General features: G+C 43.7%; 112 protein-coding genes (1 of these 112 cut by a window edge). 43 read left to right on the top strand and 69 right to left on the bottom strand.

Going from position 1 to position 115,343, the window contains the following annotated elements; all coding sequences use genetic code 11:
• From B2248_RS02870 to flgB, 21 genes are all read right to left on the bottom strand, one after another.
• Positions 1-559: the 5' portion of a hypothetical protein gene (locus B2248_RS02870; protein WP_273178879.1), read on the bottom strand. Its footprint begins 254 nt before the window's first position; only the first 559 of its 813 coding nucleotides appear in the window; its start codon is at positions 557-559; the stop codon falls past the left edge of the window.
• 96 nt (positions 560-655) lie between these two features.
• Positions 656-1,738 carry a radical SAM/SPASM domain-containing protein gene (locus B2248_RS02865; protein WP_273178881.1) on the bottom strand — a complete coding sequence of 361 codons (1,083 nt, stop codon included), beginning with the start codon at positions 1,736-1,738 and terminating at the stop codon, positions 656-658.
• Positions 1,739-1,822: 84 nt separating this feature from the next.
• The gene (locus B2248_RS02860; protein ID WP_273178882.1) at positions 1,823-2,707 is read right to left on the bottom strand and encodes an NAD-dependent epimerase/dehydratase family protein; all 885 of its coding nucleotides are present in this window, start codon (positions 2,705-2,707) and stop codon (positions 1,823-1,825) included.
• A 23-nt stretch (positions 2,708-2,730) separates the two neighbouring features.
• Positions 2,731-3,384 carry an HAD family hydrolase gene (locus B2248_RS02855; RefSeq protein WP_273178884.1) on the bottom strand — a complete coding sequence of 218 codons (654 nt, stop codon included), beginning with the start codon at positions 3,382-3,384 and terminating at the stop codon, positions 2,731-2,733.
• A 4-nt stretch (positions 3,385-3,388) separates the two neighbouring features.
• Positions 3,389-4,525, bottom strand: a complete 1,137-nt coding sequence (locus tag B2248_RS02850) for a class I SAM-dependent methyltransferase (RefSeq protein WP_273178885.1) — start codon at positions 4,523-4,525, stop codon at positions 3,389-3,391.
• Between the two features lie 34 nt (positions 4,526-4,559).
• Complete coding sequence (locus B2248_RS02845; protein ID WP_273178886.1) at positions 4,560-6,377, bottom strand: thiamine pyrophosphate-binding protein; 1,818 nt, start codon at positions 6,375-6,377, stop codon at positions 4,560-4,562.
• A complete protein-coding gene (locus B2248_RS02840) occupies positions 6,374-7,894 on the bottom strand; it encodes an N-acetylneuraminate synthase family protein (RefSeq protein WP_273178888.1) in 1,521 nt (506 codons plus the stop codon). Before B2248_RS02840 ends, B2248_RS02845 begins: the two co-directional genes overlap by 4 nt.
• Before the next feature lie 3 nt (positions 7,895-7,897).
• A complete protein-coding gene (gene rfbH / locus B2248_RS02835) occupies positions 7,898-9,544 on the bottom strand; it encodes a lipopolysaccharide biosynthesis protein RfbH (protein WP_273178891.1) in 1,647 nt (548 codons plus the stop codon).
• The gene (rfbG, locus tag B2248_RS02830; RefSeq protein ID WP_273178893.1) at positions 9,541-10,629 is read right to left on the bottom strand and encodes a CDP-glucose 4,6-dehydratase; all 1,089 of its coding nucleotides are present in this window, start codon (positions 10,627-10,629) and stop codon (positions 9,541-9,543) included. The genes rfbH and rfbG overlap by 4 nt, the downstream gene beginning before the upstream one ends.
• Positions 10,614-11,384, bottom strand: coding sequence for a glucose-1-phosphate cytidylyltransferase (gene rfbF, locus B2248_RS02825; RefSeq protein WP_273178894.1), 771 nt, complete (start codon positions 11,382-11,384; stop codon positions 10,614-10,616). Before rfbF ends, rfbG begins: the two co-directional genes overlap by 16 nt.
• A 38-nt stretch (positions 11,385-11,422) precedes the next feature.
• A complete protein-coding gene (flgL, locus tag B2248_RS02820; protein ID WP_273178896.1) occupies positions 11,423-12,328 on the bottom strand; it encodes a flagellar hook-associated protein FlgL in 906 nt (301 codons plus the stop codon).
• Between the two features lie 9 nt (positions 12,329-12,337).
• Entirely contained in the window at positions 12,338-13,774 is a 1,437-nt protein-coding gene (gene flgK / locus B2248_RS02815) for a flagellar hook-associated protein FlgK (protein WP_007144595.1), read from the bottom strand.
• Positions 13,775-13,801: 27 nt separating this feature from the next.
• On the bottom strand, positions 13,802-14,776 hold the full coding sequence (gene flgJ / locus B2248_RS02810) for a flagellar assembly peptidoglycan hydrolase FlgJ (RefSeq protein ID WP_273178898.1): 975 nt from the start codon (positions 14,774-14,776) through the stop codon (positions 13,802-13,804).
• A 2-nt stretch (positions 14,777-14,778) separates the two neighbouring features.
• Positions 14,779-15,870 (bottom strand): flagellar basal body P-ring protein FlgI, encoded by a 1,092-nt coding sequence (locus B2248_RS02805; protein ID WP_007144593.1) that lies wholly within the window; start codon positions 15,868-15,870, stop codon positions 14,779-14,781.
• 12 nt (positions 15,871-15,882) lie between these two features.
• Entirely contained in the window at positions 15,883-16,590 is a 708-nt protein-coding gene (locus tag B2248_RS02800) for a flagellar basal body L-ring protein FlgH (RefSeq protein WP_007144592.1), read from the bottom strand.
• A gap of 133 nt (positions 16,591-16,723) precedes the next feature.
• The gene (gene flgG, locus B2248_RS02795) at positions 16,724-17,509 is read right to left on the bottom strand and encodes a flagellar basal-body rod protein FlgG (RefSeq protein ID WP_007144591.1); all 786 of its coding nucleotides are present in this window, start codon (positions 17,507-17,509) and stop codon (positions 16,724-16,726) included.
• A gap of 47 nt (positions 17,510-17,556) precedes the next feature.
• A complete protein-coding gene (gene flgF, locus B2248_RS02790; RefSeq protein ID WP_273178901.1) occupies positions 17,557-18,300 on the bottom strand; it encodes a flagellar basal-body rod protein FlgF in 744 nt (247 codons plus the stop codon).
• Between the two features lie 52 nt (positions 18,301-18,352).
• Positions 18,353-19,708, bottom strand: coding sequence for a flagellar hook protein FlgE (flgE, locus tag B2248_RS02785; protein WP_007144589.1), 1,356 nt, complete (start codon positions 19,706-19,708; stop codon positions 18,353-18,355).
• Positions 19,709-19,719: 11 nt separating this feature from the next.
• Positions 19,720-20,397 carry a flagellar hook assembly protein FlgD gene (locus B2248_RS02780; protein WP_273178902.1) on the bottom strand — a complete coding sequence of 226 codons (678 nt, stop codon included), beginning with the start codon at positions 20,395-20,397 and terminating at the stop codon, positions 19,720-19,722.
• A gap of 13 nt (positions 20,398-20,410) precedes the next feature.
• On the bottom strand, positions 20,411-20,824 hold the full coding sequence (gene flgC / locus B2248_RS02775; RefSeq protein ID WP_007144587.1) for a flagellar basal body rod protein FlgC: 414 nt from the start codon (positions 20,822-20,824) through the stop codon (positions 20,411-20,413).
• Between the two features lie 5 nt (positions 20,825-20,829).
• Positions 20,830-21,234, bottom strand: a complete 405-nt coding sequence (gene flgB, locus B2248_RS02770; RefSeq protein ID WP_007144586.1) for a flagellar basal body rod protein FlgB — start codon at positions 21,232-21,234, stop codon at positions 20,830-20,832.
• Between the two features lie 289 nt (positions 21,235-21,523).
• On the opposite strand from flgB, the gene B2248_RS02765 reads away from it, so the two are divergent.
• Genes B2248_RS02765 through B2248_RS02735 form a run of 7 tightly spaced genes read left to right on the top strand, consistent with a single transcriptional unit; the run spans position 21,524 to position 28,468 of the window.
• A complete protein-coding gene (locus B2248_RS02765; protein ID WP_273178906.1) occupies positions 21,524-22,057 on the top strand; it encodes a GspH/FimT family pseudopilin in 534 nt (177 codons plus the stop codon).
• Positions 22,054-22,515, top strand: a complete 462-nt coding sequence (gene pilV / locus B2248_RS02760) for a type IV pilus modification protein PilV (protein ID WP_007144583.1) — start codon at positions 22,054-22,056, stop codon at positions 22,513-22,515. Before B2248_RS02765 ends, pilV begins: the two co-directional genes overlap by 4 nt.
• A complete protein-coding gene (locus tag B2248_RS02755; protein WP_273178908.1) occupies positions 22,512-23,603 on the top strand; it encodes a PilW family protein in 1,092 nt (363 codons plus the stop codon). The genes pilV and B2248_RS02755 overlap by 4 nt, the downstream gene beginning before the upstream one ends.
• Positions 23,600-24,124 (top strand): pilus assembly PilX family protein, encoded by a 525-nt coding sequence (locus tag B2248_RS02750; protein ID WP_007144581.1) that lies wholly within the window; start codon positions 23,600-23,602, stop codon positions 24,122-24,124. The genes B2248_RS02755 and B2248_RS02750 overlap by 4 nt, the downstream gene beginning before the upstream one ends.
• Positions 24,125-24,128: 4 nt before the next feature.
• Positions 24,129-27,770 (top strand): pilus assembly protein, encoded by a 3,642-nt coding sequence (locus B2248_RS02745; RefSeq protein ID WP_273178911.1) that lies wholly within the window; start codon positions 24,129-24,131, stop codon positions 27,768-27,770.
• A 10-nt stretch (positions 27,771-27,780) separates the two neighbouring features.
• Positions 27,781-28,074, top strand: coding sequence for a hypothetical protein (locus B2248_RS02740; RefSeq protein ID WP_007144579.1), 294 nt, complete (start codon positions 27,781-27,783; stop codon positions 28,072-28,074).
• Positions 28,067-28,468, top strand: coding sequence for a type IV pilin protein (locus B2248_RS02735; protein ID WP_273178913.1), 402 nt, complete (start codon positions 28,067-28,069; stop codon positions 28,466-28,468). Before B2248_RS02740 ends, B2248_RS02735 begins: the two co-directional genes overlap by 8 nt.
• Before the next feature lie 66 nt (positions 28,469-28,534).
• On the opposite strand, the gene B2248_RS02730 is transcribed toward B2248_RS02735, so the two are convergent.
• From B2248_RS02730 to B2248_RS02690, 9 genes are all read right to left on the bottom strand, one after another.
• Positions 28,535-31,855, bottom strand: a complete 3,321-nt coding sequence (locus B2248_RS02730; RefSeq protein WP_273178915.1) for a retention module-containing protein — start codon at positions 31,853-31,855, stop codon at positions 28,535-28,537.
• A 213-nt stretch (positions 31,856-32,068) separates the two neighbouring features.
• Positions 32,069-32,509, bottom strand: a complete 441-nt coding sequence (locus B2248_RS02725) for a hypothetical protein (protein ID WP_273178917.1) — start codon at positions 32,507-32,509, stop codon at positions 32,069-32,071.
• Entirely contained in the window at positions 32,506-33,123 is a 618-nt protein-coding gene (slmA, locus tag B2248_RS02720) for a nucleoid occlusion factor SlmA (protein WP_007144575.1), read from the bottom strand. The genes B2248_RS02725 and slmA overlap by 4 nt, the downstream gene beginning before the upstream one ends.
• On the bottom strand, positions 33,120-34,019 hold the full coding sequence (argB, locus tag B2248_RS02715; protein ID WP_007144574.1) for an acetylglutamate kinase: 900 nt from the start codon (positions 34,017-34,019) through the stop codon (positions 33,120-33,122). Before argB ends, slmA begins: the two co-directional genes overlap by 4 nt.
• A 15-nt stretch (positions 34,020-34,034) precedes the next feature.
• Positions 34,035-36,857 carry a phosphomannomutase/phosphoglucomutase gene (locus B2248_RS02710; protein ID WP_273178919.1) on the bottom strand — a complete coding sequence of 941 codons (2,823 nt, stop codon included), beginning with the start codon at positions 36,855-36,857 and terminating at the stop codon, positions 34,035-34,037.
• Between the two features lie 18 nt (positions 36,858-36,875).
• Positions 36,876-37,331, bottom strand: a complete 456-nt coding sequence (dut, locus tag B2248_RS02705; RefSeq protein WP_007144572.1) for a dUTP diphosphatase — start codon at positions 37,329-37,331, stop codon at positions 36,876-36,878.
• Entirely contained in the window at positions 37,303-38,532 is a 1,230-nt protein-coding gene (gene coaBC / locus B2248_RS02700) for a bifunctional phosphopantothenoylcysteine decarboxylase/phosphopantothenate--cysteine ligase CoaBC (protein ID WP_273178922.1), read from the bottom strand. Before coaBC ends, dut begins: the two co-directional genes overlap by 29 nt.
• On the bottom strand, positions 38,529-39,887 hold the full coding sequence (locus B2248_RS02695) for a YihY/virulence factor BrkB family protein (protein WP_273178924.1): 1,359 nt from the start codon (positions 39,885-39,887) through the stop codon (positions 38,529-38,531). The genes coaBC and B2248_RS02695 overlap by 4 nt, the downstream gene beginning before the upstream one ends.
• A gap of 6 nt (positions 39,888-39,893) precedes the next feature.
• Complete coding sequence (locus tag B2248_RS02690) at positions 39,894-40,652, bottom strand: Nif3-like dinuclear metal center hexameric protein (RefSeq protein ID WP_007144569.1); 759 nt, start codon at positions 40,650-40,652, stop codon at positions 39,894-39,896.
• Between the two features lie 58 nt (positions 40,653-40,710).
• Here B2248_RS02690 and B2248_RS02685 point away from each other — a divergent pair, with 58 nt between their 5' ends.
• Entirely contained in the window at positions 40,711-41,388 is a 678-nt protein-coding gene (locus B2248_RS02685) for a DUF4126 domain-containing protein (protein ID WP_273178926.1), read from the top strand.
• Here the strand turns inward: B2248_RS02685 and B2248_RS02680 are convergent.
• Positions 41,385-42,218, bottom strand: coding sequence for a CheR family methyltransferase (locus tag B2248_RS02680; protein ID WP_273178928.1), 834 nt, complete (start codon positions 42,216-42,218; stop codon positions 41,385-41,387). The genes B2248_RS02685 and B2248_RS02680 overlap by 4 nt on opposite strands.
• Before the next feature lie 114 nt (positions 42,219-42,332).
• Between B2248_RS02680 and B2248_RS02675 the strand changes: the two genes are divergently transcribed.
• The 4 genes from B2248_RS02675 (at position 42,333) to cynS (ending at position 46,833) form a co-directional block, all read left to right on the top strand.
• Complete coding sequence (locus B2248_RS02675) at positions 42,333-43,163, top strand: SDR family NAD(P)-dependent oxidoreductase (RefSeq protein WP_273178930.1); 831 nt, start codon at positions 42,333-42,335, stop codon at positions 43,161-43,163.
• A 35-nt stretch (positions 43,164-43,198) separates the two neighbouring features.
• Positions 43,199-45,304 carry a putative bifunctional diguanylate cyclase/phosphodiesterase gene (locus B2248_RS02670; protein WP_273178932.1) on the top strand — a complete coding sequence of 702 codons (2,106 nt, stop codon included), beginning with the start codon at positions 43,199-43,201 and terminating at the stop codon, positions 45,302-45,304.
• 191 nt (positions 45,305-45,495) lie between these two features.
• On the top strand, positions 45,496-46,338 hold the full coding sequence (locus tag B2248_RS02665) for a formate/nitrite transporter family protein (RefSeq protein ID WP_273178934.1): 843 nt from the start codon (positions 45,496-45,498) through the stop codon (positions 46,336-46,338).
• 54 nt (positions 46,339-46,392) lie between these two features.
• Entirely contained in the window at positions 46,393-46,833 is a 441-nt protein-coding gene (gene cynS, locus B2248_RS02660; protein WP_007144563.1) for a cyanase, read from the top strand.
• A gap of 59 nt (positions 46,834-46,892) precedes the next feature.
• Here the strand turns inward: cynS and clpB are convergent, their stop codons facing one another.
• The 4 genes from clpB to B2248_RS02640 all read right to left on the bottom strand — a co-directional run bounded on the left by clpB (position 46,893) and on the right by B2248_RS02640 (position 51,701).
• Positions 46,893-49,478: an ATP-dependent chaperone ClpB gene (clpB, locus tag B2248_RS02655; protein WP_273178937.1), complete on the bottom strand. Its 2,586-nt coding sequence runs from the start codon at positions 49,476-49,478 to the stop codon at positions 46,893-46,895.
• 69 nt (positions 49,479-49,547) lie between these two features.
• Positions 49,548-50,210: a lysophospholipid acyltransferase family protein gene (locus tag B2248_RS02650; protein ID WP_273178939.1), complete on the bottom strand. Its 663-nt coding sequence runs from the start codon at positions 50,208-50,210 to the stop codon at positions 49,548-49,550.
• Between the two features lie 4 nt (positions 50,211-50,214).
• Positions 50,215-50,838, bottom strand: a complete 624-nt coding sequence (locus B2248_RS02645; RefSeq protein ID WP_273178941.1) for an L-threonylcarbamoyladenylate synthase — start codon at positions 50,836-50,838, stop codon at positions 50,215-50,217.
• 29 nt (positions 50,839-50,867) lie between these two features.
• Positions 50,868-51,701, bottom strand: coding sequence for a PHP domain-containing protein (locus tag B2248_RS02640; protein WP_273178943.1), 834 nt, complete (start codon positions 51,699-51,701; stop codon positions 50,868-50,870).
• A gap of 53 nt (positions 51,702-51,754) precedes the next feature.
• Here B2248_RS02640 and B2248_RS02635 point away from each other — a divergent pair, with 53 nt between their 5' ends.
• From B2248_RS02635 to B2248_RS02620, 4 genes are read left to right on the top strand one after another with little or no spacing between them, the layout of a single operon-like run.
• Positions 51,755-52,333, top strand: a complete 579-nt coding sequence (locus B2248_RS02635) for a septation protein A (RefSeq protein WP_273178945.1) — start codon at positions 51,755-51,757, stop codon at positions 52,331-52,333.
• 13 nt (positions 52,334-52,346) lie between these two features.
• A complete protein-coding gene (locus B2248_RS02630) occupies positions 52,347-52,646 on the top strand; it encodes a YciI family protein (RefSeq protein WP_273178947.1) in 300 nt (99 codons plus the stop codon).
• A complete protein-coding gene (locus tag B2248_RS02625) occupies positions 52,643-52,912 on the top strand; it encodes a BolA family protein (protein WP_273178949.1) in 270 nt (89 codons plus the stop codon). Before B2248_RS02630 ends, B2248_RS02625 begins: the two co-directional genes overlap by 4 nt.
• Before the next feature lie 7 nt (positions 52,913-52,919).
• The gene (locus B2248_RS02620) at positions 52,920-55,139 is read left to right on the top strand and encodes a PilZ domain-containing protein (protein WP_273178951.1); all 2,220 of its coding nucleotides are present in this window, start codon (positions 52,920-52,922) and stop codon (positions 55,137-55,139) included.
• Here B2248_RS02620 and B2248_RS02615 read toward each other — a convergent pair.
• The 9 genes from B2248_RS02615 to B2248_RS02575 all read right to left on the bottom strand — a co-directional run bounded on the left by B2248_RS02615 (position 55,113) and on the right by B2248_RS02575 (position 64,677).
• Entirely contained in the window at positions 55,113-56,261 is a 1,149-nt protein-coding gene (locus B2248_RS02615; protein ID WP_273178953.1) for an alpha-hydroxy acid oxidase, read from the bottom strand. The genes B2248_RS02620 and B2248_RS02615 overlap by 27 nt on opposite strands.
• A gap of 21 nt (positions 56,262-56,282) precedes the next feature.
• Positions 56,283-56,963, bottom strand: coding sequence for a Fe2+-dependent dioxygenase (locus tag B2248_RS02610; RefSeq protein WP_273178955.1), 681 nt, complete (start codon positions 56,961-56,963; stop codon positions 56,283-56,285).
• 81 nt (positions 56,964-57,044) lie between these two features.
• The gene (locus tag B2248_RS02605; protein ID WP_273178957.1) at positions 57,045-59,324 is read right to left on the bottom strand and encodes a TonB-dependent receptor; all 2,280 of its coding nucleotides are present in this window, start codon (positions 59,322-59,324) and stop codon (positions 57,045-57,047) included.
• Positions 59,325-59,613: 289 nt separating this feature from the next.
• The gene (pmbA, locus tag B2248_RS02600; protein ID WP_273178958.1) at positions 59,614-60,948 is read right to left on the bottom strand and encodes a metalloprotease PmbA; all 1,335 of its coding nucleotides are present in this window, start codon (positions 60,946-60,948) and stop codon (positions 59,614-59,616) included.
• A 58-nt stretch (positions 60,949-61,006) separates the two neighbouring features.
• On the bottom strand, positions 61,007-61,765 hold the full coding sequence (locus B2248_RS02595; RefSeq protein WP_007144550.1) for a HesA/MoeB/ThiF family protein: 759 nt from the start codon (positions 61,763-61,765) through the stop codon (positions 61,007-61,009).
• A gap of 31 nt (positions 61,766-61,796) precedes the next feature.
• Positions 61,797-62,633, bottom strand: coding sequence for a peptide chain release factor N(5)-glutamine methyltransferase (prmC, locus tag B2248_RS02590; protein WP_273178960.1), 837 nt, complete (start codon positions 62,631-62,633; stop codon positions 61,797-61,799).
• Positions 62,633-63,628: a response regulator gene (locus tag B2248_RS02585; RefSeq protein ID WP_273178962.1), complete on the bottom strand. Its 996-nt coding sequence runs from the start codon at positions 63,626-63,628 to the stop codon at positions 62,633-62,635. Before B2248_RS02585 ends, prmC begins: the two co-directional genes overlap by 1 nt.
• 18 nt (positions 63,629-63,646) lie before the next feature.
• Positions 63,647-63,958 carry a DUF3301 domain-containing protein gene (locus tag B2248_RS02580; protein ID WP_273178964.1) on the bottom strand — a complete coding sequence of 104 codons (312 nt, stop codon included), beginning with the start codon at positions 63,956-63,958 and terminating at the stop codon, positions 63,647-63,649.
• Positions 63,955-64,677: a 16S rRNA (uracil(1498)-N(3))-methyltransferase gene (locus B2248_RS02575; protein ID WP_273178966.1), complete on the bottom strand. Its 723-nt coding sequence runs from the start codon at positions 64,675-64,677 to the stop codon at positions 63,955-63,957. Before B2248_RS02575 ends, B2248_RS02580 begins: the two co-directional genes overlap by 4 nt.
• A gap of 103 nt (positions 64,678-64,780) precedes the next feature.
• On the opposite strand from B2248_RS02575, the gene B2248_RS02570 reads away from it, so the two are divergent.
• The 9 genes from B2248_RS02570 (at position 64,781) to B2248_RS02530 (ending at position 74,477) form a co-directional block, all read left to right on the top strand.
• Complete coding sequence (locus B2248_RS02570; RefSeq protein WP_273178968.1) at positions 64,781-65,578, top strand: inositol monophosphatase family protein; 798 nt, start codon at positions 64,781-64,783, stop codon at positions 65,576-65,578.
• Positions 65,571-66,320: a peptidoglycan editing factor PgeF gene (gene pgeF / locus B2248_RS02565; protein ID WP_273178970.1), complete on the top strand. Its 750-nt coding sequence runs from the start codon at positions 65,571-65,573 to the stop codon at positions 66,318-66,320. The genes B2248_RS02570 and pgeF overlap by 8 nt, the downstream gene beginning before the upstream one ends.
• Before the next feature lie 39 nt (positions 66,321-66,359).
• Positions 66,360-67,172, top strand: coding sequence for a ZIP family metal transporter (locus B2248_RS02560; protein ID WP_007144543.1), 813 nt, complete (start codon positions 66,360-66,362; stop codon positions 67,170-67,172).
• 2 nt (positions 67,173-67,174) lie between these two features.
• On the top strand, positions 67,175-68,206 hold the full coding sequence (gene waaF / locus B2248_RS02555) for a lipopolysaccharide heptosyltransferase II (RefSeq protein WP_273178973.1): 1,032 nt from the start codon (positions 67,175-67,177) through the stop codon (positions 68,204-68,206).
• On the top strand, positions 68,203-69,711 hold the full coding sequence (locus tag B2248_RS02550; RefSeq protein WP_273178975.1) for a hypothetical protein: 1,509 nt from the start codon (positions 68,203-68,205) through the stop codon (positions 69,709-69,711). The genes waaF and B2248_RS02550 overlap by 4 nt, the downstream gene beginning before the upstream one ends.
• 6 nt (positions 69,712-69,717) lie before the next feature.
• Positions 69,718-70,830 (top strand): glycosyltransferase, encoded by a 1,113-nt coding sequence (locus tag B2248_RS02545; RefSeq protein WP_273178977.1) that lies wholly within the window; start codon positions 69,718-69,720, stop codon positions 70,828-70,830.
• Positions 70,831-70,893: 63 nt separating this feature from the next.
• Positions 70,894-71,628: a lipopolysaccharide kinase InaA family protein gene (locus B2248_RS02540; RefSeq protein ID WP_273178979.1), complete on the top strand. Its 735-nt coding sequence runs from the start codon at positions 70,894-70,896 to the stop codon at positions 71,626-71,628.
• A 64-nt stretch (positions 71,629-71,692) separates the two neighbouring features.
• On the top strand, positions 71,693-73,414 hold the full coding sequence (locus tag B2248_RS02535) for a carbamoyltransferase family protein (RefSeq protein ID WP_273178981.1): 1,722 nt from the start codon (positions 71,693-71,695) through the stop codon (positions 73,412-73,414).
• 19 nt (positions 73,415-73,433) lie between these two features.
• Positions 73,434-74,477: a DUF6625 family protein gene (locus B2248_RS02530; protein WP_273178982.1), complete on the top strand. Its 1,044-nt coding sequence runs from the start codon at positions 73,434-73,436 to the stop codon at positions 74,475-74,477.
• On the opposite strand, the gene B2248_RS02525 is transcribed toward B2248_RS02530, so the two are convergent.
• From B2248_RS02525 to rfaP, 5 genes are read right to left on the bottom strand one after another with little or no spacing between them, the layout of a single operon-like run.
• Positions 74,421-75,017: a YrbL family protein gene (locus tag B2248_RS02525; protein ID WP_273178984.1), complete on the bottom strand. Its 597-nt coding sequence runs from the start codon at positions 75,015-75,017 to the stop codon at positions 74,421-74,423. The two genes, B2248_RS02530 and B2248_RS02525, sit on opposite strands and share 57 nt — an antisense overlap.
• Positions 75,010-76,044: a UDP-glucose 4-epimerase GalE gene (galE, locus tag B2248_RS02520; protein ID WP_273178986.1), complete on the bottom strand. Its 1,035-nt coding sequence runs from the start codon at positions 76,042-76,044 to the stop codon at positions 75,010-75,012. The genes B2248_RS02525 and galE overlap by 8 nt, the downstream gene beginning before the upstream one ends.
• Positions 76,041-77,120, bottom strand: a complete 1,080-nt coding sequence (locus B2248_RS02515) for a glycosyltransferase family 4 protein (protein ID WP_273178989.1) — start codon at positions 77,118-77,120, stop codon at positions 76,041-76,043. The genes galE and B2248_RS02515 overlap by 4 nt, the downstream gene beginning before the upstream one ends.
• Before the next feature lie 56 nt (positions 77,121-77,176).
• Positions 77,177-78,595: a lipopolysaccharide kinase InaA family protein gene (locus B2248_RS02510; RefSeq protein WP_273178991.1), complete on the bottom strand. Its 1,419-nt coding sequence runs from the start codon at positions 78,593-78,595 to the stop codon at positions 77,177-77,179.
• Positions 78,585-79,385, bottom strand: coding sequence for a lipopolysaccharide core heptose(I) kinase RfaP (gene rfaP / locus B2248_RS02505; RefSeq protein ID WP_273178993.1), 801 nt, complete (start codon positions 79,383-79,385; stop codon positions 78,585-78,587). Before rfaP ends, B2248_RS02510 begins: the two co-directional genes overlap by 11 nt.
• Positions 79,386-79,513: 128 nt before the next feature.
• Between rfaP and B2248_RS02500 the strand changes: the two genes are divergently transcribed.
• From B2248_RS02500 to B2248_RS02490, 3 genes are read left to right on the top strand one after another with little or no spacing between them, the layout of a single operon-like run.
• Positions 79,514-80,068, top strand: coding sequence for a D-sedoheptulose-7-phosphate isomerase (locus B2248_RS02500; RefSeq protein ID WP_273178995.1), 555 nt, complete (start codon positions 79,514-79,516; stop codon positions 80,066-80,068).
• Between the two features lie 8 nt (positions 80,069-80,076).
• On the top strand, positions 80,077-81,267 hold the full coding sequence (locus B2248_RS02495) for an FAD-dependent oxidoreductase (protein WP_273178997.1): 1,191 nt from the start codon (positions 80,077-80,079) through the stop codon (positions 81,265-81,267).
• Positions 81,267-82,073: an aldo/keto reductase gene (locus tag B2248_RS02490; RefSeq protein WP_273178999.1), complete on the top strand. Its 807-nt coding sequence runs from the start codon at positions 81,267-81,269 to the stop codon at positions 82,071-82,073. Before B2248_RS02495 ends, B2248_RS02490 begins: the two co-directional genes overlap by 1 nt.
• Positions 82,074-82,086: 13 nt before the next feature.
• Here B2248_RS02490 and hldE read toward each other — a convergent pair whose 3' ends face one another.
• The 4 genes from hldE to B2248_RS02470 are packed head-to-tail and all read right to left on the bottom strand — an operon-like array spanning position 82,087 to position 85,922.
• A complete protein-coding gene (gene hldE, locus B2248_RS02485; RefSeq protein WP_273179001.1) occupies positions 82,087-83,532 on the bottom strand; it encodes a bifunctional D-glycero-beta-D-manno-heptose-7-phosphate kinase/D-glycero-beta-D-manno-heptose 1-phosphate adenylyltransferase HldE in 1,446 nt (481 codons plus the stop codon).
• A 38-nt stretch (positions 83,533-83,570) separates the two neighbouring features.
• Entirely contained in the window at positions 83,571-84,608 is a 1,038-nt protein-coding gene (waaC, locus tag B2248_RS02480; RefSeq protein WP_273179003.1) for a lipopolysaccharide heptosyltransferase I, read from the bottom strand.
• A 7-nt stretch (positions 84,609-84,615) separates the two neighbouring features.
• Positions 84,616-85,563, bottom strand: a complete 948-nt coding sequence (locus B2248_RS02475) for a homoserine kinase (protein ID WP_273179005.1) — start codon at positions 85,561-85,563, stop codon at positions 84,616-84,618.
• A gap of 26 nt (positions 85,564-85,589) precedes the next feature.
• The gene (locus tag B2248_RS02470) at positions 85,590-85,922 is read right to left on the bottom strand and encodes a DUF2782 domain-containing protein (RefSeq protein ID WP_007144524.1); all 333 of its coding nucleotides are present in this window, start codon (positions 85,920-85,922) and stop codon (positions 85,590-85,592) included.
• A gap of 95 nt (positions 85,923-86,017) precedes the next feature.
• On the opposite strand from B2248_RS02470, the gene polA reads away from it, so the two are divergent.
• Complete coding sequence (gene polA, locus B2248_RS02465; RefSeq protein ID WP_273179007.1) at positions 86,018-88,768, top strand: DNA polymerase I; 2,751 nt, start codon at positions 86,018-86,020, stop codon at positions 88,766-88,768.
• A gap of 538 nt (positions 88,769-89,306) precedes the next feature.
• Here polA and xerC read toward each other — a convergent pair.
• The 5 genes from xerC to lptM are packed head-to-tail and all read right to left on the bottom strand — an operon-like array spanning position 89,307 to position 93,132.
• Positions 89,307-90,218: a tyrosine recombinase XerC gene (gene xerC, locus B2248_RS02460; protein ID WP_273181325.1), complete on the bottom strand. Its 912-nt coding sequence runs from the start codon at positions 90,216-90,218 to the stop codon at positions 89,307-89,309.
• Positions 90,208-90,918 carry a DUF484 family protein gene (locus B2248_RS02455; protein WP_273181323.1) on the bottom strand — a complete coding sequence of 237 codons (711 nt, stop codon included), beginning with the start codon at positions 90,916-90,918 and terminating at the stop codon, positions 90,208-90,210. Before B2248_RS02455 ends, xerC begins: the two co-directional genes overlap by 11 nt.
• Positions 90,894-91,742, bottom strand: a complete 849-nt coding sequence (gene dapF / locus B2248_RS02450; protein ID WP_337955140.1) for a diaminopimelate epimerase — start codon at positions 91,740-91,742, stop codon at positions 90,894-90,896. The genes B2248_RS02455 and dapF overlap by 25 nt, the downstream gene beginning before the upstream one ends.
• 3 nt (positions 91,743-91,745) lie before the next feature.
• Positions 91,746-92,996, bottom strand: a complete 1,251-nt coding sequence (lysA, locus tag B2248_RS02445) for a diaminopimelate decarboxylase (RefSeq protein WP_273181321.1) — start codon at positions 92,994-92,996, stop codon at positions 91,746-91,748.
• 7 nt (positions 92,997-93,003) lie between these two features.
• Positions 93,004-93,132, bottom strand: coding sequence for an LPS translocon maturation chaperone LptM (gene lptM, locus B2248_RS02440; protein ID WP_007144516.1), 129 nt, complete (start codon positions 93,130-93,132; stop codon positions 93,004-93,006).
• Positions 93,133-93,273: 141 nt separating this feature from the next.
• On the opposite strand from lptM, the gene pilB reads away from it, so the two are divergent.
• Genes pilB through B2248_RS02410 form a run of 6 tightly spaced genes read left to right on the top strand, consistent with a single transcriptional unit; the run spans position 93,274 to position 98,745 of the window.
• Positions 93,274-94,992, top strand: a complete 1,719-nt coding sequence (gene pilB, locus B2248_RS02435; protein ID WP_273181320.1) for a type IV-A pilus assembly ATPase PilB — start codon at positions 93,274-93,276, stop codon at positions 94,990-94,992.
• Between the two features lie 3 nt (positions 94,993-94,995).
• Complete coding sequence (locus tag B2248_RS02430; RefSeq protein WP_273181318.1) at positions 94,996-96,237, top strand: type II secretion system F family protein; 1,242 nt, start codon at positions 94,996-94,998, stop codon at positions 96,235-96,237.
• Between the two features lie 2 nt (positions 96,238-96,239).
• Entirely contained in the window at positions 96,240-97,109 is an 870-nt protein-coding gene (locus tag B2248_RS02425) for a prepilin peptidase (RefSeq protein ID WP_273181317.1), read from the top strand.
• Positions 97,109-97,711: a dephospho-CoA kinase gene (coaE, locus tag B2248_RS02420; RefSeq protein ID WP_273181315.1), complete on the top strand. Its 603-nt coding sequence runs from the start codon at positions 97,109-97,111 to the stop codon at positions 97,709-97,711. Before B2248_RS02425 ends, coaE begins: the two co-directional genes overlap by 1 nt.
• A gap of 27 nt (positions 97,712-97,738) precedes the next feature.
• Positions 97,739-98,551: a cell division protein ZapD gene (gene zapD / locus B2248_RS02415; RefSeq protein WP_007144511.1), complete on the top strand. Its 813-nt coding sequence runs from the start codon at positions 97,739-97,741 to the stop codon at positions 98,549-98,551.
• 2 nt (positions 98,552-98,553) lie between these two features.
• Positions 98,554-98,745, top strand: coding sequence for a DNA gyrase inhibitor YacG (locus B2248_RS02410; protein WP_040576155.1), 192 nt, complete (start codon positions 98,554-98,556; stop codon positions 98,743-98,745).
• A gap of 2 nt (positions 98,746-98,747) precedes the next feature.
• On the opposite strand, the gene nadA is transcribed toward B2248_RS02410, so the two are convergent.
• The 6 genes from nadA to B2248_RS02380 all read right to left on the bottom strand — a co-directional run bounded on the left by nadA (position 98,748) and on the right by B2248_RS02380 (position 103,244).
• Positions 98,748-99,824 (bottom strand): quinolinate synthase NadA, encoded by a 1,077-nt coding sequence (gene nadA, locus B2248_RS02405; RefSeq protein ID WP_007144509.1) that lies wholly within the window; start codon positions 99,822-99,824, stop codon positions 98,748-98,750.
• Between the two features lie 4 nt (positions 99,825-99,828).
• Positions 99,829-100,236, bottom strand: coding sequence for an 8-oxo-dGTP diphosphatase MutT (gene mutT / locus B2248_RS02400; protein WP_273181314.1), 408 nt, complete (start codon positions 100,234-100,236; stop codon positions 99,829-99,831).
• On the bottom strand, positions 100,237-100,434 hold the full coding sequence (locus B2248_RS02395) for a zinc-finger domain-containing protein (RefSeq protein WP_273181313.1): 198 nt from the start codon (positions 100,432-100,434) through the stop codon (positions 100,237-100,239).
• Between the two features lie 16 nt (positions 100,435-100,450).
• On the bottom strand, positions 100,451-102,232 hold the full coding sequence (gene aspS, locus B2248_RS02390) for an aspartate--tRNA ligase (protein ID WP_007144506.1): 1,782 nt from the start codon (positions 102,230-102,232) through the stop codon (positions 100,451-100,453).
• A gap of 71 nt (positions 102,233-102,303) precedes the next feature.
• Positions 102,304-102,948 carry a DUF502 domain-containing protein gene (locus B2248_RS02385; RefSeq protein WP_040576154.1) on the bottom strand — a complete coding sequence of 215 codons (645 nt, stop codon included), beginning with the start codon at positions 102,946-102,948 and terminating at the stop codon, positions 102,304-102,306.
• 23 nt (positions 102,949-102,971) lie between these two features.
• Positions 102,972-103,244 carry an FmdB family zinc ribbon protein gene (locus B2248_RS02380; protein ID WP_007144503.1) on the bottom strand — a complete coding sequence of 91 codons (273 nt, stop codon included), beginning with the start codon at positions 103,242-103,244 and terminating at the stop codon, positions 102,972-102,974.
• Positions 103,245-103,402: 158 nt separating this feature from the next.
• On the opposite strand from B2248_RS02380, the gene B2248_RS02375 reads away from it, so the two are divergent.
• The 7 genes from B2248_RS02375 to B2248_RS02345 all read left to right on the top strand — a co-directional run bounded on the left by B2248_RS02375 (position 103,403) and on the right by B2248_RS02345 (position 109,596).
• The gene (locus tag B2248_RS02375; RefSeq protein WP_007144502.1) at positions 103,403-105,172 is read left to right on the top strand and encodes an ABCB family ABC transporter ATP-binding protein/permease; all 1,770 of its coding nucleotides are present in this window, start codon (positions 103,403-103,405) and stop codon (positions 105,170-105,172) included.
• A 200-nt stretch (positions 105,173-105,372) separates the two neighbouring features.
• Positions 105,373-105,816 (top strand): plastocyanin/azurin family copper-binding protein, encoded by a 444-nt coding sequence (locus B2248_RS02370; RefSeq protein ID WP_007144501.1) that lies wholly within the window; start codon positions 105,373-105,375, stop codon positions 105,814-105,816.
• A gap of 184 nt (positions 105,817-106,000) precedes the next feature.
• Complete coding sequence (petA, locus tag B2248_RS02365) at positions 106,001-106,597, top strand: ubiquinol-cytochrome c reductase iron-sulfur subunit (RefSeq protein WP_007144500.1); 597 nt, start codon at positions 106,001-106,003, stop codon at positions 106,595-106,597.
• Positions 106,597-107,823, top strand: coding sequence for a cytochrome b (locus tag B2248_RS02360; protein ID WP_007144499.1), 1,227 nt, complete (start codon positions 106,597-106,599; stop codon positions 107,821-107,823). Before petA ends, B2248_RS02360 begins: the two co-directional genes overlap by 1 nt.
• Positions 107,823-108,527, top strand: coding sequence for a cytochrome c1 (locus tag B2248_RS02355; RefSeq protein ID WP_273181310.1), 705 nt, complete (start codon positions 107,823-107,825; stop codon positions 108,525-108,527). Before B2248_RS02360 ends, B2248_RS02355 begins: the two co-directional genes overlap by 1 nt.
• A gap of 43 nt (positions 108,528-108,570) precedes the next feature.
• Complete coding sequence (locus tag B2248_RS02350) at positions 108,571-109,188, top strand: glutathione S-transferase N-terminal domain-containing protein (RefSeq protein ID WP_273181308.1); 618 nt, start codon at positions 108,571-108,573, stop codon at positions 109,186-109,188.
• A gap of 3 nt (positions 109,189-109,191) precedes the next feature.
• Positions 109,192-109,596 carry a ClpXP protease specificity-enhancing factor gene (locus B2248_RS02345; RefSeq protein ID WP_273181306.1) on the top strand — a complete coding sequence of 135 codons (405 nt, stop codon included), beginning with the start codon at positions 109,192-109,194 and terminating at the stop codon, positions 109,594-109,596.
• Between the two features lies 1 nt (position 109,597).
• Here B2248_RS02345 and B2248_RS02340 read toward each other — a convergent pair whose 3' ends face one another.
• From B2248_RS02340 to B2248_RS02330, 3 genes are read right to left on the bottom strand one after another with little or no spacing between them, the layout of a single operon-like run.
• Positions 109,598-110,968, bottom strand: coding sequence for a sigma-54-dependent transcriptional regulator (locus B2248_RS02340; protein WP_273181304.1), 1,371 nt, complete (start codon positions 110,966-110,968; stop codon positions 109,598-109,600).
• A gap of 18 nt (positions 110,969-110,986) precedes the next feature.
• A complete protein-coding gene (locus B2248_RS02335) occupies positions 110,987-112,444 on the bottom strand; it encodes an ATP-binding protein (RefSeq protein WP_284723706.1) in 1,458 nt (485 codons plus the stop codon).
• A 60-nt stretch (positions 112,445-112,504) separates the two neighbouring features.
• On the bottom strand, positions 112,505-113,185 hold the full coding sequence (locus tag B2248_RS02330; protein ID WP_139031825.1) for a hypothetical protein: 681 nt from the start codon (positions 113,183-113,185) through the stop codon (positions 112,505-112,507).
• 76 nt (positions 113,186-113,261) lie between these two features.
• Between B2248_RS02330 and B2248_RS02325 the strand changes: the two genes are divergently transcribed.
• On the top strand, positions 113,262-113,729 hold the full coding sequence (locus tag B2248_RS02325) for a DUF302 domain-containing protein (RefSeq protein ID WP_273181301.1): 468 nt from the start codon (positions 113,262-113,264) through the stop codon (positions 113,727-113,729).
• A gap of 28 nt (positions 113,730-113,757) precedes the next feature.
• Here the strand turns inward: B2248_RS02325 and B2248_RS02320 are convergent, their stop codons facing one another.
• Entirely contained in the window at positions 113,758-114,639 is an 882-nt protein-coding gene (locus B2248_RS02320; protein WP_273181300.1) for a quinoprotein dehydrogenase-associated putative ABC transporter substrate-binding protein, read from the bottom strand.
• 139 nt (positions 114,640-114,778) lie between these two features.
• Positions 114,779-115,343, bottom strand: a 565-nt coding sequence (locus B2248_RS02315; RefSeq protein ID WP_286722017.1) for a PQQ-binding-like beta-propeller repeat protein, incomplete at its 5' end; no start/stop codon positions are given.

Genomic DNA, 115,343 nt, shown 5'->3' with positions numbered 1-115,343 from the left:
GCTGCCTCGCGGCCTCAACAGAAAAGCCTAACAAGCAAGGAAAATACAACCCTACAACTGCAGACTCTCTTACATTGTTAAGTAAATACTGCTGCCGTCCAGATGCAGCTGGTGTGAGTTTAGCCACTAAAGACTCTTCAACATGATTCGTAAAGTCAGAGTCGGGAAGGTTATCTGAAAAAATCTGGGCTATGGCTGGCAAAAAACGCTGTTCCAGTTCTTGCCCAATATCATTCTGATGAAGCTGAGGAAGAATAAAAGGAATCGCTGGTCCATTTAGTATGTTTTCCATGCTCGAATGCTTAGCAATGGAGGCTTTAATAGCATTTACTTTATTCTCAAAGGCCGAAAATGCCAACACCTTCTCAATGTCAAAAACACTTTGATGGCGATAGTATATCTGCTGTAAATCAATTTCCGGTGTATCTAAGATAAAGTAACGTCTTGTTTTTTTATGGGCTTGAGCTTGTATGCTGCCAGGAAGACATCGACCATGAATATCGAAGCATTCTTTGGTATCTAAAAGCTGTGATGAAAGTTGCGAATTCAATATGGTCATTACCTATTCCGATTAGACTAGTGCCTTTGTTTGCTACCAACTTAAGCAAACTTCATACCTATGGTCATAAGAGTCTGATTAAACAGACAAGTTAGATTAATCAAACAATGAGTCGTTATCTGAAAATCCTTCACCCCAAGGAAGCGGCAGAAATTTGGCGTTTGCTGTTTTTTCTGTGTGAATACGAATAAATTTTTCATCCTCACCAATGAGACAATCAGGGCGATGAGGGCCAAGCCATGGATTTCGCATACCTCGATCCAAAATATCTTTTAATGAAGTCTCTTTTAAATTACCGATGGAAAAATCAATGTAAGGGCAAGGTGTAATCTCCCCTGTTGATGTCACCGTTATTATGCCTTTTACCGTGATGCAGCCTTTGTATGAGCCGTATGAAGGTGTCATGTGGGTGAACACAGAATATTTTTTCTCAAGCTCTCTAACACGATCAGCATCTTCTTTAGTGATGACAAACTCAGGATGTTCTGTACACGACCCCGTTGGCTTCGCATACGATACATATAACCCCACACCTTTTTCTGTACAGAACTCACACAAATCAATAAATTCTTGTGTGTGAACACGACCTTTAATGAGTACGGTTGATAATAGCAAGTTCAGACCGGCATTCAATGAGGCATCAATTGCCCGCATCACTCGCTTGTACGAGCCTTTTTTATTTCTGAATGAATCGTGTTCTTCTTCTATGAAACTATCGAGAGAAAGTTGAATTTTCTCTACACCAATAGCCTTGAGGTGTTGGGCTTTTGCATCATCTAAAAACCAGCCATTTGTATCTAAAATGACATAATGTTTATCCGGATCTATCGCTTCAACCACTTCATCCAGATCACGCATCACTAAAGGTTCGCCACCAGTGATAACGAAACGAGCTAAACCCAATTCATCTGCTTGTTTTGATAAATTTCTAATAAACGCTAAATCAATTTTTTCACGCTCATCCTGGACATGGAGCACTTTTTCTAAATGTCTATCCATGTAGTACTCAGCAGAGCAATGTGAGCATTGGAAATTACACAAGTAACTTTTTTCCAGCCTAATGATGGGACTGATTTCTCCCCGCTCTTCCATATTTTTGATATTTGCCAGTTTGTCTGCGATGTAGGGCTTTCTTGCTCGAAGATCACTCCTTTTCGCTTGTTCAGCTGGTGTAAGCATATTTTCTTCTCGGTATTGGAGTTGATTGATTAGAAATAATCATTGAATACAAATTATATCGACTAGATTCATCTTAACATTAATTCAATAATGAAATTGACGTGGGTCAATCTCATCTTGGTGCGCTTGATACCACTGCAAAAGTGAGCTCAGTGAAGTTTGTATTGGTGTTAATTTGAGATCCGGTATTTCTTTTAATAGACGACTATTGTCACCACTATACTCATGTCGAATCTGTTGGTTATGGATAACAATATCAATCTGTTCTGATGACGCGAGTTTCGCTACACTCCCTGCCAACTCAGCGTACTCATGAGCCATTCCAGAACATATGTTGTATACCGAGTGCTGTGGCTGATGCTCAACAAACCACTGGACGATTTTGCTTAAGTCTTTAATGTAAAGAAAATCTACTTTTGCATTTTGCTGCACGGTAATCGATTGATTTTTTATTGCGTGACAACAAATATTTGAAAGAAACCGGTAACGCCAATCATCTAGCTCCCCAAACACACCAAACAAACGCAAGTTGATAATTTGGCTTTTTGCTTCTGCAATTTTGGTCATTAAGTACTTCGAATAACCATATTGGTCCTCAGGCACATGTTGATCAAAGTACGTCTCACGCATTTTTGGTATCCAGTGAGGGCGACTGAACTCTGCGCCTGAACCGAAATAAAGTAGCTTTCCGTAGTCATGCTCGCAGCGAACAAGATTTGTGAACATCCTCAAGTTGTATTCGAGAACCATCGAAGGGTCCTTTTTTGACCCCTTTGGAGCAGCATCATAGGTAGCAGTGTGGATGATGCCATCAAAATGATGATGCCGAAGAAATTCTGAAACATGATTAGCGTTGAGTAAGTCCAGCTCCTTCCTAGAGCAGACTGTTAAATCGTATTTTTCTACAAATTCACGAGCAAGACTTCTCGCAATAAAACCATTGCCGCCAGTAATTAATACTTTCTTCAAAATTCGCTTTCTCGACTTCCCGCTCAGTCGTCTTCAAGTAAAGAAGTAAGAGCATTTACTTGCGACAGACAGACGCCGTCATAACCTGACCAATCACCATATCCCCATGCCACGGCAACGAAATCAACCTGATTTGACAATGCTGCGATCTGATCATCTGTGCGATCACCAATATATACAGCTTGGGAAGGTTCTACCTCGTACTCGTGCAACATATTTGATAACAACTTGGTTTTACTCTGCTGCTCTTTGGGTAACATATCAACACACTGTATCGATTCGAACAGACTATTCCAGTTAAGTTCGTTTATCACACTAAAGGTCGGCTCTGTTCGCTTATTCGTGGCTATAAATAGTTTTTTATGACAGGCTTTCAATTGATTTAAAACAGCCTCAATACCAGAATAGGAAAGCGTCTCTTTTTCAACTATGGCGTCATACCTTTCCTTAAAGCACTGAGTCATTTCACTCAATGTTTTTTCAGAAACGTCACCCACAAGCATTTTCATCGTCTCAGGAAGGGGGGGTCCGATAATGCCTTGTTCAATCTTGACCTTGGGCTTCATATCAAAAGTCTGCATCACAAATTCATAGCTCGATAGGATACAGGCAGCCGAATCTACCAACGTGCCATCAAAATCAAAGAAAATATATTTTTTATTCTTCAGTACAGTCACTGCATTACTCCAGAATTTTCAACTTGGCACCATCAACCACGGCAATACCAGGATTATTCAATCTCATCGTTTTCAGAATCGTGTAAATTTCATCCGAAAAACTACCTGCCATGATAATGATGGCCGAGATGGGTTCCTGCTCTAATTTTGCTGGGGCGGTGATAGGGATGTGGGTAGCTGGTGTTAATTTATTTTGTTTGAATGTAGCTGAATCCACTACAAAACGAATCTTACCACTGAGATCGGCCAACGCCATAATGGCCAAAGCCTGATGGCCTGCCCCCCATATAGCAACAGAATTGGAGGGAAAAGTGTTGATGTAGTGATCGAGTTGTCGCTTTAGATCATGCTGAAACAATTCAAACCGCTTTAGGTTTTTGCTGGCACGTTTTCTAACCACAGCTGAAAGATTGTATTCATGCCATACCGCCTGACAAGACAACACCTCAAAACCAGCTAAATTGAGCGTAGTTATCAACGTTTCTTTAGTAAAGTAAGACAGATGGTCAGGTATAAACTCTGAAAAAAGCTCCTGCTCTATTATCATCTCAAAGTTTGGTACCTCAACAAGTCCAATCGCATCACTTTTGAGGTTGTCAGCAATCGCTTGTAAGGAATGAACAGGAGATGGCAAATGTTCTAAAAAGTTGAGCATGACAAAAGCATCAAACGGGTAAGCAGCAACTCTGGTAAGCCGGTCTTCAAGAAATAGTGTTTCGACATTTAGTCCCTGAGATTGGCAATGCTCTGAGGCTAGTTCGCCATATTCAACACCGTAGGCATCAACACCTGTTTGTGCCAAAATCTCTAAATATTCACCTCTGCCACAGCCAACTTCTAACACTTTTTTCTGATGCAGTTGGTACTTTTCAACCCAGTCTGTAAATTGAGCACGACGAAAAGCGGCCATCTCAGACGAAACCGATGCCGCTCTTATGACTTCCCGATAATAACTGACAGGCTCAGCACTTAGCTGGATCAAACCGCAGGCGCCACACTCATATACATGCAAATCGACACCAGAATCATTGCCAACATTGAATTCATCAGGAAAATACTGGGCAGATTTTGGCATACCACAATAACTCAGCGACGGAGTGGCACTAAGTGCCGCATCACAAACTCGACAGTGTAAACTCATGGTTTTTTTGATTCTTGAATAGAAGACAACATCACTAGCGGCGTTCAACTAAGGTTGAATTAGGAGAAACGGGAACTAACATTTCTTTATGAAGCTGCTCCATAGATAACAAAGGTGACATATCCTCCAAAGGCATGGAAACCATTGAACCATTCGCTTGAGGGATAGCGGATACTTTTGGCCATAACGCTTCGTCTTTAATGATAGTGACATCACAAAGAATCGGGCCAGGATGATTGAGCACATAGTGAATTTTTTCATCCAGTTCGCTAGCATCACTTATTCGAACAGCATCTAGATCAATTGCTTCAGCCAGTTTAACCAAATCCGGTATCAATAAACCGGCTTCTTGTCCTGTCGCAACATAGCGTTCATCAAAATAATTGCGCTGAGTATTTCGAATGGAGGCATAGCCATTATTGTTCATCACAAACATTCGAATAGGCAGGTTGAGTGACTTCAAGGTACTTAGTTCTTGCAGATTGAGCTGCAAGCTTCCGTCACCTTCTACCGAGACAACGGGCTTTCTGCCTGAGGCCAGACAACCACCAATCGCCGCGGGCAAACCATAGCCCATCGAGCCTAAACCCGAGGTGAGAAAAATACGTTGGCCGGGTTTATTCACAAAGGTAGAGTAGAAGACTTCCACTGCCAGCCCTGAGCTGCCAGTAATAATAAGCTCATTGGCTTTAGTGAGAGCAGATAAACGATCGATAAAATGATAATGACTAATTTCACCTTGCTCTGGAAATATTTCACCATCACAGCGTGGATAGCGTTGTTTCCAATCGGCTATTTTATTAATCCAATCCGAATAGTCAGTTTTAAGCTCTGGTAGTTCAGTATTCAGTTGTTCGATAAAAGTTTTGGCATTGCCCTGAATCAATCTTGCTTTTGGCAACTGATGTTTTTTTAATTCAGACGCGTCAATATCGACAATCACTTTGTCGGCATATTGGGCAAAATTTTGCGGATTGTGCGCGGTGACCACATTATCCAAACGGGCACCAATACTAATTAACAAATCACAATTCTGGGCGGCAAAGTTTGCCGGTCTGAGTGCCACAGAACCGGGACGGCCGGCACATAATGGATGTTCGTATGGAATCAGATCCAGTGAATTCCAGGTCGTTAATACCGGAATACCGGTTTTCTCATAGAGCTGTTTGAATGCTTCAGCCGCACCTGATAGACGGATACCATGACCTGCTAGAATAATAGGACGCTCTGCCTGCTGAATGAGTTGAATAACTTCATCCAGCTCAAGTGAACAGTCTGACTCAGTGTCTGTATTCGATTCATCACGGGCTAGCTCTTCCGGCTCAATTAAACTGGCTTGTACATCCAAAGGCACATCCAGCCAGACAGGGCCTTTTCGTCCTGCCATCGCTTCATGTAGAGCCTTATCAAGATAAAGGCCAATGTTCTCAGGCTCATCAACGGTGATGGCATATTTGGTAATGGGTTTAACCATCGACACGATGTCAACTTCCTGAGGCCCCATTTGCCTTACACCACTGTCGGCTTTCATATCAGCCCGTTTCACCTGCCCTGAGATTATCAACAAAGGCACAGACTCAATCCAGGCACCCGCTACAGCAGTCAACGCATTGGTCGCACCCGGCCCGGTAGTAACTAACGCCACTCCAAGTGTTTCATTCACACGAGAGTAGGCTTCAGCAGCTATTGCTGCAGCTTGTTCATGATGGGTAGGAATAAATGTGATATCAGGATTTTGTCCGAGTGCGTCCACCAAATGCATAGCCCCACCGCCCGGCAATAAAAAAACCTCTTTAACGCCTGATTCGGCAACTCGGGCAAAAATATAATCAGCAACGCGTTGTTGGCTCATGCCCACTCCATAGTTAGCCAGTCAGCACGAAAGATCAGATTCGTTTTGCGGCGACTGTTTTGATTAATGGTTTTATCATCGTAATAAGAATCATCGGTATAGTGTGTCGTCGACAATTCTTCAAATATCGCCCCGGTTTCACTACTGAAAGCATGTTTAACTCCGCGTTCAACGGTGACCATTTCGCCGGCTTTGATGGTTCCTTGTTCATCACCCAACTGCAGTTGCAGTTCGCCACTCAACACATTGAAGGTTTCTTCTTTTTTATGATGAGCATGCACAGGATGATTTTGTCCCGGCAATAACACCAGAATCTTTTTACAGTACTCACGATTAACCACATCAATAATGGTCGCACCTGTTTCTTCGAACTTCTCAATGCCATAGTGATGCGATAACTGGCAGTTCACGCCATCAGCAATAGCAATGCCGGCGTCACGTAATAAAGCACACACTTTAGATAGTGAAGCTGAAACCATGTCACGGGTATCGGTGATTTCTAACTGCTCGAGTAATAAAGGTTCATTAGCCTTTACTGCCGCTTTTAACTCAAACTGTTTATATTTGGATAAGTCGTTGGCTAATAATTGACCGGGTTGACTTGGAATCGCCAAGTAAAAATCTTCTGTTTGCAATGCTTTGCCAGCAGTGAGGTCTTGTTTAGCAAACACCGCTCGGCGTAATGAGTTCAGTGTGGTTAATTCTGTCTCTGTCACCGCCACACGCTCTCCCTCAAGACCAAGCATGGCATAAGCTTCTTGCGCTGAGAGTAACCATTGTCTGACTTGTTCAGGGTTCGCTGAATAAGCATTGAGCTCACCTACCCCAACATGCTTTTCAAATAGCTGTGCGCCCATGGCGACGGCCATTTTCACGGCTTCTGTCTCATTTGGGTCTTCATGGGTTGAATAGCCGACGGTCACCTCAGGAAATCGTTGTTTTAATAGACTAATTTGACCCAACTGTAAATTTTGTCTTGGCGTTGGATACTCGCCAACACAGTGCATCACCGCTAATTGTTTGTGGCGATGTAAAAAAAACTGAACGACATTTTCAATCTCTTCCATCGTGGCACCGGCTGTAGACATCACCAATGGCAAAGAGGATTGGGCAATGCGCTCTAGTAACGGCCAGTCTGTCAAAGAGCAGGATGCGATTTTTAATATGTCGAAACCATGTCGCTCAATCCAATCAACAGAATCTTCATCAAAAGGCGTACACATGGAAATAAAACCGGCATCATCAATAGCTTGTTTTAGTTCTAGTAACTGGGTTTCATCCAGCTCCGTATCACGAAACCGTTTAACATATTTAATATCTTGTCTGTCGCGATAATCGGGATGAATAAAGGTTTTCAGGTTACGGTACTGCAGTTTAAAGGCAAACTGGAAAGGGAAATCATCACACACCTGTTTCATCTGCTGAATGACTTGTTTGCCATGGGCTAAATCACCTTGGTGATTGTTGGCCATTTCCAGTACGAATAACTTTTGATACATCGTTGTTTTGTCAGTCATCGCTCACACTTTGAAATAAGATTGGATGGTATCGATCATGTAATCAATCATCTCATCAGACAGCCCAGGGAATACGCCGATCCATAAAGAATCATTCATGACCTGATCGGTGACCGTTAATTCTCCAACTTTACGATAGCTTTGCTGTTCAAAATAAGGTTGTTTGATGAGATTACCGCCAAATACTAATCGATTGGCGATTTTGTGTTGTTCAAGATACTGAATAAAGTCAGCTCGATTACCCTGCTTTAAAGTAATAGCAAAACCAAACCAAGACGGATCAGCATTGTTCTCTGCTTCAGGCAGTAGCAAATAATCCTTTAGCGAAGACAAGCCTGTGTACAGACGTTGGAAGTTGGCTTTTCTTTTCTCAATAAACCCTGTGACTTTAGCTAACTGTGACAAGCCCACAGCGGCCTGCATATCAGAAATTTTCAGATTATAACCAAGATGAGAATAGGTATATTTATGGTCATAACCACAGGGCAACTGCCCTAGTTGATAACTAAAGCGCTTTTTGCATGTATTGTCCTGGCCTGGCTCACAAAAACAGTCTCTGCCCCAGTCACGGAATGACTCCAAAATCAGTTTCAGTTGGCCATTATTGGTATAAACAGCTCCACCCTCTCCCATCGTAATATGATGAGCCGGATAAAAACTTAAGGTAGCAATATCACCAAAGGTACCGACATGTCGGGGCTCATTTATGGCGATGGGCTGACCACGATAATCTGTTAATTCTACAGAAGGTGCATAGGTGGTCCCCAGAGCATCACAACAGTCTTCGATTAACCAAAGGTTGTGTTGACGTGCAAAACGCACAACAGCATCAATATTGAACGTATTTCCTAATGTATGAGCCATCATAATGGCTCGGGTTTTATCAGATAACGCCGCCTCAAGCTGACTGACATCAATATTGTAGGAAGGCAAGGTAATATCAACAAAAACCGGCACTAAACCATTTTGTAAAATAGGATTCACTGTCGTCGGGAAACCCGCCGCCACAGTAATCACTTCATCGCCTTTTTGTAATGCTTTATCACCTAACTTAGGTGAAGTCAGTGCAGTTAATGCCAACAAGTTGGCTGATGAACCGGAGTTCACTGTCAGCACATGTTTGACACCAATAAATTCAGCAAGCGCTTTTTCAAACTGGGCATTAAAACGACCGGTAGTCAGCCAGCCATCCAATGAGGCATCAACCAGATGCTCAATATCATTTGAATCCATGACCTTGCCAGACACTGGAACAGCAGTGCTTCCAGGCAAAAAGTCTTTGTGCAGAAATTTAGTTTGACTGTAACGTTTTACCTGACGTTGCACCAATGCCCGCAAAAGTCTTTCGAGATTTAATGTTGAAATTTTACCCTGATGGCTAGCCACATCAAGTGAACCGACAAAGATCGGAAAACGTAAGTCCAAATATTGAGCTGAACCATTAACACTATCATCGTCAAAAACAAATATATCAAGGTCTGAGACATCATCGGTAAATGCCAGTATTTCATAACATTCAATAGTGGCATTTTCTATAGCCACCACAACACATAACGTGGGTGACATTCCCGCTTTATTAACGACACAAATATCGCCAATAGTTAAGGCGATCGATGAAGATTCAGTGTGAGGTGTATGTAATGGATTCATGCTTTGAATAACTGAGGTTTGGCCGCCTGAACAAATTGCTGAATCTGTTGCAAACTGAATTCACGCATCTCTTTTCCGGAATAAAAGGCATCATACCAGTCAAACGTTTTTGATAAAGCGTCATCGATTCGCCAGACAGGTTGCCATCCCAGTTTTTGTCGTGCTTTAGAACAATCCAGCATGAGTATATTGGCTTCATGATGTTCATTCTGTGACGGACTATACCATTCAAAGCTGGACCACTTTTTCTGTGCTTGTTCAACAAGATAATGGACCGGTTTAATATCTTCCTGTACCGGACCAAAGTTCCAGGCTTCTGCCACATCGACGCCGCTTTCACACAATTGCTGTGCCAATTGCAGATACCCTGATAATGGCTCTAAAACATGCTGCCAAGGACGAATCGCGGCGGGATGCCGGATTTCTAATGGCTGTGTGTTTTGTTTTGCCTTAATCAAATCTGGCAATAATCGATAGTCAGACCAGTCACCACCGCCAATGACATTACCTGCACGTGCCGTTGCAATGGCCGTTTTATTATCGGCAAAAAAGGATTTACGGTATGAATCCGTGACCAGCTCTGCACAGCCTTTACTATTACTGTATGGATCATGCCCACCCAGTCGGTCGTTTTCACGATAAGGCCATGACCACTCATAATTTTCGTAACATTTATCAGAGGTGACGATCACCACAGCTTTCACAGAAGGACAATGTCGTACTGCTTCCAGAACATTAACTGTGCCCATCACATTCGTCTGATAGGTATTTACGGGGTCATCATAGGAAGGTTTAACCAATGATTGTGCAGCCAGATGAAAGACAATGTCTGGCTGTAATGTCTTGATGGTCACAGATAAAGTAGCCAGATCGCTGATATCGGCAACTATCGAATCCAACTCGTCATCTAGAGCAAGTGAGTCATACATGGAAGGATTTGTCGCCGGAGCTAAAGCATAACCCGTGACGTTAGCCCCCAATTCATTCAACCATAGACTGAGCCAACATCCTTTAAACCCAGTATGCCCGGTAACCAGAACAGATTTTCCTTGCCAGAAAGAGGGAGCAATCACCAGACTTTCCATGGTGCCTGACCTGACTGCCAGAGTTGTTCAAGGTGTTGCTTATCACGAAGCGTGTCCATGGGTTGCCAGAAACCAGTATGTTTGAACACTGATAGTTGCTGTTCTTTTACCAACTGCTCCATTGGGCTTGACTCCCAACTTGTATGGTCACCTTCGATGTAATCAATGACTTTGGGTGATAAAACAAAAAAACCACCACTGACCATACCATTGTCACCTTTCGGTTTTTCCTGAAACTTGATGACCTGATCATTTTCAATATCAAGAGCACCAAACTTTGCTTGAGGATAGGCTGCCGTGACAGTGGCTAGTCTCCCCTGCTCTTGATGAAAACGAATAGAATTCTTGATGTTGACGTTACTGACACCATCACCATAAGTCAGACAAAAGGCCTCATCCTCACTGACGTATTCAGCAATACGCTTGATACGACCACCGGTCATACTATCATCACCAGTGTCAACCAACGTCACTTTCCATGGCTCGGCGTGGGCTTCATGTACATGCATTTTATTATTTTGCATATCAAAGGTGACGTCCGACATATGCAAAAAGTAATTCGCAAAATACTCTTTAATCAAATAGCCCTTGTAACCGCAACAGATAATAAAATCATTCACACCATGATGTGAATAGATTTTCATAATATGCCAGAGAATAGGTTTACCACCTATTTCTATCATTGGTTTTGGCTTATTTATAGACTCTTCGCTAATTCGAGTACCTAAGCCACCAGCCAGAATCACTGCCTTCATATTTTATAACTGACAATAGTTAGAGTTATGTCAGTGTTTCATAAAAAGTTAAACAGGGACAGTCCTTGCACTTTGACATAGGCTTGTTGAGCCGCTTGTAAGCCGGTCGTTTGCGAGTTTAAACGTGAAATGGCTTCCGCATAATCCAAGTCTTTTAATTTAGTCAGACTGGTTTCAAGGCTGGTCAGACTGTCTTCATTAATGCTGCGTTGCTGGTCAATAGAATTGATTCGAGCGCCAACAGCGGTTCTTGCTGTAGTTAATGAATCAATGGCTGTCGACATATTATCTAAGAATTCACCATTATTAGGTGCTGTACCGATAGTATTAGCTTTTAGCGCGGTTGAAAATTCATCGATCGTCTGAAAAATGGCTTGTGTTGAACTATCAGCGTTAGTGATAACAAATAGCTCATCTCCGGGAAAAGTTGCTTCGACTGAGTAATCACTTCCTACACGCATACTGCGTTGACCGCTATCGCCACCATAGGCAAATGTTGTGGTATCGAATGCTTGTGTGAAAGATTGATAACCAGAAAATAAAAACTCGCCGTTAGCATCGGTCGTGTTCGCGAGACTGACCAACGATTTATTCAACTCATCAATTTCTTCCGCAATACCTGTTCTGGCATTAGCATCATTGGTATCGTTCAGCGCCTGAACTGCGAGTTCGCGAATCCGTTGAATAATATCCGTCGCACTGGTTAAGGCATTTTCAGCCGCATTGAGCTTATTGTTCGCCACATCTGCATTCGCCTGATACTGCTCATTAATGCTGACTTCACGCTCATAATTGAGTGACTTTACCGCGGCTACCGGGTCATCAGAGGGCCTTAGAATTCGCTGGCCGGTGGAGACTTGTAACTGTGTATCTGCCAACTGTTTCTGCTGGGCAAGCATGGTGTCCACACTTTGCTGTTGAATATAGGATGTCGAAATTCTCATGATAATCTCCTAAACAGCATTAATCAGCGAATCAAAAATCGTGTTGGACACGATAATAATCTGAGAAGCAGCCTGATAGGCTTGCTGGAACTTGATGAGCTGTGCAGCTTCTTCATCCAGATTAACTCCACCAACCGCATCAAAGCGCTGTTCTGTTTGTTGTAACAACGCAAGTTGTGTTTCCTGACTGGCTTCCGCTTGCTGTGTACGTGTGGCCACATCTGAAACCAACACGGCATAACCTTCTGATAGCGAACGAGTCACACCAGGCGCGATAGTGACTAATGTTTTATCTGTCTCTAAGTTAGCCAAGGCTAATGCGTTTTCATTATTACCTGAGCCAGAAATATTCACAGTGCCTGTTGCCGCATCAAACTTTGATGAGGCGGCAATGGCACGAGGATCGCTTATTGCCACTGAAATAGTGGCGGCGGTAATATTTGCCGGATCAAAGAAGTCGCCGCCATCATTACCATCTAAATCAACCGATCCCTGCCCACCATTGGCAATATTGGTTGTATTGTTATGGACAGCATTAAAGCCTTCCACCACCGCTTGAGCCAACACATCAAGTTCAGCCCTGACATCATCGATAATCGTGTCACGAAACTCCAAAGCTCCGCCTAAGGTGCCTCCTGATAATTGACTGGTGATATTAGTACTGCTATCACCATAGCCAATGCCTAATCTTGGTGGGGTCGTGGAGGTATCGGTCACCGTAGTCAGAGTCATACTTTTCGTACCAGCGACTAAGGCTTGCCCATTACCAATCAAAATATTTGTCGTACCATTCGACTGTTCGATCACATTCACTGAGACGATCTCTGAAAGATCCGTAATCAGTTTGTCACGCTTATCCATCAGATCATTTGGCGTACCACCAGCACCACTAGCGGCAGTGATCGCAGCATTTAGCTCGGCAATACTTTTCGATAAATTATTGATGTCATCTACAGCAACAGTAATATCGTAATCCACTTGCTCATCCAGCTGAGTCAGCTGTGAATCCATGGTATTAAAACGATTCGCTAGCAACTCACCACGAGTCAGCATTAATTGTCTGGCAGCAATCGATGTCGGATCGTTTGCTACCTCATTCACCGCATTGAAGAATTGACTGATACCTGTACTCAAGCCCAAGTCTTCTGAGCCAAGCAGATCATCCACCTGTTGAGAATAACTGAGATAGCTTCTCTGGGCGGCTTCCTGCGCTGTATAAGTTCTGACCTGACTCGCGAGAAACGTGTCATATACGCGTTCGACGGACGTTATCTGAACACCCGTACCAAAATAGATATCCCCTTTATAATCAGGCGTACGTGTCGCTTGGTCAGCACGCTGGCGTGTGTAACCCTCAGTATTAACATTACTAATGTTATGACTGGTCGTCGATAAATTACCTTGGGCCGTTAATAATGCCGATGTCCCAATCCCTAGCAGACTCATGGCATGCTCCTTAACTCGTCAGCGTGATTATGCATGGTCTGACTCCAGCGAAATTCGTGCCAGAATGTCACTATTCATAATACGTTTAATTTTGTCGGAATAATTAGGGTCGGTTGCAAAGCCGGCTTTTTGCAATTGTTCAACAAAGGCATCAGCATTACCCGTGTGTTTTAATGCATCACGGTAGCGAGGCTGAGTTTGCAGAAACTCAATATAGTCATTGAAACTATCCTGATATGACTCATAAGAGCGGAACTGAGACGCTTCGTTATAAGCCTTACCATCACGATATTCGAGTGCCACTTTACTGACACTATCACCAGTCCAACTTTTACCAGCCTTGATATTGAAGAGATTGAAACTTGTTTCTCCAGCCTTATCTTTGAGAACATACTTGCCCCAGCCTGTTTCTAAAGCGGCTTGAGATAAAATTACCTCAGGTGCAACACCAATTTTATCTGCAGCCTGTTGTGCATATGGCCAGAGTGTTTTTACAAAATCTTGAGGTGAGTCAAAGACCACGGCACCAATATCTTTCAATTCTGTTGTCGAATCTGTGTCGATGTTTTCAGCGTGAATATCACGTATCTGCTTTAACATCAGCTCGTTTACTTTTTTAGCAAGAGCAGGTCTTATCGTTACTGTGTCGTAACTATAGCTCTGGCCCGTTTTGGCTGGCTGAGCTGACTGGAGCTGATAACTCCCCAACTGTTGGATAATTGCTTCCTGTAGTCCGAGCCCACCACGCGTAGATAGATCAGAAGCAAGTTGTTGGTCGGCCATATCCTGATACATTTTGCTTTGGGATGAGTCAAATACCCCGTCACCTAGACTTGCCTGACGCATCGACTTCAGCATCATATTGATAAATAATGACTCAAACTGACCAGCAACCTGCTTCAAGGTTTGCTGACTATCAACATCTTTTACCGCTTGTTCACGTAGTTGATTCAAACCATGAAAATCAACCGCTGAACGGGCAATATTCGACTCATAAGCCATAACTAAATAACCACTAAGTCAGCCTTAAGTGCCCCGGCCTGCTTCAATGCTTCAAGGATAGCCACTAAGTCACCAGGCGCCGCGCCAACCTGATTCACCGCACGTACAATTTCATCCAGCGATACACCCGGATTAAAGACAAACATCCGGCTATTTTCTTCAGTAATATTAATATTGTAGTTAGGTGTTACGACAGTCTGTCCTTGCGAAAAAGGTTCTGGCTGACTGACTTCTGGGTTAGCAGAGATAGTGACCGATAAATTACCATGCGTTACAGCAGCAGGGCTCACCCGCACATGCTGCCCGATGACAATCGTGCCACTACGTGAGTTCACCACAACTCTGGCAGGTGCTTCACCTGGATTCAACTCTAAATTCTCGATTAAGGACATAAATGGAACACGCTGATTAGGATCGCGCGGCGCGTTCACTTTGACCGAAGACGCATCCATCGAAAACGCCGTATTTTTGCCTAATGTATGGTTAATGGCATCACTTAATCGACTGGCCGTGGTGAAATCGGGACTGTGTAGATTCAGAATAATAGAATCCCCCACATTCAATGCATTTCTGACTGCTCGCTCAACCGTCGCACCGTTAGGTACCCGACCCGCACTCGGAATATTGACCGTTAACCGTGAGCCATCAGCAGCATCAGCACCAAAGCCACCAACAATCAGATTACCTTGTGCCATAGCATAGATTTGTCCATCAGCCCCTTTTAATGGGGTCATTAATAAACTGCCACCACGAAGACTCTTGGCATCACCCAATGAAGAAACAGTAATATCAATGGTTTGACCGGGCTTAACAAACGGCGGTAAATCGGCATGTACAGACACGGCCGCCACGTTTTTACTTTTAGGGTCAGTGCCCGGTGGGATATTAATACCCATCTCCACTAACATGTTTCTTAGGCTTTGTCCGGTGAACTTTGTCTTATCGCCCGTGCCATTGAGACCCACCACCAATCCATAACCAATTAATTGGTTACTACGCACGCCAGCAATGGAGGCCAGATCTTTAACCCGTTCGGCGCAGGCAAGGCCTGAACTCACTAATAATGCGAATGCAATAAATACTCTGAACTTCATAACTTTTACCCTTTAAAAAGGCATCAATGCGCTAACAAAGAATCGACTTAACCAGCCCATCACATTGGCATCATTAGTCGGGCCATCCCCCACATAAGAAATCTGAGCATCGGCAATGCGAATAGACGAAATAGAATTATCTGCCTCGATATCTCTTGGACTAATCATCCCTGACAAACGTATGTATTCATTACCTTGATTTATGGTAATCACTCGCTCACCTCGAATGACCATGTTGCCATTGGGTAATACTTCAACCACCGATACACTAATATTGCCGGTCAATTTATTATTCTGATCACTATCGCCGGCACCTTTAAATTTACTGGTTGAATTTACGCCAAAGGCTAAATTGTTGTCTTTTGTATTAGCTAACGGTAGTTGGCCGGGGAGATTAAATTGTGGTGTTGTTCCAAACAAGGTTGGATTATCAATTGAATTGTTATTCGACTTATCGACCGTTGTTTCTGTCTCTTTCTCAGCGTCAGTTTTTTCTTCTAGTTTCACTGTCAAAATATCGCCTACGCGTCTCGCACGATAATCTTCAAACAGGGAAATATTATTGCGTGCGTCAAAAATGGCACCGTCATAATTATCTTGTGGCTCAATCGGAGCTGGACGTACCGCAGCAAAGGCAGGGTCTCGTTTAACCTCATTGTTGTAGCAGCCGGTTAACATTGCCACAGCAATAAACACTAAAAATGGGGCAATTGTCTTCATTTTGACACTCCGAAAAAATACGTACTTCACCTAGAAAGTGAAGCAGAGTTCATGCCAAAAAAAATGAAAAACCAAGAAGGTGAAAAAGAAAAGGGCTACTTGGTGGGGGACAACAAGTAGCCCGAAGCTATGACTAAAGGTTCTGACTGGCGTACTGCAGCATTTGATCAGATGTAGAAATGGCTTTTGAATTCATTTCATACGCACGCTGAGTTTCAATCATATTGATCAGCTCTGTTACTACATTAACATTCGATGTTTCCAGAGCTCCGCCAACGGTCTGACCAAAACCATCCAACCCAGGTGTACCGGTAATGGGGGTGCCACTTGCTCCGGTTTCCTGAAACAAATTTTCACCTATTGGTTGCAAACCCGTCGGATTCACAAAGTCGGCTAACTCAATATTGCCGACAATCGTTGGTGTCGCCGTACCAGGCTGAGTCACACTTACCGTACCATCAGACCCTACCGTAATACTTTGTGCATCTGCTGGAATCGTAATAGCTGGCTCTAAGGGGTTACCATTCGACATCACAACCTGACCATCAGAGTTAAGTTGAAACGTACCATCACGTGTATAAGACAGCGTTCCATCTGGCATTAAAATCTGAAAAAAGCCTCGGCCATTAATGGCAATGTCCAATGCTTGTTCAGTTTGGATAATATTACCTTGAGTATGTAATTTTTCCGTCGCAACCGTTCTGACACCTGTACCAATCATCAAGCCTGATGGCAGTTGTGTACTTGTTGAAGATTGTGCCCCTGGCTGTCTTATTGTTTGATATAACAAATCTTCAAACACCGCTCGGTCTTGTTTAAACCCGGTTGTATTAACGTTAGCCAGATTATTGGAAATAACTGACATACGTGTTTGCTGGGCATCTAGGCCAGTTTTGGCAATCCACAAAGCCTGATTCATAATCGTCTCCTGAAGTCTTATGCAATCGTCGTGTTAACGCTAATTGCCTAAGTACTTATCTGCATTAAACGTGCCGATGCTGCACTATTTTCTTGTGTTGTATCCATCATTTTGACTTGCATTTCATACTGTCTCTGCAACTCGATCATATTCACCAGAGCGCCTACCGCATTGACATTACTGCCCTCTAAAGTACCGGAGGCAACTGTGACTGTCGCATCTAATGGTGCTTCAGAACCATCCTGCATCCGCATAAGGCCATCTGAATCCTTAAACACTTGTTGCAAATCTGGTTTGACTAATTTAATCCGGTCTAATACGGCAAGAGCATTTGCCGCTTCCCCTATGGGGCGGATAGAAATCGTTCCATCACTGCCGATATCAATTGTTTGGGATGGGGGAATAGCTATCGGCCCACCCTCACCCATCACGGCAAGTCCGGTACCTGTCACCAACTGTCCAGCTTCAGTAACATGTAAATCACCGGCGCGGGTATATCCTTCACGTCCGTCTTTACCTTGCACAGCAATGAAACCTTCGCCTTGAACAGAAATATCCAGATCGCGACCGGTAGATTGAATAGAACCGGTTTGATAATCGGTTTGTGGTCGCTCCAACATCGAATAAACACGGCTAGGTAAACCTTCGCCAAATACCGGCATACTTCTGAATTGTTCAAAGTCCGCCCGAAAACCAGTGGTATTCACATTTGCCAAATTATTGGCGTTAGCTGCTTGGGCCAACATAGTCTGTTGAGCCCCGTTCATAGCGATATATAAGCTACGGTCCATTATTTCTGCCCTCAATGCGCTGTCAGAGACAGCGCACTTTTAAAGAAAAACGTTATCGCAGGTTGATAATGGTCTGAGTAATGGCGTTATTTGTCTCGATCGCTTTTGAGTTAGCCTGGAAGTTACGTTGTGCAGTAATCAGTCCCACTAGCTCAGCCGTCAAATCGACATTGGATGTTTCTAATGCACCCGCCTGAATTTGACCAAAACTACCTGTTGCAGCTTCTCCTGCAATGACCGGGCCAGAATCTGTGGTTTCTTTCCAGGCAGTACTACCAATTTTATTCAGCGCCTGAGGATTAGCAAAGTTGCCCATAGCAATTTTCCCGATAGGGATCGCTTGACCATTACTATAGTTAGCTCTGATTAAGCCTTCTTCACTCACATCCACCCCAGTCAGACGACCAGTTGGGAAACCATTAACAGTGAGAGCCCCCACATTAAAACTGCCAGAGTTCTGGGTTGAGCCGTTAAGCGATAGTGTAATTGTTTGCGTTTCGGCACCACTCATCCACTCAGTCGCCCCACCATCAGTGAACGTGAGAGCAATGGGATCAATACCTGCAGTACTTGGATCAGCATCAACCTGATTCAATGTACCATCAGCATTAAAACTAATACGGGCATCTGTTTCTAGAGCGTAGGGAACCCCATCCGTACCACCTTTGACTTCACCACCATCAACGTAAACAGCCATTTGCCATTGGTTATCACCTACAGGGACACCGCCATCTAATGCCGCTTCATCGATATGCTGGTAATAGGTAGTCACGATATGTTCATTACCGAGTGAATCATAAATTGTTGCTGAGGTTGTATAACTGTAGGTTGTATCGTCGGTTGGGTCGATGGCCAAAATCCCCCCAGTACCACTATCAATAATCCCATCAGATGTAGAGGGTAAATTGGTGGCAATTTTCAACTCTGTAGTCGCTTCAGGCGCACCAACAGAAGCCGGTAATTGAATAGGCGATGTCGCATTCATACTGGTTGCTGAAATGTTGCCTTGCTCATCCACAGGGAAAGTTCTTAGATACCAACCTTCATTTGAGACAATATATCCGTCTTTATCAACACCGAACTCACCTGCCCGAGTGTAAATAACCTCACCACTGTCCAGTTCGGGAGCTAAGGCAAAAAAGCCTTGTCCACTTATCGCCAAATCTAACGAATTATCCGTGAACTCAAGATTGCCTTGGTTAAACTGCTGAGCCACATTTTGTAATACGGCACCACTACCAATCGCTGTTTGATTGGTTGAGCCAAAGGCTGAAACGGCAAAAACGTCACCAAACTCTGCACGAGACATCTTAAAGCCGGTCGTGTTGACGTTAGCAATATTGTTGGATTTGACGTTTAGATCGGCTGTTGCCGCATTCAAACCACTTAAAGCTGTGCTAAATGACATAAGATATTCTCCTAAAGAATTTCAACAACTTCACTAAATGACGCCGAACCAATTCCGGCCAGATTCACTATCAACCCATCGGTCGAACTGATTGAAACACTCGACACCTGAGCCAAAACGCCGGTAGCAAAAGCTGTATTAGAGCCATCAACCGTACCTGAGGCTTTAAACTGATAAACACCTTCCGGCAAAGCTTCACCATTATCATCAAAACCATCCCAGGTGAAATCGGTATAACCTGAGGCTGCGCCCATGTCGATAGTGCGTACTACAACACCCGCCTCGTCATAAATTTTCACTTTCAAATCTGTAACAGGATCGGCAACATTTATCCGACCGGATAAACCATCTGTTGCTGTTAAGTTACCTATTGATGAGGGGATTAGCACTGTTCGCCCAACTAATGAGGATCCCTGCAATGCCTGATTAGATTGCATCGAATTGGCAAAAGTAGAAAAAGAATCCTGCAAGTCAGATAAGCCTGTTACCTGAGCAAAAGACGCTATTTGCCCAAGAAAATCACCATTTTCCATGGGATTCATCGGATCCTGATACTTTAACTGCGTTGTCATCAGGGACATAAAATCTTCCATCCCCAGTGTGCCAGCATCTTTATTTTTTTCTTCTGTTGAACTAGTCGAGTTCAAGAATGCATACGGGTTGTTATCGTTAATTCCGCTCACAGCCATCTCTCACCCCTCCTTATTGCCCTAACTGTAATGTTCTTAACAGCAATTGTTTTGAGGTATTCGCGATTTCAACGTTGTTTTGATAGGAACGTGACGCGGACATCATATTTGCCATTTCGGTAATCGGATCCACATTTGAGTGGAAAATATAGCCATCTTCATTTGCCATTGGGTGGCTCGGGTTATATTCCTGCCTGACAGGAGCCTGACTTTCGACAATGCCCTGAACTTGAACAGCGCCCTGCTTATAACCTTCTTGAGCATTATCCAACACGGTTGCAAACACAGGTTGTCTGGCTTTATACGTCTGATTAATGCTACTGCTGACACTATCGACGTTGGCGAGATTACTTGCCGTTGTATTCAGACGTAGAGACTGAGCACTCATACCGCTTCCGGCAATATCAAAAATATTAAATAACGACATAGTGCCTATTCTCCTTTCAGTGCCCGTGTCAGCGAGTTGAACTTACCACCCAAAAATTGCAGGCTGGCCTGATACTGAACAGCATTCTGCATAAATTGTGCCTGCTCCACTTCTTCATCGACACTATTGCCATCTAAAGAATCCTGTGTTGCTACCCGGTATTGAATCGGTCCCATCAAACCATTAGATTCCGGGTTTGTGGAATAGTGTTTTTGATTAGTCGTGTTTAATTGACCAGGCGCTGAACCGGTCATAGCATTATTCAAAGCTTCCCTAAAATCAATATCTTGGGCTTTATAATTAGGCGTATCGGCATTGGCCATATTGGTGGCAAGTAGCTCAGCACGCTGTGAACGCACACGTAATGCATCAGCATGAATTCCAATTGCACTATCAAAATTAATCGGCATTTATACGCCTCCATCCTCATTTACAATTGTCATTGAGCATTTAACGTGCCAACTAAACTAACTGTATGAATTGCCGATAAGTCACCATGAGTTCGGCAATGTAGCGGTCGAAATTAGCGGCAAAGATTTCCCCCTATTGCCGCCTTGTTGTTACACTAAAAACGACGATATGACTGGTATTCACAGTTTTTTTTCAAATATGAGACGAGCCCCACAAAGTCTATTGATTGAAACTTGACTGAGAAAATAAATAAGGCTAAAACCGATCCCATGGAGAGGGCTGAATAAAGTGGTAAAAGACAAATTTAATCAAGGATTTACTCTAGTTGAATTGATGGTAACTCTCGCGGTCGCCGCCATCATATTAGCTATTGCTGCGCCGAGTTTTTCACAGATGATTCGAGACCACCGCCTTATCACCACAGCAAATGACTTTATGGGCACCATGCAACTGGCACGCAGCGAAGCCATCAGAAGAGGCATCCAAGTCACCATGCTACCTGTTATCAATGGTGACTGGAGTAGTGGCTGGAATGTTTTTACTGACTGGGATGCTAATGAGTCGCTGGGAGATGTTGGGGCCGTTTGTGCAGAGAATCAAGACTGCTTTCTTTCCCAACAAAATGCCTTGGACAATGTTACGTCAGTCACTGCCGGAAATACAGGCAGTGGATTTCGGTTTATGCCGACAGGTGAAATTCTATCCACACTAGGTTTCCCAAATGGCAATATCACTTTTTGCTCGACAGGCAGCAATGAAAGAATTATTACCGTGAACCAGTCAGGTAGTAGCAGAATTTCTATCGGGAATGTTTGCCCATGATGAGACGTCAACAAACCGGCTTTACCTTACTGGAAGTTATGGTGGCAGTATTTGTCTTAGCTATAGGTTTACTTGGTATGGCACATTTACAAGTCACCACCCTCAAGGCCAACTCAACCGCAGGCCTCAAAACCCAAGCTAATATTCTTGCTGGCAGCATACTAGAGCGCATGAAAGCCAATACCACGGCAGCCTATGCAAAAAACTATGACATCCTTTTTAATGGGGCAACGCCAGCTGGCAATAGTGTTTCTGATACGGATGTTCGAGAATGGCGAGCGGCTTTAGCAGCCTATCTTCCTGCAGGTGAAGGACAAATTGTGTGTGGCAACTTTCTTGTGAACCAGCCCTTCATTTGTACGATCACGGTGAGATGGTCAGATATTCAAATTGGTGATGAGAATACTAATTATGGTGACTATGCGACCTCGACAATGGTTCTGGAAAGTGCGATATGAATAAAGAAAAAGGGTTTTCTCTCGTCGAATTGATGGTGGCACTCGTCATAGGCCTTTTACTGATTGCTGGGGTAATAGAGTTATTCGTTAGTACGCGTCAAACCTATCGTGTACAAGATATGAAAGCGCGCATGCAAGAAGATGGACGCTATGCAATTCATCACATTTCATCGCTTTTAGACCGCGCCGGTTACGTCGGTTGTAACTCTATCCCTACAGGGAATAGAGGGGCTACAGGAAGAAATTCAGGGGGTACAGGTAGAAGCCTAGTCAATAATCTGAACACGGCAAATAATTATTTCTGGGACATAGGTGGTGCCCCAGTCTTAGGCCACGAAGCAGATAACAACGGTGGCTGGTCTCCCGCATTACCTGCTGGAATCAATCAAGCGATAGCAGGTAGTGATGTATTTACCTTACGTACAGTGAGCAATGTCTTTATTGAAGTGAGTCATTTCGATAGCAGTTTAGGCCCCTCTGCTCCGGTTAAAATTCCACAGAATAATCCTCTGGATGACTGCGATCCGGCGACAGAAGCAAAGCCTGGTGAGTGTGCTAACATCGTGATTGCTTCTGACTGCAATAATAGCGTGATTTTTCAGGTGACCAATGATCCCTCAGTAGACGGCAATCTTCAACATGAAACAGGTATCGGTACACCTGGAAATAGTAGAGTTGACTTGGGACTATCTGGCCTAAGTCAGGGCTGGTTAAATACCATCACTACACATACTTTTTTTATTCGAAATGGCCCCAGTAATTACCCTTCTCTTTATCAGATGGTGCTGGGAAAAAATCCAGATGTACTTATCGAAGGTGTTGAACAGATGCAGGTGGAGTATGGTGTCGATACCAGCAATAACGGTAGTGTAGACCAATATGTCAAAGCAAATGCAGTGGCTGACTGGGAGCAGATTATCAGTGTTCGCATATCCTTAGTCATGATCAATATTGACCCTCAACAAAATGATAATGTGGCATTAGGGGATGGCACCTATACCCTCGAGGGCAATGTCATCACCCCAGATGACGGCAGGTTGAGGCAAGTCTTTACCAAAACAATAACGCTCAGGAACCGTATATTATGAAAACTCAACAATCAGGTGCGGCCTTGATTGTCAGTCTCATTATGCTGTTATTGCTGACCATGATAGGAATCTTTGCCATGCGTACAGGTGTCATGGAAGAAAAAATGGCATCTAATCAAATTGACAGAGATATAGCGTTTAAAGCAGCTGAAGTGGCGTTACGAGCTGGTGAAGGTACCGTCTTAAACTGGGTTAATCTGCCAATTTGTTCCGATACTGGTGCCCCCGGGTGTTGGACCAAACAATCAATGGATCCTGTCGGCACAGATGCGACCCCTTGGTGGCTTCAACGTAACGCCGCCTGGTGGACTGCAAATGGCACAGCCGCCACCCAACCACAAGGTGCTGTCAGCCCACCACGTTATGTCATTGAAGAAATTATAAAACCCGGAAATAGTAACGGTAATAAGCCTCGAGACCAGCAACAAGGTGGTGCTAAGTTCTACCGCGTTACTGCCCGCGGTGTGGGTGGCTCAGTGCAATCCGTGGTCCTTTTACAGTCTGTCGTTCGTATGAGGTAAAAATATGAATAAATTATCCTCTTTCACAGCGCTCGTATTATTGGGTATTTACTCGCTGACATCTTCAGCAGCTAATCTCAACATCAGTAATGTGCCACTCTATCTCGGTGGTGTGGTTGCACCGAATATCATGTTTACACTTGATGATTCAGGTTCAATGCAATGGGAGGTCATGCCTGATGAGAATTTACATTATGCGAATTACCTGTTCCCTAGACCGTCCAGTCTTTATGGTGGTGTTACCTACAGTAACCAGGTACCAAACTTTGATGACGATAATGTCCATAACTTCTTTTCACGCTCATCTGTCAATAACGCAGTCTTCTACAATCCAGATGTGACTTATGTGCCTTGGAGTAAGGCTGACGGCACGAGTATGGGGAATGCGAATCCATCAGCTGCGCTATATAATCCGGCCGATCCTTCACGTGGAAGTATCAACTTAAAAACTCAACAAACACAATACTCATGCTGGTTCAAACATGGCAGTAGCCTCAGTAGTGCTTATGGTGACCCATGCAATGGTAACCATAGTTTTTGGCCCATCACATACTACAAATACAATGGCAGCGCTTCTGACTCAGAGGCATTGCGATTAGATCGCTCTCGCTATACACGAGTAAGAATTACCGACTCCACTTCAGCCAGTGCAACATTCACCAGTCCAAACGGTACGACTCGAACACGTGATGAAGAAATACAAAACTTTGCTAACTGGTTTCAATATTACCGCTCACGAATTTTGACAGCTCGTGCTGGTGTAGGCCGAGCATTTGCCACCCAATCTGAAAATTCCCGTGTCGGTTTTGCTGCAATAAACGAGGGTAGTCGCACTATCGATGGTGTCAGCAGTAACAGAGCCCTGATCAGAGGCGTCAGAAAATTTAGCGGTGCAAACAGGACCGCATTTTACGATAACCTCTACGATCATGTGATTAACAATTACGGGACACCTCTCAGATCAGCTGCGGCCAGTGTAGGCCAATATTACGAAAGAACCGACAACAGAGGACCATGGGGAGCTAACCCAGGTACTGATGACTCCTCTGCTCACCTGACTTGTCGTCAGAGCTATCATATTCTTACTACAGATGGCTACTGGAATGGCGGCAGCCCTGGGCTTGGAAATGTCGATAATAGCAACGGCACCACCATCAGTGGTCCCAATGATGACGATTATACGTACATTGCATCTCCCCCTTTCTCTGATTCATGGTCAAATACACTGGCTGATACAGCCATGCACTACTGGAAACGGGATCTTCGGACAGACTTAGAAAATGAAGTACCAACCAACACGGAAGATCCAGCATTTTGGCAACACATGGTCACATTCACTGTGGGGCTCGGGGTCAAAGGCTCACTCGACCCAGAGAATGATTTAGCCGCGCTTTCAGCCACCCCTCCGACCAAATCATGGCCTGACCCGGGAAGTTCAAACCCAGCAAAAATAGATGACTTATGGCATGCTGCAGTCAATAGTCATGGTAATTTTTTCAGTGCTGCTGATCCTGATGAGTTTGCCGAATCACTTGCTGGCATTTTACAAAATATCACATCGAGAACTTCGTCCTCCGCTGCTGTTGCCGTTAACTCGGGTGCCATAACTAGTGACAGTAAAGTCTATCAAGCCCGTTTTAACAGTGGCGACTGGACAGGACGACTACTAGCGTTTGGCTTTGATGACGATGGACAATTATTACCTTCAGCATTGTGGGATGCTGCTAATAAAATTCCAAGCGCTAATCAACGTGTGATATTCACCTCTGATGGTAATAATGGTTATGCATTTGACTGGGATGCATTGAATTCTAGTCAAAAATTATCATTAGGCAGCGAAGATGTATTGAATTATCTGCGTGGTAACCAATCGAAAGAACAGAGTAAATCTGAGGGTATCTATAGAACACGAACTAAATTACTTGGCGATATTATTAATTCCTCTCCTGTGTTACTTGGTCCTCCTAGATCAGATTATTACGATCAATGGGGCAATAGATCAGAAGATGATGAGCCAGAAGATTCTGTCCTATATTCTGAGTTTGTCAGCACCTATCTGAACCGAACCGCTATGATTTATGTAGGGGCGAATGATGGGATGTTGCATGCGTTTGATGCTGATTCTGGAGTAGAAAAGTTTGCCTATGTCCCGAATAGTGTCTATGACAACTTGAAAGAATTATCATCCCCCAGCTACTCACACAAATATTACGTTGATGCCAGTCCAACTGTGGTAGATGCCTTTTTTGATGGCAGTTGGCATACAGTACTTGTTTCAGGTCTTGGCGCGGGAGGTCAAGGTTACTTTGCCTTAGATATTACGGATCCTTCAGCATTTTCAAACGAAACAGAATCAGCTAAAAAAGTGTTGTGGGAATTTACCGATAAGAATGATCCCGATATGGGATACACCATGGGACAAGCAAATATTGTTCGTTTGAACAACGGTAAATGGGCGGCCTTATTTAGTGGTGGGTACAACAATACTTTTGATAATGACGCTGATGGCAGTGCAAATAATGCAAGCCATGACAGTGATGATGGCAATGGTTATATCTATATCGTAGATTTAGAAACCGGTAGCCTGATTCGTAAGTTTGATACACAAACAGGCAAAAATGAGGATCCAACCGAACAGTTTAGACCAAATGGAATCGCCACGCCGACAGCTATCGACACAAACCAGGATGGCACCACCGATCTGATTTATGCCGGTGATATGTTTGGTAATGTTTGGAGCATTGAAATTGGTAGCAATAATAAGAATGACTGGGACTTTACATACAGAGATGCGGATACCAATAAGCCACTGCCCTTATACTCGGCGTGTTTCGGGACAAGCTGTAACAAAGACAACATTCAACCAATTACAACACCAATTAAAGTAGAGCTTCATAGCGAAAAAAATGGCTATTTACTTTTATTTGGTACCGGTAAATATTTTGAAGTTGGCGACAATACTCCAGTTGATCAAGTTACACAGAGTTTTTATGCTATTTGGGATCCGAGAGTATATGATACTGATACATCCTCCTATACACGTTATGCATTTTCTCGGGCTCAACTCAATAAACGAGCAATGGCTGAATTTACGATTCTAGGCACGAATTATCGGACAATATCGGCCTCAGAATCAGATAAAATCATTAACTGGGGTACAGCTAACACTGATGACCGAGGCTGGTATGTTGACTTAGTCAGTACATCATCAGGTGAAAATAGTGGTGAAAGACAAGTTTCTGAAGCCATTATCCGAGATGAAAAAGTGATCTTTACGTCACTTGTTCCATCAGAAGATGCATGTGATTTTGGTGGTAGTAGTTGGTTAATGGAATTAGACTATTACACGGGACTACCTCTGAACTATCAGCCGCTGGATATCAATGGCGATGGTGTGATTGATGCAAATGATCTCTATGTAGATACTGATGGTGACGGTGAGCCAGATACCGAGGTGCCAGTTGTCGCAGGTAAAGGCTATGACAGTATCATTTCGCCACCTAAAATCAGCAGACGTGTTCCTGGTTCTGGCTCCACTGAAGTGAAATTTATGAGTGATGCCGAGACAGGTGAGCTTATTTTAGAAGAAGAGTCTTCAAGTGAGGATGCGATAGGAAGGCGATCTTGGATTCAACTGACTGATTAAGGACATATGTATGTTAAAAAAAAATTATTTAACCATCCTCTCTGTGTTATTAATACCAATGTCAGTATTTGCACAGACTTTTAGTCAGAGTGGAACAGTAACGGACTCATCGCTATCCTCAGATAGATTAGTGATATCTAATCAAGAGTATCTTATCGACCATAATACGGTTGTGCATGGTCTTGCGCCACAAGGGGAAAAAGGCCCTATTGTGAATGAAGACACAGCTATAGGTTTTAACACGAGTCGTGGTGCTGATGGCGAGCCCCCCTATATCACTGAAATATGGTTATTAAATGAATAACATAAAATATAGAGAAAATGGATTTACACTCATCGAGTTGATGATTGTTGTTGTCATTCTAGGCATCCTTGCTGCCATTGCTTATCCGTCTTACCAAGAGCAAGTCAGACAAACACGACGAGCTAATGCTCAAGCTGATTTAATGGAATTGGCGAGTTATATGGAGCGCTATTACACAGAAAAATTTACTTATGCAGGTGCTGAGAACACTCTACCTTTTAATCAATCGCCTAAGACGGGAACAGCGTATTACATTATTGCAGCTAACCCTGCTCCAACAGCGACAGCTTATACGTTGGTTGCCACAGCTCAGGGACCTCAAGCTAATGACGCTAATTGCACACCTCTGACAATCACTCAAACAGGTGCCACTGGTCCTGCCGGTTGTTGGTAACTGTTCTTCAGTATGCAAATAAAAAGCCGACTAATGTCGGCTTTTTTATTCTTCTCAAATCCTGACTTAACTTTGATCTACTTGAATCTGACCGCTAGTAATCAAAGAGTTGATAATGTCTGCGTTAGACATACCTGATGCATCACTGCCTATCAGTTGATCAATACTGGTATTTTGTAAGGTGATTGTCTGCGTCATCTCTCCACCATCACCATCAGGTGTTAGAGACAGTACGACGTTATTACCTTGTTCAGCGACAGAAATATAGTCGGTGATATCATTGCTTTCTTCTCCCTGAAGAATATCAGAAAGATCTAAGCTATCACCTTCAGTACCATTGAAGTCAGTCACAATATCATTAGCAGGTGTAGCTGCAGTTCCTTGATCACCATTGTGCCAAACAAATAAATCAGCACCCTCACCACCGGTTAAGATGTCATTGCCACCACCGCCAACTAGCGTATCGTTACCTTCACCACCGAGGAGAATATGCTCACCGTCACCACCAACGAGGATGTCATCACCAGCTCCGCCATCTAATGTTTCCGTAACCGTGGGATTGTCATGAACTGTACCTGAGCTACCACCATTAGTCGTATCAGGCTCGTATGTACCATCTAGGCTTGTGCCATCATTAAAAGAGACGGTAAAAGGTACTTCCTGTCTGCCAAAATCATCGCCAGTGGTCATGCCTCGACCATCAGTATCAATACCAAAAGTCAGAGTATCTTCATGGGTAAAAGTACCAGGCTTAAACTGGATCACTAATTCATTAGTGTCACCATCGGTAACCATCTGAATGTCATCACTTGATATAGTTGAACCATCTCCTAATGTGAATGCATAGCTATCTGGACCAATCTGATCAAAGATGCCGCCAAAATCAGCAAGTGAAATGCGAATTTCCGTCACATATAGCGCTGCTGCCGCTACTGATGCAGCCAAAGCAAAGGAAAATTGATTGTCATTGCCTGTCCCAGTCTGTCCTGAAGCGACATTAGCCGTGACCTTCCTATAGCCAGCTTCATAGCTGCCACCAATTCCACCAATCAGTACATCATTTCCAGCACCGCCAGAAATAAAATCAACATCATTGCCACCGATCAGAATTTCATCCCTAAATGAACCTTCAAGGATACTGCCATTGACGTGTGTAACAGAAACATTCGCAGAGTCTGTCTGACCACCAGCTTGGTTCTGATAACTAAAGCTACCGCCATTACTGTCTGTATCATTGAAAGTAACACTGTTGCCATTCACAGAGGCAGTATCTGTAGCCGATGTCGCGTCTGTCAGAGTATACGTTTCACCATCGGCACCACTGTCATTGGCAAATAAAGCCCAGTCAGGGATATCAACAGAATCCTGATTAGTAATGACCAAATCATCACTCACCACCAATGTTGATAAATCAACATCAACATCGACTGTAAATGTATTGCTGGCAGTATCACCATCGCCATCCGTAACGGTATATGTGATCTCTTCTGTGAAGGTACCACTGGCAGAATCACCAACATTATATGTATATTCACCACTGTCCATATCTACCGTAAAGATACTGCCATTAGTGGTAGTAATGGTCCAAACATGAGTTGAAGCATCAAAGCTTGCTATAGCACTGCTAGCTGAGGCTGTATTCGTTTGTTGATTGAATGTGTAGTCCACACCATCAATAGAAATCTGACTGATCCAACCTCCATCAGCTCCGGCACTTGAAGGAAAGCCACCATCCAGTAGGTCACCTGAGACACTGTTGCCAGTTACAGTCTTCACTAATGTATCTGCAAGCTGAGAAAAATCGGTGACGGTAATGACGGGAACATCTGCTTCTTTAACACCATCATAAGCAATGGGCGCAAGCTCATTAGCTACAGCATCAGCGCCCATTCCTAAAGCATAAGATGTCACATCATTGTCAGCTAGAAACTGTTCCCACGCCTGTTGTTCACTGCTGTCAATTCCAACACCGATATAATTCCCATCAGCATCTGTTTGATTACTCTCATTAGGCGCACCATCAGACATAAAATAGGCGATGTTCTGTGCACCATCTATCTTACCTGGGTCTTTGAAGGCATCAACGGCTTCCGCTAAGGCAGCGTCGTAGTTGGTTTCTCCACTCGCAGAGAGTGAGTTGATGATGTCTTTCGCGGTAGCTGTGTCGACCCAAATATTTGTTGGGTTCTCAGCACCATTGTTAAATGTCACTAAGTTGACCATGACATCGCCCAACGCTTCGTACTGTTCAATTAAGTTCAGGCTAGACTTGATCATGACTTCCAGTTTTGTCATCCCCTGAAAATCAGTGGTCTCATTCATACTGTTTGAGACGTCAAGAACTAAAAGAAGGTTTGTATTAACCGCCTGACCGACAGATATGGATTCCTGAGCAGGATTAGCAACAGGATTATCATCTTGAACGGTTACATCAAAACTTGCAGAAGATGACTCGCCAGCATTATTGCTGACATTGACATTAATATTAATGTTTTCAGTAACCCCATCAACATCACGAATTGGTTTAAGAAGCTCTACTGTATATGAAGCTTGATTATTCGAGATGTCACTTAGTGTGACTGTAAAAATCTGGTTACTTGCATCCGAAGAGTCTGTTCCACTTATGTAGCCAATCAATGTGCCGGTAGAGCTATCCCATGCAGTGTCAATGGCTTGACCGTCTAGGGTTAACAACGTTGTCGTATTTCCGGATGTCGATAACGAAATACTGCTTAAATCACTTCCGCCCAAATCCAGGCTGATAGTTTGGGTTGATGATGCAGAACCACCAGACTGTCCTTCAGGCAGACCGCCTTCGGAAACTAAGCTAGATGGCGCTTCAATAACAATATCGCCAGAAGGAGGCGTAACGGGAGGTATACCCGATTGTTCAGGATCACCATTATCAACAAAAAGTAAATCCGCCTCAGGGAAGTCGAAAGTATTACTAACACCAATAGTGTCGAAACCTGCTTCAGGAATTTGTTCAGGATTTAGATAATCAATAAACACCGCATCATGGCCTTCGTTGCCATTAGCGGTACCTGCACCAGCAGCAGTCTCCTGACCTACTTGAGTAGGATCTTGACCTTCTAAAATCGCTTGCTGTATGGCATCAACATCGTCAGTAACGGCTTGTTGATTATCCTCGACATCCGTATTTGTTGGATCAAATACTTCAGCATCTAAAAGTGCTTGAGAACTGCGACCCAGATCCATTACGCTGCCATCAGCAAATTCAATCTCAATAGCACCTTCGGCACCGGTTGAAATTAAATCATTGGCATAAACCACATCACCCACTTGTAATGTTCTCACAGAGCCATCCGTGGAGGTGACTGTTACAGCGCCGATAAGCGCTTTTACAACACCAATTTCTGTAGCCATATTTATTCCCCTAATCGCTGAACTGGGAAGACCAGAACGCGTAACTTATTCATCATGGCGTAATATTGCCGTGAGAGCCTCATTTGATCTACTGTACTTTGGTACTAACACATCAGTAAATGTGAATGAGTTCACATTTTTATGATACTCATTTCGTTAGCAAGTTCCTCAACTAAGCAAATTTAGTACCATGATGCAGGGAGAATTAAAGAATTAGTTATTAATGCGGTTATGTCGCTTTTCTTCTTTGGCCAGTCTATCAAGCACATCTGTCACTAATTTCCTCGGAATCCAGGCTTCCCCATCATGAACGACTCTTACTGCTCTGACAATTGCGTGTCTTTGTTCGAATGCAACAAAGCCTCGGCATGTAAAGCCTGATAGCTTTAATTGTTCGTATGTGGCAGGTTTGTCAGTAATGATGATGGTCTTTGTTTTCGATAGCCTTAAACTGACGTAAAAACATAACTCATCGGCTGAAAGCTGGTTAGTTTGATCGGAGATCACTAATACATCTGGACTCAATTTTTCAATAGCATCCAGTAATGCTTCAAACGAAGTTTCGTAAATTGCATTTGTCGTAATGTTATGCTGGCTCTGCAATAGAGCAAGTTCCTTCTTTATATCAGAACCGACCAGACAAACATTTATCATGCATAAACCTCAAGCATTTTTGTTAATAACTGCCACTTTTGTTCCCAGCCAATCAGAGGAGATTGTCTGTAGCTACTTCTGACGTATTGTTGCATTTGCCCCTCAACAACAGCGAGTAGTAAATTCGCAGTTTCATTGACAGGTCGACCTCCGGCCTGTGTCAAAGTCAGCTCACGCTCTCTCAAGATCTGTCTGAATTGCGTTTCCAGACGGTCAAAAAATTGACTCACGCGTTGTCTTAAACGTTCTGTCTCACCAGTTAAAGCCGTTCCCATTAGAACACTAGTAATTCCTGGATTTTTTGTAGAAAAGCCAAGCATAAGCGTCATAATTTTTTCAATCCGATTCAACGCATTTTGCTCATCTTGTAAAATTCGTTGAATCAGACCAAAAACTGTTTCTTCAGCAAAACCAATTAAACCTTCAAACATTCTCGCTTTGCTCGGGAAGTGCCTGTACAAAGCAGCTTCTGATACTCCTAAGCTTGCAGCAAGTTTGGCGGTTGTAATCCGTTCTCCCGGTCTCTGTTCTAACTCAGAAGCAAGTGCTTCTAGAATATCCTGACGACGTGAACGTTTGGTTTCAGCTCTACTGGTTGGTACTGCTTCAGTCATCGACCACCTCCACGAATCAAGGTACCCACGCCCTCGTCAGTAAACATTTCAAGCAATACTGCGTGTTGAACACGTCCATCGATAATATGTGCAGTTGTCACACCCGACTGAACAGCATCTAGAGCACAACCAATTTTTGGCAGCATACCACCGTATATAACACCCTCGTCAATTAAGTCATTGACTTGTTTAGCATTTAAACCAGTTAACAACTGACCATCAGCATCGAGTAAACCAGCGGTGTTCGTTAACAAAATCAATTTCTCTGCTTGGAGCACCTCAGCAATTTTACCCGCTACTAAATCAGCGTTTATATTGTATGACTCACCATCTTTGCCTACGCCAATTGGGGCAATAACAGGAATAAAGTCACTATGAATCAGCATATCAATGACGCTGGTATCAATACTGGCTACTTTACCAACATGGCCCAAATCAATTAATTCCGATGCTTTAATATCAGAAGAACTTGAAACATGTAGTTTTTCAGCAAAAATTAAACTGCCATCTTTACCTGTCAAGCCGACAGCCCTGCCACCATGATTATTAATCAAGTTAACGATACTTTTGTTAACTTGACCGCCTAACACCATTTCAACAATATCCATGGTTTCACGATCTGTGACACGCATGCCGTTAACAAATTCACTTTGTTTACCAACACGCTGCAGTAATTCACCTATTTGCGGACCACCACCATGAACAATAACAGGATTGATTCCTACTGCCTTGAGTAAGACCACATCCCTGGCAAAACTATTTTTTAATGCCTCGTCCACCATGGCATTACCGCCATATTTAATGACCAGTGTCTTGCCAGAAAAGCGCTGGATATACGGCAGCGCTTCAGTTAATACCTGAGCAATATGGGTAGCACGTTGTGTGTTTAAACTCATTCTATCCGTCTTAAATTATAGTTTTAATGTTAGCGTGGGTTTCACTTGTTGCATTTGTTCAATGAACAACTGTTTAATTCTTTCCAATTCAACGTCATTTGTCGCTTCAAACCTTAAGGTTAAAGCAGGAAGTGTATTTGAGATTCGCACTAGTCCCCAACCATCAGCATAATCCACGCGGATACCATCCACAGTAGAAATATCACCACCTTCGGCATTGAAATTACTGAGAAGTGTGGTCATGAAACGTTTCGCTTCAGGATATGGCATATTCACCATAATTTCTGGAGTGGAAACACGTTGACTAATCTCAGCAAACAATTGAGTAGGCGTTCGAGTCATGGGATCTGCTGATAATAACTCAACCAGCCTTGCAGCTGCATAAGTCGCATCATCAAAGCCATACCAGCGGTCATTGAAGAAGAAATGTCCACTCATTTCAGCAGCCAGTGCGGCATTATACTGCTGCATTTTGTTTTTGATAACAGAATGTCCGGATGGCACCATCATTGGCTCACCACCAGCAAAGCGTATCACGCCCTCAAGCAAACTCGTACTTTTTACATCATAAAGGACTGTGGCGCCAGGGGATTTCTCAAGAACAGCTCGTGAAAACAATATCATCAACTGATCTGGCCAGATAATATTTCCTTCTGTATCTACCACGCCAAGACGATCCCCATCCCCATCCACAGCAATACCCAGTTCCGCACCTGTAGACTTCACTTCTGAGATCAAGGATTTAAGGTTTTCGGGTTCCCCCGGATTCGGATGATGATTTGGGAAACGGCCATCGACCTCACAGAATAACTCGATGACATTACAACCAATTTCTTTTAGTACTTTTGGTAATACTTTACCGGCGACACCGTTGCCACAATCTACGACAACTTTTAATTTACGTTCGAGTTTAATGTCTGACTTGATCCGTTGAACATAAGCTTCCGTCACATCATTCGCCGTAATATTCCCACGGCCGGTCTCAAATGCACCTTGTTTAATACGCCGATAGAGTGCGTGGACTTCATCGCCTTCAAGCGTCTTACCTGCAATGACCAATTTAATGCCATTGTAATTAGCCGGATTATGACTACCGGTGATCATCGCTCCTGAACGTGTTTTTAAATACTCACAAGCAAAATAAACAACCGGAGTGGGAACTTGACCTAGGTCGATAACGTTACAGCCGGTATTGGTTACCCCTCGCATAAATGCTTTTGCCAGCGGCTGACTACTTAGCCGGCCGTCATGGCCCACCACTAACTCTGTGACACCTTGGGCGATCATCTGACTACCAACCGCTCGGCCAATCAATGTCATCACAGGCACAGTTAACTGTTCACCCACAATCCCGCGGATGTCATAAGCTCGGAAAATAGCTTCATCTGGCAGATGTTGTGCTGAGGGTGGATTTAATTCCAGTTTCTTTTCTGTTGCTGGGAGACTCTGTTGAGTATCTTCGTGAAAAATTTCTTTTGTTTCATCATCAGGCTCTGAAGACAGATCGATTTCAGGTTCAAGTGACAACTTTTCTGTTTCTGAAAGTTCAGGCTCAATAAAAACAGAAGTTTCTACATCGTCTGTTGGTGTTTCATCATCCGTCAGCTTAAGCTCAAGTAAATCTGAATTATTCGCCACGGTTTCATCCAGACTTAGACTCGATACAGGTTGTTCAGGGGCGGTAGAGTCCTCATCAACGAAGGTTTCTTGCTCGTCGACTGCATCCTGCTCATATGGCCTGTCGTAATCAATCACGTCACTATCGTATGCTTCACTCTCTTCCCGAACCTCTGGCGGCGTTTCAACAAGTGTTTCACTTCGTTCCAGTGTTTCAGTTTCATGAATGACAAATGTGTTAAGCGGTTCTTCAACAGGTAAAGCCTGTTTCTTCTCTGGTATAGCAAGTTGTTGGATCAGCTCTCTGACGCCATACAACTCACTGAAAACTAATGGATACTTTGTTTTCAGCTTAACTTCTTGCAGGTCTCTGAGCTGTTCTTCTAATCTATTAGCATCAGAGTGTAATAATTTCGTTTGCCACCACTCTCTCAGCATCCATATCAGTACAATCAAAATCATAACAGGCGCGAGAAACAACCATAATGGTGTTCCAGCACTCGTGGTTACCGACCACAGCTTCACTTGCCAGTAAGAGTTAGGTATAGGTTGAGATATAACGGGTTCGGCTTGTTTATATTGACTGTCACCTATTGTGGTAAGAAGACCTGTTGGTAAATCCCCTTGGCTGATCTCAATATATGCATCAGGTACCAGCCCTGGGTTAATCAGTTGAATATCTGTTGGTTTCAAAGCAATCGCAACAGCTGCATATTGCTGCTTATCATCAAGAGGTATTCTCGCCGCCAGCAAAATATGATCGGCTTTTCCATCTTGCATAATCATCGCAACATCAGCTTGCGTCTGCGTAGTTAGTTGTCTCAAACTTTTCAGTGATACGTAAGAAATGGGCAAACACCCTTCATTTGTTGGCGCATCATATTCTCTGGTGATTAAACAAATGGCCTTAGCTGAAGGAAAAAAACGGTTGGCCAGATTTTTCCAATCATCAACATCGTAAATATTCTTGGTGTTAGCGAGCTGCTTTGTTTCGGTTAACTCGGCAAGGCTAAGTGCTGTTTGCTGCCATTCTTTAATTTGTTGCTGATAACTCGCTATGACAGCATTAACAATTTGTTGACTCTTCTCATGCTGAGTATTTTGCTGAGTGGTATTGGCTTGCGTATTGATGAAAACAACTGCAGCACTGACACCTAAAAGCATAACCAGTAGCAAAAGAACACTAACAAACTTGCTTCCCAGCTTTTCCATCATGGCCATGCCAATCCCCTTTGACTACTACTGACGTCCAGTATGTCCAAAACCACCTGCGCCACGCTCCGACGAGGTGAACTCATCGACCTTCTCAAACCCTACCTGTACAACGGGAACAAAAACCATTTGCGCAATACGTTCCCCCACACTGATTTCAAATTTATCTGTGCCACGGTTCCAGCATGAAACAAACACCTGGCCTTGGTAGTCGCTGTCTATCAATCCAACCAGGTTTCCCAACACAATCCCGTGCTTATGGCCTAATCCTGATCGTGGCAGCAGCACAGCAGCCAGCGTGGCATCGTCAATGTGAATAGCAAGGCCAGTAGGAATTAAAACGGTTTCACCAGGCGCCAGTGTTACGGGCTCATCAAGGCAGGCTCGCAAATCTAACCCGGCAGAACCTGACGTTGCGTAATCAGGAAGAGCAATGCTGTCGCCCAGTCTTGGATCAAGAATTTTTAATTGAATTTTTTGCATAGAATCTTTTTATTATTAATGTCATTAGTTCTCTTGCCAGCTGCGTTTTAGGCATCAGTGGCAATGTTTGCTCGCCGTCGGTCCAGATAATATGCAACGCATTATCATCAACAGCAAACCCCTGATTTTCTCCAACCAAATTAGCCGCAATCATATCGAGTTTTTTTCGTGCTAACTTGGATTTTGCATATTCCGTTAAATTCTGTGTTTCAGCTGCAAATCCTACGACAAATGATGGCTTATTGTGTCGATTTGTCACAGTAGACACAATGTCTATCGTCGGTTCAAGTTCTATTTGTATCGACTGCTCTGAGTTTTTTTTAATTTTTTCTTGCTGAACCTGAATGGGACGATAATCAGAAACTGCCGCACAACTGATAAAAATATCACACGCATCGAGACTATCCTCAACCGCTAAGGCCATTTCTTGTGTCGTTTCAACATTGATACGTCTCACCGTTGTAGGTGTGGCTAATTGAACCGGCCCGGCGATAATAGTCACTTTCGCCCCAGCTTCCATGGCTGCCTGCGCGATAGCAAAGCCCATTTTTCCAGAGCTACGGTTACCAATAAATCTCACGGGATCAATCGGCTCATAGGTTGGGCCGGCAGTAATTACCACCTGTTTCCCAGCCAACAGTCCCGGTACCATTAAACGGTCTAATTCATAGACAATGTCTAATGGTTCCAGCAGCCGCCCCTCACCTTGTTCGCCACAAGCTTGATCACCGCTGGCTGGACCAATCACACTGACGCCACGTTGTTTTAATAATGCTAAATTGCTCTGCGTTGCTGCGTTTGACCACATTTTGTTATTCATTGCCGGTGCGACGGCAATCGGCGCTTCTGTTGCCAGACAAACGGCTGCAAGAATATCATCAGCACGACCAGAAACCAGTCTGGAAAGACAGTCCGCCGTGGCAGGGGCAATCAGAATCCAATCAGCCCAGCGTGCTAATGCAATATGTCCCATTGCTGACTCTTCGTCGGCGTCTAACAAGGTCATCGCCACAGGGTGACCACTTAAGGTCTGCAATGTCAGCGGTGTAATAAATTCAGCCGCGCCCGTTGTCATCATGACACGCACCTCGGCGCCATAATCTTTCAGGCGTCGAATTAAATCTGCTGCTTTATAAGCGGCAATGCTACCGGTGACACCAATAACAATCTTCTTACCATTTAATGATGAGGCGTCGCTCATTCTCCCTCTTTCCTCATAGCAAGCTCACGCAACGTTAAATCACCTAATACCTCAGCCTGGGCATCACCAATGTCTTTCAGTAACTTGTTCACATCTTTATCCAGCACACCTTTAACGTGATAGGCACTATTCTCTTCCGCCGTACGTAAACAATTTAATAAAGCGGCCACTTTAATGGTGGCGACATCAGATGAAGGTACATATCGAGTTTCATCACCAGCGACTTCGACAAGGAACCCGCCCTTTTCAAGACTACTGAGTAAGTCCTGTAAGGCATTATTGGTCAGTCCCGTTTGCTCTTCCAGATGCTGTATGGTGAGCGGCGGCAAGTTTTGGCAAAATCGTCTTGCAATCACCGTCATCAACCACAAACCTTCACGCTCACGTAAACGTGGACTTAAGGTTAATGGTTTTCCCGCCAATCTCACTAACTTAGGATGCTGCAGATAAAACGCAACCTGAGAACCTGTCAACAAAATAAACCAAGCCAGATACAGCCAAATCATAAAGAAAAACAAAATCGCAAAGCTCGAATAGATCGCCGTGTAGTTGGACGAGGAAGCCACAAATTTTGCAAACACCGTACCCACGCCAATCCACAAGGCACCGGCAACTGATGCTCCGATCAATGCCGGGCTGAATTTTACCTTGGTATTTGGGATAAATTTATATAAAAACGTAAATGCCGTAATAATCATTAAATAAGGTAATAACTTAGTACCGATGACCAGCAAGGTCCCAAATGGCTCGATACTACTCAACTGCTTGACGAATTCATGATTAACAACGGTTGCCACGAGTCCAAGTGCAGAAAAAATCAACACCGGCCCAATCATCACAACACTAAGATAGTCAGTAAAACGCCGCGCTAATGAGCGTGAACGCTTTACGCGCCAAACAAAATTAAACGCATTCTCAATTTTCTGAACCAGTGCGATGATGGTGTAGAACAACATAGCCACACCAATAGATCCCAGAACACCGACCTTCACATTCTGGACAAAACGAATAATATTTTCGGTAATTTCCGGGCCGCGATCGCCCAATGGTTCCAGCAGGCTCAACAGCATAGGTTCCATTTGATTATGGACACCAAAGGCTTTTAAAACCGAAAACGCAACGGCAATGAGTGGCACCAAAGAAAGAATGGTTGTAAACACCAAGCTCATAGCGCGCAAATTCAGCTCACCCGTCGCCAACTCCCGAACCATAATATAAGTCACGCGAATCGCATTAACCCAAAACCGCCATAAGGGTGAAGCATCCTCGGGCAGGTCTTCCCACAATGTGCTGTCAAAAAAACGTTGAACACGATGACGCTGTTGCTGATAAGTATTTAAGACGGAATTCAACATTAGTACCTAAACCGGATTATCTATATCAATAAAATGATGAACGATATCAAACTGTTCTGCCAGCATTTCTCCCATGGCTTTCACCCCATATCGCTCTGTCGCGTGATGGCCGGCAGCCATGTAGTTAATGCCTAATTCACGTGCCATATGTACAGTTGGTTCAGAAATCTCACCGCTAATGTACAAATCCAACCCAAGCTCAGCAGCATACTGTAGATACCCCTGAGCGGCGCCCGTGCACCAACCAACCGTGGTAATCGGTCGGTCATGCCCTTGAATCACTAAAGGATCGCGTTTTAATTTTTGCCGAACATGACTGCTGAATGCAGATAACGATAAGGGCTCCGGCAAACTACCACATAAGCCAATTGCCGGCTCTCCCATGCCAGAAATACGTCCATCGACTTCAATGCCTAACAACTCAGCCAATTGTGCATTATTGCCCAGCGTCGGATGCGCATCCAATGGCAGGTGATAGGCAATTAAATTAATATCATTCTCAAGCAACAGTCTTAATCTGCGCTGTTTCATGCCGATTATGCGGGCATCTTCCCCCCGCCAGAAATAACCATGATGAACCAATATCGCATCGGCATTTAACTCAATCGCTTCTTCAAGCAAGGCTTCTGATGCTGTCACGCCAGTAACCAGCGTCGTAATCTCTTCCCGACCTTCAACCTGAAGACCATTGGGACAGTAATCATTAAAACGCTCAGGTTCCAAAACATGATTGATATAGGCGAGAAATTCAGTTCGGGTTATCATCAACTCAAATCCCTATGGCTTAAGTAAGTCATTACTATAACAAAATGGAGAGCAATCAATGGAAGCAGTCAATATTATTGCACTCAGTATGGGAGCAGCATGGGCTAGCGGGATCAATCTCTACGCGACCATATTTATGCTCGGCTATATGGGCATGACCGGCAATATTGTATTGCCTGATGAACTCCAGTTGCTCACCGATCCCATGGTGATGGCGGCAGCAGGCTTTATGTACTGTGTTGAATTTTTTGCTGATAAGATTCCGGGCGTCGATTCCGGCTGGGATACCATGCATACCTTCATCAGAATTCCAGCAGGGGCGATGTTAGCTGCAGGCGCGGTTGGCGATGTCAGCCCGGCAGTGGAACTAACCGCAGCGTTGTTAGGAGGCACACTGGCCGCCGGCAGCCATGCAACTAAGGCAGGCAGTCGCTTATTGATTAATACCTCTCCTGAGCCTGTTACAAACTGGGCAGCATCCATCAGCGAAGACTTATTAGTTATTGCTGGATTATGGACGGCGCTTCACCATCCGGTATTATTTTTGATTGCACTGGTGGTGTTTGTTGTTTTGATGATTTGGCTTTTACCAAGATTGTGGCGCTTACTGAAAGCGATTTTTCAGAAAGTTGGCGCATGGCTGGGACTAACAAAACCGACTGAGAGCAATCCTGTTGAGCCAATTCCAACTGAAACGACCCCACCGGTCAAGAAAATTGAACACGATCCGCACTAATCTTTTTTGCGATAAACCGTACTATGTGGTGTGCGAACAAGATCAAAGGCATCGGTATAACCACTGATCGTTTCTGATGCCCCCAGGAATAAATAGCCACCTTTATTTAACGATTGTGCCATCCGTTGCAGAATGTCTTTTTTTCGATCAGCAGAAAAATAAATCAGTACATTTCGGCAAAAAATAATATCGAATTTGCCTAATGTACCGAAGCTTTGCAGCAGGTTCTGAGGTCTGAAACTAACCCGTTGTTTAACCTCATCTATTACACGCCAACGATCACCCTGTTTAGTGAAAAATTGCTGACGACGCTGATCGGATAAGCCCCGGCCAACCGCCACATCTTCATATTCAGCTTTTTTAGCCTGCACCAGCATTGAGCTTGAAATATCTGTTGCGATAATCTGACTGGAAGCGATTCTGTTAGATGGGAATTTACGACAGTACTCACTTAACATCATGCTGATAGTGTAAGGTTCCTGACCGGATGAACATGCCGCCGACCAGATTCTGAGTGAGCTACTACGCAGTTTGTCTAATTCTGGGAAAATGACCTGACCTAATGTTTCAAATGGCTGAACATCACGAAACCACGAGGTTTCGTTAGTAGTCATCGCATCAATAACGGCATCACGCAGATGATGAGGCTGTCCTCGCTCAACAGCCGAAATTAAATTCGACAGACTAGCGATATTTTCATCACGGAGCAGTCGTGTCAGCCTGCTAACAATGAGATATTGCTTGCCATCCCCGAGAAGAATGCCGCAGGCATCTTCCAAGAAACGCTTAAAGCGTTGGTAATCAATATCCGTTATTTCTTGCGTCTGCATAGTGTCCCAGGGTTAAGTATCAAAGGAATATATAGCATATCGGACAATATACTTAAACATTTACCCCTACATCCGATAAAGTGACAAATAGTTTAGGAAAGATAAATTAATCAAATGAAAACATGTCTCATCACAGGTTGCTCAAGTGGCATTGGTTTATGTGCTGCAATCACATTACATCAGCGTGGTTATAAAGTCGTCGCCACCGTCCGTAATGACAGCGATAAAACATCACTTGAGCAACATGGTATTTACACCATCATCATGGATTTGGCGAATGAAAACAGCGTTAGCACAGGTTTTCAGCAAGCATTAATCTATCTCAATAATCAATTAGACGGACTGTTTAATAATGCCGCTTTTGGACAGCCTGGTGCTGTTGAAGACTTATCGCGAACGGCCTTAAAAGAACAGTTTGAAACGAATGTATTTGGTACACAACAGCTTACTAACCTCGCTATCACACATATGCGGCGACAAGGTTATGGACGCATTATTTATAACAGCTCGGTATTGGGACTAGTTGCCTTGGCTTACCGTGGTGCATACAACGCCAGTAAATTCGCTATAGAAGGCTTGGCCGATACGCTAAGGATAGAGCTTCATGGCACGAATATCGATGTCAGTTTGATTGAACCTGGCCCGATAACCAGCCGGTTTCGTGATAACGCCTATGCGAAGTATCTTCAGCATATTGATAAAACAAACAGTGCCCATCAGGAAACCTATCAAGCGATGGAAGCCAGGCTCAAGAAAAAAGGCCCAGCAGCGCCTTTTACTCTACCTGCAGATGCCGTTGTTAAAAAATGTATCCATGCACTAGAGGCAAAAAAACCCAAAAGGCGTTACTACGTCACTTTTCCTACTTATCTTTTTGCATATAGTAAGAGACTGCTACCGGCTGCTGTATTAGACTGGTTGTGCCGAAAGGTTTCAGATAGCTAGCCTGAAAGGATGCGCATGATGAATAAGCTGTCACTATGAGAGATACCACACATTCAAACACGGTTATCATCACCAGAAACCGCATTCTGGCAGGCAGTGTTTTATCCGCTGTTATCACTGTTAGCGCATTCTTTTTGATACCTTATCTTTTCCCGACTGTCTCACATATCAAATGGATTGCAGCGACAATAAGCTCTGTTTGTTATTTATTCCTTATCCTATTTCTATCACGTCACCTCACTCGTTCTATTCAATCGAGCTTCGATGACATAGGTCAACTCACCCTCTCCGTTCCTTTGGTTGCCAGTAAAAAATTTATTGAGGCACGCGAACAATGCGAGTCTGTTAATGAAAATAATTCAGATCATGCCATTGTCAACCTGAAACAGGAGCTATGTAATCTGGCAACGATGCTCGAGGCTCTGGAAGACAAAGTTTCTCAGCGTAATAAAGCTGTTTTTAGAGCACATCAAGCACTAAAAAACGAACGCGACTTCATCACTCAACTTGTTGATACGGCACAGATGATCGTAATGACATCCGATGATAAGCAGGTAATTCACTTGTTCAACCATTACGGTGAGCAGTTAACGGGGTTTAGTCGTGAAGAAGTGGAAGGATCGGATGTGGCTCGCTTCTTCCCTCCTGGTCATTGGTCTGAAACTAATAACATTCTGAAAGAACTGTTAATTGGTAATATTCAGATTGCCCAGCAAGAAGCCGAACTTGTTGATAAAGCAGGTAGCTTAAAACAAATTTCCTGGTTTCATTCACGCGTAGAAAGGAATAATGAAGAAACCATGATCCTCTCAGTAGGACTGGATAACACTCAAACTCGAGCAGCAGAAAAGCGTATCGTGTGGATGGCTGAACATGATCCTCTAACCGATTTATGTAATAGAAGAAAATTTACTGAAGAGTTTGAAAAATCATTGCAAACGGCGATTCGTTATCAGCACAACAGCACACTTTTGTTATTGGATCTCGACCGCTTTAAAGATATTAATGATACCAGCGGTCACCGAGCTGGTGATGAAGCACTCAAGCTAGTTGCAAAAGCGCTCAATAGAATCACCCGTTTTACTGACTTTGTTGCACGTTTAAGTGGTGATGAGTTCGCCGTCATCATGCCAGAAAGTGACGAGGCCGGTGCGATTACACTCTCGGAAAAGATACTGGCTGAGCTTTCAACCATTCATCTGAACTATGCATCTGTGCGTCATACAATCTCCGCCAGCGTAGGTATCGTCAATTATCCTCTACAAGATGCCACAACCAACGAGCTGATGGGGTTTGCGGATTTAGCGATGTATCGGGCTAAAGCTAACGGCAAAGGTCGTTATCATATCTTTTCGCTCGATGATCAAAGCCGTGAACAGCTACAAAAAAGGGTTTACTGGAAACAGAAAATCGAAGAAGCCTTGGAGAATCATCTATTTGTTTTATATTTCCAACCCATTCTTAACCTGAGTAATAATGAAATCCAGCACTATGAAGTGTTGGTCAGAATGCGAAATCCTGAAACCCAGGAAATCACCTTACCAGGTAAGTTTATCGAGATTGCTGAAGAAGTTGGACTAATCCAAAGTATCGATCATTACGTACTGCACCACAGCATAAAAAAATTAGGTGAATTACAGAAACAAGGCTCAAAAGTAGAGTTTGCTATCAACCTGTCCGGCGCGGTTGTTGATACACCCGTTTTATTGCCATACCTTAAAAAATTAATTAAGCGCTTTGATGTCGATCCTAGTGCCTTGATTTTCGAGGTCACTGAAACTGTTGCGGTTGCCAATCTGTATCAGGCAAAACTGATGATGACAGCAATAAAAGCGCTGGGCTGTCGTTTTTCATTGGATGATTTTGGTGTTGGTTTTGCTTCATTCAACTATATGCGTGAATTACCCATCGACATTATCAAGATTGATGGTATTTTCATCAAAAATCTGGATATCAATGCGGATGATCAGCTGTTTGTTAAGGCACTGATAGATGTCGCCAAAGGCTTAGGGCGTAAGACCATTGCTGAATTTGTCGAAAACGAAGCCATTCTTACTATCCTGCAGAACTACGGCGTCGACTTTGCACAAGGTTTTTATATCGGCAAACCTCAACAAGACTTGTTATCCGGAACACATTAAACGGCATCACGACTGGATGTCTTCTTGCACCATGCAGGATCAAAACATTCAATATGGTGCAAAAACGTATCACCCTCGCTCCCAAGAAAATCAATAACCCATTGATACATAATTAATTTTAAAATTGGCATAATAAATGCCAATTTAGTCTTATCTTTTTATCATCGTGATTGTGTGGAGAAATAGCGGTTATGTCGTATATAAGCCCTAATGAGTTTGTAAAAACAATGGTAGATGCAGGTGAGTCGAAATTATTCATGGCAACACGTGACGTGTTAATCCGTTCTTTTATGGCCGGCGCCATTCTAGCTATTGCTGTCGCTCTCGCCGTCACCGCTGCTGTCCAAACCGGTATTCCGATTGTTGGCGCCTTAATATTCCCCGTCGGGTTTTGTATTCTCAATTTATTGGGCTTTGATTTATTAACCGGTGTATTTGCTCTGGTGCCTCTGGCCTTATTTGATAAACGGCCAGGGGCAACATTCAATGGCTTACTAAAAAACTGGGGACTGGTTGCTTTGGGTAATTTACTAGGCGCTTTAACAACAGCAGTGTTGATCGGCATTGCCTGGACTTTTGCATTTACCACGGAGCCCGGTGCGGCTGGACAAGCCATTGCCAAAGCAGCTGAAGCCAGAACCCTCGGTTTTGCTGAGCATGGAGCCGCAGGTTGGTTAACAGTATTTGTTAAAGGCATTTTATGTAACTGGATGGTGTCTGTCGGTGTAGTCGGCGCCATGCTATCAAAAGATGTGATCGGTAAGGTAATCGCGATGTGGATGCCTATTCTTATCTTCTTCGGTCTGGTGTTTGAGCATGCTGTCGTGAATATGTATTTATTCCCATTGGGCATGATGATGGGGGCTCCTATCACCATTGCTGACTGGTTAATCTGGAATGAAATCCCCGTTATTTTAGGCAATTTAGTTGGCGGTCTGCTGTTAACTGGCATGGTGCTGTATGCCACGCATCTAAAGCCAGGCCCAACCCGTAGCCGTGTAATTAAGCCCGGTGACAAAGTGGTGGCAAATTAATCTTTACCTATACCTAACGAACATGAATTAACTTAAAAAAACGCGAGGAACATGATGAATAAGCTGGAAATGACACAAGCCATAATGGTGGCAAAAGAAAATAAGCAGTTACAATGGGAAAAGATTGCCGAAGTCATTGGCATGTCTACAGTCTGGACCACCTCAGCTTGTCTGGGAATGAATAGCATGCCAGCAGAAAAAGCACGTGCTTTATGCGAACTTCTGGAGTTACCAGCAGAAGTCAAAACAGCTCTTGAGGCCTACCCAATCAAAAATTGGGATGAGAGTGTGCCTAAAGATCCGTTGATTTATCGTCTTTATGAAATTGTTGGGGTATATGGCCCCACCCTGAAAGAAGTCATTCAGGAAAAGTTTGGTGATGGCATTATGAGTGCCATTGATTTTAATATGTCTGTAGAACGAGAACACGACCCCAAAGGTGATCGTGTTGTCGTGACAATGAATGGTAAATTTTTACCCTACAAAGCCTGGTAGATTAACCCTTGGTGAAGGGAGATAAACTACGGTTTTCTCCCTTCTTTTTTTCCCAGGTTTTAGTGAAGTTTGAGCTCTTTGAAAACCAGCTTATCCGCTTCAACTTCAATGTTGACAGTGTCACCAGCAGAAAACTTACCTGACAATAAATCCTGCGCCAGTGGATTTTCAATCTCATGCTGAATCACCCGTTTCAGCGGTCTTGCCCCATACACAGGGTCAAAGCCTTCCGAGGCAATCAAGTCCAATGCCTCATCGGATAACATCAGTTTCATATCTCGCTCTGCTAATCTTGCTCGCAGATGTGATAACTGAATCTCGGCAATCGCACGGATTTGTGCTTGTTGTAATGGATGGAACACCACCACATCATCCACACGGTTAATAAACTCCGGACGAAAATGCTGTGACACAATCTCCATCACCGCGGCTTTCATCGCGTCATAATTTTCTTCACCCGCCATTTCCTGAATAACACTCGACCCCAGGTTCGAAGTCATCACAATCACCGTATTACGGAAATCCACAGTACGCCCTTGTCCATCCGTCAAACGGCCATCATCCAGTACCTGAAGCAGAATATTAAAGACATCCGGATGAGCTTTTTCCACTTCGTCTAATAAGATCACTGAATAAGGTTTGCGTCTGACGGCTTCTGTCAGGTAGCCACCTTCCTCATAACCCACATAGCCAGGAGGCGCGCCTACCAGACGTGCAACCGAGTGTTTTTCCATAAACTCTGACATATCAATGCGAATCATCGCATCCTGTGTATCAAACAAAAAGTTAGCCAGAGATTTACACAACTCCGTTTTACCTACCCCGGTTGGCCCTAAAAACAAGAATGATCCATTAGGACGATGGGGATCAGACAGACCTGCCCGACTACGACGAATCGCATTAGCGACTGAAGTGACCGCTTCATCCTGACCAATCACGGTTTCGTGTAAGGCGTCGTCCATTTTCAACAATTTGTCACGTTCGCCTTCCAGCATTTTTGATACAGGAATACCCGTCCATTTAGAGACGACTTCAGCAATTTCTTCTTCACCGACTTTATTACGCAGTAAAGTGAATTCCTGCATTTCGGCTTCTGTTGCCAGTTTCAACTGCTTTTCCAGCTCTGGAATACGTCCATACTGTAGTTTGGCCATTTTTTCATAATCGGCACTACGATTGGCAGCATCCAGTTCCAGTCGCGCTTTTTCCAGCTCTTCTTTCACGTGCTGACTGCCATGTAACGACGCTTTCTCAGACTTCCAGACCTCTTCCAGATCGGTATATTCTCTGGCCAGTTTTTTCATCTCAGTTTCGAGCGTTTCAAGCCGTTTTTTGGAAGCATCATCACTTTGTTTTTTCAGTGCCATGCGTTCAATTTTTAATTGAATCAAACGACGCTCAAGCCGATCCAGTACCTCTGGCTTGGAGTCAATTTCCATACGAATACGACTCGCTGCTTCATCGATAAGATCAATCGCTTTATCAGGCAGTTTTCTGTCTGTGATGTAACGGTTAGACAACGTCGCTGCGGCAACAATCGCCGGATCCGTAATATCCACCCCATGATGCACTTCATAACGCTCTGCCAGACCACGTAAGATCGCAATCGTCGATTCCACCGTAGGCTCGCCGACAATCACTTTTTGGAAACGACGTTCCAGCGCAGCATCTTTTTCTACATATTGGCGATACTCATTTAAGGTTGTGGCACCGATACAATGAAGCTCACCACGTGCCAGCGCAGGTTTGAGCATATTTCCGGCATCCATTGCGCCTTCAGCCTTACCGGCACCAACCATGGTATGAATTTCATCGATAAACAGAATGATCTGACCTTCTTGTTTCGATAGATCATTCAAAACCGCCTTCAAGCGTTCTTCAAACTCACCACGGAATTTGGCACCGGCAATCAACGAGCCCATGTCCAATGCTAAAACCCGTTTGTTTTTCATACCATCCGGTACTTCGCCATTGACGATACGCTGTGCCAATCCTTCAACAATCGCGGTTTTACCCACCCCGGGTTCACCGATAAGGACAGGATTATTTTTGGTACGACGCTGCAAGACCTGAATAGTGCGACGAATTTCATCATCACGACCAATCACCGGGTCTAATTTGCCCGATTCAGCTCTTGCTGTTAGATCAATCGTGTATTTTTCCAGAGCCTGACGTTGCTCTTCTGCGTTTTGATCGGTCACTCGCTCCCCTCCACGAATTTTATCAATAGCGGCATTAATCGCTGTTTTGTTACCGCCATGTTTGCGAAGTAATTCACCATGCAGGTTTTTATCTTCAGCCAGCGCCAATACAAACAGTTCACTGGAAATATATTGATCCTGACGTTGCTGTGCCAGCTTATCCGTTTGATTCAATAATCGGCTTAAATCTTGTGAAACATGGATATCACCATTACCACCTTCAACCTCAGCCAGTCGTGATAACTGCTGGTCTAAATCAGCTTGATAAGCCGCAACATTAACACCACTCTGAGCCAGAATAGGTTTCACACTGCCATTTTGTTGTTGCAGTAAAGCCAGCATTAAATGCACGGGTTCGATGAACTGATGATCTTGCCCCACTGCCATACTTTGGGCAGCCGCGAGCGCTTCCTGGAATTTACTGGTTAATTTATCTATTTGCATACGAGGTATTTCCCCTGAAAAAGTAAGTTAATACAGAAATGGGGTAAGCCTCGATAAAAATCAAGAGAGCTAATGCGGATGTTTTTGCAACGTTTCGATATAGCTTGTTAATTGAGCTTTAAGCTCATCGATTTCCTGCAAAGGTGATAAAGGTTTGCCAACACGGATCTGAACAGGGCTGGGAACAAAGGGCGCGAGTAACACCTGTCCTTGCGCTGCAATCCCATCCAATCGCACCGGATAAATTGGCGTTTTTGTCCATATTGCCAAGCGAATGACACCTGCTTTTATTGGTCTTGGTAGGTCGGTATCTAAATGAATTTTGCCATGAGGAAATAAGGCGATGATTTCTCCCTGTTCCAAAGCCCGTCTCGCTGCACGAAGTGCTTGTTCAGCCCGGCCTTGACGATCAACAGGAATACAACCAGCGGCTTTGAAAATCCAGTGAAGTACAGGCCGATGATATTCTTCAGCCGCAATTAAAAACCGTAATGGTCGACGACTAGCCGCAATTAATAATAGGGGATCAAGGCCAGAAACATGATTAGCAGCAACAATCGCAGGACCGTGTTCAGGCAAGGGTAAAACCAGACCGGGATGGCGATGTAACACTTTACAAAGAATACGGGTAAGACCATCCAGCCAATTCACATGTATACCACCCCAGTCAGCGCGTGACTGAGATAGACAGACAGCAAAAAAGATCAATAAGAGAATAAGCGTTACCCACATGTGCTTAACTCTCGAATGGGGTTGTATCTCCCATACCATGTCGGGTGACTTCAGGTAAGTCATCGACAAATTCAACCACGGTGGTTGGCTCGGCACCGCAGGCACCGCCATCAATAATTAAATCCACCTGCTTACCAATGGCATCGACGATATCATCCGCATCGGTCATGGGCATATCATCACCCGGCAAAATCAGGGTTGAACTCATGAGCGGTTCATTCAGTTCTTCCAGCAGTGCCAACGCAATCGTGTGTTCCGGAATGCGTAAACCAATGGTTTTACGTTTGGGGTGCTGTAACTTACGAGGCACTTCTTTGGTCGCCGGTAATACAAAGGTATATGGCCCTGGCGTATAGGCTTTTAATAAACGAAACACCGCATTATTGAATTTCGCATAGGTCGAGAGTTCTGATAAATCACGACACACCAAGGTGAAGTTATGATCGGCATCTAACTGACGGATTCGACGCAGACGTTCCATTGCATCGTTATCACCAATCTGACAGCCCAATGCATAGCCTGAATCCGTTGGATACACAATCAGCCCACCACGCCGAATAATTTCGCAAGCCTGTTTGATCAGTCTTACCTGAGGGTTGTCTGGATGTATTTGAAAAAACTGGCTCATATAAAATCACACTTCTAAAGATTGAGGGCTCAATTCACCCATGTCGACCAGATGGGTGTCACATTTGGCGGCAACGCCGTCATTTTACCTAGTTCAGTATAGCTATTATCCGGGCTATGGAAGTCTGAACCTGCTGAAGCTAACAAATCAAATTCAGTTGCCAACCTTGCCATTGTTCTGACTTCCTCTGGATGCTGCGCACCAGAGGCAACCTCGATTCCGGAACCACCCAATGCTTTGAATTCTGCCACCAGTTTCCGGCGTTTTGTTGCGGTCATTTTGTAACGTGCCGGATGAGCAATAACGGCCTGCCCGCCCGCGCCGATAATCCAGTTGACGGTATCTTCAAGGCTAGCCCAATGACCCGTGACATAACCCGGTTTATTACGAACCAGAAAACGCTTAAAGACATCTTTCATATCTTTTGCGTAGCCCTTTTCGACTAAAAAGCGGGCAAAATGCACCCGGCCAAGCATCGTCTCAGAGGCATACTGGCTCGCGCCTTCATAAGCACCAGGAATGCCGGCTTTATCTAATCGAGTCGCAATATCTATCGCACGCTGACGGCGATAATCTCGTAATGCTGATAAACCTTGTTGCAAAACTTCATTATCGATATCGATCTGCAGTCCCACGATATGCACTGTGGCACCATGCCAGCTGACGGAAATTTCCACGCCGGGAATCAAAACTACATCCTGCAACTGAGCCTCTGCCATCGCCTGTCTTATGCCCTCTGTTCCATCATGGTCGGTCAACGCAAGGTGCGTGACGCCCTGTTGTTTAGCGCGAGCCACTAAGGTTTCGGGCGACAGCGAGCCATCAGAGGCAGTGGAATGAGTATGTAAGTCAAACTGAGTCATAAGTCCTATTTTACGATAGAATGCAGTCATCCTGCTTGATGTGAAAAAATGAATTGAAATTATTCTTCGATTTCCTCCCCATCGTATTATTTTTTGTGGCTTATAAGTTTGGCGGCGGAGACTACACATTTAATGGTGTTACCTACCAATTAGAAGGCATTTATGTCGCCACAGCAGTCATGATTGTGGTGAGCTTATTACAGGTGTGTATTACCTGGTTGCTGTTCAGAAAAGTGGAACGTGCGCATTTAATTACCCTGGCCTTAGTTTTGGTATTGGGTGGGCTGACATTGTGGTTACACAATCCAGATTTTATTAAGTGGAAACCGACAGCGGTCAACTGGTTATTCGCATTAGTCTTTATTGGCGCTTATCTGTTCACGGATAAATCCCTTTTAGAACGAATGATGGCGGATCATATTCAACTCCCTCCCAAAATATGGACTCGTTTAAATCTGGCTTGGGTCGCATTTTTTGTCTTATCCGGCTTGGTTAACCTTTATGTCGCTTTCAATTTTGATGAAGCCACCTGGGTCAACTTCAAATTATTCGGCATGCTGGGGCTGACCGTTGTTTTTGTTGTGGCGCAGTCAATTTACCTGGCAAAACATGCTGTAGAAGTGAAAAAATAGGAATTGTGAAACTATGTTATACGCCATTATCAGCGAAGATCATCCAGACAGTCTGAGCAAACGTCTTGCTGCCAGACCTGCTCATTTAGAACGTCTTCAGGCTTTACAGGATCAAGGGCGTTTAGTTCTGGCAGGTCCTCATCCTGCTGTTGACAGTGAAACACCCGGCGATGCTGGCTTTAGCGGCAGTCTGGTCGTGGCTGAGTTTGATAGTCTGGAACAAGCACAAATATGGGCGTCAGATGATCCCTATATTGATGCCGAGGTCTACGCTAAAGTCACCGTTAAACCCTTTAAAAAAGTCTTACCATGAGCACCATTGACGAAATTAAAAATGCACTGCAAGCACTCTCCCCTGAAGTCATTGAAATTGAGGATGACAGTGATAAACACGCAGGGCATGCCGGCAACACGGGTGGTGGTCACTATAACCTGCTGATTGTCAGTAACGCTTTTACTGGCTTATCCCTCATCAAGCGTCATCGCCTCGTTTTTGAACACGTGGATACACTGATGAAGTCAAAAATTCATGCCTTAAGCATTCAGGCAAAAACCCCTGCCGAATACCAGCCTCAGTAATACTGTCATGGCTGAAAGTGCTGATCTCAAGCAAAAAAACCAAGCCTTTTTGCAAGGATTAGAGAAACAGCGTCTAAATAAAGACTGTCTGCGAATCATTGATTTAAGAGGTAAAGTCAGCGGTGAGTGTCAGGCATACGAGTTTGGTGGCCGTCGCCACTATCTTGATGACAGAGCTTATCTGCTGGTTAAACAGCTGATGAATCGCACTCAGGGGCGCTACACAGTAGCTGTCTACGAAGCTGTATTGAAGACCATCAAACAACTAGAGCAAACAAATACACTCGAAGAATCAGTAGAAACGAATAAACCAACCATTCAACGTCTGATATTGGATGAAAATTTCTCCCGCACAGAACAACGACTCAACTTCAGTACGCCGGTCAAACTTCGTATCGCCGATGTTTTATACAGCGGCCACACCGTCAATATCTCCTTAACGGCGATACGGGTCACGTTAAAACGCAGTTACACATTGCACAAGGGTGACTCAGTCAGTGTTGAGTTCAGTGAACTATCAGAAAAACACCGACTGTCATTCCTCTCTGCTCAGCGCTACATCATATTAAAGCTGGAGCACGATGAAGCCTATTCAACACTGATCCTGACCCAGGAAAATACCGACACTGAATTCACTCAGTGGATGTCTGGGTTCATTGAGCAGCAAGCCAAGCAACGGCATATTGATACCGAGTATGAGGTACTCAATTTACAGAAAGCCTTTTATCGACGCCTTTGGGTCAATCACCTTGCGTACCCGGTATTATGGCAAGTACAACATGCTGACTACCCAGATTATCAGGCTATTTTTTGCGGTGTAGAAGCAGAATGGCAGACACAACAATGGCAAACCAGCCTGAGCACGCTGATTGAAAGTCTGCCGGCACCCGATCAAAAACAACAAGAAAAACTACTGATTTTGATGGGTAAAAAACAGGTATGTTTCTCGCCATTAAAATCAGAAAAGCAAGTCATTGCGTTACTCCACAGTGCCGCAATCAATCATCAACAGCTGTTTCTGATGCTCAGAAGTCCGATCCAGATTGACGAAATCTTGTCCACGACCTCAATAAGTGCTTTAAAAGAAGAGATGCCAGGCTATGCTCAACAGTTAGCCAATAATCTGAATCGCCCACAATACGCCATTCGTTTGATTGATTTACAACAATCACTTACACCGTATATTGCTGATGCCCAAAAAGGAATCGTAGCTCAACCCGAATGCTATGACATTCCTATATGGGAATTAAATGACTTACCGACACCTTATATGTTGAGTCATATCATTAAACGTCAGGTTCAGCGCTATCAAATTCGCACCCCAGTTGCCATTCATATCAATGAACAACAATGGGAAACCACCAGCATTGATGTTTCAAGTCATGGTTTATCTGTCACATTGCCACTCAGTATTGAGGTAAGTCTGGATAAAGTGGTTTATGTGGACTTCCCTCGTTGGCAAAGCCAGACTAAAAAAGTCAGTTTGCAACGCATCCCGTATCAACTTAAGAATAAGAAACGTTGGAAAAATCGTTATCAACTCGGCTTTGAACGTATTCATGAACACTGTTCCTCGAGTCAGGACCAGTTTTTTAACCACGTTATTGCCAGCAACCAGCAACAATTGAAGCAAAATCAGGATGATCTCCTTCAAGGCCATGAAAGTCGCTTGTTCATACCTTCCCTTCTCGACACAGCAGAATCGATTCCTTTATTTTTAGGTGCTGATGAATCAGGCCAAAGACGCATCTATATCGTTGGCTGCACTGAACTCAACAATGCGCATCAGCAATCGGATAACTTTTGGTTATCGATGGAAGTTCACCTGGCAGAACTTCATGAGCAAGTTAAAAACTTTCAAGCAAAAGAGGGGGAGTCGCTCAATACAGCGCTATATGGATTCGGAAATAGCCAGGATCAATGGCAATGGATGTTTGATCACCAATTTATTGCACAACACGATAAAGATTGGTTTCTACAGCGGGCACTCACCGCTAAGCAATTTTATGCCTTTCAATGTTATATCAGCCCAATCAGTCGTCGGGAAGCCGACAAACAAACTGATCTGTTACCACAACTGAATCAACAGCGTAGTAAACAAGCCCATCGTATAAAACATATTCGCCAGCAGCTCAGTGAATTATTCGCTATCGCTGAACTGACTGACATTACACCGTTAATTCAGCTAGCGTATGCAAACTCATCTGCTTCGGAGCACATCCCATAAATAATCAGGGCTAAGCGCAGCAACAGAATCACAGCCCAGTTGTGCCATAGTCATTTCTAACTCGGCACGATACAAATGTATTAGATGGGCCACACCCAGGCTGCCTGCAACCGCAAGCGCATATAATTGCGGGCGTCCCAATAATACGGCATCAGCGCCTAGTGCCAGTGCTTTAGCAATATCATTACCAGAGCGAATACCACTGTCGACAATCAGTGGCATTGCATCGTTACCTAATGCCTTTTTAATGTCTGGCAAAACACTTAGGGGGGAGACCGCATCCACCAATACCCGACTGCCATGATTTGAGATCACCACCGCATCAGCGCCTTTTTGTTGAGCCGTTAAAACATCAATCGGGGCTAAAAGTCCTTTAACGATCACAGGCAGTGAGGTCTGTTGTTTTATCCAATCCAGCGTTGCCCAATCGGTTTCTTGTTGGGCCAGGCTGGATTGAAACACAATGTGTTTATCCAGCACATGACTGGTGTATTTTTCTTGAGAATCTGACACTAAATTAACAGCGGTCACGCCCTCAGGTAATTGAAATTCTGAACGCTTGTATTGGGCATCCACGGTCCAGACGATAGCTTGATAGCCCGCCTTAACGGCGCGTTCAATCAGTTGTTTGTTTTGCTCAATATCCGCTTGCCAATACAGTTGAAACCATAACGGGGCAGCTTCAATCTGCATTTCTGCTGCAGTGGCATAAAACGTCTCCGCAATATCTTCCAATCGTCTGCTGGCTAAAGAGCTGACTACCAAGCCTGTTTGTAATGCTGCTGCAGCTTGCGCCATCGCCAACTCGCCCTGCGGATGCACTAAACCATGATAAGCAATAGGTGCAAGCAACATCGGATAGGCATGTAACTGACCTAATAAATGACTTTCAGCACTGCCCTGATGAATAGGCTGTAATCGACGAGGCAACCATTGCCAGCGTTCAAATGCCTGGCGGTTTATTTGGTCCTGACAGGGTTTATCTGCACCTTCCTGAATATAAGCCCAAATATCATCGGCAATAAAGTCTTTTGCCAGGATTTCATAATCAACCGCACGTCTGATACTGGCCGGAATAGCCGATAACGCGGCTTGCAGAATATGCTTGGTTTGCTCAGCCATAGGGGATTGTTCCATTCAGCTTTATGTCTGTGACCAGTGACGTAACAGATTGTGATAAAGATGCGTTAACGAGGCGATCGACTCACTTTCAGGATGATCCATGATCAAAGTCTGGATGCTTTGATCAAGCTCGTACAACATCTGTCTCTGTTCACTGCTTGCCACTAAACTTTGCGACCAGAAAAAAGCGGCCAGGCGGATACCTTCGGTGACAGGTTCAACACGGTGCAAACTATTTGCCGGATAGACAATAGCATCCCCTGCTGCGAGCTTAACGCGCTCCTCTCCATAGCTATGCTGAATAACCAGCTCACCGCCTTCATATTGCTCAGGCTCACTGAAGAAGACTGTGGTAGACACATCACTGCGTAATTTAATACTTGAATTAGGCAGTGTTAATAAAGCGTTATCAACATGATTGCCATAGGCGCCGCCGCTTTCGTACCGATTAAACAAGGGCGGTAATACTTTCGCTGGTAACACGGCAGACATAAACTGAGGATGAGCCCCCAAGCGGTCAAGAATCAGATCGCCAATCTGCTGAGCAACCTGACTGTCTCGACTTAACTGCAAATTAGTTTTCACATTGATGGCGACATGCCCCGCCGTCTGTCGCCCATCATTCCATGCCTCTTGCATCAGCACCTGCCGACATTTTTCAGCTTCCTCTGAACTCAACAGACCTTTAATAGGAATAAGCATAATAAGTGACACCCTTATAGCAAAAAAGCTTTGCCATCATGATGATGGCAAAGCTATAGAGAGTATAACTAAATGTGGCGTTTAGAAATCGAGTTTCAAGGTTGCCACCGCAGAACGACCCGCTGCGATCGTTGCATAATGTGTCGTATAAGAAGAGGAGTAATACTCTTTATCAAGCAGGTTATACACATTTAATTGTGCTTCCAGCTTTTCACTGATGGCATAGTTCACCATGCCATCAAAACGTGTGTACCCCGGCACAGCTCTGGTAATCAGCGCATCACCATTAAAGGTGTAGCCACCGACCATTTCACTTTGCGTAATCATGCCAATGCCAGACGTCAGCTTAGGCGTGACTTCATAGCTCGTCCATAAAGTGAAGCTATGGCGCGGCGTATTAGGAAACGCTTTACCCGTTCCGGCAGCGGGCACACCGCCACTCAAACCCAGATCTTTTTGTTCACTATCCATATAGGTATAACCGGCAAACACATCCCATTTAGGTGTTAATTGCCCTGTCGCAGACAGCTCCAGACCATTGACCACTTTTTCTCCGCCCATTTCAGCCAGTGAAGCATCGTTTGGATCCTGAATTCGAACATTTGTGACTTCATTACGGAATACTGCAGCACCAAGCGATAAACGATCATCTGCAAAATTCCATTTGGTACCTAATTCGTAAGCACGGGTCTTTTCTGGTTTGAGTTGATCCGCATTAGTAGGTGCTCGTCTCCCGTTAGGGTCAATAGAACCTGCTTCACGACCTTGGCCGAGAAAAGAATTACCAGGGGTGCTTGATGTTGAGTAGTTAGCGTAGATACTGCCGCTCTCTACTGGCTTGAAGACGATGCCTAGTTGATAGTTCCATAAATTATCAATACGCGACACGGTAGCGGCTGAAGCCCCGGTATAAGTCGAGTCATAATGGTCAAAACGCACACCACCATTTAGCAACCACTGAGGAGATAATTCCATAGTATCAAACACATAGGCAGAGGCCGTTTTTGTTCTGTATTTAGCCGGCTCTGGCAAGGTATAGTCAAATAACCACGGATCATTCGGTGAAGGATTGCTTAGGCTTGTACACAGAAAAGCATCAATGGCATCTTGACCACAATTAACATAGGCGTTGTTAAAGGTAACGGCCATACGTTGTACCTCAGATTTTTCATGAGATAACTCTATCCCTGTGGTGTAGCTATGTTGAATGAAACTCGTGTCAAATTTTCCGCTCAGCTCAGTCGCATTTTGTACGGTTTCTGTTTTACTAAAGTTAGCATTACCACGACGCCAGACTAAACCATCAGCCACATTGCCTTGACTGTCATCTGGCAGTGTCCAGAGGTAGTCTTGTTTGGACTTCGCAAAACGGAATGTATTCTTGATGGTGGTGTCAGAGTTTAAATCATGCTCCACAATACCGGTGAGCTGATCGGTGGTTTCATCACGAAAGTCACGGTGCGTCATTCCATACCAATTGTTTCTGTCTCCGCCGGTGGTTGGATGCAACGTCACAGATCCTGAAGTAGGTAAGGTGGCAGGCAAGTTATAAGGTACGCCGCCATCAGGAATGTCATTTGTTTCTAGGTGATACCAGGCCAGTGTCATTCGTGTCGGTGTGTCCAAACCCAGCGTCACAGAAGGTGCAATACCCCAGCGTTTATTCTCTGGTCCTTCTCTGCCAGGAATATCTTCTTTTAACCCCATCGCATTTAAACGAAACGCCACACCATTATCAAAAAACTGGTTCACATCAATAGTGCTGCGGAAATGGTTATCTGTGCCTAAACCAATTTCAGCATGCTTAAAGTTTTCGGCTTTTGGAAGCTTGGTCGCAATATTGATACTCCCACCAGCACCTGCACGGCCGTTGAATGCTGAATCAGCACCTTTTATCACTTCCACTTGTTCTACGTTAAACATTTCACGTGAACCAGCTGCAATGTCACGTAAACCGTCAACCGAAATACTATTCTGACTATCAATGCCACGAATAAAGGGTCTGTCACCTAAGGGATTACCTCCCTCACCAGCGCCAAAAGTAATGCCTGGCACAGTTCGTAATGCCTCTTCAAGCGTAGTCACCCCTTTCTCACTAATAACGGCTTTTGGAATAACGTTGACCGTTTTTGGTGTATCCAACAACGGAGCGGTGAATTTATTTGAGGATGAATATTCGGTATTGAACTGGTTCTCTTTCTCACCCACAACGCTAATACTATCCAGATCAATTTCGTTATCAGTAACACTATTATCAGCCATAACAACCGGTGACAGCGGGAGTGATAATAAAAAAGCGGTGATCGTAGGATGAACCGATTTATTTAATACAGGACGTCGTGAGGGGAATTTATTTTTCATATTGCTCGTATTTAGTAAAGATAAACCAAACGCGTTGTCACGCCAGAAGGAACGAAACTTTACCTTTAACTAAATCTAAATGCAACACATTCTCAATTAGATTTAAAATCTTTTCCTGTTATTAGCAAATAACAGCAGCTCTTTTACACATGATGTTTATTGACAACAGTTAGCTTTAAGCTAGACAAACACCCGTCGTTGTTTAACATTAGAACTGCATATTAGCTGCGTTAAATTATCAGTGATACGGAATTGGGCCTCAATCTCTATTGAGAGCTTGCAATTCCATTTAAGAGGCAGCTATCATCATTTTTTCGAGCAACACTGAACCACAACGGGTATTGCCTCGTATATCCACATCACTGCCTACGTCCACAATCCCCATAAACATGTCTTGCAAGTTACTGGCGATGGTAAATTCATCAACCGGATATTGGATTTGACCGTTCTCAACCCAAAACCCCGCTGCGCCTTGTGAATAGTCACCATTCACAATATTAACGCCCATGCCCATGGTTTCCGTGACGATAATGCCCTTATCCATCTGCTTTATCAGCGCAGCTAAATCAGCGTCAGTACTGCTATCAATAGTTAAATTATGCACACCACCCGCATTTCCGGTTGTTTGCATGCCTAAGCGTCGGGCAGCATAACTGTCGAGCACATAACCTTGCAGTACACCATCCAATATGATGTCACGGTTTTGTGTCGCCACGCCTTCACCATCAAAACTGGCACTGCCTAATGCTTTAAGAATATGCGGTTGCTCATGCACATGAATAAATTCAGGAAAAATTTGCTCACCTTTTTTGTCCAACAAAAAAGAAGCTTTACGGTATAAAGCACCGCCGCGGATAGCAGAGATTAACTGGCCAAACAAAGAAGGGGCCATTTGCGCAGTAAAAATCACCGGATAACTACCCGTTTTCACTTCACCGGCACCTAATCTTGATAACGTCCGTTCAGCGGCCTTTAAACCTATCGACTCGGCACTGGCCAGATCGTTAGCATCGCGTTTAATGTCATACCAATAATCACGCTGCATGCCTCGCTCATCTTGAGCAATCAGCGTCGCAGACAGACTGTGACGACTGCTTTGTGTTGCTCCAATAAAACCATGACTGTTTGCATACACACGTTGTCCACTATGACTGGAGACAGTGGCGCCTTCTGAGTTTGAAATCCGATTATCGCTATCAAGACCGGCCTGTTCGCACAATGTCGCCATATCAATGGCTTTATCCACATCAATTGCCCAGGGGTGATAAAGCGATAATTCTGGAAACGCTGTGGCCATTAAATTTGCATCGGCAAGCCCTGCCGCTTCATCTGCCTGAGTATGTTTCGCAATATTACAAGCCGCTTTGACTGCTTCAGCAATAGCGGCTTCACTTAAGTCAGATGTGCTGGATGAGGCTTTGCTGTGTCCGAAATACACCGTGATGCCCAAACCGGTATCGTTATTGTGCTCCAGCGTTTCGACTTCACGTTGGCGGACCGTGACCGATAATCCTTCACTATGGCTGATGCCCACTTCAGCAGCACTGGCCCCCTGTTTTTTGGCTTCAGTTAATGCCATTTCAGCGGCACGTTCTAATTCAACGGTGTTTGTCATTTGACTCATCTGTGTTCAAATCCTCGACTTATTTGTCTTTCTCAATGGTTTGAGATGCCTTATCGGCTTATATTCTGTGGTGACTATCGGAGCAAACCGGGCAGCTTGGATCTGGCCTGAGTTTTATTTCTCGCCAACTCATGGAAAGCCCATCCAGCAGTAATAAACGCCCCGTTAAAGGTGTCCCAATTTTTGCCAGTAGTTTTAATGTTTCCGCGGCCTGCGTTCCGCCAATCATCGCGAGCATAGGGGCAAACACACCACTCTCAGAGCAGGTTTCCTGTAATTCGCCTTTGTCTTCATACAAGCAGCGGTAGCATGGTGAATCAGCCTGTCGTGGATCATAGACTGTCACTTGTCCGTCAAAACGAATGGCCGCACCTGATACCAGGGGAATCTTATTTTCCCTGCTGACTTCATTTAAGAAAAAACGTGTCTCAAAATTATCGGTACAGTCTACGATCACATCGACATCTCTAGATGCCGCCAGCATAGCTGGTTTATCCAGACGTTTATCGATCATATCAATCCTGATATCAGGATTTAAGGCATGTAATTGTTCTGCCGCCGATTCAACTTTTTTTCGACCGATGTTTTGATGGGTATGAACAATCTGTCTTTGCAGATTAGCTAACTCAACCACATCATCATCAACTAAGGTTAAATGACCCACACCAGAGCCCGCTAAATACATCGAAACAGGCGCGCCTAGCCCACCTAAACCAATGATCATCACATGGCCGTCCAGCAGACGCTGCTGCCCTTCAATATCCATTTGCGACAATAAAATATGGCGACTGTAGCGTAATAATTGTTCGTCATTCATCAGTGATTAGACTCAATAGCGTATTGCAGCATTATAACGTGAGTTGGCCCATCACGGCCCGGTCGTTTCCGCCAAAATCCTGGTGTGCTGAAATATGAGAAAAGCCCGCGGCGGAAAAAAGCTGTTGCACAGCCACAGACTGATCATAACCATGTTCCACCAGCAACCAGCCATTTGGACGCAAACAGTTTGCCGCCTGCTGGGTAATAAGCCGTATATCGTCCAACCCGTCCGGGCCAGAAATGAGCGCAGAAAGAGGTTCAAATCGCACATCACCTTGCTGCAAATGCGGATCATCCGCTTCGATATAGGGTGGATTTGATATCACCATATCAAATTGATTTTGCTGACAGGCCGTCAGCCAGAAAGCCTGCATAAAATGCACGTTATCTAATTTGTGTTTACGTGCATTTGCCTGAGCTAATTGCACTGCAGGCAGATGAAAGTCCGTGGCAAACATGGTGATATCCGGCCGCTCATCTGCGATGGATAAAGCAATGGCCCCGCTACCCGTGCCCAGATCAATAATTTTCATGCCGGCTTCTACTTTCGCCAAGGCCAGTGCGACTAATAATTCAGTATCCGGGCGAGGAATCAGTGTTGAATCATTTACGTCAAGCTCCAACGACCAGAACCCTCGCGAGCCCGTGATGTGAGCTATCGGTTCACCGTTCTTTCGGCGTTCAATAAATTGTTTAAATTGTTGCCATTGGCTTTCTGTGAGATCGCTTTCGGCATCCAGTAATAATCGTGTTGGAGAACAGTCCAGAAGATGACACAGAAGATACTGTATATCGATATCTGGACTGATTGAACTGCTTAAACAGGCACGGCCATAGGCCTGAGCTTCACGTATAGAGGGCAGCATTAAATAAACACAAACACCAACGCTAATATTGCTATAACGCCGATTCCGATACTGATATTACGCTGCATGGTCAGTTGTGCATGAAGCTGAGCCCATTGTTCTTGATGACTGTTATCAAACTCCTGCTTCATCGCCGTCACTTGATTGCGGATAAGCGGTAGGATTTTTTCATTGACTAAGCGTTCCAGACTTTTTGCGACCAATGGATTTAAATCATGCTTAAGCTGCCTTAACACCGACTCACGCACGATATTTTGTTGTTTATCCAACCATTTCCCAGCATGCTGCTCCAGAGCCCGATCGATACTCGAACTCAAATCCATATCTTTAAGCGCCTGTTGTAAAACCGGTTCAGCCGTTATCGTAACCAGCTCATTCAATTGCACTGACAGTGATTGTTTCAGATCAGAAAACTGTTGTTGCGTCAGCTCTTTCACCAACTGAGTAATCTCAGCTGCCCCTAATTGGGATTCCGTTGTAGTCTTTTCCGGCAGTTGGATTTGTTGCAAACGCATATCAAGATCGTTCATCAACTCAGCTTTAAGCGAAGTCACTATGGCCTCAATATCAAGCTGTTGTGGTTCGACTCCTGAAGGGCTCATCTCCGGTAAGTCGATTGTTCTGAGCTCAATCTCGTCCAATATGGCGGCCACCTTATCTGCCTCAGGTGGCTTACTCAACACAGCAGAGGCGCCGGCATCAAAGGCCTTTTTCTGATCGGCTTCGGTTTCATTACCGGTACAAATAACGACCGGAATTCGTCCCCATTGTGAATGCTGTTTTAGCTGAGCAGTGGCTGTGAGTCCATCCATTGCTGCCATCATCACATCCATAAAAATGAGATCAGGCAGTTTATCGGTAGTTTGCAGCCAGTGCATAGCTTCTTCAGCACTCCCCAGTTCAACACTGTTGAAGCTGTGATCACGTAATAACTTACTCAACGTCATTCTGGCAACGCGAGAATCATCCACCACCAATGCCGTAAATTTAGACATGTTTATCCTCTGATGTGATTAACCGACCCGAAACGCATCCATGCTAATCGACTCCACTTTTTTCCCCATCATAATGACTTCCCCCCGATAGCGCTGCTGCATATCGCTGGCAAATTCAAAAAAATAATAACGCTGTAACTGTATTCGTCCTTGACGGTTACGTTTAAAACGGATTTTACGCCAGAACACTGTATCATTTAAGAAGGCGACGCCGGAATTGGCACAATAAGATTTTGCGGCTATCGTGGCGCGTTCAGCCACGCCACGACTGTCCCACCAAAACCAGGCGAGGCTACCGAGAATAATCAGTAGTAAACCACTATCATTCATCCCAGATCACCCCATAATGTTTGTGCAACAGCTAAAGCTGCCACCGCAGCTGTTTCTGTGCGAAGAATACGAGGACCAAACTGTACTGCTTGATAGCCGGCGTTTTTTGCCATCTCAATTTCAGTATCTGACAAACCACCCTCTGGCCCAATTAACATGGTCAGGGACGCCGGTTTGCTCAATTCAGAAAATCCTTTGTGTGCCAAAGGATCCAACACTAAGTTCAACTCATCTTTATAGTCAGCAAGCACTGTTGAATAGGTTTGAACGGCCGTTAACTCGGGCAGGAAACTGCGTCCAGACTGCTCACAGGCACTGACCATAACGCCTGTCCAGTGATTAAAACGCTTATCAGCACGATCACCACTTAACTGCACATTACAACGTTCGGTAATCACCGGAACAATCTTTTTCACACCCAGTTCCACCGCTTTCTGAATGGCAAAATCCATGCGTTCACCACGAGAAATGCCTTGTAGCAGGGTAATGTCTAGTGGTGATTCTTTCTGCGTTTCTACAAGCTGACCAAGACAAACGCGTGACTGTCGTTTTTCAACAAGAGTTAATTCTGCCTCATACTCCATACCCTGCCCGTTAAACAAACGGATATTTGCTCCAGGTTTCAGACGTAGTACCTGAACAGCATGACGATGCACGTCATCAGGCAAGACAAATTCTGATTCAGAAGATGACAATATTTCAGTATAAAATCGGGGCATTCGCATGGTGTTGAAGTCAAAAAGCTACTAAAGTGACTAGCAGTTTACAGATTGTCATCGATAGATTGAATCAAATTCCTTTTTTCGCTGTTATACTCAAGACATGAATATAGACCGGCAACAAATTCAGCAACTTGTCAGGGACGTGGCCTCCACGACCCTTTTGCCTTATACCAATAATGTCAGCCGTGACTATAAAAAGGACGGTAGTATCGTCACAGCCGCGGATAGTGCGGTGCAAAGCTCATTAACAAAACAGCTTGCTGAGTTGCATCCTGATATCGCTTTGCTCGGCGAAGAAATGTCTACTGAACAGCAGCAACAACTATTTGATTCCGGCAAACCAATCTGGTGTCTTGATCCTGTGGACGGTACCAGCAACTTTGCTTCAGGTTTACCGTTTTACTCCATCTCACTGGCCCTGATTGAACACGGTGAAGTGACCTTTGCCATGGTATTGGATCCCTCTCGTAATGAGAGTTTCACCGCTATTCGCGGTCAGGGCGCTTGGCTGAATGATGAACCACTGCGTCTGACCTCACCTAATCTTAGCCTCGACAACACCATCGCGTTTGTCGACTTTAAGCGTTTACCCCCAGCCTTAGCCTCTAAAATCGTGGCAGATCGCCCTTTTGCCTCGCAGCGAAATCTGGGCTCTATCGCGTTGGAGTTATGCTGGTTGGCGGCTGGCCGTGGACATATTTATCTGCATGGTAGTCAGCAAATCTGGGACTATGCGGCCGGCGACTTAATTTTAGAAGAAGCAGGTGGTTTTGCTTCCACTCTGTATGGCGATCCTTCGTTTCGTTACACCTTACAGCCACGTTCATCATGTGCCGCCATTGATGAACACTTATTTCAGGTTTGGCAAAGCTACTTACTGGATGCGGTGAATGGTTAGAAAAACGCTGGAATTTATTACGCCAGACTGGACCATGCCCGACCATATTCAGGCATACACAACAACCAGAAAGGGCGGTATCAGCCCTAGCCCATACGATAGCTTTAATATTGCCAATCACGTCAACGATACGCCTGAGAATGTGGAAAAAAACCGCGCGGCACTTAGCTCTCTCCTAAAACTGCCAGCCTCCCCGCTATGGCTGCAACAAACACACAGCACTCAGGTAATTAATAGTCAGGATTGGCAGGAAGGCATCGAAGCGGATGCGATTTACGCTAATCAAACCAATCATGTCTGCGCGATTATGACCGCTGACTGTCTGCCACTATTGCTCAGTAATGTATCTGGTACTGAAATTGCCGCAATACATGCAGGCTGGCGAGGTTTAGCCGATGGCATTATTGAAAAAACCTTAGCGCAATTTGATGCTGCCGCAGAACATATTTATGCCTGGTTGGGGCCAGCCATCGGTCCGGAAAAGTTCGAAGTTGGCTTAGATGTATATGAGGCATTTATCAGTCACGATCCGATGGCTGAAGTCGCTTTTCAGCAAATCGATGACAGTCACTTCTTAGCCGATATCTATCAACTCGCCCGCCTGAGATTGAGACAGTATGGTGTCTCGCAATTATTCGGTGGCAATTATTGTACGATGACTGACGCTTCCCGTTTTTTCTCCTATCGACGGGATGGAGAGACTGGTCGTATGGTTTCGCTTATCTGGATCAGCGATAAATAAGGTATCATTAGCGGCTTAATTCAGCCTTGTTGGATCATTATGGAATTACTCATCTGGATCATTGTTTTTAGTCTGGTAGGCGGACTTTTGAGCGTTGTTGTGGCTTCATCGTTTTTATTATTGCCTGAAAAACATCGCACACTGGCCGTGCCACACCTTGTTAGTTTTGCGATAGGCGCGATGCTCGGCGCTTCTTTCTTGGGTTTAATTCCACATGCTATTGAGCATGAGTATGCCATTGATGCGCATGCTATCGGTTTAACATTACTTCTCGGTTTACTCAGTTTTTTTGCACTAGAGAAAATGGTGTTATGGCGACACTGCCATACTCATCATGGTCATGAACATATCCCTGAACTGGACAGACCCGATCATCATGGTGGTCATCACCATAATCACAAGCATAAATCGGCTGGCCCGTTAATTCTGATTGGCGATACGATACATAACTTTGTGGATGGTATCTTAATCACCGCAGCGTTTCTGACTGACGTACATCTTGGGGTGGTCACCGCCTTAGCTATTGCAGCTCATGAAATCCCACAAGAATTGGGCGACTTTGTCATTTTATTACACAGTGGATTTAGCCGAAAAAAAGCCCTCTATTACAATATCTTGTCGAGTTTAGGTACATTAGCCGGCGCGTTAATTGGTTACTTTGCGTTATCCGGCATGCAGCATTTCCTGCCTTATGTTCTGCTTGTTGCCGCATCCAGCTTCATTTATGTGGCTGTTGCCGATTTAATTCCCGGCCTGCACGAAAAGGTCAAACCTATTGAATCTTTACAGCAAATCAGTTTGATTGCTCTCGGTGTCGTGTTTATTTATATCGCTCATAGCACATTACATTAGTCATGGCGGGAAGGAACCCCAATAAAAAGATCTTAATTGTCGGTCCATCTTGGGTGGGTGACATGGTCATGGCACAGTCACTTTTTATTGCGCTAAAGCAACAAGATCCAGCGGTTATGATTGATGTCCTCGCGATGGACTGGACACGACCATTGTTGCAGCGTATGCCTGAAGTTAACAACGCCATCAGTATGCCAATATCTCATGGTATCTTTGCTTGGAAAATGCGTAGAGAATTAGGCCTGTCGCTGCGTGATAAACATTACGATCAGGCGATTGTTTTACCCAACTCATGGAAATCAGCGCTTATTCCCTGGTTTGCCAAAATCCCTGTAAGAACGGGTTGGCGTGGCGAATATCGTTATGGCTTACTCAATGATATCCGCAAGCTCGAGAAGCAAGCATTACCCATGATGGTTGAACGTTTTGTTACTCTCGCACATCCGGCATCGCAGTCCAAAACTAAACCTGCTTATGAAGCACCATTAATGATTGCTGAGCCTCTCAACGAAGCGATTAACCCCAGAAGACAATCGAGTCAGCAAAAACGGCTTATCCTGTGTCCGGGCGCCGAATTTGGACCAGCTAAACAATGGCCAACATCCCATTATGCGTCTTTAGCTGATTATTTCCTCCAATCCGGATGGCAAGTATTAATTCTTGGCTCCAAGGCGGATATCAGTACTGCAGACGAAATCGTCAGTCTTAGTCGGGATAAGTCTGATAATTTAATCAGCCTTGCTGGTCAGACACAGTTAGAAGAAGCCATCGACTTATTAGGCACTGCAGATTACGTTGTTTCCAATGATTCAGGCTTAATGCACATTGCTGCGGCGTTACAGGTGCCATTAGTTGTAGTCTATGGTCCAACATCACCCGCATTCACCCCACCGTTAGCCAGCAACGCCCATATTCTGCAGATTGATATAGACTGTAGCCCATGCTTTAAACGCACCTGCCCTCTGGGGCATCATAACTGTATGACACAACTTTCTGTTGAAAGTGTTATTGAACAAATAAAAACAACAAAATGAAATCGCTAAACTCGTTTTTTTCAGAACTTAATAATAACCAGTTACGCTTATTTACGGCGTTATTTAGTCTTCTACTTTCCATATTGGCATTCACCAATGATCAGCTAATCAACAGTGATGGTGTTTTGTACATGAATATGGCAAAAGCCTATATTGACGGGGGACTTACAGCCACAGCATCAATGTATGACTGGCCGTTTTTTTCCATGTTGATTGCAAAGTTTCATCAATTTAGCGGTTTCAAACTGGAGTTTAGCGGTCAGCTAATCAATAGCCTGCTTTTTGTCGTTTTCACCGATGCACTTTTTCTTATCGCCAGCAAGCTACTCACAACCCAGCGATACGTCTTTATTGCGGCGTTGCTCATTCTGTGCTTTTCCACCTTAAATGACTATCGCAGTTATATTATTCGAGATATTGGTTATTGGGCTTTTATATCTATATCCATGTATCGAACCATTATTTTTCTGGAAAAACCCAGCTGGTTAAATGGCTTTTACTGGCAATTATCCAGCTTGTTAGCCATGTTATTTCGTGTTGAAGCTATCACTATTATTCTGGCAACACCTCTCTTCATCCTCTTCCAACTAGGTGTTAAAGAGGGCTCAAAAGCCAGTGTCAAGCTTTGTTCATTCTTCCTGTTCGCTGGAGTAATCAGTGCTGTCACCTTTACCCAACAGCAAGGACTAATGAATGCATTTGGTAAAGTCCTTAGCGTGACGCAATTTCTTGACTACTCAGCCATTACTGATGAATTTCATACTAAAACAGCCATTCTCGGTAATGAATTATTGAATCAGTATTCTGAAAGATACAGCGGGATGATTTTGGCTTCAGGCCTGGTTTATATGTTACTGGCAAAAATCATTACTGGCTTATCACCTCTTAATCTTATTTTATTTGTCTTCGCGAGACTTCAGCACAAAAAGAGCTCATCTGATGCTAAGACTCGGCGTTTTTTACTTTTTTTCGTCGGTATAAACGTCGTCATTTTGCTTTCCTTCCTATTTAAACATTACTTCATGAGTACGCGTTATGCTGTCATGCTAATCACTGCTCTGATGTTACTAATGCTACCATCCATGTGCAGACTAATAGATGAGTACTGGCAAGCAAAAAATAAAGTTGCGCTTGTATTAATTTCGCTATTGCTTCTAGCCAGTCTGATTGATTCATGCACGACGAGTGTAACCAAAGGCTATATAAAAGAAACGGCGATCTGGGCAAGCCAACATTTGCCAGAAAATAGCCGAGTTCTCACCAATGATATTTTTATTGATTTTTATTTCCATGAAAATGAGCCAAAGACGCAACTAAAACTGAATCGAGAACTTGAAGGTTCGCCTGATTTTGATTACTTGCTCGTTGTAGAAAAAAAGTCTCATCAGGATGATGAAAAAATCTATAGTGACTGGGCTCTTGAACCCGTTCATCAAAGTCAAAATGCCAGAGGTGACAGAGCCATTGTCTACAAACATATTACTCCCACTGGAATGAAGGAGTAGTTGCTCGTGGAGCGAAATGTATTACTGCTGTGTCATGGATATGAAGCCCCTTTCTTAAGCGTGGCAAATCAATATGCTGCCTTATTCAAGAATACAGATTTCAGGGTTATTACTGTGTTTATTAAAGGACAACACAATTCTGAGGTCGTTGAGCAGTGTGGCGCCGATGAAGTGATATTCTTGGATGCTTCATCAAAGCAAATGAAAGGATTGAAACAGCAGCTAATCAAAAAAATTCGCCAGCTTGATAAGCAATATCAATTTGAGTTCGCAATAGCGCATCGTTATAAATCTATATACATCGCTAGTCATGTCAAAAACTTGTTTGTTATCGGTGTCGCACACATAGACGGCGTTTTTACGCCTTTAATGAGGAAGTTATTTGCTTTCTTTCATCGCAAGAACTTATTACTTTTAGGTGTATCGAAAGCCATACGAGACGATATAAGAAAAAGTCTTTTTTTATTTGATGATGAAAAAGTTCAACACCTCTATAACTCCCTCGACTTTCAGTCGATAAGGGAAAAACAACTACCTCGAGATCAAGCTCGACAAGCCTTATCCCTTCCTGATAATGACTATTTGTTTGTGAATGTAGGACGTTTGCATGAAGATAAAGACCAGAAAACGCTAATAAAAGCGTTTGCTCATGCTCGCGATGCGTTACCAGGTTCAAAACTTATAGTTGCTGGAAAAGGCAGACTTGAAACGGAACTTAAATCATTAACAAGTGAGTTAGGTGTAACTGATAAGGTGATATTTCTTGGTATGGTTCCCGAGTTTTATAAATATTTGAAGGCTTTTGACACCTTTGTACTCAGTTCTATTCGTGAAGGATTACCGGTTTCTTTGCTTGAAGCGTTTGCAGCAGAGCAGGTCTGTATTGCTTCTGAGTGCAATGGAAATAAAGAAGCTATTTCAGAGGCTGGCTACTCTTTTCCAATAGGTGACCATAAAAAATTGGCAGAACAATTAAAGAAAACCTTCCATCTCAATAACGCTGAACGTATGAACATAGTTGGTAAAGTGAATAGGAAAATCAGCCAACATTTTACTGAAAGCGCGGTAAGGCAATATTTCTGGTCCATGCCTGCACTTAAAGCACGTTTGAAGAAATAAGTATTTAATAGTGTGATAATTTATGTTTGTGATTATAGAGAGAAAAGCAATCAGAGCGCTAAAATGTCAGTACTAAAAGAAGCACAACTATTATCCAACTCAGAGTATTTTGAACAGTTATGGCAACTGGATACAGACTGGTTCGAGCCCCCAAATCATAGACGTGGCGGCTGGAGTGGTGTGGTTAAATATGTATTGAAAACAGCAAATGGCGCGGTTGATGTGTTCATCAAACGTCAGGAGAATCACCGCACTAAAACATGGTGTCATCCACTAAAAGGCATTCATACCTTTCAAAAGGAATATAACAATATTCTCAGGCTGACAGCAAAACACATTCCGACGCTCGATCCGGTTTATTTTTCATGTGACAAGTCCAGGGCGATACTGGTAACAAAAGAACTGACTGGTTACCAATCTCTGGAAAACATTTCTCCTTTAAGTCTATCAAGTGTATCTCGTAAACAGTTGCTGAAAGCAGTCGCCCATGTGTTAGCAGATATGCATCAGGCACATTTTCAGCATAACTCACTTTATCCCAAACATATTTTTGCCAAGCCAATCAGCAGTGGTTGGGATATAAAAATAATCGATTTGGAGAAAATGAAACGTACATTGTTCGTGCGGCAATCGATGATGAGGGATCTGGGCACATTAGAACGTCATGCTAATCAAGACTGGTCGAAGAAAGATCGCGTTTTCTTTTTACAGCAGTACTTCAACGAGCAACCGTTATCTAAAAAAACCAGACAACTTTTACAGAAGCTTGCTAAGCCCAAAAAAGCAAAACGTCATTAGTCGTGTTGGCCGACTGCATGCGATATACTTACACGCTGTTTAACTCAAAGACATATATCACATCATGATCGTTTTAGGTTTGTCTGGCGCGGTAAATCACGACGCCTCCGCTGCTTTATATATTGATGGAAAGCTTGTAGCTGCTGCTGAAGAGGAGCGCTTTCTCCGTGACAAGCATGCCAAAGGAAAAATGCCCTACGAGGCAACTAAATTTTGTTTGGAACAAGCTGGTATTCGTCCCGATCAGATTGATATTGTAGCTTTCCCTTACGCCGAAATTGGTCTGAAATCACCCGCCCGCTGGCATTATGCTAAACGTCATTGGTATGCTCCAGACCGAGCACTTACCGCCTTATTCAGTGGCAATCGTCGATATTGGCGTAATCACCGAAATGTGATGAAGCTATTAGATGATCTGGGTATCGGCGCAAATCGCGTTAAATTTGTTCCCGTCGAACATCATTTAGCTCATGCCAGCAGTGCTTACCATCTAAGCGGTTTCAAAGAAAAAACAGCCATTATCGGTATCGATGGTAAGGGTGAATATGCCACCACGTTCTTTGGTTATGGTGAAAATGGCAAGATTCATAAAATCAAAGAATTCTATGATCCAGATTCGCTTGGTGGGGTTTATGGAGCACTGACTGAATACCTTGGTTTTGAAATGCTGGATGGCGAGTTCAAAGTGATGGGTATGGCCCCTTACGGTGATCCTAAACGTTTCGATTTTTCACGCTTGATTGACTACAAAGACGGTGAATTCAAAGTCAATACAAAACTAGTGAACGTTGTAGGTACCCGCCGTTTCAAAAAGAACGGCAAAGGTTACTTTTTCAGCCCTGAATTAATTGAATGGCTCGGGCCAATGCGTGAAGGTGATGAAAAAGACGAGCCTTACATCGACTATGCCGCCAGTATCCAAGATCTGTTAGAAAAGACAGCCTTAAAACTCATTGATTTTTATCTCGGTGACATTATTAAAGAGACCGGCAAAATTGCTTATGCAGGCGGTGTTGCATTAAACGTCAAACTGAATCAACGTATTATCGCCATGCCTGGCGTTAAAGAACTGTTTGTACAACCGGCTGCAAGTGATGCGGGTACGGCCATTGGTGCGGCCAGCTATGCTTCACAATTAGCGGGGGTACCAGTAGAAAAAATGGAACATGTCTACTTAGGACCTGCGTATACAACAGAACAATGTATTGAAGCATGTGAGCAATACGAGCAGCCAGTCAAATGGCAACGAATGACCAATGTTACTGCAGAAACAGCCAAAATTCTGGCTGATGGTAATCCGGTTTCCTGGTTTCAGGGACATATGGAGTTCGGACCTCGCGCTTTAGGTAACCGCAGTATTCTCGGCTCACCCAGCCATCCTGGGGTTGCTGACAGAATTAATGCCCAAATCAAATACCGTGAACGCTGGCGTCCATTCTGTCCGAGCATGCTGAATACAATCGCACCAGAAATACTACAGACGGATCACCCTAGTCCATATATGACATTTACGTTTGATGTGGCAGAAAGCTGGAAATCACGCATTCCAGAAGTCGTACATGAAGATGGAACAGCCCGTGCTCAAATTGTCACAAAGGCCACCAATCCTCGTTATTACTCACTGCTTCAGGAAATGGAGAAACTTACCGGTAATGGCGTGGTACTTAACACTTCTCTGAATCGCCGTGGTGAACCAATGGTATGCAGCCCTACAGATGCATTGAATATGTTCTTTGGCTCAGACTTAGAATACTTAGTCATGGAAGATATACTCATTACTAAATAATACATCAGGATTAGTGAAAATGACGGAACAAATTCACGATACTGTTACACAAGCAAAGCGACGGACAGCTACAACAGTAAATAATAAAATTGTTGTAGTTATTCCTTATTTTGGGCATTGGCCAGAATGGATAAATTTGTATATTGAAAGTTGTAAATTTAACCATGATATCGATTGGTTGTTTTATACAAACTGCCCTTTGCCAGAGAATCACTCAGACAATATCAAATATATTCAAATCTCTTTTTCAGAATATAAGTGTTTAGTCTCCAAACAGCTAGGGATTACATTTAATCCAAATAATGCCTACAAACTCTGTGATTTAAAACCAGCCTTGGGGTATATCCACAGAGATGAGATTAGAGAATATGACTTTTTTTGTTTTGGTGATATTGACGTTATTTATGGTGATTTACGTCGTTTCCTTACAGATGACCTTCTAAACAAATACGATGTAATAGGAACGCATGACTTGCGTCTTTCCGGGCATTTCTGTGTGTTTAGAAATAATCAGCGTAACCGTGAAGCATTCATGCAGATAAAGGATTGGAAAAAATATTTATCAAATCCAAACCACGTCAGTCTTGATGAATCAAAGTTTTCAAAAATTTTTATACCTCATAGAAAACACCCTCTATGGTTACGCAAACTCTGGTCTTTAAGCTCAAGATACCAACGAAAAGTCCTCTTTCGTGAGCAATATACAACTATCCTCTCACCGATACCTTGGTTTGATGGCTCGAAAACGCACCCTAAAGAATGGTATTGGTACAAAGGTAAATTATTAAATGAGCGAAATGAGCGTGAATTTATGTACTTACATTTTATGAACTGGAAGTCAAATCGTTGGTTACCCAAACAATATCGGCATATGCCTGCAGCTTGGAGTGAGGTGAAAGATATAATCAATATTGATTGGAAAAGCGTAAATGAAAATGGTTTTCAGATTTCAGAGAGCGGTTTCACTCCAATAAAAAAAGCAATCAAAGATAAGTTAACTCAACTATCAAATTCTCTTACAAATAACCTCTATTTGCTGTTGACTATCATCACGCTTCAATAATTGTTTAAACTTTCCCCATTTCCGTTCAATTTTCTTTCTGCCGAAAAAACGAACATAACTACTAATCGGTACGATGTCCGAGTTACCTATATTATCGATAATCAAACATCTCACGCCGTCGTTTCGCAGCTGCAAAACCATATTTTTAGGCTTAAGCGTCATGGTAATAATATTCTGCTCTAGCAAGTCCCGCTTCAATTTAATCAGCGCCTGACTAATGGATTCGACTAACTCTGGTGTCGAGCTCAGATTATCCAGATAAAACGCCAAAGTTTTGGACACTTGCCGATCATCATCACGAATCAAATCAAAGACAGCGCCAGGGCCCATATTTGTTTCTTCGTTACCGTAAAACTGGGGTAAGCTGATCCAATCAATATTTCGGCGCTGCAGGAACCGATAATAAGCCTGTTCTCGACGAGTCTCTTCCTTACCCCGTAAAACAACGACCTTCACACATTTTGAATCATCGTCAGGATGGACATGGACTTCTCTGTGTAATCCTTTTCCGACTAATGTAGCGGGCGATAATTCAAGCATCGCCATATCCATTAGGGTTTTGACTTTGCCAGCGCCAGGCATCCGTCACCATATCATCCAGTGTTTTCTCAGCGGTCCATCCCAATAGTGATTTTGCTAAGGCCGGATCGGCATAATTAATTGCCACATCTCCCGCACGGCGGTCGACAATTTTATAATTCACTTGCTTGCCCGATGCCTGTTCAAAAGCAGCGATCACTTCAAGTACGCTGTATCCCTGCCCCGTGCCCAGATTAACCGCTTTACAGCAGGGTGCTGTCGCATCCGATTCCAGCCAGTTCAGCGCCTCAAGGTGTCCCCGAGCTAAATCCATCACATGGATATAGTCTCGAACACCTGTGCCATCAACGGTGTCATAATCGCCTCCAAAAACGGATAAGCACTCTCGTTTACCAATGGCTGTTTGCGTGACATAAGGCATCAGATTATTTGGAATAGCGCTCGGGTCTTCACCAATAAGACCAGACTCGTGTGCACCAGCTGGGTTAAAGTAACGTAATAACACCACACTAAGTTCATCAGGTGTCGCTTTGACCATATCTGCCAGAATTTCTTCTATCATCAGTTTGGTACGGCCATAAGGATTCGTTGCCGAAGTCGGAAACGTTTCATTTACGGGCATTGAAGCCGGATCGCCATAGACGGTGGCTGATGAACTGAATACAAAGTTTTTCACGGAAAATTGCTGCATCACCTCTAATAAAACAAAGGTGGCATCCAGATTATTTTGGTAATACATCAAAGGAAAAGCACAGGACTCACCCACAGCTTTTAATCCTGCCAGGTGAATAACAGCATCAATAGGATGGGTATTAAAAATACCTTGTAAAGCCGCTTTATCACGACAATCTGCTTTGTAAAAAGCGATTTTTTTCCCTGTAATCTGACTTACTCTATCGATAGCTAAAGAGGAGCTATTACTAAGATTGTCCACGACCACGACATCAAATCCTGCTTCCAGTAACACTACACAGATATGCGAGCCAATATACCCTGCACCGCCGGTAACCAAGACCGTTGTTGTCATTGTTTTTTCCTTTTTTGTTTTGCCTGTGACCTAATCACTGCGGCTGCCTGTTGCGGCATACTGTACAAATCTTCCGTCGCAGCATAGTGCAAAGCGTGCTCAGACCATTGTTGTAATTTATCTTTATCTAACATTTCAACAAGATCTAAGGCTGTTTGCTGTGCACTATCGGCATCTTTAATAACCAGACCGGCATCGGCCTTAATCACATGTTTGGTATAACCACAGACATCAGAAACTAACACGGGTAGACCAGCAACCATGGCTTCCAGAATAACCGTACCCGTATTTTCCTTTCTGGCTGGATGAATTAATAAATCAGCCGCCAGAAGAAAGCGCGGAATATCTGAACGTCCACCAAGAAATGTTACTCGTTCAGCAATACCAGATTGTTTTGCCTGACGCTGTAAATACCGGTTATCACCATCGCCAACGATCATTAATCGGGTTTGCTGTTTAAGTTTGTCGGGTAAGTTGGCTAAGGCGGCAATCGCCCGATCAACCCCTTTTGTTTTAAAGCCCGTGCCCACCATCAATAGCAACCACTCATCTACACGAATATTAAACTCTTCTCGCAGTTGCAAACGAATTTGTTCAGCATCGGCTGGACGTTGTCTGTCACGGTCAATGCCTGGAGGTAAGCTGACTAAGCGCTGTTTTGGCGTACCGTAATGCTGCTCAAACAAAGCTTGTTGCACATCGGAGATCATCATCGATACGGTGCTTGACTGTTTACCAAAAACGGCTTCTTCACAGGCTTTATAAAATCTGACTCGTCCAGAATACTGTAATAAAACATGCAAAGGGTGGGATTTAATACGGTCGATATAACAAGGATCTGCCGCATAATAAACATCGAGTCCAGGCATTTTATTAAAGCCAATAACGAGGTCATAAGCACCCTGATGTAATTGTGGCAGAACTTGATCTATATAAGATTGCAATCGGGCATGATTACTCCAGCCGGATGTTTCAATAATCTGCACATTAAACTGTTCAGGCACCTCACCCTGCCATTCCATCACATAAACATCGACCGTATCATCGTCCTGAAGACAGCAGCGCATGATATTCATGAAATCACGCGCGAGCCCGCCAAAAGGAAAATACTTATATAAACAGACAGCGTATTTCATAAACGTATTTTTTGTCTTTGTAGCATCACTCTGAAAAAAGCCTCCAGCTCAGGATTCTTCCAGTTTTTCAGGAAGCGTTTTTTATCTTCCAAGTTAGCCATGACTGCCTGTTTTTTATTGGTATATTCTCGCATGGCATCTAAATCGATTAGCCAGACTTTGCCTTTTGCATCTAATAACAAGTTTTGTGCTTTCATATCGCCATGACCCAACTGCGCTATTTCAAGGCCAGCGAAAATGTCTTGAATCTGGTGCACTTCAGACTCGGTAGGCATTCGCTGTTGATAGACATCCAACAACTCCTCAGCCTCCCGATATTCACTAATAAAATAAGCTATACGTCTCAATGGACCAAAGCGCTGCTCAATAAAAGCGAGAGGCATTGTTGTCGGAATGCCCATAAACATCAGTAAGTTTGCATTACGCCATGATATAGCAGCGCGGCTTGGTCGCCAGCAACGACTAAGTGCATGACCAAGACTTTTGATATTGTAACGTTTAATCACAACATCAAGGACGCCCATCTGAGTGCGTATCACCGTAGCGGTATTACCGGCCTTTAATATCTGTGCATCAGTGAATAATGCTTCAATATCGTCAACTGACTGAATCTGACTTTGTTGCCAGAATTCACGTTTCGCAGCGACCTGCCAGCGAAAGTTCTGTTGATAAAAGGTCATAGTGCATGGGCGAAAACACTTCTTAAGATACTGTGACTTTCTTTTTTGCCAAACCTTTTCCAGCCTTGTTGTAAACTGCTGCTGTTCATCCTCAGTGTATTCCCAGCCACGACCGTGATAATACATCTCGATCAGTGGTTTTAGCGTCATTTGTTCCTGTAGTGAGAATTGAGCAATGAGTCGCGCCAGATTGGTTAAACTGGTGTCCTTATCAAGTGCCTTGCCACCTTTTGATTGTTTAACAGAACCCAAGTCAAGCAGCACAATTTCATGACCATTGAGCAATAGATTATCAAGATGAATATCGTCTTGATAAAGCCCATCCAGATGCAGAGTCAGCATTAACGTTGATAGCAATTTCAAACGTTCTGGAGATGAATCACCAAGCTGAAAACGCTGACTGTTTCCTATAAATTGATATATCAGTGCAGAACCATGAGCTTCCTTAACCGTCGCTAATAATGCCGGCGTGTTTATCTCACTATCTTTTACCGCATTAATACCCTGAATTTCTCGCTGAAAGTCTTTCTGCGCTTTGCCTTCACTCGCAAAAAGTTTAATGATTACAGCCTTTCCAGCACTGTCTAATGCCTTAATCACTAAACGGCGCCCAGGCAAATCACGAAGAACCTGCTGACATTGAAACCTTTCCTGCCGTAGCTCTATGTCAAAAGGCAGCTCAGGTCGGCTGTCAGAGTCAATGATGGCATCAATATCCGGTATATTATTCAGCATATAAGGTATCTGCCCGCTGTTTAACCTGCTGCCATAAATCAGCCTTTTGGGTTAATGCCTCACGCAATGGCAGCTGAGTGTAAGTTTTGATAAACCGAAATAAATCACGTTGTGTCAGCGGCACGGCATAAGCCGAGAAGTATAAGCTACCCAGATCTTTTATTTGCCAGCGACGCGGGAGTTTTTGTCGGATCTGAGCACGATGAAGATCGATAAGATAGATTGGCATTGTTGGCTGATAAATATTAGTCTCAGCAAATGACTTATCCAACAAAAAATGACAAAGATAAAAATCCCGATGGTTCATGCCATTTTTATGCATAGTCCCTGCGATATGGGCCAACTTCTGAATTAACTGGTATTTGCTTGTGAATGATGGCGGCCTATCTCGCCACTGTTGACCCAGATATTCCAAACTCATCGTGTCGGTTAAATCATCGGTAATCACAAATGAATGACGCTTCGCCGGATTCCAACCTTTTTCACCGTAACCGGCTAGGGTCATTGTATCCAGATCATGAGACTGTAAAAACTGCACCGCCTGCCATTCATTACGGGCACTGATGATCGGCAAACGTAATGACAGCAGGTTCTTTACAATTTCAGCCCAGCCAACGCCTTGATGATATTTAAGAAAATAGCTTTTCTGATTCACCTCAAACCGTAAAGTACGTCGCCCCTCTTTATCACGAAAAATCTCACCCGGCATAGTCTGTAACCAGGTAAATATGGCTTTATCCTGCCAGCCATGAGCTAATTCTTCACGTAGATAGAGAGTGTATGTTTTCATTCAGTTTTATGATGTGATTCAGTCAAACTCAGTTATGGCTTAAAACCGCCAGTCAGTCTGAATTTTGTTAAACTGTCGATCTCAAAAAGTGAGATGTTATCATCACTACACCAGTTTAAGGGGAAGCCGTGTCATTTAAAGCCACCATCACACGCCATCAGGCGATGATCGAAAGTCTGTTTGCACTTGAACCACAAGTCACAGCACTTGCCGCTCGTATTGCAAGCTGTGTGAAACAAGGCAATAAAATTCTGTTCTTTGGCAATGGTGGCAGCGCGTCTGATGCGCAACATTTAGCTGCCGAATTTGTGGTTCGTTATCACAAAGATCGTCGTCCCTATGGTGCCATCGCCTTAACAACAGACACATCCATTTTGACTGCTCACAGTAACGATTATCAGTTTGATACCGTATTTGATCGCCAAATTGCTGCTTTAGGGCGTCCAGGTGATATTGCGATTGGTTTATCCACATCCGGTAATAGCGGTAATGTCATTAACGGTATTAAAACCGCAAAAGAAATGGGCATTTGGAGCTGTGCGTTTACTGGTGAAGGTGGCGGGAAATTAGCTGAAATAGCTGATGAATATATTGCCGTCCCAGTCAAAGAAACGGCACGCGTTCAGGAAGGGCATATTCTGATCGGTCACTGGCTGTGTGAAACCCTCGACGAAACAGACTAAATTTATTCATGACGCAAACCACACTTAACACCGATGTTGTCATTATCGGCGCAGGTATTGCTGGCCTGTGGCTTCATCATCGCCTTAACGATATGGGTATTCACGCCATCTTGCTGGAACACGGACACATTGGGCAAGGACAAACGCTCAGCTCACAGGGCATTATTCATGGTGGCAGTAAATATGCCCTTAATGGTGTGTTATCCAAAGCCGCACAAGTCATTAGCACCATGCCTGCCCGTTGGAAAAGCGCATTAAATGGTGAAGGTGATATTGATCTCCGCTCAGTGAGAAAACTGGCGGATCATCAATTGTTATGGTCTAAAGACAAACTGTCCTCAAAAATGGTGTCGTTTTTTGCCAGCAAAGCTTTAAGTAGTCGTATGCAACGGGTAGAGAAACGCGAGGCACCGGCATTATTTCAGGATACCGGCTTTAAAGGCACGCTCTATCAGCTTGATGAGCCTGTGTTAGATATTCCAAGTCTGCTAACAAAGATCACTGAAAAGTGGCACTCACGTATGCTTTTAGTACCTAAAGATAGTCAATATCATTGGCAACGCACAAGGCAAAAAGTAGGAATTGTTCAGATTGGTGATATGACAATCCATGCAAAGCAGTTTGTTTTGACCGCAGGCGAAGGTAATGAAGCCCTGCTGCAATCATTAGGTATCAAACAGCCCACGATGCAACGTCGCCCCTTGCAGATGGTGTTATGCAAAAGTCACGACTCTACTCAACCATTGCCAACGATCTATGCCCATAGCCTGGGAAGTGGTTCCAAGCCGATAGCAACGATTTCCAGCCATCAAACTCAACAGGGCGAGACCGTATGGTACATCGGCGGTAATATTGCCGAAGAAGGTGTCGGTAAATCCCGAGAAAACTTGATTGCTGAAGCGCAGCAACTACTCAACAATATTCTGCCCTGGTTTAAACTCCCAAATCTGGATTGGGCAACACATGCCGTTAACCGGGCTGAGCCCAAACAATCCAGTCTGACTCGGCCGGATAATGCCTTTATTGATTCACAACAGAATATTCATATTTGCTGGCCTACCAAATTAGCCTTGGCACCTGATTTAGCCGATCAGGTACTGAAAGCGATTAATGTCGACTCCATAGAAAAACAGACTTACGACAATCCTGACTTTCCTCATCCAGAAATCGCTAAACCGTTATGGGACAGAGCGTTCTGATGGCCTATTTAGAACGAAGAAATCCGATAGCGGATACTGGACTAAGCGTGTCCCCACTGGGGATGGGCACCGTTAAAATCGGTCGTGATAAAGCAGTGAAATACCCTGATGGCTTTCAGATTCCTGATGATGAACAAGTGATGACATTGCTTGAACAAGCCTGGGAATCCGGCATCAATCTGATTGACACGGCACCGGCTTATGGACGCAGTGAACAACGTCTTGGACAGTTATTAAAAAAAGTCCGGCGCGAGTGGATCATTGCCACCAAAGCCGGTGAATATTTTGATGCGGAAACAGGTGAATCACATTATGACTTTACCCCTGAATCACTGATTAAAAGCATTGAAAACAGTTTAAAAACCCTGCAGCGAGATGAATTAGATATTGTATTGATTCACTCTGATGGCAATGATGAACAGATTATTCGTCATCATGGTGCGCTGGAAGTCTTAGCTGACTTAAAACAACGCGGCTGGATTCGCGCCAGTGGCATGTCGACTAAGACCGTCACAGGCGGTCTATTAACGTTGGAACAGTCCGATATCGCCATGGTGATGCATAATCTGCAATATCAGGAAGAACGGTCGGTGATTGAACAAGCCGCCAAACTTAATAAAGGCATTTTTATTAAAAAGGCTTTGGGCAGCGGTCATCTAGCAAAAAATTCAGCCGATGATAATGTTCAGGCAAACTTCGACTTTATCTTTAATGAACCAGCAGTGAGTAGTGTGATTATCGGTACGATTAACCCTGCCCATCTGCGTGACAATATCAGTAAAGTTGTTAAGGCTTTGACGAAATAAAAGCGAACTAAAACTAGCTTCGTTGATTGATTTTATTCACTATAGCCGTCGTTGAGCAGTTTTCCACCAGCCCCATCACTTTGACTTCACCGCCATAAGCTTCAACGATTTCCCAGCCAACTACACCTTGTTTGTCGTAGTCGCCCCCTTTCACCAGAATGTCTGGTTGAATCAGTCGCAATAACGCTTCTGGTGTATCACCGGGGAAACAGGTCACCCAGTCCACATCCGCCAGTCCGGCAAGCACCGTTAAGCGTCTGTCTGCAGTATTAATTGGGCGGCCTTCACCCTTTAATTTTGTAACTGATTCATCGGTATTAATAGCAACAATCAGGCGGTCACCCAATGCTCTGGCCTGCTGCAAATAAGTCACATGCCCAGCATGTAAAATATCAAAACAGCCATTGGTAAACACGACTTTCTCACCACGTTTTTTGGCTTGTTCTACCGCCATTTTTAACTGTTCGACCGTAACAGCACCACCAATACAGTGATCCGTGTTGTTAATGCCCTGATGACGTTCATATTCCTGACGTAGTTCAGGCTCACTGACCGTAGAGGTTCCTAGTTTTGTGACAACAATACTGGCAGCCACATTAGCTAATGTCACCGCCTGCTCAAGGCTTACACCAGCCGCTAATGCCGTGGCTAATGTTGAAATCACGGTATCGCCTGCACCTGTGACGTCGGCGACCTCTTTGGCGATAGCGGGTAAGTGGAATTCCGGCTGTTCCGCCTGAACCAGCGTCATACCATGTTCACTGCGAGTAATCAAAATCGCTTTAATATTCAGCGTTTTAATCAGCGTCTGCGCTTTACTGATAAGATCCTGTTCTGATTCTACTGCACCGACAACCGCTTCAAATTCGCTCATATTCGGTGTAATCAGATCGGCGCCACGATATTTAGTAAAGTCATCGCCTTTAGGATCAACCAGTACGGTAATTTGCTTGTTTCTGGCTTTTTCAATCCAGTACTGAGGGTGAGCCAAGGTGCCCTTGTTGTAGTCTGACAGGACAATCACTTTCGCGTTGTCAGTGACATGCTCTGCCAAGTGCTCCATATCCTGAGCCACTTGTTCAGTAAAACGTTTTTCAAAGTCGAGACGAATCAGTTGTTGATGACTGCTAATGACCCGCGATTTGATAATTGTGCAGGCATGAGCCGCTTGATGGAACAGACAATTCACACCCACGGCATGAAGTTTTTGTTTGAGAACATTGGCGGCTTCATCAGCACCGGTAATGCCCGTAATATTGCATTGCGCACCAAGTGAAGCAATATTCATGGCTACGTTGGCCGCGCCACCCGGCACATCTTCCAAGCGGTCCACATTCACTACCGGCACCGGGGCTTCAGGTGAAATACGGCTAGCTTTGCCATAGTAAAAACGATCGAGCATCAAGTCACCAATAACAGCAATGCGAGCTTGATGGAATTCAGGAAAATCAAATTTCATAATGCGGTTTTATCACGCCAGAATAGAAGTCAGAGGCGTTATTGTGCTTGTAAAACGGCAGCGAGTCTATTCCAGACTTGGTCTGGCTGCATCTCAGCCATACACACTGGCATACCGGATTTCGCCTCTGGCAAAGGACAACGACGTTTATAACAAGGTGAACACGACATTCCGGTAATCAAGTGTTGCTGATGATGACCGGCGGTACCAATCAGATGGGTATCTGTTGAGCCATATAAGGTAATCGCCGGTTTATCCATCATCGCGGCCATATGCGCAAGACCGGTATCGCTACAGAGAGCCGCTTTTGCGCCTTGCATAATAGCCACGACATTATCAAGTGGTAACCGGGGCAAGGTATAAGCATGGTCACTCACAGCGGCAATCTGCAATGCACGTTGATACTCTTCATCATTCCCTGATGGAATCACCACAGAATACCCAGCCTCAACGGCTTTTAATGTGAGCGCCTGCCAGTGTTGCACTGGCCATAATTTAGTTAACCAGCTCGCATTGTGAACCAGCATCACATACTTTTTGGGTAACTCAAATGCTAATTGCGGCAACTGGCAATGTGCTAAATCCACACCATAGTCTGGCTCAGTGTCAGGCTGCGGATAATCAAGGGCTTTCGCCATGATCTGACGCATACGCTCAACCGCGTGTTGGTTAGGATTCACATTGATTTTATGACGGTAGGCCAGATAAGCAGGCTTCTCACGACAACTGTATTTATCCAGACCCGCAACAGGGCCCTTTCTTAACAGGCTGACCAACGCACTTTTCAGATTGTTTTGCATATCAATCACAAGGTCATAGTCATCGAGATTTAATGCTTTATAAAAATGTCCAATCTCGCCATTGAACAAATGACCGAACCAATTCTGACGCCAGCGCCGATGTGATGTGGTGATGACACGTTTTACACGAGGATGCCACTGCGGTACGGCGGAAAAAGCACTATCAACCACCCAGTCAAATTCAATATCTGGGAATACTTGAGCGGCATCAGTGAGCGCCGGCAGAGCATGCATCAGATCGCCCATTGAAGTCAGTTTAATTATCAGAACGCGCATCAGCTGTTTAGTTAAAATCCAGCGTTAGAGGATGCTCACGGTGATACTTGAGAATGGATAAAAACGCATCCGGGTTTTTAATTTGAGTCAGCTCACCTTCACGGGGAAAGAGTTGATCCTGTAATCGAGACAGCCAGAAACGCAGTGCTGCTGCCCGACAAACCATATTCCAGTTAGCCTGCTCAGATTCTGTTAATGCCCTTTTCTGCAGGTAGTGTGTCATAAGCGACTGATAACGTGTGGCTTCGGGTAAACCATCCTCACCGACACACCAGTCATTAACGGCAACAGCCAAGTCATAAAGTAAATATTCATCACTGGCAAAGTAAAAGTCGATAATGCCACTTAGTTTGTTACCTTCAAATAAAGCATTGTCACGAAACAAGTCTGAATGCGTAACCCCTTCAGGGAGTCCTAACGTCGCATAACCTTGCTGAAAAGCAAGTTCATTTTCCAATATGCACGTTCTTTCATCATCCAACTGAGGCAATAGCTGTTGTGCCGTTTGCTGACGCCACTCAGGGCCGCGTTCAGAAGGCCGTCGTGATTGAAACGACTGCCCGACTAAATGCATATCAGCCATCACAGCACCAATTTGTGCGCATTGTTCAATGGTGGCGGTGGCATTGACACCTCTACCAGGTAATCGCACAACTAAAGCCGCAGGTTTACCGCACAATTTTTTGAGATAATGCCCCTGGCTATCCGCTTCAGGATGGGCAGAAGGAATGTCGTTCATGTAGAAAAACGTCATCACATCTAGAAAATACGCTAACTCACCAAAGGTGTGTTGCTCAAATAAAGTGAGCACATACTCACCTTTGCTTGTGGTGACAAAATAATTGGTATTCTCGATGCCGTCACTGATGCCCTGATAGGACACCAATTCTCCGACCGAATAATCACTTAGAAACGCGGCTAAATCGTCGCGCTCGACTTCAGTATAAACTGACATTAAAAGAACTCAGATAAATAAACGACTTACCACTCCAATAGAATCCAGTTTGGCACGGCACCAGAGTCCAGCTCAAAGCTTTTTGTCTCCAGAGAACCGTCACCATCAGAATCCATCAAGTAATAAGGTTTGCCGATAGATGGCGTGACTTTAATCATATAAAGTTGACCGTTCATACGATATTCTTCAACCGTACGGTCATCTTCCTGAATAATATTAATATCGGGCTCCATGCTTTCACCGCTTTGTAATGGCTCAGGAATCACAGGTGGTTTTTCCATCACTGATTTTTCATCTGCCCAAACTTGGGTTGTCATTACCAGGGTAACTGCGCATACAATAGCGAATTTGTTAAACATGTGGATGCTCCGTGTCATTTGGCACTAAAGATAGCATTTCCGCTGCTTGGAGAAAAGCAGTCTGTTCCCTATTATCCAATTGGTCGTTATAACTTATGAGTCAATCTGCCCCTTTCGTTCTGGTCGACGGTTCTTCTTACCTTTATCGCGCATTTCATGCCATGTTCAAAGCCGATCTCCGAAACTCCGCCGGTGAACCAACTGGGGCTGTCAGAGGTGTGACCGCGATGTTACGTCGATTACTGGCCGATTATCCCAATAGTCCAATTGCCGTCATCTTTGATGCGAAAGGAAAAACCTTCCGTGATGAACTTTTTGCTGAATATAAGGCGCAGCGTCCGCCGATGCCGGATGACTTACGTTCGCAAGTGCAGCCTGTACACGACATTATTAAAGCGATGGGCCTGCCACTACTGGTCATTGATGGGGTCGAGGCAGATGATGTCATTGGCACATTTGCACGTCAGGCCACTGAAAAAGGCCTGGATGTTGTGATCAGCACGGGTGACAAAGATATGGCGCAGTTGGTCAACCAGCATGTCACACTGGTGAATACCATGACAGAAACCGTGCTAGATATCGAAGGTGTGAAAGAAAAGTTTGGTCTGCCACCAGAACTGATTATCGACTTTCTGGCATTAATGGGCGACAAGGTGGATAACATTCCCGGTGTGCCCGGTGTCGGTGAAAAAACGGCATTGAGTCTGTTACAAAACCTGGGCAGTCTGAAAGATATTTACGCCAATCTGGAAGCGGTTCGTGAGCTTGATTTTCGCGGTGCGAAAAAAATGCCGGAAAAACTGGCTGAAAATAAAGAAATGGCTGATCTAAGTTATCAACTCGCCACAATAAAATGTGATGTTGAATTAGATATTCATCTTGAAGACATTAAAAATCAGCCTCAAGACACTGAAGCACTGCTTGAATTGTTTAAAAAACTGGAATTCCGCAGTTGGATAAGCGAATTACAATCGTCTGGAAGTGCCTCCATATCAGATAACGATGCTATCGCAGAAACAAGTAAAAACACCACTGAGCAACATTACGAAACGATTCTTGAACGACAACAATGGCAGGCTTGGTTAGACAAACTGCAAAAAGCTGATTTATTTGCATTTGATACCGAAACCACCAGCCTCGACTATCTTGAAGCCAGAATTGTCGGCGTTTCGTTTGCAGTAAAAGCAGGGGAAGCGGCTTACTTACCGCTAAAACATGATTATCCAGGTGCACCGGAGCAATTGGAGTTTGACAGCGTCATGCAGGATCTCAAACCCTTACTTGAAAGTCCTAAACACCTCAAAGTCGGCCAAAACCTGAAATACGATCGCCATGTATTACTCAATCACGGCATCAATCTGCAAGGGATAGCTCATGACACCATGCTCGAATCCTATGTACTTGATAGCACGGCCACCCGACATGATATGGACTCCTTAGCGCAAAAATATCTGGGCCGAGACACCATTCACTTTGAAGACATTGCCGGTAAAGGTAAAAAACAGCTTACCTTCAATGAAATTGGCATTGAGCAAGCGTCGCCGTATGCGGCTGAAGATGCTGATATCACCTTACAACTCCATCAGACACTCTGGCCAAAAATTGAAAAAATTCCCCCTCTCGCCAGGGTCTATAAAGAGCTGGAAATGCCATTATTACCGGTGTTGAACACACTTGAACGTAATGGCGTCAATATTGATATCTGGATGCTGCAACAACAAAGCGACAATATGGCCAGACAAATTGCCGATCTCGAAGAACAGGCTCATGCCGTTGCTGGTCAGAAATTTAATCTGGGGTCACCAAAACAATTGCAGGAAATTCTTTACGAGAAACAGCAATTGCCGGTGAAAAAGAAAACGCCAAAAGGTCAACCTTCGACAGCCGAAGAAGTCTTACAAGAGTTAGCAGATGAAGGTTATGAACTGCCACAAATCATTATGCAGTACCGCGGACTAAGTAAACTAAAATCCACTTATACCGATAAGCTGCCGCTTCAGGTCAATAAAACCAGTGGGCGAGTACATACTTCCTATCATCAGGCTGTTACCGCTACAGGGCGTTTGTCCTCCTCAGATCCTAATTTGCAGAATATTCCTATCCGCAGTGAAAATGGCCGTCGTATTCGAGAAGCCTTTGTGGCATCGGATGGCTCTGTTTTATTGGCAGCGGATTACTCACAAATTGAACTGCGAATTATGGCGCACTTATCAGGTGATAAAAGCTTACTCAATGCCTTTGCCAATGGTGAAGACATTCATCGCCATACCGCTTCAGAAATATTTGGCGTCGCGTTAGAAGAAGTCACCAGTGATCAACGTCGCAGCGCCAAAGCCATTAACTTCGGTCTGATTTATGGCATGTCCGCCCATGGACTTTCAAGACAACTGGGTATCGAACGTCATCAGGCAGCAGACTATATGAATGTGTATTTCGAACGCTATCCCGGTGTTCGTCAGTATATGGATAACACCCGCCAGCAAGCCAAAGATCAGGGTTATGTTGAAACCCTCTTTGGACGCCGTCTGTACCTACCAGAAATTAACTCCAGTAATGGTATGCGCCGCCAATATGCCGAACGTACAGCGATTAATGCCCCGATGCAGGGCAGCGCTGCTGACATCATCAAACGCGCCATGATTGATATCCATACTTGGTTATCTAACGCCGATACTGGCATCAAAATGATCATGCAAGTACACGATGAGTTAGTGTTTGAAGTACCGAAAGACCAGCTTGATATGGCAAAAAACACTATCGAAGACTTTATGATTAAGGCTGCAGAATTAAAAGTGCCGCTGGAAGTCGGGATTGGTGTGGGTGATAACTGGGAGCAGGCACATTAAGTTTTATTTGCCTAATTAAGGCTCTTCTAGTTTTCGCCTTAGTGGCGAGTCAGGGAAATGTTTGCCCATTTCCCTAACAACCCTAGGGCACCCCACAGTGCTGGCCTGCGGCTTCACTCGTCATAACATTGATTCAGGCGGTCGGCTAAAACTCGCTACGCTCAAACACTAGCCTCCCTCAGACCTGAATAAATGTCACTCCTCGTCAGCACAAACGGGGGATTAGAAAAGCCCCATTTTCCCGTCTATTGCCGCTAAAAATTCGCTGTATTTTATGGATTAAGTGGGCACGTGTTTGAGCGCAGCGAGTTGGTGTCCACGCCATAAAATGCAGTGAATTTTTAGAGAAAAGGCAATATCGGGTGCCCTTTTGTTTGGTTCGTTTATTTTGGGCATGCAAAATAAATGAATGCCTTGCGGCAGCGATATCAATGTAAATGTACGGCGATTAACTCAAAATAATATTACTAGTCAGCAACTGATGTTAAATTGGATTTTATTTATAAAGTCAGACTTAGACGATAAATAGTGATTATATTTAGGAGTCTGAACGCTTTTTCGCTCGAGGATGAGCCGAGTCATACACCTTAGCAAGATGCTGAAAATCCACATGAGTATAAATCTGTGTCGTACTGATATCGGCATGCCCCAGCAATTCCTGCACCGCACGTAAATCACCACTGGCTTCTAGCATATGCGAAGCAAAAGCATGTCTTAATCTGTGAGGGTGAACACGATCAGAAATCCCTTGTTTTTTACCCCAGTAGCTCAATCGTTTTTGGATGGAACGTACCCCTAAACGTCGTCCTTGTTGGGTAATAAATACGGCTGGCTGGTCAAAAAAACCCAGCTGATCGCGTTTATCTAACCAGTCCTTCAGTGCTGCCAAGGCTTTACCTCCGAAAGGACAGACTCGGTCTTTATTCCCTTTACCAGTGACATGAACCAAATGATCGCCAAAATCGATATCTCGTAATTCCAGTGCAGCCAGCTCGGCTAAGCGTAAGCCTGAGGAATAAAACAATTCCATTATGGCTCTGTCTCTAGCTGCGACAAAGGTATCGGGACGTGTGTTGTCCAGTAAGGCACTCATCTGATCAACATCCAATGTTGATGGCAATCTTTTTTCGCTTTTTGGGGCTTGAACCGCTTTAGCCGGATTACTCTCAGCCAAACCAAATTTGATAAGAAATTGATAAAAGGAACGTATCGAAGACAACATTCGCTGGATCGTCCGACCAGACAGTCCTTTTCTATGCAAAAAAGCAATGAACTGTCTGAGCTGACTGGATTTAAGCACGGTCCAGTCTGAGATGTTTTGTTGCTCGACATATTCAGCAAGCTGGAGCAAGTCCCGGCGATAGTTACTTACCGTATGCTCCGACAGACGACGCTGCAACGACAAATTGTCGAGAAAATCGTCTATCGGATTGATTATCTCATTGCGCATGCTGTTGGTGAGTATGTTGTCTAATCACACGCATCACCACTTCACCTAAAAAACTCAGATAATCGGTGGCCATATCCGCATGAAACCGGTTAGCATCAACACTGCCAATGGCCAATAAGCCCGCACAAGGTTGATGCCCTAAAGGCAGGCAGGCAACAGAGTTAATTGCCTCTGCGCGCTCATCAAACAATAGCCCTTTCTGTGCTTTTGTCAGTCGACCACACACGGGCTCTTGTTTGGTAAACAAATTATCAAAAATACGTAGTTTTTTATCATCAGCATGAAGCTGTGACACATTTGCTGCAACCTGAGGCAAATCAAGTTTGTGCTGACCCTGATAAAACAGTCTTAGGGCAACATCATCCGCTGCAAACTCTTGTTTTAGCTCGGTCTGGATTAAGTTAATCAGATCGGCTAAATCCACCGCATCCATGACACTTAAACATAAATTATGTACACGCTTTTCTAGAGCAGCATTACTGTGTGCATTGTCTATCAGAGCATGTAACTGCTCATTTAACTGTTGGTTTTTCTCTTGTAAACGTTGAGTCTGTCTTTGGGCAAGGGAAATGGTCCCTTCTGGAGAGCTGTTAAGGTTCAGCGACTCCAGCAGATGAGGCTGCTCAAGAAATAGAGCGGGGTGGGCCTCTAAATACTGTTCAATCTGTTCCAGTGTTAAATCTGTTGTAGTGTCGACCACGCAATTTCTCCGTCAAATACATGCTCTGCAGGGCCGGTCATCCATACAGAGGCATTTTCATCTGGCCAGCTAATTTGCAACTGCCCTCCTGGTAAAGAAACAGTCACATCTCTGGCTAATAATCCTCGGCGAATCCCCGTTACGACTGCGGCGCAAGCCCCTGTACCACAGGCTGTCGTTTCACCTGAACCTCGTTCAAAAACACGCAACCGAATCGTTTCTGAGTTCACCAGTTGCATGAAGCCAACATTCACACGTTCTGGAAAACGTGTATGAGACTCCATAGCAGGACCTATTTTTTCTACAGCGGCTGTGTCGACATTATCCACCAGCATCACAGCATGCGGATTGCCCATTGAGACGCTGGCAATTTCGACTTTGTCGTAATCCGGGACATCAATCAGATAGGTAACCGCTTCTGATTCAGCAATAAACGGCACTTTTTCAGGTGTAAAAATGGGATTACCCATATCAACGCTAACCAGTCCATCAGCCTGAATTGTCGGATAAATGATGCCAGAAGCAGTCTCTACAGCAATGGTATCTTTGCTTGTTAAACCATAATCACGGACATAGCGGGCAAAACAACGCGCACCATTTCCACATTGTGAGACTTCACCACCATCTGCATTAAAAATCCGGTAACGAAAATCCACGTCTGACGATGATGCTTTTTCAACCAGCAAAAGCTGGTCACAACCGATACCAAAATGCCTATCCGCCATAAAACGAATCTGCTCAGTGGTCAGCTCTACTTTTTGCTGTATGGCATTAATCACAATGAAATCATTGCCTAAACCATGCATTTTGCTGAATTTCAACATCATTTATGCCTGTATAACATGCTCGCCAGCGAATAGATCATTAATCGTTTCACGTTCTCTAACAAGGTGAACCTTATCACCCTCTACCATCACTTCTGCGGCTCGTGGACGAGAGTTGTAATTTGAACTCATGGCAAAACCATAAGCCCCCGCCGAACGAATAGCTAATAAATCGCCCTGCTGAATCGCAAGCTCACGATCTTTACCCAAAAAGTCGCCTGTTTCACAGATAGGACCTACTATGTCATAGCTGACCACTTCTGTATCAGAATGTTGTTTGACTGTTTGGATATTTTGCCATGATTGATAAAGTGCAGGACGTAACAAATCATTCATAGCCGCATCAACAATCGCAAAACATTTCGCTTCTGTTGGCTTAATAAATTCCACTTTTGTTAATAAAATGCCTGCATTGCCAGCAATTGCACGTCCAGGCTCCAACAGAATCTCCAGCTCACGGTCCTTTAATAACGGTGCCAGCGCTTGTGCATATTCTGCAGGTGTAGGTGGTGTCTCATCGCGATAATGGATACCCAATCCGCCCCCAATATCCAGATGTTTAATCTCAATACCATCTTCAGCAAGTTCATCAATCAACGATAAAACACGCTCTAATGCATCCACAAAAGGCGAAACAGAAGTCAGTTGCGAACCGATATGACAATCCACCGCAACCACATTCAAATGCGGCATGGCTTGCGTAGAACGATATACCTCACGTGCATCTTCAATAGCGATACCAAATTTATTTTCTTTCAGTCCTGTTGAAATATAAGGATGCGTTTGTGCATCGACATCAGGATTGACTCGAATTGACACAGGTGCTTTTTTGCCTAGACGACCAGCCACTGTGTTAATACGATCCAGTTCAGGAATCGATTCTACGTTGAAGCAACGTATACCGTGTTGCAGTGCATATTCAATTTCCTGCTCCGTTTTACCGACACCAGAAAATACGGTTTTCGCGGGATCACCGCCAGCAGCTAACACTCTCGCTAATTCCCCCATGGAGACAATATCGAAACCAGAGCCTTGTTTTGCCAGCACATTTAACACAGCAAGGTTAGAGTTTGCTTTCACGGCATAACAGACAAGGTGAGGATAGGCCGAAAAAGCCTCATCAAAGGCCTTCCAGTGGTTTTCCAGAGCGGTACGAGAATAAATATAGACTGGCGTGCCATATTGCTCCGCAATTTTATCAACCGGCACATTCTCCGCGTGCAAGGTGCCCGCCTGATAATCAAAATAGTTCATTATTACCTTACCCTGCCGCGATTAAATTAGTCTGGCCTTCCGGCAAGTAAAGATCACCTTTTTGTCCACAGCCCGTGACGGCCATCAGTACACAAACCAGCAACGCCAGTCTGGTCCAGCAAGAAATTGCTCGCATTTTATTTCCTCAAAAAATTTATTCGGCAGTATATAACGACGCAGACTTATTCGTCTTGAATCTGAAAACTAGAATTTCTTGTTTAAGTTACATACTATTAGGGTTCCTAGATCAGCTTATGTTAAGGAATCACAAATAGTCATGGCAAATATGGCAGCCCCCATGAGACTCAGTGGCCTCGCTCGACGACTGGTTAATGAAGGTCTTTTAACTGAAGAGCAAGCACTGCATGCCCAGTCCGCAGCCAAAGAAGCCAAGCAGCCTTTCGTTACGTATCTGGTTAATCACAAAATTCTCGCTAGTGCCGACATTGCGGCAATTGCCTCCCAGGAATTTGGTGTTCCGCTCTTCGATATTGACGCAATGAACCTGGATCTTGCGGCGACCTCATTAATTCAAGAAAAATTAATTCGCCAGCATAACGCTTTACCATTGTTTCAGCGCGGCAAACGTTTATATGTCGCCGTTTCAGATCCCACTAATTTGCAGGCCTTGGACGAATTCCAATTCAATACGGCCATGAACACCTTCCCGGTTTTGGTCGATGAACAAAAACTCTCCAACATTATCGAAAAGGCATTAGATAAAACCAACGAAAAACTGGATAACTTTGATGACGAAGAGCTCGATGATATCGATCTTGGTCCAGACGAAGATGACAGCAAAAATGACCAGCTCAATGACAAAAACGTTGATGACACCCCGGTCGTTCGTTTTATAAACGGCATTTTAACTAATGCTATCAAATCGGGCGCATCCGATATTCACTTTGAACCTTATGAACAAAAATACCGGGTCCGGGTCCGAATCGATGGCATGCTTCACGAAATGAAAACAGCGCCTGTAGCCCTCGGTGGCCGTATTGCTGCTCGCTTAAAAGTATTATCACGCTTGAATATCGCAGAGCGCCGTGTCCCACAAGATGGTCGTATGCGATTGAAAATGTCGAAAACCAAAGCCATCGATTTTCGTGTGAACACCTGTCCAACGTTGTTTGGTGAAAAAATCGTATTGCGTATTTTGGATCCCACCAGTGCACAGTTGGGTATTGATGCCTTAGGTTATGAAGAAAACCAAAAGAAAACCTTTCTGGAAATCATGCACAAACCCTACGGCATGGTGCTCGTTACCGGGCCGACAGGTAGTGGTAAAACTGTCTCGCTTTATACCGCATTGAATATTCTCAATACCGGTGATCGTAATATCTCTACCGCTGAAGATCCGGCTGAAATTAGTTTGCCTGGCATTAATCAGGTTAACGTTCACCCAGCGATAGGACTGACATTCTCTGAAGCGTTACGTGCTTTTTTACGCCAGGATCCCGATGTCATCATGGTCGGTGAGATTCGTGATTTGGAAACAGCAGAAATTGCCATCAAAGCGGCACAGACCGGACATATGGTTTTTTCAACCCTGCATACCAATGACGCACCACAATCTTTAACGCGATTAATGAATATGGGTGTACCGGCATTTAATATCGCCTCTGCTGTCTCCCTTATCATTGCACAACGTCTGGCAAGGAGACTGTGCTCAAAATGCAAAGCACCGGATACACTTCCAAACGAAGCGCTGTTGGCTGAAGGATTCACACAAGCGCAAATTGATGCTGGTGTCACAGTTTATAAAGCGGTGGGATGCGATAGTTGTACCGAAGGCTACAAAGGCCGTGTCGGTATCTACCAGGTGATGCCGGTATCTGATGCGATGGGTCGCATCATCATGGAAGGCGGAAATGCAATTCAGTTGGCGGATCAGGCAGAAAAAGAAGGTATTGATGATCTTCGTAAGTCCGGACTCAAAAAAGTCGCAGCAGGCTTAACCAGCCTCGAAGAAGTCAATCGGGTAATCAAGGAGTAAGATGTGGCACAAGCACAAGCGGCTAAAGCAAAAAAAGTCAAAGTACCCGATATCTTCCTCTGGCAGGGAACAGACAAACAGGGCCGGAAAGTCAAAGGCCAAATTAGTGCAGAAAACCTGAATCAGGCCAAAGTCGATTTACGACGCCAAGGAATAACCCCGTTAAAAGTCCGTAAAAAACCCAAAGATCTTTTCGCTCCCAGAAAACCGAAAATCAAGCCTTCCGATATTGCCGTTTTCAGTCGTATGCTTGCTACCATGATGTCGTCTGGCGTGCCATTAATGCAGTCACTGCAAATTATCGGCGAAGGCCATGAAAATAGTAGTATGCAAGAAATGATTCTGGCGATAAAAGCTGACGTTGAATCAGGTACTAGCTTAGCTGAATCCTTATCTAAATTTCCTCATCACTTTGATGATTTATACGTCAATCTGATTAATGCTGGCGAGCAATCAGGTGCATTAGAAACACTCTTGCATGAAATTGCCGCCTACCAAGAGAAAACTGAAGCATTAAAAGCAAAAATTAAAAAAGCCCTTGTTTACCCAACAGCGATTATCGTCGTTGCGTTTATTGTGACAGCCATCTTGATGATTTTTGTTATTCCACAGTTTGAGTCTTTATTCAAAGGCTTTGGTGCTGACTTGCCGGGTCTGACAAAATTAGTGATTCGGGTATCCGAAGTCTTTCAGGAAAAATGGTGGTTAATCTTCGGCATATTGATTGCGGCGGTTTACGGCGCCATGGAGTCACGCAAGCGTTCACGTAAAGTTCAACACTTTTTAGACAGGATGCTACTTAAAATCCCTGTGGTCGGTGAAATCATGAGAAAAGCGGCCATTGCCCGTTTTGCCAGAACATTCTCCACCATGTTCAAAGCAGGTGTTCCGATGGTCGAAGCGATGACATCTGTAGCGGGTGCGACGGGTAATGTGGTCTTCGGTGAAGCAACACTGATTATGCGGGATGATGTTTCTACAGGCACACAATTGAATAAAGCGATGATTGATGTCGAGTTATTCCCCAATATGGTTGTGCAAATGGTAGCTATCGGTGAAGAGTCAGGTTCACTTGATGCCATGTTGGCCAAAGTCGCTGAATTCTATGAAAGTGAAGTCGATGACGCGGTAGATAATATGACTGCCTTATTAGAGCCACTCATCATGGTCTTCTTAGGTGGTATCGTGGGTACACTGGTCATCGCCATGTATCTGCCAATATTCAAACTCGGCGCAGCGATCTAAATATGTCGCTTATCGATTACCTGGCAACATCGCCAGTTGCATGGATCATCATTGCCGGCATTCTTGGCCTGCTCGTTGGCAGTTTTTTAAACGTGGTTATTTACCGTCTGCCTATCATCCTGGAGCGTGAGTGGACTGAACAATGTGCAGAACTAGGTGACCAAGCAAGCCCTCCCGAAGCGGTATTTACGCTTTCAAGGCCTCGGTCTGCATGTCCGCATTGTGGACATGCCATTACGGCACTGGAAAATATTCCAGTGATCAGTTATCTATTTCTTGCAGGCAAATGCAAAGCTTGCCGAACCCCGATTTCAATACGCTATCCTATTATTGAAGCTCTATCAGCTCTGATGTCAGTCATTATTGCCTGGCACTTTGGTTTTGGCTGGAGTGCAGTTGGTGCGCTGCTACTTAGTTGGGCATTAATAGCATTAACGTTTATTGATGTTGATCACCAACTGTTACCTGACAAAATCACGCTACCGCTTATCTGGCTAGGTTTGGCTTTTAATCTTTCTGGTGTCTATACAGATCTTCATAGCAGTGTAATTGGGGCGATTGCCGGTTATTTATCACTGTGGAGCATCTATCACCTATTTAAACTGGTGACTGGTAAAGAGGGTATGGGTTATGGTGACTTCAAGCTTCTCGCCGCACTGGGCGCCTGGATGGGCTGGCAAGCACTTCCTATGATTGTCTTATTATCATCGTTTGTTGGAGCGTTAATCGGCATCACACTGGTTCTGCTAAAACAGCATCAACGTGAGATTCCTATCCCCTTCGGCCCCTATCTTGCCATTGCAGGGTGGATAGCACTCGTCTGGGGAGAAATCATAAACAGTGCTTACCTGCATTGGTCAGGTCTCGTTTAATGGTGTTTAAGGTTGGCCTCACTGGTGGTGTTGCCAGTGGCAAATCTACTGTCACTTCACTATTTCATGATAAATACCACATCGACATTATTGATGCCGATCGTATTGCTCATACACTTTTAACAATAGATTCAGACTGCTACAGCGAAGTTGTCGAGGCTTTTGGTGAGTCAGTTTTGTTGGATAATGGAGAAATTAACCGACGCTATTTACGCGAACGTATCTTCCACAATGATAATGATAAACAACGTCTCGAAAAAATATTACACCCGGCTATTCGCCAGCAATTATTCACTCAAGCGGCAAGCTCTACATCTGCTTACTGCATAATGTCTGTGCCGCTACTGATTGAAGTAGGCATCTATAAACAAGTAGACCGCGTCTGTGTGATTGATGTCAGCCTTGAGAAGCAGCTAGAAAGATTACAAACGCGTGATAATATCTCTATGGAAACAGCTCAAGCGATGATTAATAGTCAGTGTGACCGCCAACTCCGCTTGCAACACGCAGATGATATTATCAATAATAATGACTCTGTAGATTCTTTAGCACATCAAGTTGCTCAATTGCATGAACTCTACTTAAAGTTTGCTGACAAATGACATTAAGTTGCTTGCCAGCAAAGAGTCATGGACAATAAACCTATCCATTCATCGTTAAAAAATAGACCCGTGTCAGATTCGATAATTTTTGAACAACCACTCAATGAACGAATTCGAACCTTCCTAAGGTTAGAATTTCTATTTAAACGTGTTGATTCTGCATTAATGGGCCAATCCGAGATGCATCATCGCGATGCTTTGGATGGAATATTAAGCATGCTCAGTGTCTTTGAGCGCAGCGATATGAAACAAGAATTGATGAAAGAAATTGAGCGGTTGATTGCTAATTTATCAGCGCTGGAAAATACTCCAGGTGTTGATAGAGAGGCATTGGATGCATTGCTTTCTGATTTGGATCAAAGCTTGGATGCTTTGCACGTACAAAAATCAGGGTTAGGTCAACCGTTACGTGATAACGAATTCCTCTACAGCATTCGGCAGCGTTCCAGTATTCCTGGCGGCACCTGTGAATTCGACTTACCCTCTTACCACTTCTGGTTGCAGCATACGCTTGCCGAAACACGCAGTGAACAACTTCGGCTGTGGTTAAATGAATTTATTTCCGTCAGAAATGCGGTAGAACTAAGTCTTCGACTTATTCGTGGTAGTGTGGGTTTTAAAGATGAAGTAGCAGAAGCGGGATTCTATCAACGCAGCCTGGATTCAAATCAGCCTTATCAACTTATCCGTGTTGAAATCCCTCGTGACAAGGCCTTCTTCCCGGAGGTGAGTGGTGGTAAACACCGATTTACCGTTCGCTTTATGTTATTTGATATCCAGCAAAGACCACAGCAATCGTTTGAAACCATCCCTTTTAAACTTAGCTGTTGTGCAATGTAATTATGGTAACCACTGTTAATTGTCCACAATGCGGAACATTAGTGCCATGGCAAAAAGATCAAGTCTGGAAACCTTTTTGCAGTGAGCGCTGTAAACTGATTGATCTCGGTGAATGGGCTTCTGAAGGACATCGTATTCCTGGGCCACCAGTTCACTCACCTTTAGATGATAACGACGAATCCGATTATCACTAAGACTAAGCGTCACCGGCGGTGAGAATACCTTTTTCATAAGAAAAGTTAAGCATCCGGTTCAACGGAATTAGTGCTTTTTGACGAATATCCTCATCTACTTCAATCGTATTATTCATTTCGACTAATGTTTTGTGTAAGTTCACAAGGGTATTCATTGCCATCCATGGACAATGGGCACAGCTTTTACAGGTCGCACTTTTGCCCCCTGTCGGCGCGGGTATTAAACGTTTATCAGGCACAGCCTGACTCATTTTGTAAAACAAACCATAATCTGTTGCGATGATTAAAGTATCGGCTTTAGAAGCTTTACCTGCCGCAATAATTTGTTTTGTCGAACCAACAAAGTCTGCCTTGGCAATCACCGCCTCAGGCGACTCCGGATGAACTAAAACCTCAGCATCAGGATATTTCGCCATAAGCTGTTCCAGTTCGTACAACTTAAACTCATCGTGTACAACACAATGCCCTTGCCATAACAGCATATCGGCATCAGTTTTATTTTTGATGTACTGACCCAAATGACGATCTGGCCCCCAAATAATCTTTTTGCCTTCCGCTTTTAAGGCGTCAATAATCTGAATAGCATTACTGGAGGTGACAATCCAATCAGCACGCGCTTTTACTTCAACACTCGTGTTAGCGTAAACCACAACAACACGATCAGGATGCTGATCACAAAACTCGCTAAAGGCGTCAATCGGACAGCCAAGATCAAGTGAGCATTCGGCTTCCAGTGTTGGCATGATAACCGTCTTTTCCGGGCTCAATATTTTCGCGGTTTCCCCCATAAAACGAACGCCACAAACCACTAGTGTTTCAGCAGGATGCTTAGCTCCAAAATTCGCCATATCCAGTGAGTCAGAAACATACCCGCCTGTTTGTTCTGCTAGAGCCTGTAGCTCATCATCAACATAATAATGAGCGATCATAACGGCATTCTTTTCTTCTAACAGACGTTTTATTTTCTCAATATAGTCCGCTTTTTCCTCTTCAGACAGCCAAGGCGTTGGGGCAACATTATCAATGATTGAGTCAATCTTTGATTGAAGTGATTGTGGAATGGCTTCTGCTAAACTCATAATTCTAAAATGCCTGTATGGTATTCAATTGCTGTTGTATTGATTCAACGATGGCCTTATTGGCAGCCGGGAATTCATATTGATGTAAGGTAGAAATATCTACCCATTGGGTAATTTGACCTTCCTGACCTATTGGCGTTCCATCAAAAGCATCCGTCCACCACACATCCAATAAAACAGTTCTATCACCATAATCATGGCTAATAGTAATGAGTGGTTTTGCTGAATGAACTTCAATCGCCAGCTCTTCATTAATTTCTCTTTTTAAGGCCTGAAAAGTACTCTCTCCTGCCTCGACCTTACCGCCGGGAAACTCCCATAAATTACCTTGATGCTGCTCGGGCTTGCGTAAGGCGATAAATACTTGCTGTTTCTGAACAATAACTCCTACAGCGACATGTATTTGACTCATTTAATCCTGACCACTCAGTGTGAAAAGCGCCCCACAATAAGGGCAGGCCACTTCACCTTTTGTTTCGATATCTAAATAAACCCGGGGATGCGCATTCCACACCGCCATGTCTGGCATTGGACAGCTTAGCGGCAGATCTTTAGGGTGAACCCAATAATGTTTTTCTGTGCATGATTTATCATCACTTTGCTCACCCATAAGATCTCCTTAACGACTACTCAGCCTGAGGATTTTTTCTCAACCTGATATTCAGTTCTTTCAATAATGCATCATCAATAGGACTTGGCGCATCCGTTAATAAACAGCTTGCTGATTGTGTTTTTGGAAATGCCATCACATCACGTATTGAGGCAGCTCCGGTCATCAACATCACTAAACGATCCAGACCAAATGCTAGGCCACCATGAGGAGGACACCCGTATTTCAATGCATTTAACAAAAAGCCGAATTTATCCTGCGCTTCTTCTTCGTTAATGCCAAGTAATTCAAATACTTTTTGCTGGATATCGGTCTTGTGAATACGCATAGAACCACCACCCAGCTCTGTACCATTTAAGACCATGTCATACGCTCGTGACAGACATTTCTCAGGATCAGAGTCCAACAGTGCCAAATCTGATTCGCGGGGAGCGGTAAACGGATGATGAAGCGCATGCCAACGCGCTGATTTCTCGTCCCATTCGAACATTGGGAAAGCAACAACCCATAAAGGTTTCCAGCCACGTTCAACCATGTCTAAGTCATGCCCCAGTTTCACACGAAGTGCACCGAGAGACTCATTAACGATCGTCGCTTTATCAGCGCCAAAGAAAACCAAATCGCCAGTTTTTGCTTCTACACGTTGCATAATGGCACTGATAACTTCATCAGGTAGGAATTTCAGAATCGGTGACTGCAAACCTTCACGTCCCGCATCAATATCATTCACCTTGATATACGCTAATCCCTTCGCACCATAGATTCCTACATACTTGGTGTAGTCATCAATTTCTTTACGACTCAGATTATTACCACCGGGTACTTTTAGAGCTGCGACACGACCGCGTGGATCATTAGCTGGTGAAGAGAAGACTTTAAAGTCAACCTCACCCATTAAATCGCTGACATCGACTAATTCAAGAGAGATACGGAGATCCGGTTTATCACTACCGAAACGATCCATGGCTTCAGCATAGGTCATTCTCGGGAATGGATTCGGTAAGGCTTCTTCCAATACATTGGCAAAAAGACCACGAATCATTTCTTCCATCATATTCATGAAATCTTCTTCTTCAACAAAAGAAGTTTCAATATCAATCTGAGTAAATTCAGGTTGTCGGTCAGCACGCAAATCTTCATCACGGAAGCAACGAACAACCTGATAATAACGGTCCATGCCGGACATCATCAATAATTGTTTGAATAGCTGTGGTGATTGCGGCAAAGCAAAAAATTCACCCTGATGGGTACGACTTGGCACCAGATAATCACGTGCTCCTTCTGGCGTGGCTTTCGTCAAAATAGGCGTTTCAATATCTAAGAAGCCGTTTGAATCCAGAAAGTGGCGTAACTGACGGGTAATCTGTGAACGGAAACGCAAACGTTGCTGCATTTCTGGACGGCGCAAATCAATGTAACGATAACGCAGACGGATATCTTCGTTCACATCCAACAGCTCATTCAGCGGGAAAGGCGGTGTTTCTGATGCATTCAGAATTTCCAGCTTTTTCGCAATAATCTCAATCTTGCCACTACGCAAATCGGCATTGTCACTACCGGCAGGTCTAAGCTGAACAAGCCCTTCAATTTTTAAGACATATTCACTTCTGACACGTTCAGCTACAGCAAAACACTCAGCATCTTCAGGGTTACAAACAACTTGAACTAATCCCTCGCGATCTCGTAAGTCAATAAAAATAACTCCACCGTGATCTCGTCGACGGTGCATCCAGCCAACAATAGAAACTGACTGACCTTCGAGGGTTTCATTTACCTCGCCGCAATAATGGCTACGCATAATAACTTCCAATCTTTAAATTTTTATAGTTTGCAATTGAGTTCTGAAAAATAGAATTCGAACCCTTAATTTTACGCTTGTTCAGGCTTTTTCTGCTGAGCCTGTTGTTTCAATAATTGTTCTTTTTCCCAATCAGGCACAACGACCCCCATTGAGATAATCATTTTTAAGCCTTGTTCGACACTCATCTCCAACTCAATCACATCCTCTTTTGGCAACATGAGCACAAAGCCGGAGGTTGGATTAGGCGTTGTTGGTATAAAAACACTGATCACTTCGGATCGTGTTTTTTCTTGTACCTCACCGAGCTGATCTGACGTCATAAAAGCGAGACTCCAAGCCCCTTTTCTTGGATATTCCACCAAAAGTACACGGCGAAATGACTGTCCATCTGTCGCTAATACGGCTTCTAAAATTTGCTTGATACCCGCATAGAGTGTTCTGACCAGAGGAATCCTTGATAACAAGGATTCCCAGGCATTCACTAACCGTCGCCCTAACAGATTGGCAACGATCATACCCGTTGCTAATACCAATACAACCGCTAATAACACTCCCAGCCCGGGGATATGGATACCTAAGAAATTATCCGGTTGATAAGCATCGGGTAGTAGTAATAATGTTTGATCAAGAAATCCAACGATAGCGCGGATAACAAGGAATGTAATGCCCAACGGCATCCAGACTAACAATCCCGCTATCAGATATTTACGCATTTATGACTTAGGTTCAAACATGATTAATGGCAGCCACAACCGGTACCGCATGCGGCTGCATTAGTCTTTTTTCCGCTATCGCTCGTTCCTGTATCTGCTAAATTACGTTTACTGCCTGTTTTAAAATCAGTTTCATACCAGCCATCACCCTTCAAACGAAACCCTGACGCCGATACCAATTTGCGTAACTGCGCTTCTTGACAGGCTGGACAATCAACCAATGGTTCATCACTAATTTTTTGCAATGCTTCAAATTCATGACCACACGCATCACAGCGATATTCATAAAGTGGCATTATTCCTTCCTCATACGATAAAACAAATATTGGAGACCACTTTTATAGTGTCTCGAAAGCCGCATTTCAAGAGTTAAACCCATTAATTATAACTAAAAATCTTTATTGCCGCCGTGCTCACTTACATCATCGCTAATTTAATGCGCTAAACTATACTAATGACATCCAAAAACGATTGGCAGGCAATACGCCGACTTATTCCTTTTATAAAAAAATTTAAAGGCCGTGTATTACTTGCACTCAGCCTGCTCACCCTAGCAAAGCTGGCTAACGTTGCTGTCCCCCTGACACTTAAACACGCTATTGATGCTTTAGATCCCCAGCATCAGAATATCATCTATCTGCCCGTGATGATGTTAGTAGCTTACGGACTTCTGAGACTGGCTAGCAGTGCATTTAGTGAACTTCGAGATGCGCTATTCGCCAAAGTCATTTTTCGCTCTGTTCGTAGAATCGCCTCACAGATACTGGCTCATTTACACGAGTTATCACTTCAATTTCATTTGCAGAGACAAACCGGTGGTATCTCACGCGATATAGAACGCGGTAGTCGCGGCATCAGTTTTCTGATGAACTTCATGATATTCAATATCTTACCTACATTGGTAGAAATTGGATTAGTCACTGCAATATTACTCATTAATTACGACAGTATTTTTGCGATTATCACCACCAGTACAATTCTCATATATATCTTTTATACCCTCATTATCACTGAGTGGCGGATGCGCTATCGCAGGCGCATGAATGAAATGGATTCTCAAGCGAATAATCAAGCGATAGACAGTCTGATTAATTACGAAACCGTTAAATATTTTAATAATGAGGAACTGGAGGTTTCGCAATACGATAAAAAATTAGCGTCGTGGGAAAAATCTGCCATCCATAACCAGACGTCACTGTCCGTTTTGAATATTGGTCAGGGTGTTATCATTTCTGCTGGCTTGACCGCACTCATGCTACTTGCGGGACAAGGAGTAGTTGATGGTCAGTTATCACTCGGCGATCTTGTACTGATTAATGCTTATCTTCTCCAGCTTTATATGCCTCTGGGTTTTTTAGGGTTTGTCTACAGAGAAATTCGTCATTCACTGGCCGATATGGAACGCATGTTTCATTTACTCGAACAACAAAAAGAAATTTCTGATAATGACGATGCAAAGGATATTGATATAAGTTTGGGAGAGGTCAAGTTTGTAAATGTCGGTTTTTCATACCACCCGGATAGAGTCATTCTGAAAAACATTAGTTTCACCGCGAAAGCAGGGCAAAAACTCGCCATTGTAGGACCAAGTGGTTCCGGAAAATCTACCATTATCAGGCTGCTTTATCGTTTTTATGATCCACAAATGGGTCATATAGAAATCGATAATCAAGATATCAAACACGTGACCCAAAACAGCCTGCGAAAACACATTGGCATAGTGCCTCAAGACACCGTTTTATTTAACGATACGATTTACCACAATATTGCTTATGGCAAACCATCTGCCAACACTGAAGCTGTGACTGCAGCAGCGAAACAAGCCAATCTTCATGACTTCATTCAACAATTACCTGATGGCTATAACACTATCGTTGGCGAACGAGGTTTGAAATTATCGGGTGGCGAAAAACAACGGCTTGCCATTGCTCGTACCCTTCTGAAAAATCCCAAAGTGTTATGCTTTGATGAAGCCACTTCAGCACTGGACAGTCATTCTGAACAACGAATTGGCAAGGAAATCATCAATATTAGTCTGAATAAGACGACTTTGGTTATTGCTCACAGGCTGTCCACTATCATCGACGCAAATCAGATTTTGGTGATGGACAAAGGTGAGATTATAGAGCAAGGCACTCATCAACAATTACTAGCCCAAAACGGTGTCTATGCTTCCATGTGGCAGCTACAGCAAAGTCATACAGAAACAAATAACGTTGTATAAGTGAGTTATTTGACGCAAACCACTCACTTTTTTGGACTTTATGACAAAAGTCAGGTTAGTATGTCGCGCGGTTCTAGCCGACTTAAATCAATATATACCAAAGAGATAACTATTTTATCCGTTCAGTTTCGGTTCAGTTTGGTTGTGCCAAACTTGCATCGCACTGGGTCAAATAACCTAAGAAAACAAGAGGATTAATAATGAAATATGGTAAATCACTTATTGCTGCTACTTTAACTGCAGCGACTTTGATGTCAACTTCAGTAATGGCTGAAAACCACACAGTAACAGCCCAAGTGACATCATTCAAACCAATGGTTATTCAAATTCAACCAGGTGATACAGTTTCTTTCGAAAACATGAACGGTCACATCACCAACACTAAATTTGTTGAAGCTGATGGTGAACATGAGTACATCCCAGAAGGCGCAACAGGTTGGACTTCACAAATGGGTGAAAACTTCACAACACAACCTTTAACAGTAGAAGGTGTTTACTTATACAAATGTGACCCGCATTGGGGTGCTGGTATGGGTGGTGTCGTTATCGTTGGTAAACCAACTAACTTAGAAGCTATCGAAGCCACTAAACCTAAAGGCGCTCTGAAACGTCTGGTGAAAAAAGCCGCAAAAGCTGCTAAATAAGTTCGATTAAAATCGTTCCAAGATGAAAAGCCCGCCTAATTCTAGGCGGGCTTTTTTGATCCTTTGCTTCCAGTACTATGATAATATTTATGAGTTTTGTAGTTAACCGCAGCATTGAACAATAATAATTCATGCGGTTAATAGGGAATTTTAAGATTTTCAGAAAGCTGGGAGGACTCCGTCAATGAGTCACAATGTCGATACAGGCAAAAGGCGATTTCTAACCGCAGCTGCCAGTGTTGTTGGTGGGGCTGGTGCAGTCGCCGTTGCCGTACCATTTGTTTCATCCATGCTACCTAGTGCAAAAGCTCAAGCTGCTGGCGCACCTGTTGAAGTGGATATTAGTAAATTAGAAAAAGGGCAATTACTGACCGTTGAGTGGCAAGGAAAACCCGTCTGGATTTTCAGACGCAGCGAGGAAACAATTGAAACGCTTGTTTCATTAGACGATAGACTCGTTGACCCTCGTAGTGAAATGGCCAGCCAACAACCATCATACTGTCAAAATGAAGCTCGCTCTATCCGTGACGAATTGATGGTACTTGTCGGTATTTGTACCCATTTGGGCTGCTCACCTACATATAGGCCCGAATTAGCACCGGAAGATCTTGGAAAAGATTGGAAAGGCGGCTTCTTTTGCCCATGTCACGGTTCGCGATATGATTTAGCTGGCCGTGTCTTTCAAAATATGCCTGCTCCTAAGAATATGCTGGTACCTCCTTATCATTTCCAGGGTGATAACGTCGTTATCGTTGGTGAAAGTTCAGAAGGAGCTGCATAATGTTTTCCGGATTTATGAATTGGGTTGATGCCCGTTTTCCCGCATCTAAAATGTGGAGAGAACATCTTTCTGAATATTACGCACCGAAGAATTTCAATTTCTGGTATTTCTTTGGGTCTTTAGCCTTATTGGTTTTGGTCATACAAATTGTCACTGGAATATTCCTGACAATGAACTACAAACCTGATGCGGCACTAGCTTTTGCTTCCGTTGAATACATCATGCGTGATGTTCCATGGGGCTGGTTAATCCGCTATATGCATTCCACTGGCGCTTCTGCTTTTTTCATCGTCGTCTATTTGCATATGTTCCGGGGTTTAATTTACGGTTCTTATAAACAACCACGCGAGCTCGTGTGGCTGTTTGGTATGTTGATATATCTCGTATTGATGGCGGAAGCCTTTATGGGTTATCTGCTGCCGTGGGGACAAATGTCTTACTGGGGTGCTCAGGTTATTATTTCACTGTTCGGCGCTATTCCCTTCATTGGCGAACAACTCGCTTTATGGATTCGTGGTGACTTCGTTGTAGCTGATGCAACTCTGAATCGTTTCTTCGCTTTCCATGTTATTGCTTTACCAATCGTGTTACTGGGACTGGTTGTTGCCCACATCATTGCCTTGCATGAAGTTGGTTCTAATAATCCTGATGGCGTTGAAATTAAGAAACTTAAGAATAAAGAAGGCAAACCATTAGACGGTATTCCATTCCACCCTTACTATACGGTGAAAGATATTGTTGGCGTTATTGTCTTCTTATTTATCTTTTCGTTGGTGTTGTTCTATATGCCTGAAATGGGTGGCTGGTTCCTTGAACATGCTAACTTTATTCCAGCAGATCCGTTGAAAACACCAGAGCATATTGCTCCTGTCTGGTATTTCACGCCTTTCTATGCAATTTTAAGAGCGGTGCCAAGCATCAATGCATCAGCATTCCCTGGCGTTGTTGCCATGGGCTTATCCATCGTGTTCTTATTTTTGTTACCCTGGTTAGATAGAAGCCCAGTAAAATCAATTCGTTACCGTGGCCCTTATTTCAAGATTGCATTAACCTTGTTTATTATCAGCTTCTTAGTTTTAGGCTTTTTAGGCACACAACCTGCCACAGAGCTTTACACGCTGATTGCTCAAATTTCGTCAGTTATCTATTTTGCATTTTTCATCTTTATGCCGTTCTACACGAAATTTGATAAAGATAAACCTGTACCAGAAAGGGTAACAAGCTAATGAAACATTTAATTTTTACTGTTTTGCTCAGCCTGTTTTCAGTACAGGCTATGGCTGCTGGGGGTGGTGTCCATTTGGATCACACAGACATTGATATCACCGATCAAGCGTCTTTACAGCGTGGTGCAAAAACATTTGTTAACTATTGCCTGAGTTGTCACCAAGCTGCATACATGCGCTACAACCGTATGGCAAAAGATCTTGGTTTAACAGACGATCAGGTTAAAGATAATCTGATGTTTGCCTCTGACAAAATTGGCGACACAATGACTATTGCAATGCGTCCGGAAGATGCAAAGAAATGGTTTGGCGTGACGCCTCCTGATTTATCGGTTATTGCTCGTTCCAGAGGTACCGATTGGCTATATACCTATCTGAGAACATTCTATCTTGACTCATCTCGCCCAGTGGGTACCAATAATCTTGCATTTAAAGATGTTGGTATGCCTCATGTTCTATGGGAGCAACAAGGTTATCAAACAAAGGATCCAGAGACAGGCGAATTAATTGCTCCAGAAAATGCACCGTTATCAACGCATGAGTACAACCAATTAGTGCATGATCTGGTTAACTTTCTTGCCTATATGAGTGAGCCATCTAAACTACAAAGAATGGCTCTTGCAAAATGGGTTCTGCTCTACCTGATAGTGTTTTTCTTGATTGCTTATCCACTTAAAAAAGCCTTCTGGAAAGATATACATTGATCATTATTTGGCATAGCGAAGACATGATAGGATTTGATAAAAAATGAATAGTACTCGCCGTTCTAAAATGACGGTTTTCTCAGATCCTATTTGTCCCTTTAGTCATCAGGTTCGCATTATTCTTCAGGAAAAAGATATTGATGCGAATATTGAAACCTTAATTGATGGCGCTTGGCCGGAAGAGGTCGCGATTGCCAATCCTTATGGAATTGGTCCCACCTTATTTGATCGTGATTTAGTGTTATTCAACGCAGGTGTGATAGCTGAATATCTGGATGAACGTTTCCCTCATCCACCACTGATGCCTGTCGACCCTGTAGCAAAGGCAAAAACACGACTGATGCTCTACCGAATAGACAGAGACTGGTACTCACACTGGAATGTTATTTCAGGACGCGAAAAAGGTAACGTCAGTAAAGCACGTAAAACGATTCAGGAAGATTTAACGGTGCTTGCGCCATTATTTGAAGACTCAGCGTTTTTTATGAGTGATGAGTTTTCTGTGTTGGACTGCACGCTAGCCCCTCTATTATGGCGTCTTCCGGCATTAAAAATAAAATTACCAGCAAGTGCCAGTGCTGTAGAAAAATATGCACAGAAGATTTTCCGCAGAGACAGTTTCCAACAGAGTTTAACGGCAGCAGAAAAGGCAATGCGATAAATTATGACTTCACAAAAGCCATATCTTATTCGAGCTATACATGAATGGTTACTAGATAATGCTTCTACTCCTTATCTACTGGTCAATACTGACCACGAGGGTGTACAAGTTCCTACTGACTTCGTACGCGATAGTCGTATCGTCTTGAATATCGCACCTGATGCAGTTCGGGATTTAAATATTAGTAATGATTGGCTGAGTTTCTCAGCGAGATTTGCCGGCAAACCAATGGATATATTTATCCCCATCATTGCTGTTCAGGCTATTTACAGCAAAGAAAATAACGAAGGTATGTTCTTTCCGGAAGAAGATATGCCAACGCCACCGCCTCCACCAAAAGCTGAACCCACGACTCAAAATAACACTAATAAGTCAGGAAATCGCCCCAGTTTAAAAGTCGTCAAATAAACTATAACTGATATTTTTCCATACGATATCGCATGGCCATTCTTGTCAATCCTAGCTCACGTGCAGCACGAGATACATTACCGGCGGTTCGCTCCAGTGCTTTTTCCAGCAGATACTTCTCGACTTGCTCAAGCGTCATATGTCCCAATACTTCGACAGGATCAAGCTGTTGAGATGTTGTGATTGTTGTCTGCATGATCAATTGTGATACATCAATCAAGCCATCAGCAGACATCATCACTGCACGTTCAACAACATGTTGTAACTCTCGGATATTGCCTGGCCAATCATAGTCTTGTAGCGCACTGACAGCCGTTTCTGTAAAAACGGGAGGTTTCAAACCATAACGTCTTGCAACCATCTCAACAAAATGCGCAGCTAATGGTGCGATGTCAATTTTTCGCTCCCGTAACGGCGGCATCTGAAGTTGAATCACGTTTAAACGGAAATAAAGATCTGAACGAAACTCGCCATCAGCGACCATTTGAGGTAAGTCACGATTTGTTGCTGCGATGAAATGTGCATTAACCGCCCTTTCTTGTGTTGCCCCAATTCGTCTTATCTGACGGCGTTCTAGCACATTCAATAACTTTGATTGCAATTCAAGTGGTAGTTCACCGACTTCATCTAAGAAAAGTGTCCCATCTTCGGCCACTTCAATTAAGCCTGCTTTTGCCTGATGTGCATTGGTAAATGCACCACGCTCATAACCAAATAGTTCAGCTTCGATTAAATCTTTGGGTAAGGCTGCACAATCAACGTGGACAAAAGGCTTGTCTCGCCATTTACCTGACTGATGATAATAGCGAGCAAGTACATCTTTGCCTGTTCCAGTTTCACCGTTGATGAGAATGACAGGATATTCAGTCTGAGCGCGATCAACCAACTGAATGACGCGTTCCATTTGTTGCTTGATAGCCTGCATGGCGTTACTTTGGCCGACCATTACCACAGGTTCTGAACCATGCGTTTCCCGGACATGCGAGTAGTCAAGCTGTTGACTTAGCTTTTGTGTTTGCATCACCTTATTGACTGTGAGTACTAACTCATCCAAATCAACAGGTTTCTTCAAATAATCTGTCGCACCTAACTTCATGGCTCGAACAGCATCTTCTAATTCACCATAGGCGGTCATCATAACCACTGGTATAACATGCCAAGTTTGATGCTCTCTTAACACCTGTAAGAAGTCCAGACCACTGGCATCTGGTAATCTTACATCCAGCAGAATAATGTCTGGTAAAGTTTTTTCCAACACCATGTATGCATCAGAAATGGTTTCAGCAATTGTTGGCGTATGACCCTCTCGTTGCAGACGCTTCATAACAGATTTTGCAAAAAGCGTTTCGTCTTCAATTAATAAAATATTCAATATCAATTTCACTTTACCTTAGGTAATTTTTGGCAGTCTGATAATCACGCATGTTCCTTGAACATCATTAGCGTAATAAAAGAGTTCGCCCTGATGTTGTTTCACAACTTTAAGTGTAAAGGGTATGCCCAGACCAAAACTAAGCCGTTTAGTATCATCCCTACCAACAGCATTTTCATCTAACGGATCAAAGTTCATTCCTTTTCCCTGGTCACGAATACTTAATTCAATTTGGTCTGAACTCTCTTTATATTCCAGTCTTAACTTTGACGAAATTGGTGAGGCTTCAATGGCATTCTGTATAAGATTGAATATAGCTTGTTCCATTAAATTAATATCAATCAAAACCTGTGTAGGCTGCAACTCCCATCCTTTCCGTTCGATGTATATCGATTTATCCTTGAGTTGTAAATCCATCATAGCCAAGGTATTGTCTGCCACCTCTGTCAGAGGTTTCTGAGTGAAATGAGCACTTATTGGATGCAGATACGTTAATAATGAAGTCACCCAGCGTTCAAGGCGATCTACAGCGATAATAATATCTTTTAATGCTTCCTGAATTTCAGGCTCCGGATTTTCATCTAATGTGACTTGGGCTGCTGCACGAATACTGGCCAATGGGTTTCTAATGTTGTGAGCAACCAAGGGAACCAACTCGCCCAAAGCGGCTTGTTTTTTTGCCTCAATCAATCGGTCACGATTGACAATAATCTCACTGGCCATCATGTTAATGGCATCAGACAGTCGAATTAACTCATCTACCCCACCACCTTTAATCTCATGATTCAATTCCCCTTTGCTTATCCGCCTTGCGCCTTGCATCACTCTAGCAAGAGGTTTTATGACATTATTATTCACAAAACGCCGTGATAGTAATAATAGCGTTAATGCTAATAAGATCGGGATGGGTACAAGTATGAATAACTGCGACATCCACTTCTGTCGATCATGGGTCAATGCTTGCTGTTTTTTATTGAGTAGACTTTCAAATTGGCTGAAAGCATCTTCGAGTTTTTTAAAGGTATATTTCTCCAGTTGTAGATTCAGCAATTCTTTTTGTTGCTCAGATGGTTGCATGACTCTTAACAGAGTATGCGTTTCATCATGGAACCGTTGATAAGCCAGTTCGATATCAATCACTGCCTGAAACTCGTTTTGTTGTTCAGCTTCCTGCTTTAAGTCTTGGATAAACCCTGTAATTCTATCTGTATATTGTTCATACTCTTCAGGGGCGTCCGTATCCGCAAGAAAGTTCGCATCAAATACTTCTTTCAATTGACGGTATAACTCACCACGAATGTTTTGCATGTGATTATTCATCGAAGTCAATCGTAAAGACTCCTCAGAACTTTTTTGCCATGCAAAAGCCCAGACGATGCCGACACTGGCAGTCACAAGAATAATAATCAAGAAACTTAGCTCATGTAACAAAAGTGAGCCTTGAATGCTTCGGCGAAAGCGGGAAAATAGTTTCATATAAAAAAACGGGCCTTTTCAGCCCGTTTTATGCTGTCCAAGATCAAGTAAATTATTTTTTTACTCGGGCTTATAGCTTTCAAATGTAATACTTTCATCGACTAATGCAGCCTGTCCTTCATGCCACGTATCACCATCTGGCACAATAGTTCTAACTTCATAAATCTCACCCGGGATATCTTCTGAAAGGGTGAAAATATAATATTTGCTGGCATATAGCTTATAACGTGCATTTTTAGGATCGTTAATATATGGCTGGACAATATATTGTGTACCTTTTACCTTTTTACCGTTGTAGTCAATATCGACCTGTTTTTTCTCAGCGCCAGCGGCTAATGCCCAACGAAGTTTGCGTTGGAAATAACGCCATTCGCCGCCTGTCAGGCGTTTCATTTCATGTACATCAAACTCTAAGAAAAGCACAAAAACGCCATTTCCACGCTGGTTTTCCATGGGTTCATAAGGACGTTTATACTGGTTGGTGAAAAAATCAAAAGATAGGTCACTACGACCAGTATTACGGATATTTGATACGTGTACTTTTATTGTGTCTTCACGCGAATCTTCAACGAAGCTTTCTTTTTTATATTTATAGGTTAATGTGCCTGGCTGTGTAATATTTTTTAAATGAGCTTTATCAAATAATTCATTATTTACTTCTGAGAATCCAGGCTCAGCAAAGGCATTACTGAAAAGCACCATAAGCCATCCAGACATCAATACCATTAACAATTTTTTCACTTTGAACCTCTCTCTTTTTTACTTTGATTTTATAGTGTTATTCTAAACAATCATTCATTAAATATAGCTTTAATACATGAAAATATATTCCTCAGGCATTGTCAGCTACACTCTTATTATTCTTACATTTCTCTTCTTTACAGCCTGTCAGCAGCAGACTGAAAACAGACTATATGAAAAAGAAAGTCCGTATTCTTTTGAAGATACCTTATTAAACTTAGATATTGCTATTTCAGAACAAAATTACCGCATCATTCATCGAAGTCACATTGGCCAAGCCATTCGAGATCGTGGTGATACGGATTTTCCATTAGCGACGATTACTAATTTTTGTAACATCACTTATGCCAAAGAAATGATGGAAATCAATCCCCAGCTCATCAATGAAATGCCCTGTAATATCAGTGTACGTCAGTCCAACTCTGGTCAGGTTATTATCAGTACCGAATTAATGGATGAAACTTCTCACAACAAAAAACAACAGGTATTTGCAAAAAAAATTAATCACAATTTAAAAACAATTATCGGGGCAACGATTGAATAGTCACCCCGATAAAATGTTCTGCTAAATATTAATCGTCATCATCTTTGCGAACCCGCTTTTTAGGATAAGGATTAACGTTATCCAATGACGGCAAATGATATTGCGCCATGATGGCATCAATCTCATCTTTATTTTCTGTCAGGAACTGGTTTAATAGCGCATTCCATTTTTTGTCTTGATAACGCGTTCCCATACTAAAGCTGAACACATAGGCCTCACCCAGCTCATTTAGAGGCTGAACAACCATTGGCACATCTGACTCACTAGCATAGTAACCAGCAATGGGCCCCCACAATAACGCAACATCGATATTACCTTTGGCGAGCTCATCACTAATAATACGTCCAGCATTCACTCGAGCATCACCAGGCATCATTTGGAAATATTGAATTTGATCAGCTAAACCGAGGTCTAATAGCGCTTTTGTTGTTACACCACGATCAAAGATACCGATACGTAATGGTTTACCATCTTTTTTTGCCGTGACAATATCTTTCATCTGATGAAGCTCATAGCCTTCTCCTTTGCGGTAGACCATTGCTTCAATTGAACTCCAATAGGGTTTAGTCGGTTTTAAGAAATCTGTATGTTCAGGAATACTCATTGCGACATCGCAATAAAACAACCCTGTCTCAGGATCTACTTTTTTAATTGTGTTACGTGAAAAGCCGATACGTTGCGGGAAATAATAATATTCAACGGGTAACCCCAATTCTTTGCCTAATAACTCTGCGATCTTATTATCAAAGCCTTCACCTTCTTTATTTGAATAAGGCAGGTTGTAACCGTCAGCACAAACGCGCACGGCTTTTTGTCCAGGGAGGGGTTTTAAATCATCAGCAGCAAATGCTGTGGTTGTACCCAGAAGGACTCCCATAATAACTAGTGTCCAACGCTGTATTTTGGTCATTCTCTCTTCCTTTTTTTGATTATGAAAAACTTTCGACCATAAAGCTAACATATTTGTTTCAAAAAAAAGACCCGACATCAAAAGATGCCGGGCCTTTTATTCAGATTAAGATTACGGAGTAATCTATATCATCTGGGTCTTACAGGCTGAATACACTCAGAATACCACCCAGGTTAGTCCAGCTAGACAGTGATTTATATGCACCGACTGCGCCAAGACCATCTGTGTCATTTTCTAAGCTTGGAATCGCCATACCGATACCAGCCCAACCACCGACACCTGACAGTACAGAAATATACTGTTTACCGTCATGTTTGTAGGTGTTGACGTTACCGATAACGCCTGACGCTGTTTTGAATCTCCACAGCTCACGACCTGTTTGCGCATCAACGGCTTTCAGGTAACCTTCTAATGTACCGTAGAAGACGACGTCAGAAGCGGTTGCTAAGGCACCAGACCAGACTGAGAAACGTTCTGGGTTTGACCATACGATCTTACCTTCACGTGAATCCCAAGCGATGAAGTTACCTAAGTGTGTACCACCTGGTGCTGGGAACATGCTTAATGTTGCACCAACGTATGGTTGACCTGCTACGTATTCCACTTCAAATGGTTCATAGTCCATACAAACGTGGTTTGTTGGGACATAGTGTAAACCAGTACGTGGAGAGTACGCTGAAGGCTGTTGGTCTTTAGAACCTAAA

This window comes from Methylophaga sp. UBA2012, from assembly GCF_002335235.1.
GTDB lineage: Bacteria > Pseudomonadota > Gammaproteobacteria > Nitrosococcales > Methylophagaceae > Methylophaga > Methylophaga thalassica.
Note: the sequence above shows the minus strand (reverse complement) of the source record. Positions and strands in the feature narration are given on the sequence as shown.

Bases quoted from the DNA above. Each gene is read 5' to 3' on its own strand.
- B2248_RS02865 (WP_273178881.1), bottom strand. From the start codon at position 1,738: ATGCTTACACCAGCTGAACAAGCGAAAAGGAGTGATCTTCGAGCAAGA.
- B2248_RS02850 (WP_273178885.1), bottom strand. From the start codon at position 4,525: ATGAGTTTACACTGTCGAGTTTGTGATGCGGCACTTAGTGCCACTCCG.
- B2248_RS02845 (WP_273178886.1), bottom strand. From the start codon at position 6,377: ATGAGCCAACAACGCGTTGCTGATTATATTTTTGCCCGAGTTGCCGAA.
- B2248_RS02840 (WP_273178888.1), bottom strand. From the start codon at position 7,894: ATGACTGACAAAACAACGATGTATCAAAAGTTATTCGTACTGGAAATG.
- rfbH (WP_273178891.1), bottom strand. From the start codon at position 9,544: ATGAATCCATTACATACACCTCACACTGAATCTTCATCGATCGCCTTA.
- rfbG (WP_273178893.1), bottom strand. From the start codon at position 10,629: ATGGAAAGTCTGGTGATTGCTCCCTCTTTCTGGCAAGGAAAATCTGTT.
- rfbF (WP_273178894.1), bottom strand. From the start codon at position 11,384: ATGAAGGCAGTGATTCTGGCTGGTGGCTTAGGTACTCGAATTAGCGAA.
- flgL (WP_273178896.1), bottom strand. From the start codon at position 12,328: ATGAGAATTTCGACATCCTATATTCAACAGCAAAGTGTGGACACCATG.
- flgK (WP_007144595.1), bottom strand. From the start codon at position 13,774: ATGAGTCTGCTAGGGATTGGGACATCGGCATTATTAACGGCCCAAGGT.
- flgJ (WP_273178898.1), bottom strand. From the start codon at position 14,776: ATGGCTTATGAGTCGAATATTGCCCGTTCAGCGGTTGATTTTCATGGT.
- B2248_RS02805 (WP_007144593.1), bottom strand. From the start codon at position 15,870: ATGAAGTTCAGAGTATTTATTGCATTCGCATTATTAGTGAGTTCAGGC.
- B2248_RS02800 (WP_007144592.1), bottom strand. From the start codon at position 16,590: ATGAAGACAATTGCCCCATTTTTAGTGTTTATTGCTGTGGCAATGTTA.
- flgG (WP_007144591.1), bottom strand. From the start codon at position 17,509: ATGAATCAGGCTTTGTGGATTGCCAAAACTGGCCTAGATGCCCAGCAA.
- flgF (WP_273178901.1), bottom strand. From the start codon at position 18,300: ATGGACCGTAGCTTATATATCGCTATGAACGGGGCTCAACAGACTATG.
- flgE (WP_007144589.1), bottom strand. From the start codon at position 19,708: ATGTCATTTAGCACAGCTTTAAGTGGTTTGAATGCGGCAACAGCCGAT.
- B2248_RS02780 (WP_273178902.1), bottom strand. From the start codon at position 20,397: ATGGCTGTGAGCGGAATTAACGATAACAACCCGTATGCATTCTTGAAC.
- flgC (WP_007144587.1), bottom strand. From the start codon at position 20,824: ATGTCGTTATTTAATATTTTTGATATTGCCGGAAGCGGTATGAGTGCT.
- flgB (WP_007144586.1), bottom strand. From the start codon at position 21,234: ATGCCGATTAATTTTGATAGTGCAATTGGAATTCATGCTGATGCATTA.
- pilV (WP_007144583.1), top strand. From the start codon at position 22,054: ATGATGAGACGTCAACAAACCGGCTTTACCTTACTGGAAGTTATGGTG.
- B2248_RS02755 (WP_273178908.1), top strand. From the start codon at position 22,512: ATGAATAAAGAAAAAGGGTTTTCTCTCGTCGAATTGATGGTGGCACTC.
- B2248_RS02750 (WP_007144581.1), top strand. From the start codon at position 23,600: ATGAAAACTCAACAATCAGGTGCGGCCTTGATTGTCAGTCTCATTATG.
- B2248_RS02745 (WP_273178911.1), top strand. From the start codon at position 24,129: ATGAATAAATTATCCTCTTTCACAGCGCTCGTATTATTGGGTATTTAC.
- B2248_RS02740 (WP_007144579.1), top strand. From the start codon at position 27,781: ATGTTAAAAAAAAATTATTTAACCATCCTCTCTGTGTTATTAATACCA.
- B2248_RS02735 (WP_273178913.1), top strand. From the start codon at position 28,067: ATGAATAACATAAAATATAGAGAAAATGGATTTACACTCATCGAGTTG.
- B2248_RS02730 (WP_273178915.1), bottom strand. From the start codon at position 31,855: ATGGCTACAGAAATTGGTGTTGTAAAAGCGCTTATCGGCGCTGTAACA.
- B2248_RS02725 (WP_273178917.1), bottom strand. From the start codon at position 32,509: ATGATAAATGTTTGTCTGGTCGGTTCTGATATAAAGAAGGAACTTGCT.
- slmA (WP_007144575.1), bottom strand. From the start codon at position 33,123: ATGACTGAAGCAGTACCAACCAGTAGAGCTGAAACCAAACGTTCACGT.
- argB (WP_007144574.1), bottom strand. From the start codon at position 34,019: ATGAGTTTAAACACACAACGTGCTACCCATATTGCTCAGGTATTAACT.
- B2248_RS02710 (WP_273178919.1), bottom strand. From the start codon at position 36,857: ATGGCCATGATGGAAAAGCTGGGAAGCAAGTTTGTTAGTGTTCTTTTG.
- dut (WP_007144572.1), bottom strand. From the start codon at position 37,331: ATGCAAAAAATTCAATTAAAAATTCTTGATCCAAGACTGGGCGACAGC.
- coaBC (WP_273178922.1), bottom strand. From the start codon at position 38,532: ATGAGCGACGCCTCATCATTAAATGGTAAGAAGATTGTTATTGGTGTC.
- B2248_RS02695 (WP_273178924.1), bottom strand. From the start codon at position 39,887: ATGTTGAATTCCGTCTTAAATACTTATCAGCAACAGCGTCATCGTGTT.
- B2248_RS02690 (WP_007144569.1), bottom strand. From the start codon at position 40,652: ATGATAACCCGAACTGAATTTCTCGCCTATATCAATCATGTTTTGGAA.
- B2248_RS02685 (WP_273178926.1), top strand. From the start codon at position 40,711: ATGGAAGCAGTCAATATTATTGCACTCAGTATGGGAGCAGCATGGGCT.
- B2248_RS02680 (WP_273178928.1), bottom strand. From the start codon at position 42,218: ATGCAGACGCAAGAAATAACGGATATTGATTACCAACGCTTTAAGCGT.
- B2248_RS02675 (WP_273178930.1), top strand. From the start codon at position 42,333: ATGAAAACATGTCTCATCACAGGTTGCTCAAGTGGCATTGGTTTATGT.
- B2248_RS02670 (WP_273178932.1), top strand. From the start codon at position 43,199: ATGAGAGATACCACACATTCAAACACGGTTATCATCACCAGAAACCGC.
- B2248_RS02665 (WP_273178934.1), top strand. From the start codon at position 45,496: ATGTCGTATATAAGCCCTAATGAGTTTGTAAAAACAATGGTAGATGCA.
- cynS (WP_007144563.1), top strand. From the start codon at position 46,393: ATGAATAAGCTGGAAATGACACAAGCCATAATGGTGGCAAAAGAAAAT.
- clpB (WP_273178937.1), bottom strand. From the start codon at position 49,478: ATGCAAATAGATAAATTAACCAGTAAATTCCAGGAAGCGCTCGCGGCT.
- B2248_RS02650 (WP_273178939.1), bottom strand. From the start codon at position 50,210: ATGTGGGTAACGCTTATTCTCTTATTGATCTTTTTTGCTGTCTGTCTA.
- B2248_RS02645 (WP_273178941.1), bottom strand. From the start codon at position 50,838: ATGAGCCAGTTTTTTCAAATACATCCAGACAACCCTCAGGTAAGACTG.
- B2248_RS02640 (WP_273178943.1), bottom strand. From the start codon at position 51,701: ATGACTCAGTTTGACTTACATACTCATTCCACTGCCTCTGATGGCTCG.
- B2248_RS02630 (WP_273178947.1), top strand. From the start codon at position 52,347: ATGTTATACGCCATTATCAGCGAAGATCATCCAGACAGTCTGAGCAAA.
- B2248_RS02625 (WP_273178949.1), top strand. From the start codon at position 52,643: ATGAGCACCATTGACGAAATTAAAAATGCACTGCAAGCACTCTCCCCT.
- B2248_RS02620 (WP_273178951.1), top strand. From the start codon at position 52,920: ATGGCTGAAAGTGCTGATCTCAAGCAAAAAAACCAAGCCTTTTTGCAA.
- B2248_RS02615 (WP_273178953.1), bottom strand. From the start codon at position 56,261: ATGGCTGAGCAAACCAAGCATATTCTGCAAGCCGCGTTATCGGCTATT.
- B2248_RS02610 (WP_273178955.1), bottom strand. From the start codon at position 56,963: ATGCTTATTCCTATTAAAGGTCTGTTGAGTTCAGAGGAAGCTGAAAAA.
- B2248_RS02605 (WP_273178957.1), bottom strand. From the start codon at position 59,324: ATGAAAAATAAATTCCCCTCACGACGTCCTGTATTAAATAAATCGGTT.
- pmbA (WP_273178958.1), bottom strand. From the start codon at position 60,948: ATGAGTCAAATGACAAACACCGTTGAATTAGAACGTGCCGCTGAAATG.
- B2248_RS02595 (WP_007144550.1), bottom strand. From the start codon at position 61,765: ATGAATGACGAACAATTATTACGCTACAGTCGCCATATTTTATTGTCG.
- prmC (WP_273178960.1), bottom strand. From the start codon at position 62,633: ATGCTGCCCTCTATACGTGAAGCTCAGGCCTATGGCCGTGCCTGTTTA.
- B2248_RS02585 (WP_273178962.1), bottom strand. From the start codon at position 63,628: ATGTCTAAATTTACGGCATTGGTGGTGGATGATTCTCGCGTTGCCAGA.
- B2248_RS02580 (WP_273178964.1), bottom strand. From the start codon at position 63,958: ATGAATGATAGTGGTTTACTACTGATTATTCTCGGTAGCCTCGCCTGG.
- B2248_RS02575 (WP_273178966.1), bottom strand. From the start codon at position 64,677: ATGCCCCGATTTTATACTGAAATATTGTCATCTTCTGAATCAGAATTT.
- B2248_RS02570 (WP_273178968.1), top strand. From the start codon at position 64,781: ATGAATATAGACCGGCAACAAATTCAGCAACTTGTCAGGGACGTGGCC.
- pgeF (WP_273178970.1), top strand. From the start codon at position 65,571: ATGGTTAGAAAAACGCTGGAATTTATTACGCCAGACTGGACCATGCCC.
- B2248_RS02560 (WP_007144543.1), top strand. From the start codon at position 66,360: ATGGAATTACTCATCTGGATCATTGTTTTTAGTCTGGTAGGCGGACTT.
- waaF (WP_273178973.1), top strand. From the start codon at position 67,175: ATGGCGGGAAGGAACCCCAATAAAAAGATCTTAATTGTCGGTCCATCT.
- B2248_RS02550 (WP_273178975.1), top strand. From the start codon at position 68,203: ATGAAATCGCTAAACTCGTTTTTTTCAGAACTTAATAATAACCAGTTA.
- B2248_RS02540 (WP_273178979.1), top strand. From the start codon at position 70,894: ATGTCAGTACTAAAAGAAGCACAACTATTATCCAACTCAGAGTATTTT.
- B2248_RS02535 (WP_273178981.1), top strand. From the start codon at position 71,693: ATGATCGTTTTAGGTTTGTCTGGCGCGGTAAATCACGACGCCTCCGCT.
- B2248_RS02530 (WP_273178982.1), top strand. From the start codon at position 73,434: ATGACGGAACAAATTCACGATACTGTTACACAAGCAAAGCGACGGACA.
- B2248_RS02525 (WP_273178984.1), bottom strand. From the start codon at position 75,017: ATGCTTGAATTATCGCCCGCTACATTAGTCGGAAAAGGATTACACAGA.
- galE (WP_273178986.1), bottom strand. From the start codon at position 76,044: ATGACAACAACGGTCTTGGTTACCGGCGGTGCAGGGTATATTGGCTCG.
- B2248_RS02515 (WP_273178989.1), bottom strand. From the start codon at position 77,120: ATGAATATCATGCGCTGCTGTCTTCAGGACGATGATACGGTCGATGTT.
- B2248_RS02510 (WP_273178991.1), bottom strand. From the start codon at position 78,595: ATGCTGAATAATATACCGGATATTGATGCCATCATTGACTCTGACAGC.
- rfaP (WP_273178993.1), bottom strand. From the start codon at position 79,385: ATGAAAACATACACTCTCTATCTACGTGAAGAATTAGCTCATGGCTGG.
- B2248_RS02495 (WP_273178997.1), top strand. From the start codon at position 80,077: ATGACGCAAACCACACTTAACACCGATGTTGTCATTATCGGCGCAGGT.
- B2248_RS02490 (WP_273178999.1), top strand. From the start codon at position 81,267: ATGGCCTATTTAGAACGAAGAAATCCGATAGCGGATACTGGACTAAGC.
- hldE (WP_273179001.1), bottom strand. From the start codon at position 83,532: ATGAAATTTGATTTTCCTGAATTCCATCAAGCTCGCATTGCTGTTATT.
- waaC (WP_273179003.1), bottom strand. From the start codon at position 84,608: ATGCGCGTTCTGATAATTAAACTGACTTCAATGGGCGATCTGATGCAT.
- B2248_RS02475 (WP_273179005.1), bottom strand. From the start codon at position 85,563: ATGTCAGTTTATACTGAAGTCGAGCGCGACGATTTAGCCGCGTTTCTA.
- B2248_RS02470 (WP_007144524.1), bottom strand. From the start codon at position 85,922: ATGTTTAACAAATTCGCTATTGTATGCGCAGTTACCCTGGTAATGACA.
- polA (WP_273179007.1), top strand. From the start codon at position 86,018: ATGAGTCAATCTGCCCCTTTCGTTCTGGTCGACGGTTCTTCTTACCTT.
- xerC (WP_273181325.1), bottom strand. From the start codon at position 90,218: ATGCGCAATGAGATAATCAATCCGATAGACGATTTTCTCGACAATTTG.
- dapF (WP_337955140.1), bottom strand. From the start codon at position 91,742: ATGTTGAAATTCAGCAAAATGCATGGTTTAGGCAATGATTTCATTGTG.
- lysA (WP_273181321.1), bottom strand. From the start codon at position 92,996: ATGAACTATTTTGATTATCAGGCGGGCACCTTGCACGCGGAGAATGTG.
- lptM (WP_007144516.1), bottom strand. From the start codon at position 93,132: ATGCGAGCAATTTCTTGCTGGACCAGACTGGCGTTGCTGGTTTGTGTA.
- pilB (WP_273181320.1), top strand. From the start codon at position 93,274: ATGGCAAATATGGCAGCCCCCATGAGACTCAGTGGCCTCGCTCGACGA.
- B2248_RS02425 (WP_273181317.1), top strand. From the start codon at position 96,240: ATGTCGCTTATCGATTACCTGGCAACATCGCCAGTTGCATGGATCATC.
- coaE (WP_273181315.1), top strand. From the start codon at position 97,109: ATGGTGTTTAAGGTTGGCCTCACTGGTGGTGTTGCCAGTGGCAAATCT.
- zapD (WP_007144511.1), top strand. From the start codon at position 97,739: ATGGACAATAAACCTATCCATTCATCGTTAAAAAATAGACCCGTGTCA.
- B2248_RS02410 (WP_040576155.1), top strand. From the start codon at position 98,554: ATGGTAACCACTGTTAATTGTCCACAATGCGGAACATTAGTGCCATGG.
- nadA (WP_007144509.1), bottom strand. From the start codon at position 99,824: ATGAGTTTAGCAGAAGCCATTCCACAATCACTTCAATCAAAGATTGAC.
- mutT (WP_273181314.1), bottom strand. From the start codon at position 100,236: ATGAGTCAAATACATGTCGCTGTAGGAGTTATTGTTCAGAAACAGCAA.
- B2248_RS02395 (WP_273181313.1), bottom strand. From the start codon at position 100,434: ATGGGTGAGCAAAGTGATGATAAATCATGCACAGAAAAACATTATTGG.
- aspS (WP_007144506.1), bottom strand. From the start codon at position 102,232: ATGCGTAGCCATTATTGCGGCGAGGTAAATGAAACCCTCGAAGGTCAG.
- B2248_RS02385 (WP_040576154.1), bottom strand. From the start codon at position 102,948: ATGCGTAAATATCTGATAGCGGGATTGTTAGTCTGGATGCCGTTGGGC.
- B2248_RS02380 (WP_007144503.1), bottom strand. From the start codon at position 103,244: ATGCCACTTTATGAATATCGCTGTGATGCGTGTGGTCATGAATTTGAA.
- B2248_RS02375 (WP_007144502.1), top strand. From the start codon at position 103,403: ATGACATCCAAAAACGATTGGCAGGCAATACGCCGACTTATTCCTTTT.
- B2248_RS02370 (WP_007144501.1), top strand. From the start codon at position 105,373: ATGAAATATGGTAAATCACTTATTGCTGCTACTTTAACTGCAGCGACT.
- petA (WP_007144500.1), top strand. From the start codon at position 106,001: ATGAGTCACAATGTCGATACAGGCAAAAGGCGATTTCTAACCGCAGCT.
- B2248_RS02360 (WP_007144499.1), top strand. From the start codon at position 106,597: ATGTTTTCCGGATTTATGAATTGGGTTGATGCCCGTTTTCCCGCATCT.
- B2248_RS02355 (WP_273181310.1), top strand. From the start codon at position 107,823: ATGAAACATTTAATTTTTACTGTTTTGCTCAGCCTGTTTTCAGTACAG.
- B2248_RS02350 (WP_273181308.1), top strand. From the start codon at position 108,571: ATGAATAGTACTCGCCGTTCTAAAATGACGGTTTTCTCAGATCCTATT.
- B2248_RS02345 (WP_273181306.1), top strand. From the start codon at position 109,192: ATGACTTCACAAAAGCCATATCTTATTCGAGCTATACATGAATGGTTA.
- B2248_RS02335 (WP_284723706.1), bottom strand. From the start codon at position 112,444: ATGAAACTATTTTCCCGCTTTCGCCGAAGCATTCAAGGCTCACTTTTG.
- B2248_RS02325 (WP_273181301.1), top strand. From the start codon at position 113,262: ATGAAAATATATTCCTCAGGCATTGTCAGCTACACTCTTATTATTCTT.
- B2248_RS02320 (WP_273181300.1), bottom strand. From the start codon at position 114,639: ATGACCAAAATACAGCGTTGGACACTAGTTATTATGGGAGTCCTTCTG.